General features: G+C 73.1%; 106 protein-coding genes and 1 pseudogene (1 of these 107 cut by a window edge). 74 read left to right on the top strand and 33 right to left on the bottom strand.

Going from position 1 to position 114871, the window contains the following annotated elements:
• The 3 genes from ABD823_RS01570 to ABD823_RS01560 form a co-directional block, all read left to right on the top strand.
• Positions 1-164, top strand: the 3' portion of a protein-coding gene (locus tag ABD823_RS01570) for a formimidoylglutamate deiminase (RefSeq protein WP_344855044.1). Its footprint begins 1195 nt before the window's first position; the window shows 164 of its 1359 coding nt (coding positions 1196-1359); the start codon falls outside the window, past its left edge; it ends in the stop codon at positions 162-164.
• Positions 161-1312, top strand: a complete 1152-nt coding sequence (hutI, locus tag ABD823_RS01565) for an imidazolonepropionase (protein ID WP_344855042.1) — start codon at positions 161-163, stop codon at positions 1310-1312. The genes ABD823_RS01570 and hutI overlap by 4 nt, the downstream gene beginning before the upstream one ends.
• Positions 1313-1565: 253 nt before the next feature.
• Complete coding sequence (locus ABD823_RS01560; RefSeq protein ID WP_344855040.1) at positions 1566-2504, top strand: sigma-70 family RNA polymerase sigma factor; 939 nt, start codon at positions 1566-1568, stop codon at positions 2502-2504.
• An 89-nt stretch (positions 2505-2593) separates the two neighbouring features.
• On the opposite strand, the gene ABD823_RS01555 is transcribed toward ABD823_RS01560, so the two are convergent.
• Entirely contained in the window at positions 2594-3499 is a 906-nt protein-coding gene (locus tag ABD823_RS01555; RefSeq protein WP_344855038.1) for an oxidoreductase, read from the bottom strand.
• A gap of 131 nt (positions 3500-3630) precedes the next feature.
• On the opposite strand from ABD823_RS01555, the gene ABD823_RS01550 reads away from it, so the two are divergent.
• Both ABD823_RS01550 and ABD823_RS01545 read left to right on the top strand, forming a co-directional pair.
• Complete coding sequence (locus ABD823_RS01550; RefSeq protein ID WP_344855036.1) at positions 3631-4509, top strand: helix-turn-helix transcriptional regulator; 879 nt, start codon at positions 3631-3633, stop codon at positions 4507-4509.
• 91 nt (positions 4510-4600) lie between these two features.
• Positions 4601-5443: an alpha/beta fold hydrolase gene (locus ABD823_RS01545; protein ID WP_344855034.1), complete on the top strand. Its 843-nt coding sequence runs from the start codon at positions 4601-4603 to the stop codon at positions 5441-5443.
• A 27-nt stretch (positions 5444-5470) separates the two neighbouring features.
• Here ABD823_RS01545 and ABD823_RS01540 read toward each other — a convergent pair whose 3' ends face one another.
• Complete coding sequence (locus ABD823_RS01540; RefSeq protein WP_344855032.1) at positions 5471-5881, bottom strand: VOC family protein; 411 nt, start codon at positions 5879-5881, stop codon at positions 5471-5473.
• A gap of 5 nt (positions 5882-5886) precedes the next feature.
• On the bottom strand, positions 5887-6345 hold the full coding sequence (locus ABD823_RS01535) for a helix-turn-helix transcriptional regulator (RefSeq protein ID WP_344855030.1): 459 nt from the start codon (positions 6343-6345) through the stop codon (positions 5887-5889).
• Between the two features lie 370 nt (positions 6346-6715).
• On the opposite strand from ABD823_RS01535, the gene ABD823_RS01530 reads away from it, so the two are divergent.
• From ABD823_RS01530 to ABD823_RS01500, 7 genes are all read left to right on the top strand, one after another.
• Positions 6716-8035 carry an ammonium transporter gene (locus ABD823_RS01530; protein ID WP_344855028.1) on the top strand — a complete coding sequence of 440 codons (1320 nt, stop codon included), beginning with the start codon at positions 6716-6718 and terminating at the stop codon, positions 8033-8035.
• Positions 8032-8370, top strand: coding sequence for a P-II family nitrogen regulator (locus tag ABD823_RS01525; RefSeq protein WP_344855025.1), 339 nt, complete (start codon positions 8032-8034; stop codon positions 8368-8370). Before ABD823_RS01530 ends, ABD823_RS01525 begins: the two co-directional genes overlap by 4 nt.
• A gap of 3 nt (positions 8371-8373) precedes the next feature.
• Complete coding sequence (locus ABD823_RS01520) at positions 8374-10668, top strand: [protein-PII] uridylyltransferase (protein ID WP_344855023.1); 2295 nt, start codon at positions 8374-8376, stop codon at positions 10666-10668.
• Positions 10669-10889: 221 nt separating this feature from the next.
• Positions 10890-13853 carry a nitrate- and nitrite sensing domain-containing protein gene (locus tag ABD823_RS01515; protein ID WP_344855021.1) on the top strand — a complete coding sequence of 988 codons (2964 nt, stop codon included), beginning with the start codon at positions 10890-10892 and terminating at the stop codon, positions 13851-13853.
• Entirely contained in the window at positions 13850-14272 is a 423-nt protein-coding gene (locus tag ABD823_RS01510; protein ID WP_068921742.1) for a roadblock/LC7 domain-containing protein, read from the top strand. The genes ABD823_RS01515 and ABD823_RS01510 overlap by 4 nt, the downstream gene beginning before the upstream one ends.
• Before the next feature lie 84 nt (positions 14273-14356).
• Positions 14357-14719, top strand: coding sequence for a DUF742 domain-containing protein (locus tag ABD823_RS01505; protein ID WP_344855019.1), 363 nt, complete (start codon positions 14357-14359; stop codon positions 14717-14719).
• On the top strand, positions 14700-15287 hold the full coding sequence (locus tag ABD823_RS01500) for a GTP-binding protein (protein ID WP_344855017.1): 588 nt from the start codon (positions 14700-14702) through the stop codon (positions 15285-15287). Before ABD823_RS01505 ends, ABD823_RS01500 begins: the two co-directional genes overlap by 20 nt.
• A 79-nt stretch (positions 15288-15366) precedes the next feature.
• Here ABD823_RS01500 and ABD823_RS01495 read toward each other — a convergent pair whose 3' ends face one another.
• Positions 15367-16440, bottom strand: coding sequence for a DUF2332 domain-containing protein (locus ABD823_RS01495; RefSeq protein ID WP_344855015.1), 1074 nt, complete (start codon positions 16438-16440; stop codon positions 15367-15369).
• Positions 16441-16604: 164 nt separating this feature from the next.
• On the opposite strand from ABD823_RS01495, the pseudogene ABD823_RS01490 reads away from it, so the two are divergent.
• A pseudogene (locus ABD823_RS01490) lies at positions 16605-17180 on the top strand (IS607 family transposase).
• Positions 17177-17437, top strand: coding sequence for a helix-turn-helix domain-containing protein (locus ABD823_RS01485; RefSeq protein ID WP_344855013.1), 261 nt, complete (start codon positions 17177-17179; stop codon positions 17435-17437). The pseudogene ABD823_RS01490 and the gene ABD823_RS01485 overlap by 4 nt, the downstream one beginning before the upstream one ends.
• Positions 17438-17567: 130 nt before the next feature.
• Here the strand turns inward: ABD823_RS01485 and ABD823_RS01480 are convergent, their stop codons facing one another.
• The 3 genes from ABD823_RS01480 to ABD823_RS01470 all read right to left on the bottom strand — a co-directional run bounded on the left by ABD823_RS01480 (position 17568) and on the right by ABD823_RS01470 (position 19308).
• The gene (locus ABD823_RS01480; RefSeq protein ID WP_344855011.1) at positions 17568-17993 is read right to left on the bottom strand and encodes a cytotoxic translational repressor of toxin-antitoxin stability system; all 426 of its coding nucleotides are present in this window, start codon (positions 17991-17993) and stop codon (positions 17568-17570) included.
• Positions 17990-18406, bottom strand: a complete 417-nt coding sequence (locus tag ABD823_RS01475) for a prevent-host-death protein (RefSeq protein ID WP_344855009.1) — start codon at positions 18404-18406, stop codon at positions 17990-17992. Before ABD823_RS01475 ends, ABD823_RS01480 begins: the two co-directional genes overlap by 4 nt.
• 161 nt (positions 18407-18567) lie before the next feature.
• A complete protein-coding gene (locus ABD823_RS01470; protein ID WP_344855007.1) occupies positions 18568-19308 on the bottom strand; it encodes a siderophore-interacting protein in 741 nt (246 codons plus the stop codon).
• 185 nt (positions 19309-19493) lie between these two features.
• On the opposite strand from ABD823_RS01470, the gene ABD823_RS01465 reads away from it, so the two are divergent.
• A complete protein-coding gene (locus ABD823_RS01465; RefSeq protein ID WP_344855005.1) occupies positions 19494-20201 on the top strand; it encodes a TetR/AcrR family transcriptional regulator in 708 nt (235 codons plus the stop codon).
• A 115-nt stretch (positions 20202-20316) separates the two neighbouring features.
• Here ABD823_RS01465 and ABD823_RS01460 read toward each other — a convergent pair whose 3' ends face one another.
• Both ABD823_RS01460 and ABD823_RS01455 read right to left on the bottom strand, forming a co-directional pair.
• Positions 20317-21279, bottom strand: coding sequence for an SIS domain-containing protein (locus ABD823_RS01460; protein ID WP_344855003.1), 963 nt, complete (start codon positions 21277-21279; stop codon positions 20317-20319).
• Between the two features lie 85 nt (positions 21280-21364).
• Positions 21365-22525 carry a hypothetical protein gene (locus tag ABD823_RS01455; RefSeq protein WP_344855001.1) on the bottom strand — a complete coding sequence of 387 codons (1161 nt, stop codon included), beginning with the start codon at positions 22523-22525 and terminating at the stop codon, positions 21365-21367.
• Between the two features lie 142 nt (positions 22526-22667).
• On the opposite strand from ABD823_RS01455, the gene ABD823_RS01450 reads away from it, so the two are divergent.
• The 4 genes from ABD823_RS01450 to ABD823_RS01435 are packed head-to-tail and all read left to right on the top strand — an operon-like array spanning position 22668 to position 26479.
• On the top strand, positions 22668-23792 hold the full coding sequence (locus tag ABD823_RS01450; protein WP_344854999.1) for a polyamine ABC transporter substrate-binding protein: 1125 nt from the start codon (positions 22668-22670) through the stop codon (positions 23790-23792).
• Positions 23789-24667, top strand: coding sequence for an ABC transporter permease (locus ABD823_RS01445; protein ID WP_344854997.1), 879 nt, complete (start codon positions 23789-23791; stop codon positions 24665-24667). Before ABD823_RS01450 ends, ABD823_RS01445 begins: the two co-directional genes overlap by 4 nt.
• Positions 24660-25433: an ABC transporter permease gene (locus tag ABD823_RS01440; RefSeq protein ID WP_344854995.1), complete on the top strand. Its 774-nt coding sequence runs from the start codon at positions 24660-24662 to the stop codon at positions 25431-25433. The genes ABD823_RS01445 and ABD823_RS01440 overlap by 8 nt, the downstream gene beginning before the upstream one ends.
• Positions 25433-26479: an ABC transporter ATP-binding protein gene (locus ABD823_RS01435; RefSeq protein WP_344854992.1), complete on the top strand. Its 1047-nt coding sequence runs from the start codon at positions 25433-25435 to the stop codon at positions 26477-26479. Before ABD823_RS01440 ends, ABD823_RS01435 begins: the two co-directional genes overlap by 1 nt.
• Here the strand turns inward: ABD823_RS01435 and ABD823_RS01430 are convergent.
• On the bottom strand, positions 26473-27051 hold the full coding sequence (locus ABD823_RS01430; protein ID WP_344854989.1) for a TetR/AcrR family transcriptional regulator: 579 nt from the start codon (positions 27049-27051) through the stop codon (positions 26473-26475). The two genes, ABD823_RS01435 and ABD823_RS01430, sit on opposite strands and share 7 nt — an antisense overlap.
• A 158-nt stretch (positions 27052-27209) precedes the next feature.
• Between ABD823_RS01430 and ABD823_RS01425 the strand changes: the two genes are divergently transcribed.
• From ABD823_RS01425 to ABD823_RS01375, 11 genes are all read left to right on the top strand, one after another.
• The gene (locus tag ABD823_RS01425; protein ID WP_344854987.1) at positions 27210-28490 is read left to right on the top strand and encodes a glycosyltransferase; all 1281 of its coding nucleotides are present in this window, start codon (positions 27210-27212) and stop codon (positions 28488-28490) included.
• A gap of 38 nt (positions 28491-28528) precedes the next feature.
• The gene (locus ABD823_RS01420) at positions 28529-29935 is read left to right on the top strand and encodes an aminobutyraldehyde dehydrogenase (RefSeq protein WP_344854985.1); all 1407 of its coding nucleotides are present in this window, start codon (positions 28529-28531) and stop codon (positions 29933-29935) included.
• Between the two features lie 138 nt (positions 29936-30073).
• Complete coding sequence (locus ABD823_RS01415; protein ID WP_344854983.1) at positions 30074-33157, top strand: sensor histidine kinase; 3084 nt, start codon at positions 30074-30076, stop codon at positions 33155-33157.
• Positions 33154-33576, top strand: coding sequence for a roadblock/LC7 domain-containing protein (locus ABD823_RS01410; RefSeq protein WP_344854981.1), 423 nt, complete (start codon positions 33154-33156; stop codon positions 33574-33576). The genes ABD823_RS01415 and ABD823_RS01410 overlap by 4 nt, the downstream gene beginning before the upstream one ends.
• A gap of 56 nt (positions 33577-33632) precedes the next feature.
• Complete coding sequence (locus ABD823_RS01405; protein ID WP_068895052.1) at positions 33633-34001, top strand: DUF742 domain-containing protein; 369 nt, start codon at positions 33633-33635, stop codon at positions 33999-34001.
• A 7-nt stretch (positions 34002-34008) separates the two neighbouring features.
• Entirely contained in the window at positions 34009-34548 is a 540-nt protein-coding gene (locus tag ABD823_RS01400) for a GTP-binding protein (protein WP_344854978.1), read from the top strand.
• Positions 34549-34698: 150 nt separating this feature from the next.
• The gene (locus ABD823_RS01395; protein ID WP_344854976.1) at positions 34699-35076 is read left to right on the top strand and encodes a hypothetical protein; all 378 of its coding nucleotides are present in this window, start codon (positions 34699-34701) and stop codon (positions 35074-35076) included.
• Between the two features lie 949 nt (positions 35077-36025).
• The gene (locus tag ABD823_RS01390; RefSeq protein ID WP_344854974.1) at positions 36026-37012 is read left to right on the top strand and encodes an ABC transporter substrate-binding protein; all 987 of its coding nucleotides are present in this window, start codon (positions 36026-36028) and stop codon (positions 37010-37012) included.
• Positions 37009-37788, top strand: coding sequence for an ABC transporter permease (locus ABD823_RS01385; protein WP_344854972.1), 780 nt, complete (start codon positions 37009-37011; stop codon positions 37786-37788). Before ABD823_RS01390 ends, ABD823_RS01385 begins: the two co-directional genes overlap by 4 nt.
• Positions 37785-38609 (top strand): ABC transporter permease, encoded by an 825-nt coding sequence (locus tag ABD823_RS01380; RefSeq protein ID WP_344854970.1) that lies wholly within the window; start codon positions 37785-37787, stop codon positions 38607-38609. The genes ABD823_RS01385 and ABD823_RS01380 overlap by 4 nt, the downstream gene beginning before the upstream one ends.
• A gap of 91 nt (positions 38610-38700) precedes the next feature.
• Positions 38701-39990, top strand: coding sequence for a flavin-dependent oxidoreductase (locus ABD823_RS01375; protein WP_344854968.1), 1290 nt, complete (start codon positions 38701-38703; stop codon positions 39988-39990).
• Positions 39991-40462: 472 nt separating this feature from the next.
• On the opposite strand, the gene ABD823_RS01370 is transcribed toward ABD823_RS01375, so the two are convergent.
• The 5 genes from ABD823_RS01370 to ABD823_RS01350 are packed head-to-tail and all read right to left on the bottom strand — an operon-like array spanning position 40463 to position 44863.
• Positions 40463-41467 carry a methyltransferase gene (locus ABD823_RS01370; RefSeq protein ID WP_344854966.1) on the bottom strand — a complete coding sequence of 335 codons (1005 nt, stop codon included), beginning with the start codon at positions 41465-41467 and terminating at the stop codon, positions 40463-40465.
• A 35-nt stretch (positions 41468-41502) separates the two neighbouring features.
• The gene (locus ABD823_RS01365; RefSeq protein ID WP_344854964.1) at positions 41503-42285 is read right to left on the bottom strand and encodes an ABC transporter ATP-binding protein; all 783 of its coding nucleotides are present in this window, start codon (positions 42283-42285) and stop codon (positions 41503-41505) included.
• A gap of 9 nt (positions 42286-42294) precedes the next feature.
• On the bottom strand, positions 42295-43086 hold the full coding sequence (locus ABD823_RS01360) for an ABC transporter permease (RefSeq protein ID WP_344854962.1): 792 nt from the start codon (positions 43084-43086) through the stop codon (positions 42295-42297).
• Positions 43083-43874 (bottom strand): ABC transporter permease, encoded by a 792-nt coding sequence (locus ABD823_RS01355; protein ID WP_344854960.1) that lies wholly within the window; start codon positions 43872-43874, stop codon positions 43083-43085. Before ABD823_RS01355 ends, ABD823_RS01360 begins: the two co-directional genes overlap by 4 nt.
• A complete protein-coding gene (locus tag ABD823_RS01350; RefSeq protein ID WP_344854958.1) occupies positions 43874-44863 on the bottom strand; it encodes an ABC transporter substrate-binding protein in 990 nt (329 codons plus the stop codon). Before ABD823_RS01350 ends, ABD823_RS01355 begins: the two co-directional genes overlap by 1 nt.
• A 491-nt stretch (positions 44864-45354) precedes the next feature.
• Here ABD823_RS01350 and ABD823_RS01345 point away from each other — a divergent pair, with 491 nt between their 5' ends.
• The 16 genes from ABD823_RS01345 to dprA all read left to right on the top strand — a co-directional run bounded on the left by ABD823_RS01345 (position 45355) and on the right by dprA (position 60446).
• A complete protein-coding gene (locus ABD823_RS01345) occupies positions 45355-48393 on the top strand; it encodes a sensor histidine kinase (RefSeq protein ID WP_344854956.1) in 3039 nt (1012 codons plus the stop codon).
• 34 nt (positions 48394-48427) lie between these two features.
• Complete coding sequence (locus ABD823_RS01340; RefSeq protein ID WP_425566551.1) at positions 48428-48850, top strand: roadblock/LC7 domain-containing protein; 423 nt, start codon at positions 48428-48430, stop codon at positions 48848-48850.
• Positions 48851-49183: 333 nt separating this feature from the next.
• A complete protein-coding gene (locus tag ABD823_RS01335) occupies positions 49184-49555 on the top strand; it encodes a DUF742 domain-containing protein (RefSeq protein ID WP_344855269.1) in 372 nt (123 codons plus the stop codon).
• Positions 49536-50129: a GTP-binding protein gene (locus tag ABD823_RS01330; RefSeq protein WP_344854954.1), complete on the top strand. Its 594-nt coding sequence runs from the start codon at positions 49536-49538 to the stop codon at positions 50127-50129. Before ABD823_RS01335 ends, ABD823_RS01330 begins: the two co-directional genes overlap by 20 nt.
• Positions 50130-50260: 131 nt before the next feature.
• Positions 50261-51811, top strand: coding sequence for a signal recognition particle protein (ffh, locus tag ABD823_RS01325; protein ID WP_344854952.1), 1551 nt, complete (start codon positions 50261-50263; stop codon positions 51809-51811).
• Between the two features lie 361 nt (positions 51812-52172).
• Positions 52173-52622 (top strand): 30S ribosomal protein S16, encoded by a 450-nt coding sequence (rpsP, locus tag ABD823_RS01320; protein WP_344854950.1) that lies wholly within the window; start codon positions 52173-52175, stop codon positions 52620-52622.
• A 1-nt stretch (position 52623) separates the two neighbouring features.
• A complete protein-coding gene (locus tag ABD823_RS01315) occupies positions 52624-52866 on the top strand; it encodes an RNA-binding protein (RefSeq protein WP_344854948.1) in 243 nt (80 codons plus the stop codon).
• A gap of 94 nt (positions 52867-52960) precedes the next feature.
• On the top strand, positions 52961-53476 hold the full coding sequence (gene rimM / locus ABD823_RS01310) for a ribosome maturation factor RimM (RefSeq protein WP_344854946.1): 516 nt from the start codon (positions 52961-52963) through the stop codon (positions 53474-53476).
• 1 nt (position 53477) lies between these two features.
• Positions 53478-54266: a tRNA (guanosine(37)-N1)-methyltransferase TrmD gene (gene trmD, locus ABD823_RS01305; RefSeq protein WP_344854944.1), complete on the top strand. Its 789-nt coding sequence runs from the start codon at positions 53478-53480 to the stop codon at positions 54264-54266.
• Positions 54267-54425: 159 nt separating this feature from the next.
• Positions 54426-54770 (top strand): 50S ribosomal protein L19, encoded by a 345-nt coding sequence (gene rplS / locus ABD823_RS01300; RefSeq protein ID WP_344854942.1) that lies wholly within the window; start codon positions 54426-54428, stop codon positions 54768-54770.
• Positions 54771-54969: 199 nt separating this feature from the next.
• Positions 54970-55839, top strand: coding sequence for a signal peptidase I (gene lepB, locus ABD823_RS01295; protein ID WP_344854940.1), 870 nt, complete (start codon positions 54970-54972; stop codon positions 55837-55839).
• Positions 55840-55848: 9 nt separating this feature from the next.
• Positions 55849-56463 (top strand): signal peptidase I, encoded by a 615-nt coding sequence (lepB, locus tag ABD823_RS01290; RefSeq protein ID WP_344854938.1) that lies wholly within the window; start codon positions 55849-55851, stop codon positions 56461-56463.
• Between the two features lie 121 nt (positions 56464-56584).
• The gene (locus tag ABD823_RS01285) at positions 56585-56908 is read left to right on the top strand and encodes a DUF2469 domain-containing protein (protein WP_068895098.1); all 324 of its coding nucleotides are present in this window, start codon (positions 56585-56587) and stop codon (positions 56906-56908) included.
• A gap of 192 nt (positions 56909-57100) precedes the next feature.
• Complete coding sequence (locus ABD823_RS01280; RefSeq protein ID WP_344854928.1) at positions 57101-57454, top strand: YraN family protein; 354 nt, start codon at positions 57101-57103, stop codon at positions 57452-57454.
• A gap of 128 nt (positions 57455-57582) precedes the next feature.
• Positions 57583-59262, top strand: coding sequence for a YifB family Mg chelatase-like AAA ATPase (locus ABD823_RS01275; protein ID WP_344854926.1), 1680 nt, complete (start codon positions 57583-57585; stop codon positions 59260-59262).
• The gene (gene dprA, locus ABD823_RS01270; protein WP_344854924.1) at positions 59259-60446 is read left to right on the top strand and encodes a DNA-processing protein DprA; all 1188 of its coding nucleotides are present in this window, start codon (positions 59259-59261) and stop codon (positions 60444-60446) included. Before ABD823_RS01275 ends, dprA begins: the two co-directional genes overlap by 4 nt.
• Before the next feature lie 156 nt (positions 60447-60602).
• Here the strand turns inward: dprA and ABD823_RS01265 are convergent, their stop codons facing one another.
• A complete protein-coding gene (locus ABD823_RS01265; RefSeq protein ID WP_344854922.1) occupies positions 60603-61313 on the bottom strand; it encodes a murein hydrolase activator EnvC family protein in 711 nt (236 codons plus the stop codon).
• A 449-nt stretch (positions 61314-61762) separates the two neighbouring features.
• Between ABD823_RS01265 and ABD823_RS01260 the strand changes: the two genes are divergently transcribed.
• From ABD823_RS01260 to ABD823_RS01235, 6 genes are all read left to right on the top strand, one after another.
• Positions 61763-62380 carry an ArsR/SmtB family transcription factor gene (locus tag ABD823_RS01260; protein WP_344854920.1) on the top strand — a complete coding sequence of 206 codons (618 nt, stop codon included), beginning with the start codon at positions 61763-61765 and terminating at the stop codon, positions 62378-62380.
• A 447-nt stretch (positions 62381-62827) separates the two neighbouring features.
• The gene (gene rpsB / locus ABD823_RS01255; protein ID WP_344854918.1) at positions 62828-63709 is read left to right on the top strand and encodes a 30S ribosomal protein S2; all 882 of its coding nucleotides are present in this window, start codon (positions 62828-62830) and stop codon (positions 63707-63709) included.
• A gap of 150 nt (positions 63710-63859) precedes the next feature.
• Complete coding sequence (gene tsf, locus ABD823_RS01250) at positions 63860-64693, top strand: translation elongation factor Ts (protein WP_344854916.1); 834 nt, start codon at positions 63860-63862, stop codon at positions 64691-64693.
• A gap of 121 nt (positions 64694-64814) precedes the next feature.
• Entirely contained in the window at positions 64815-65513 is a 699-nt protein-coding gene (gene pyrH, locus ABD823_RS01245) for a UMP kinase (protein WP_344855267.1), read from the top strand.
• Between the two features lie 213 nt (positions 65514-65726).
• Positions 65727-66284 carry a ribosome recycling factor gene (gene frr, locus ABD823_RS01240; RefSeq protein WP_344854914.1) on the top strand — a complete coding sequence of 186 codons (558 nt, stop codon included), beginning with the start codon at positions 65727-65729 and terminating at the stop codon, positions 66282-66284.
• Positions 66285-66352: 68 nt separating this feature from the next.
• A complete protein-coding gene (locus ABD823_RS01235; RefSeq protein WP_344854912.1) occupies positions 66353-67174 on the top strand; it encodes a phosphatidate cytidylyltransferase in 822 nt (273 codons plus the stop codon).
• A gap of 64 nt (positions 67175-67238) precedes the next feature.
• Here the strand turns inward: ABD823_RS01235 and ABD823_RS01230 are convergent, their stop codons facing one another.
• Complete coding sequence (locus ABD823_RS01230; protein WP_344854910.1) at positions 67239-68321, bottom strand: suppressor of fused domain protein; 1083 nt, start codon at positions 68319-68321, stop codon at positions 67239-67241.
• 72 nt (positions 68322-68393) lie between these two features.
• Between ABD823_RS01230 and rlmN the strand changes: the two genes are divergently transcribed.
• Both rlmN and ABD823_RS01220 read left to right on the top strand, forming a co-directional pair.
• Entirely contained in the window at positions 68394-69518 is a 1125-nt protein-coding gene (gene rlmN / locus ABD823_RS01225; RefSeq protein ID WP_344854908.1) for a dual-specificity RNA methyltransferase RlmN, read from the top strand.
• A gap of 94 nt (positions 69519-69612) precedes the next feature.
• Positions 69613-70203, top strand: coding sequence for a hypothetical protein (locus ABD823_RS01220; RefSeq protein WP_344854906.1), 591 nt, complete (start codon positions 69613-69615; stop codon positions 70201-70203).
• Positions 70204-70263: 60 nt separating this feature from the next.
• On the opposite strand, the gene aspS is transcribed toward ABD823_RS01220, so the two are convergent.
• Positions 70264-71643 carry an aspartate--tRNA(Asn) ligase gene (aspS, locus tag ABD823_RS01215; protein WP_344854904.1) on the bottom strand — a complete coding sequence of 460 codons (1380 nt, stop codon included), beginning with the start codon at positions 71641-71643 and terminating at the stop codon, positions 70264-70266.
• A gap of 584 nt (positions 71644-72227) precedes the next feature.
• Between aspS and ABD823_RS01210 the strand changes: the two genes are divergently transcribed.
• Both ABD823_RS01210 and ABD823_RS01205 read left to right on the top strand, forming a co-directional pair.
• Positions 72228-73442, top strand: coding sequence for an ATP-binding protein (locus ABD823_RS01210; protein ID WP_344854901.1), 1215 nt, complete (start codon positions 72228-72230; stop codon positions 73440-73442).
• 212 nt (positions 73443-73654) lie between these two features.
• The gene (locus ABD823_RS01205; protein WP_344854898.1) at positions 73655-74224 is read left to right on the top strand and encodes a GNAT family N-acetyltransferase; all 570 of its coding nucleotides are present in this window, start codon (positions 73655-73657) and stop codon (positions 74222-74224) included.
• A 68-nt stretch (positions 74225-74292) separates the two neighbouring features.
• Here the strand turns inward: ABD823_RS01205 and ABD823_RS01200 are convergent, their stop codons facing one another.
• Together ABD823_RS01200 and ABD823_RS01195 are read right to left on the bottom strand one after the other, a co-directional pair.
• A complete protein-coding gene (locus tag ABD823_RS01200) occupies positions 74293-74964 on the bottom strand; it encodes a hypothetical protein (RefSeq protein WP_344854896.1) in 672 nt (223 codons plus the stop codon).
• An 85-nt stretch (positions 74965-75049) separates the two neighbouring features.
• The gene (locus ABD823_RS01195) at positions 75050-75760 is read right to left on the bottom strand and encodes an ABC transporter ATP-binding protein (protein WP_344854894.1); all 711 of its coding nucleotides are present in this window, start codon (positions 75758-75760) and stop codon (positions 75050-75052) included.
• 114 nt (positions 75761-75874) lie between these two features.
• Here ABD823_RS01195 and ABD823_RS01190 point away from each other — a divergent pair, with 114 nt between their 5' ends.
• Positions 75875-76705, top strand: coding sequence for a DivIVA domain-containing protein (locus tag ABD823_RS01190; protein WP_344854892.1), 831 nt, complete (start codon positions 75875-75877; stop codon positions 76703-76705).
• A gap of 60 nt (positions 76706-76765) precedes the next feature.
• On the opposite strand, the gene ABD823_RS01185 is transcribed toward ABD823_RS01190, so the two are convergent.
• Positions 76766-77260 (bottom strand): Lrp/AsnC family transcriptional regulator, encoded by a 495-nt coding sequence (locus ABD823_RS01185; protein ID WP_344854891.1) that lies wholly within the window; start codon positions 77258-77260, stop codon positions 76766-76768.
• A gap of 218 nt (positions 77261-77478) precedes the next feature.
• Between ABD823_RS01185 and ABD823_RS01180 the strand changes: the two genes are divergently transcribed.
• The 8 genes from ABD823_RS01180 to ABD823_RS01145 all read left to right on the top strand — a co-directional run bounded on the left by ABD823_RS01180 (position 77479) and on the right by ABD823_RS01145 (position 86935).
• Entirely contained in the window at positions 77479-78912 is a 1434-nt protein-coding gene (locus ABD823_RS01180; protein ID WP_344854889.1) for a gamma-aminobutyraldehyde dehydrogenase, read from the top strand.
• Between the two features lie 26 nt (positions 78913-78938).
• Positions 78939-80084 (top strand): ABC transporter ATP-binding protein, encoded by a 1146-nt coding sequence (locus tag ABD823_RS01175; protein WP_344854887.1) that lies wholly within the window; start codon positions 78939-78941, stop codon positions 80082-80084.
• Positions 80085-80094: 10 nt separating this feature from the next.
• On the top strand, positions 80095-81336 hold the full coding sequence (locus ABD823_RS01170) for a polyamine ABC transporter substrate-binding protein (RefSeq protein ID WP_344854885.1): 1242 nt from the start codon (positions 80095-80097) through the stop codon (positions 81334-81336).
• Between the two features lie 68 nt (positions 81337-81404).
• Entirely contained in the window at positions 81405-82256 is an 852-nt protein-coding gene (locus tag ABD823_RS01165) for an ABC transporter permease (RefSeq protein ID WP_344854883.1), read from the top strand.
• Between the two features lie 25 nt (positions 82257-82281).
• The gene (locus ABD823_RS01160; protein ID WP_344855265.1) at positions 82282-83109 is read left to right on the top strand and encodes an ABC transporter permease; all 828 of its coding nucleotides are present in this window, start codon (positions 82282-82284) and stop codon (positions 83107-83109) included.
• A gap of 128 nt (positions 83110-83237) precedes the next feature.
• Positions 83238-84632: an NAD(P)/FAD-dependent oxidoreductase gene (locus tag ABD823_RS01155; protein ID WP_344854881.1), complete on the top strand. Its 1395-nt coding sequence runs from the start codon at positions 83238-83240 to the stop codon at positions 84630-84632.
• A 59-nt stretch (positions 84633-84691) separates the two neighbouring features.
• Complete coding sequence (locus tag ABD823_RS01150) at positions 84692-85579, top strand: alpha/beta hydrolase (protein ID WP_344854879.1); 888 nt, start codon at positions 84692-84694, stop codon at positions 85577-85579.
• 171 nt (positions 85580-85750) lie between these two features.
• On the top strand, positions 85751-86935 hold the full coding sequence (locus ABD823_RS01145) for a DUF418 domain-containing protein (RefSeq protein WP_344854877.1): 1185 nt from the start codon (positions 85751-85753) through the stop codon (positions 86933-86935).
• Positions 86936-87017: 82 nt separating this feature from the next.
• Here ABD823_RS01145 and ABD823_RS01140 read toward each other — a convergent pair whose 3' ends face one another.
• From ABD823_RS01140 to ABD823_RS01130, 3 genes are all read right to left on the bottom strand, one after another.
• Positions 87018-88898, bottom strand: a complete 1881-nt coding sequence (locus tag ABD823_RS01140; protein WP_344854875.1) for a propionyl-CoA synthetase — start codon at positions 88896-88898, stop codon at positions 87018-87020.
• A 162-nt stretch (positions 88899-89060) separates the two neighbouring features.
• Positions 89061-90032, bottom strand: a complete 972-nt coding sequence (locus ABD823_RS01135; RefSeq protein WP_344854873.1) for a zinc-binding dehydrogenase — start codon at positions 90030-90032, stop codon at positions 89061-89063.
• 219 nt (positions 90033-90251) lie between these two features.
• Positions 90252-92999, bottom strand: coding sequence for a PEP/pyruvate-binding domain-containing protein (locus ABD823_RS01130; RefSeq protein WP_344854870.1), 2748 nt, complete (start codon positions 92997-92999; stop codon positions 90252-90254).
• Between the two features lie 376 nt (positions 93000-93375).
• Here ABD823_RS01130 and ABD823_RS01125 point away from each other — a divergent pair, with 376 nt between their 5' ends.
• Positions 93376-94596 (top strand): MFS transporter, encoded by a 1221-nt coding sequence (locus tag ABD823_RS01125; protein WP_344854867.1) that lies wholly within the window; start codon positions 93376-93378, stop codon positions 94594-94596.
• A 106-nt stretch (positions 94597-94702) separates the two neighbouring features.
• Here ABD823_RS01125 and ABD823_RS01120 read toward each other — a convergent pair whose 3' ends face one another.
• The 5 genes from ABD823_RS01120 to ABD823_RS01100 form a co-directional block, all read right to left on the bottom strand.
• Positions 94703-95635, bottom strand: coding sequence for an acyl-ACP desaturase (locus tag ABD823_RS01120; protein WP_344854864.1), 933 nt, complete (start codon positions 95633-95635; stop codon positions 94703-94705).
• 83 nt (positions 95636-95718) lie between these two features.
• Positions 95719-96477 carry a DUF998 domain-containing protein gene (locus ABD823_RS01115; RefSeq protein WP_344854862.1) on the bottom strand — a complete coding sequence of 253 codons (759 nt, stop codon included), beginning with the start codon at positions 96475-96477 and terminating at the stop codon, positions 95719-95721.
• The gene (locus tag ABD823_RS01110; RefSeq protein ID WP_344854860.1) at positions 96474-97721 is read right to left on the bottom strand and encodes a glycosyltransferase; all 1248 of its coding nucleotides are present in this window, start codon (positions 97719-97721) and stop codon (positions 96474-96476) included. The genes ABD823_RS01115 and ABD823_RS01110 overlap by 4 nt, the downstream gene beginning before the upstream one ends.
• Before the next feature lie 92 nt (positions 97722-97813).
• Entirely contained in the window at positions 97814-98644 is an 831-nt protein-coding gene (locus ABD823_RS01105) for a DMT family transporter (protein ID WP_344854858.1), read from the bottom strand.
• A 284-nt stretch (positions 98645-98928) separates the two neighbouring features.
• Entirely contained in the window at positions 98929-99561 is a 633-nt protein-coding gene (locus ABD823_RS01100; RefSeq protein ID WP_344854856.1) for a DedA family protein, read from the bottom strand.
• Between the two features lie 265 nt (positions 99562-99826).
• Here ABD823_RS01100 and ABD823_RS01095 point away from each other — a divergent pair, with 265 nt between their 5' ends.
• Together ABD823_RS01095 and ABD823_RS01090 are read left to right on the top strand one after the other, a co-directional pair.
• Positions 99827-101089 (top strand): sensor histidine kinase, encoded by a 1263-nt coding sequence (locus ABD823_RS01095; protein WP_344854854.1) that lies wholly within the window; start codon positions 99827-99829, stop codon positions 101087-101089.
• The gene (locus ABD823_RS01090; RefSeq protein ID WP_344854852.1) at positions 101086-101751 is read left to right on the top strand and encodes a response regulator; all 666 of its coding nucleotides are present in this window, start codon (positions 101086-101088) and stop codon (positions 101749-101751) included. The genes ABD823_RS01095 and ABD823_RS01090 overlap by 4 nt, the downstream gene beginning before the upstream one ends.
• A 4-nt stretch (positions 101752-101755) precedes the next feature.
• Here the strand turns inward: ABD823_RS01090 and ABD823_RS01085 are convergent, their stop codons facing one another.
• Positions 101756-102394, bottom strand: coding sequence for a VC0807 family protein (locus ABD823_RS01085; RefSeq protein ID WP_344854850.1), 639 nt, complete (start codon positions 102392-102394; stop codon positions 101756-101758).
• Positions 102395-102662: 268 nt separating this feature from the next.
• The gene (gene leuE, locus ABD823_RS01080; protein ID WP_344854848.1) at positions 102663-103349 is read right to left on the bottom strand and encodes a leucine efflux protein LeuE; all 687 of its coding nucleotides are present in this window, start codon (positions 103347-103349) and stop codon (positions 102663-102665) included.
• 686 nt (positions 103350-104035) lie between these two features.
• On the opposite strand from leuE, the gene ABD823_RS01075 reads away from it, so the two are divergent.
• From ABD823_RS01075 to ABD823_RS01050, 6 genes are all read left to right on the top strand, one after another.
• Positions 104036-105622, top strand: a complete 1587-nt coding sequence (locus ABD823_RS01075; RefSeq protein WP_344854846.1) for a chitinase — start codon at positions 104036-104038, stop codon at positions 105620-105622.
• A gap of 44 nt (positions 105623-105666) precedes the next feature.
• A complete protein-coding gene (locus tag ABD823_RS01070; protein WP_344854844.1) occupies positions 105667-107121 on the top strand; it encodes a carbohydrate-binding protein in 1455 nt (484 codons plus the stop codon).
• A gap of 130 nt (positions 107122-107251) precedes the next feature.
• A complete protein-coding gene (locus tag ABD823_RS01065; protein WP_344854842.1) occupies positions 107252-109087 on the top strand; it encodes a chitinase in 1836 nt (611 codons plus the stop codon).
• A gap of 203 nt (positions 109088-109290) precedes the next feature.
• Positions 109291-110679, top strand: a complete 1389-nt coding sequence (locus ABD823_RS01060) for a hypothetical protein (RefSeq protein ID WP_344854840.1) — start codon at positions 109291-109293, stop codon at positions 110677-110679.
• Positions 110680-110851: 172 nt separating this feature from the next.
• Positions 110852-111703, top strand: a complete 852-nt coding sequence (locus ABD823_RS01055) for a PhzF family phenazine biosynthesis protein (RefSeq protein WP_344854837.1) — start codon at positions 110852-110854, stop codon at positions 111701-111703.
• Between the two features lie 133 nt (positions 111704-111836).
• On the top strand, positions 111837-112706 hold the full coding sequence (locus tag ABD823_RS01050; RefSeq protein WP_344854835.1) for a hypothetical protein: 870 nt from the start codon (positions 111837-111839) through the stop codon (positions 112704-112706).
• On the opposite strand, the gene ABD823_RS01045 is transcribed toward ABD823_RS01050, so the two are convergent.
• Both ABD823_RS01045 and ABD823_RS01040 read right to left on the bottom strand, forming a co-directional pair.
• Positions 112685-113365, bottom strand: a complete 681-nt coding sequence (locus ABD823_RS01045) for a helix-turn-helix domain-containing protein (protein ID WP_344854833.1) — start codon at positions 113363-113365, stop codon at positions 112685-112687. The genes ABD823_RS01050 and ABD823_RS01045 overlap by 22 nt on opposite strands.
• A gap of 4 nt (positions 113366-113369) precedes the next feature.
• Positions 113370-114497, bottom strand: a complete 1128-nt coding sequence (locus ABD823_RS01040; protein ID WP_344854831.1) for an AI-2E family transporter — start codon at positions 114495-114497, stop codon at positions 113370-113372.
• Between the last annotated feature and the right edge of the window lie 374 nt (positions 114498-114871).

Below are 114871 nucleotides of genomic sequence, written 5' to 3'. Positions count from 1 at the left end.
CCGCCGGGGCCGCCGAGGCGGTGGTCTTCGCCGCCACCGCCGCCGACGTGCACTCGGTGGTCTCCGGCGGCCGCCAGGTGGTCGCCGAGGGCCGCCACGTCCTCGGCGACGTGGGCGCGCTGCTGGAGACGGCCATCGGCGAGGTCCGAGGGGCGGCGGTGTGACCAGCACGCTCTTCGACCGGATCGGCCTGCTCTACACCGGCGACCCCGCCAGGGAGGAGATCCCCGGCGCCGCGCTGGTCGTCGAGGACGGCCGGGTCGCGTGGACCGGCCGGGCGGGTGACGACCCCGGCGCGGACGAGCGGGTGGACGCCGGCGGCCGCTGCGTGATCCCCGGGTTCGTCGACAGCCACGCCCACCTGGTCTTCGCCGGGGACCGCACCGCCGAGTTCACCGCCCGGATGTCGGGGGAGCGCTACACCGCCGGCGGCATCCGCACCACGGTGGAGGCCACCCGCGCCGCCACCGTGGCCGAGCTCGCCGCGCGGACCGCCGCCCTGGTGGCGGAGATGCTCGCCCAGGGCACCACCACCGTGGAGATCAAGAGCGGCTACGGGCTCACCGTGGAGGACGAGCGGCGCTGCCTGGAGGTGGCCCGGGGGTTCACCGAGGAGACGACGTTCCTGGGCGCGCACGTCGTGCCCGCGGAGGCCGCCTCCGCCGACGACTACGTCCGCACCGTGACCGGCGAGATGCTCCGGGCCTGCGCCCCGCACGCGCGGTGGGTGGACGTCTTCTGCGAGCGCGGCGCCTTCGACGCCGACCAGAGCCGGGAGATCCTGACCGCCGGGGTGAAGGCCGGGCTGCTGCCGCGGGTGCACGCCAACCAGCTCGGCCACGGGCCGGGCGCGATGCTCGCCGCCGAGCTGGGCGCCGCCTCCGCCGACCACTGCACCCACCTGTCCGACGCCGACGTCGACGCGCTCGCCTCGGCCGGGGTGGTCGCCACGCTGCTGCCCGGGGCGGAGTTCTCCACCCGCTCGCCGTACCCGGACGCGCGCCGGCTGCTGAAGGCCGGGGTGACCGTCGCCCTGGCCACCGACTGCAACCCGGGCTCCTCCTTCACCTCGTCCATGCCGTTCTGCGTGGCGCTGGCCGTACGCGAGATGGGCATGACGCCGCTGGAGGCGGTCCGGGCCGCCACGCGCGGCGGAGCGGCGGCCCTGCGCCGCACCGACGTCGGCACGCTCACCCCCGGGGCCCGCGCCGACCTGGTGATCCTCGACGCGCCGTCCTACGTCCACCTCGCCTACCGGCCGGGGGTCCCCCTGGTGCTCCAGGTCTGGAGACAGGGGCGCCGCGTCGTCTGACCGGCCCCCGGCCAGGAGGCTTCCGGCGGCGCCGTTTGGGCGGCGCCGGCCGGGGTAACCCGCACTGCTCGTGTCGCCGCGCCCGGAGGGCATCCTCCTTGAGGAGGAAAGTGAAACCGTTCTCCGGGCGTAGCTCTTTAGGGAATCTTTGCCCTGATCCAAGCGTTGGTCAGACAAGCGACGTGTCCGTGCGCACGGGGTGTGCGAACGAGCGGGCGGGCACGCCATGACAGGCGGAGCGAGGTGCCATCGGATGGCAAGGCCGACGGGGAATCGGACGCAGGAGCAGCACGTCTCGGAGCGTGACCTGCTGGGGACCTACCTGGCTGAGATCGGCCGGGTCCCCCTGCTGACGGCGGAGGAGGAGGTCGAGCTCGCCAAGCGGATCGAAGCGGGCCTCTTCGCGGAGCAGTTGCTGGACAGCGGGCTGACGGAGCCGCGGGTCGGGGACGCCTCCGACGAGGAGCTCGAACGGATAGCGATCTCCGGGCAGCGGGCCAAGGACGAGTTCATCCAGGCCAACCTACGTCTCGTGGTGGCGGTCGCGCGCAAATACTCCGGCCGGGGGATGCCGCTGATCGACCTGGTGCAGGAGGGGAACCTGGGACTGGTCCGCGCGGTGGAGAAGTTCGACTACCGGCGCGGTTACAAGTTCTCCACCTACGCCACCTGGTGGATCCGCCAGTCCGTGGGGCGTGCGATCCACGAGCAGGCCCGTCCCGTCCGCCTGCCCACCCACGCCGGCGAGCAGATGACCCGGCTGATGCGGGTCCGCCGCGACATGCTCGCCGAGTTCGACGCCGAGCCGACGGACGCCGACCTGGCCGAGGTGCTGGAGCTGCCGATCGAGCGGGTGCGCGAACTGCGCCGCTGGGCGTCCGACCCGGTCTCGCTCCAGCTCGGCGTGGGAGACGAGGACGAGACCGAGCTCGGCGACATGATCGCCGACGAGACGTGGGCGGACCCCGAGCAGCAGGCCCTGGACATCCTGGAGCGCGAGCGCCTGGAGGAGTGGCTGACCGGCCTGGAGGGGCAGACCAGAGAGATGCTCCGCTGGCGTTACGGGCTGGTCGACGGGCGCGAGCACACGCTCACCGAGGTCGGCGAGCGCTACGGCATCGGCCGCGACCGCGCCCGCCGCATCGAGCGCGACGCCCTGGCCCGCCTGCGCAAGATGGCCGCCGCCGCCTGACCTTCCCGCGTACGGTGACCCGGCCGGCCTCCCCGCCCGGCCGGGTCCTCCCACGCGGATCGCCGCCGACCGGCCGGTGACCGCGGGGTTCACAGGTAGCCGACGCCGGTCAGGTCCTCGGCCGCCGCCCAGAGCCGCTCGCCGACGGCCGGATCGGCCGCCTCCCGGCTGAGCCGGGCCTCGGTGACCGGCCCCCGCGTCTCCCAGAGCCTGGACGGCCCGAAGAACCGGCCTCCCCGCACACCGGGCTCGGTCGCGGCGCGCAACTGCGGCAGCGCGCCCTGCTCCACCGACTGGGTGACCAGCAGGCCGAGCCGCGCGATCACCTGCCCGAACCGGCCGCGGTGCTCCCAGGCGCGCGGAGTCAGGTTGGTGCGGGTGAGACCGGGGTGGGCCAGCGTGCTGACGATCGGCGATCCGGCGGCGCGCAGGCGGCGGCCCAGCTCGACGCCGAAGACCGTGGTGGCGAGCTTGGACCGGCCGTAGGCGGCAGCGGCCCGGTAGCCACGTTCGAACATCAGGTCGTCGAAGTCGAGGTGCGCGTTCTTGTGGGTGATCGAGCTGAGACTGACCACCCGGGATCGCCCCGCCGCGGCCAGCGTGCCGAGCAGCAGGCCGGTCAGCGCGAAGTGCCCCAGCATGTTGGTGCCGAGATGCAGCTCGAAACCGTCGGCGGTGGTGCGGCGCGGGCCGAGCGACACGACGCCGGCGTTGTTGACCAGCAGATCGATCGCCGGGTGGTCGGCGGCCAGCTGCGCGGCGAACGCGCGTACCGAATCGAGGCGGGCCAGGTCCAGCTCGCGCACCTCGACGTCGCCGCCGATCCGGCGGGCGGCCTCCTCGCCGGCGGCGGTGTCGCGGACGGCGAGCACGACACGGGCGCCGCGGCGGGCCAGCTCGGTCGCGGTGATCAGGCCGAGGCCCGAGTTCGCGCCGGTCACGACGGCGATCCGGCCGTGCTGGTCGGGGATGCGGTCGGCGGTCCATCCGGTCATCTGCTGCTCCTGCGGGTATCGGTACGGTGGACCGACGACGCTAGGAGCAACGCGGGCCGGTTCGGTCGTTCCCGGTCGCCTAGGACTGCGGGACCTACCATGGGCACCCGGCCAGGCGGCACACTTGCGGCATGAGCAATCCGTACGCCCGTGAGCTCGGAGATTTCCTGCGGGCCCGGCGCGGCAGGCTGCGTCCGCACGACGTCGGCCTGGAGCCGGGCGGCCGGCGCAAGGTCACCGGGCTGCGGCGCGAGGAGCTGGCCCTGCTGGCGGGGCTGAGCACCGACTACTACCAGCGGATGGAGCAGGGCCGGCAGGTTCGCCCGTCCGACGACGTCCTGGACGCGCTCGCCGGGGCGCTCGGCCTCGACGACGGGGAACGCCGGCACCTGTTCGCCCTGGCCCGCGCCGCCCGCCGGCCGGCACCCGTCCGGGTGGACCGGGGCCCGGAAAGCGTGCCGGACGGCACACGGCGGCTGCTGCGGGTGATGGACACCCCGGCGGTCGTGCTCGGCCGGCACCTCGACCTGCTCGACTGGAATCCGATGGCGGAGGCGCTGCTCGGTGCTCCGGACGCGCACCCGCCCCACCGGCTCAACATGCTCCTGCTGATGTTCGACGACGCGCTGACCGGCGAGCGGAGCTGCCCGGACTGGGAGCGGCAGGCCCTGGACTACATCGGCATGATGCGCGCCGCCGTCGCCACCGACCCCGCCCATCCGCGCGCCACCGCGATCGTCGGTGAGCTGAGCATCCGCAGCGCCGAGTTCCGGCGGCTGTGGGCCAGGCACGACGTACGCGCGTCGGTCAGCGGCACCAAGACCTTCCGGGTCCCCGAGGTCGGCGACATCGTCCTGGACTGGGACACCTATCCGCTGCCCGGCGGCCCCGGCCCGGTCATGCTGGTCTTCACCGCCGAGCCGGGCAGCGCCGACGCGGACCGGCTGCAGCTCCTGGCGTCGCTGCACGCGACCCGATCGGCGCTGCCCGACAAGCGCTCCTCCCGGTAGTGCTTCGTCAGGCGGCCGGTACTCCGGCCATGGACCGTGATCTCGGCCCCGGCCGCGACGCACCCGACCCACGACGTCTTCCGGAGATCCGATGACCACTGTCAACGCCAACGGGATCGCCTTGGGCATCGAGTCGTTCGGTGACGACGACGCGCCGCTCGTCCTGCTCGCGGGCGGGCCGACGATGCTCTCCTGGCCCGACGCGCTCTGCGAGCACCTCGCCGTCGGCGGGCGCCGTGCGGTGCGCTACGACCTGCGCGACAGCGGGGAGTCGACGACGGCGGATCCGGAGGCGCCCGCCTACACCCTGCGCGACCTCGCCGCCGACGCGGCGGCCCTCGTCGACGCGCTCGGCGGGGGGCCCGCGCACCTCGCGGGGATCGGCGTCGGCGGGATGGTCGCCCAGGTGGCCGTGCTCGACCATCCGGGCGCGTTCTCGGCGCTCACCCTGGTCGGCACCCGCGCGGTCGCCCCCGGCCCGCCCGACGGCGACCTCCCCGACCATGACCAGGCGACGATGAGCCGGCTGTTCGCGCGCCCGATGCCGGACTGGACCGACCGCGAGGCGGTTGCGGAGTTCGCCGCCACCGGCGCGGAGATCCTCGGCGACGACCCCGTCGCCGCGCGCGCAATCGCTGCGCGCGTCTGGGACCGCACGCCCGGCACCGCACCCCCGGTCCAGACGGCCAACCAGATGGGCATGGTGTTTTCCCGGCTCGACTGCAGACCTCGCTGGCGCGAGCGCCTGCCCGAGATCGGGATCCCCGCGCTCGTCGTCCACGGCCGCCGCAACCGGTTCTTCCCCGTCGGCAACGGCGAGGCGATCGCCCGCGAGATCCCCGAGGCGCGGCTGCTGGTCCTGGAGGAGGCCGCCACCGCGATCCCCGATGCGGCGGTCAGCGAGGTCGCCGAGGCGATGCTCACGCTCGGATAGAGGACGGCGGGCGCCGCGTGGCCCCGCTCAGCGGAGCTGGTTGATGCGGATGAGGTTGCCGGCCGGGTCGCGGAAGGCGCAGTCGCGGACCCCGTAGTCCTGGTCGGTGGGCTCCTGGACCACGTCCGCGCCGGCGGCCTCCAAGCGCTGGAAGACTCCGTCGAGGTCGTCGGCGGCCAGGGTGATCGCGGTGTAGGTGCCCTTGGCGATCAGATCGAGGACGGTGCGGCGCTCGTCCTCGGTGACGCCGGGGTCGGCGGCCGGCGGGTGCAGCACGATGGAGGTCCCGGGCTGCCCGGCCGGCCCGACGGTGATCCAGCGCATGTCCTCGTAGCCGACGTCGCCGCGGACCTCGAATCCGAGGACGTCGCGGTAGAAGGCCAGGGCGGCCTCGGGGTCGGTGTGCGGGAGGAAGGCGTGGTGGATGGTGAGGTTCATGCCCCTCACGCTAGGCGCGGCCGCGGGGCGCGTGCTTCTTGATTCCTGACCGGTCTGGTCACCTGCTTGGCCAGGCACGGCGGGATGCCCGCCGCCGCCCGGGAGTGGTCGCGGCGGTAGACGCTCGGCGGCACGCCGACCAGTTCGGTGAACCTCGTGCTGAACGTGCCCAGCGAGGACGAGCCCACCGCGAAGCAGACCTCGGTGACGCTGAGGTCGCCGCGGCGCAGCAACGTCATGGCCCGTTCGATCCTGCGGGTCATCAGGTACGAGTACGGCGACTCGCCGTAGACGCGGCGGAACTCCCTGCTCAGGTGCCCGACCGACATGTGCGCCCCGCGGGCCAGCGCCTCCAGGTTCAGCGGCTTGGCGTACTCGCGGTCGATCCGGTCACGGACCCTGCGGATGACGGCGATGTCGCGCGACCGCTGCTCCTCCGTGCGCCTGCCTGCCACGGGTGCCATCCTCCCACGCCGCGGCCCGGGCGCGGCGGCCGCGCACCGGCGGCCGGGGCCGGACCCGCGGGTGATCGCGGGCCGTGTCCCGCCTGCGCGTGAGCAGACCGAAACAGCGCCGAAACACCGCGCGGCCGGGTTTCACAGATGCGAAACACGCGCGGTCGTGCCCCGAAACCGCGGGAGAACACGCTGTGGCGAGCGGAAGGGGAGCCGAGCCGGAACCCCGCCGGGCCGTGGGACACGGGCGGGCGGAGCCGTGCGGGGGCGTCCTCTCCCGGATCAGAAGCGTCAGTGCGCGGCCGGTCGACGAAGCCCTGGAAGCGCCCACTGCGACCGCACAACCGGCACACGCCAATCGGAAGGAGGGTCGCATCGGATGAAGATCGATGCCGGCTCCACTGCCTGGATGCTCATGAGCGCCGCACTCGTCCTGCTCATGACCCCGGGTCTCGCGTTCTTCTACGGGGGCATGACCAGGGCCAAGAGCGTTCTCAACATGATGATGATGTCGTGGGTGAGCATCATCGTGGTGACGGTCGCCTGGGTCCTCTACGGCCACTCGCTGGCCTTCGACACCGCCGGTGACGGCGGCGGGATCGTCAACAAGCTGATCGGCGGACTCGACAACCTCGGACTGAGCGGGCTCGTCGACACGGCGACCAAGGACGACGGGACGGGCATGCCCAGCCTCGTCTTCTCGGTCTTCCAGATGACCTTCGCGATCATCACCGTCGCGCTGATCAGCGGGGCGCTCGCCGACCGGGTCAAGTTCGGCGCCTGGGTCGTCTTCGCGATCGTCTGGGCGACCGTCGTCTACTTCCCCGTGGCCCACTGGGTGTGGGGCGGCGGCTGGCTGAGCAACCTCGGCATCGAGGACTTCGCCGGAGGCACGGTCGTGCACATCAACGCCGGCGCCGCGGCGCTGGCGGTGGCGCTGGTGGTCGGCAAGCGCGTCGGCTGGCGCAAGGACCCGATGCGGCCGCACAACCTGACGCTGGTCCTGCTCGGCGCCGGCCTGCTCTGGTTCGGCTGGTTCGGCTTCAACGCCGGCTCGGAGCTCGCCGTGGACGGCACCACCGGCCTGGCGTTCATGAACACCCAGATCGCCACCGCGGTGGCCGCCGGCGCCTGGATCCTCGTGGAGAAGCTCCGCGACGGCCACTCCACCACCCTCGGCGTCGCCTCCGGCGCGGTGTCCGGCCTGGTCGCCATCACCCCGGCCTGCGGCTTCGTCGACCCCTGGGCGGCGTTCCTGATCGGCGCGCTGGCCGGTACGGCCTGCGCCTACGCGGTCGGCCTGAAGTACAGGCTGGGCTACGACGACTCCCTCGACGTGGTCGGCGTGCACATGGTCGGCGGCGTCGTCGGCGCGGTGGCGCTGGGCTTCGTCGCGGCCTACCCCTTCGCCGACGGGCAGCAGCAGGGCCTGTTCTACGGCGGCCCGATCTCCCAGCTCGGGGTCCAGGTCCTCGGGCCGGTCGCGGTCGGCGCCTACTCCTTCGTCGTCTCGTGGATCATCGCCAAGGCCGTCGACGCGACCATGGGCTTCCGGGTCTCCCCGGAGGACGAGGTCACGGGCATCGACATCACCACCCACGCCGAGACCGGCTACGACCTCGGCACCGTCCACGCCTCCGGTGTGGCGTCCCCCAACGGCCCGGCGGCGGTCCCGGCAGGTAAGAAGGTGGAGGCATGAGGCTCATCACCGCGGTCATCAAGCCCTTCAAGCTCGACGACGTCAAGGCCGCCCTAGAGCAGTTCGGCATCAAGGGCATGACGGTCAGCGAGGCCAGCGGGTACGGCCGGCAGCGCGGCCACACCGAGGTCTACCGGGGCGCCGAGTACCAGGTGGACCTGGTGCCCAAGGTCCGGCTGGAGGTGCTCGCCGAGGAGGACGACGCCGAGGACGTGATCGACGTCGTCGTCAAGGCCGCGCAGACCGGCAAGATCGGCGACGGCAAGGTCTGGTCGGTGCCGGTGGACACCGTGGTCCGTGTCCGGACCGGCGAGCGCGGACCCGAGGCGCTCTAGCCGGTGAGAGGAGACACCCGCTCGTACGCCGCGGCCCGCAGGGAGCGGGCCGCGGACGTCGACCGCTGGCTGACGGACCTGCTCCGGACCGCCTGCGGCACGCCGTACGGGCGTCCCGGGAAGGGCCCGGACATCCGGGACATCAGGGACGGTGACGAGCGCGGCCCCCTCGGCGGGGTCGCGCTCGTCGCGGTGGGGAGCCTGGGTCGCTCGGAGCCGGCCCCCGGCAGCGACCTCGACCTGGTCCTGCTGCACGACGGGCGCGAGGACATCGGCCGGGTCGCCGACCGCGTCTGGTACCCGATCTGGGACTCCGGGATCGCCCTCGACCACTCGGTCCGGACGGTGGACGAGGCGGCCGAGGTCGCCCGCGAGGACCTCAAGGCGGTGCTCGGGCTGATCCAGGCCCGGCACGTGGCCGGCGACCCCGAGCTGACGCGGGCGGCCCGCGAGATCGTGCTCGCCGAGTGGCGGGCCGACTCCCGGCGCCGCCTGGGCGAGCTGCGCGAGGCCGCGGACCGCCGGGCGGAGGCCTGCGGCGAGCTGGCGTTCCTGCTCGAACCCGACCTGCGCGACGCGCACGGCGGGCTCCGCGACGTGCAGGCGATGCAGGCCGTGGCCGCCGCCTGGGTCGCCTCGGCCCCGGGCCCCCGGGTCCGCGAGGCCTACGAGCTCCTGCTCGACGTCCGGCACGGGCTGCACCTGGTGACGGCGCGCGGCACCGACCGGCTGGTCCTCCAGGAGCAGGACGCGGTCGCCGGGATGCTCGGCCTGCTCGACGCCGAGGCGCTCATGCGCAGGCTCGCCGAGGCGGGCAGGGTGATCACCCACGCTTTCGACGCCACCTGGCGCACCGTGGACCGGCTGCTGTCGGGCCCCGCGCCGCGCGGCCGCCGCCCGCTCGCCGACGGCGTCGTCGAGCACGGCGGGGAGGTCGTGCTCGCCCGCGGGGCCGACCCGCGCGAGGACCCCGTGCTGGTGCTGCGCGCGGCCGCGGCCGCCGCCGAGGCCGGCCTGCCCTTCGCCCCGGCGACCGTGGCCGCGCTGGCCGCCCGGTCGCAGCCGCTCCCGGTTCCCTGGCCGGACGAGGCGCGCGACGCGCTGGTGGCCCTGCTCGGCGCCGGGCGCGCGGCGGTGCCGGTCTGGGAGGAGCTGGACCAGGCGGGGGTGCTGGTGCGGCTGATCCCCGACTGGGAGCGGGTGCGGCACCGTCCGCAGCGCAACCCGGTGCACCGCTACACCGTCGACCGCCACCTGATCGAGACCGCGGCGGGGGCCGCCGCGTTCACCCGGGAGGTCTCCCGGCCCGACCTGCTGCTCATCTGCGCGCTCCTGCACGACATCGGCAAGGGCTACCCGGGCGACCACTCCAGCACCGGCGCGGTCGTCGCCCGCGACATCGGCACCCGGATGGGGCTGCCCCAGGCGGACGTGGAGGTCGTCGAGACCGTGGTCCGCCACCACCTGCTGCTGCCGGAGACCGCGACCCGGCGTGACCTGGACGACCCGGTGACGATCTCCCGGGTGGCCGGGGCGGTCGGCTCGCGCGAGGTCCTGGAACTGCTCGCCGCGCTGGCCGTGGCCGACGGCAACGCCACCGGGCCCGCCGCGTGGAACTCCTGGAAGGCGTCGCTGGTCGCCGACCTGGTGCGGCGGGTGCGCTCGGTGCTGTCCGGCACCCCGCCGCGGCCCGCGCCCGTGCTCTCGGCCCGGCAGGCGGCCCTGGCCCGGCACGGCGGGGGAGCGGTCCGGATCAACGGGGGGACGGTCACCGTGGTCGCGCCCGACCGGGCCGGCCTGCTCTGGCGCGCGGCCGGGGTGCTCGCCGCGCACCGGATGGTGGTCCGCGCCGCCTCGGCGGCCTCGGCGGGCTCCACGGCTGTGATCGAATTCTCAGTCGTGCCCGAGTACGGCGCGCCGCCCGACCCCGCGACACTGGAGGCCGACCTGCGGCTCGTCCTGGCGGGGCGGCTGGACATCGAGGAGCGTCTGGCCCGCCGTACCCGTTCGCTGCGACCGGCGCGGGTTCCGGTGGCTCCGCCACGGGTTACCCTCGTGGATGACGCGTCGCTCACGGCGACTGTCGTGGAAGTACGCGCTCATGACCGTCCGGGGCTATTGTGGCGGATTGGTAGAGCTTTTGGTGAATGTGGTCTTGACGTGCGCGCTGCGCGTGTGGAGACTCTCGGCGCAGAGGCGGTGGACGTCTTCTACGTGGTTGATCGGGCGGGGCGTCCCCTGACGGACCAGGCCCAGTGTGCACAGGTGCGGGATCAGGTACTCAGCGCGCTGAGATAACCATCGCAAATCAGTCTCCCGTCACATCTGTAACGATTAAGTCCGATTTGCCGGTTATGTCGCTTCTGTCCCGTGGGTCTGTGGTCTGATGATGGCCACTTGTGGCGTGATGGTGAAGGGTAACTAGAGCGGTGACGACGGGACCTACCGATAGCGAGACCGCATCGGTGCGCGACCGCGGTAAGCGGCCTGCCGCTCGATTCGGTCTGCGCAACTGGCGCGTGCGGACGCGCCTCACGGCACTGATCCTGGTGCCGACCGCGGTGGGCGTGGTGCTCGCCGGAGCACGGGTGGTGGACTCCGTCGACAGCGTCGCCGTCCACCAGCGCACCGCCTCCGCGGCTGAATACTCCGGCCGCCTGCGCGACCTGGCGCAGGCCCTCGGCCTGGAGCGCGACCGGGGCACGTGGTCGGCGTTCCAGCCCAGCAACAAGGGGCTGGAGAGCAGCTTCATCGAGCAGCAGAAGGTCGTCGACGGCCTGGTGCAGAAGATCCGGGCGGACCTGCGGGCGATCGACGACGCCTACGGCTCCCGCGCGGTCAAGGCCGCTCAGGACGCCGCCTACCAGCTCGAGAGCCTCGGCACCACCCGCGAACTGCCCGGAACCGCGCGGGCCGAGCGCTACGTCTTCCTGATCAACCCGCTGCTCCAGCTGCACGAGGAGCTCACGCTGGTCAGCGAGGACCCGGAGATCGTCGGCAACGCCCGCGGTCTCAGCGCCCTCGCCTACGCCAAGGAGGAGGTCTCCCGGCAGCGGGCCCGCCTGCTGGCCGGCTACTACGCGCCCTCCCTGGTCACCTCGCAGCAGATCGAGGAGTTCATCGCCTCCCGGTCCCGGCTGGAGGAGCGCAAGGCCGAGTTCGCCATCGAGGCGGGTGCGGAGAACGGCCAGCTGCTCAGCACCGAGCTGGTCGACGAGCGGGTGCACCGCGCCGAGCTGACCAAGTCCAAGGCGCTCGCGCTCGCCAGCAAGCCCACCGCCTCCGGCCGCCTGCTGAGCGACCTGGCCGAGGTCAAGCAGTGGTTCTCGGACAACACCGAGGTCCTCAACCGGCTGAAGAAGGTCGAGGAGAAGGTCGAGGGTGACGTGATCACCCGGGCCCGGGAGCTGGAGGACACCGAGCAGCGCACCGCGATCATCGCGGCCGCCCTGATCCTGACCCTGCTCCTGCTGGTCCTCGGCCTCACCGTCCTCATCGCCCGCTCGATGGTCCAGCCGCTGCGCCGACTGCGGGTCGAGGCGCTGGACGTCGCCGGCAACCGGCTCCCCGACGTCGTGCGCAAGCTCCGGATCTCCGGGGAGACCCAGACGCCCGAGGTCGAGCCCATCTCCGTCGACAGCAGGGACGAGATCGGCGAGGTCGCCAAGGCCTTCGACGAGGTCCACCGGCAGGCCGTACGGCTGGCGGCCGAGGAGGCCGAGCTCCGCTCCAACATCAGCGCGATGTTCGTCAACCTCTCCCGGCGGACCCAGACCCTGGTGGAGCGGCAGATCTCGCTCATCGACGGCCTGGAGAAGGGCGAGCAGGACGGCGGCCGCCTGGCCGACCTGTTCAAGCTCGACCACCTGGCCACCCGCATGCGCCGCAACTCCGAGAACCTCCTGGTCCTCGCCGGCCACGAGCCGGCCCGGCGCCGGAGCCAGCCGGCCAAGCTCGTCGACGTCGTGCGCGCCTCCCTGTCGGAGGTCGAGGACTACGAGCGGGTCCAGGTCAAGGTCCACCGCGCGATCTCGGTCGCCGGAAGCGCCGCCAACGACATCGTCCACCTGGTGGCCGAGCTGGTGGAGAACGCCATCCAGTTCTCCCCCCGCAACAGCCAGGTCGTCGTCTCCAGCAGCATGATCGAGGGCGGCGGCGCGCTGCTCGCGGTCAGCGACGCGGGCATCGGCATGACCCCGGAGGAGCTCGTCGAGACCAACCGGCGCCTGGCCGACCCGCCCGTCGTGGACGTGTCGGTGTCGCGCCGGATGGGCCTGTTCGTGGTCGGCCGCCTGGCCCTGCGCCACGGCATCCGGGTCCAGCTCCGCCCGCAGGAGAGCGGCGGCCTCATCGCCATGGTGCTCTTCCCGCCCGAGCTGATCGTCGAGTCGGCGGTCCAGGTCCCGACCCCGTCGTGGGGATCGGAGTCGTTCGCCTCGCAGGGCTCGTTCGGCCAGGCGTCCTTGGGCCAGAGCCCGTTCGGCCAGAACTCCTTCGCGCAGGCCTCCCTGAACCAGAACTCCTTCGGGCAGGCCTCCATCGAACAGGGCTCGTTCGGGCAGGCCTCCGCGGACCAGGGCTCGTTCGGGCAGGCGTCCCTGGACCAGGGGTCGTTCGGGCAGGCCTCCGCCCCGGCGGCGCCCTCCTTCGGCCCCGCCTCCGCCGAGGAGCCGCTCCCGCAGCGGCAGCCCTCCGGCCTGTTCGGCGCTCCGCCGCAGAGCGCTCCGCAGCAGAGCGCCCCACCGCAGAGCGGCGAGCCTCCGCTGCCCAAGCGCCAGGTCGGCGCCGGGCTGAACGGCGGCGCCTCCGCCAACGGCGACACCCCCTCCTTCTCCGCGTGGGGGCAGGTGTCCCACGACGACCCCGCCACCGCCTCGATGCCGGCCGTCGGCGTCTCCCCGCTCGAGCCCGAGCAGGAGGAGTACCTGCCGATCTTCGCCTCCGTCGAGTCGGCCTGGTTCCGCCGGGTGGTGGACCCGGCCGAGCCCGCGGAGGCCGTCGAGGCCCCCGAGGACGACGACCTGACCGGCGAGGTGCAGCGGATCGAGGCCGAGATCCCCGTGGAGGGGCCCGCCTCCGGTACCGGCCTGCCGAGTCCCGAGCCGGCCCGCGCGCCGGTCCGGGAGGCGGTGCCCGCGTCGACCCCGGCCCCGGCCCCGTCCGCCACGCCGCTCCGGCGGACGCTCCCGGCCCGCGCGCCGGAGAACTGGCAGACCCCGGCCGACGCCGGGTGGCAGGCCGCGCAGGCGGCCAGCGACCCCCGCCTCGGCGGGATCACCGCCGCGGGTCTGCCCAAGCGGACCCCCAAGGCCAACCTGGTGCCGGGAGCCGCTTCCAGCGCCCCGGTGACGCCGATGCCGCCGATCTCCGCGGAGAGGGTGCGCAACAGGCTGTCGAGCTTCCAGCAGGGTGTGCGGCGGGGCCGTGCGGAACTATATGAGGACACCGCCACGAACAGGGCGGAAAAGGAGGAGGGCCAGTGACTACCCTGAGCCATGAGGCCCGCAGGTTCGACTGGCTGATCACCGAGTTCGTCCGCGGCACCCCCGGTGTCGCGCACGCGGTGGTCGTGTCGGCCGACGGTCTGCGGATCGCCAGCTCCGAGGGGTTCCCGGACGACCGAGCCGACCAGCTCGCCGCCGTCGCCGCCGGATTGCTCAGCCTGACCGTGGGCGCGTCCCGGGTGTTCGAGGGCGGCGCGGTCACGCAGACCGTGGTCGAGATGGAGCGCGGCCTGCTGCTGGTCATGGCGATCAGCGACGGTTCCGTGCTCGCGGTGCTGGCCTCCCCCGAGTGCGACATGGGTCTGGTGGCCTACCAGATGACCCTGCTCGTGGACCGGGCCGGCCAGGTGCTCACCCCGGCGCTCCGGGCCGAGCTGCAGTCCTCCCGGGGGCGCTGATGACCGGATGCACGCGCGCCCGGCGTACCGGGGCCACGCGAACGCCTCGCCCGTCCTCGCCGGCGTCCGCACCTGGAGAGGGCCGTGCTGGGCGTTGACGGAACCGGGGACGAGGAGCCCCTGTTCCGTCCGTACACGGTGACCGGCGGCCGTGCCGAGCCCCGCTATCACCTGGCGATGGAGACGCTGGTCTCCTCCTCGCCCATCATGGACGAGGAACTGGCCCTGCTCACCCCCGAGCAGGACGCCATCATCAGGCTCTGCCGCTCGTTCCGGTCGGTCGCCGAGATCTCGGCGCTGCTCCGGGTCCCGCTCGGCGTGGCCCGCGTGCTGGTGGCCGACATGGCCGACGAAGGTCTCGTCCGGCTCCACCAGCCGCGTCTCGACCAGGGACAACCGGATCTCAACATGCTCGAAAGGGTGCTCAGTGGACTTCGCAGGCTCTAACCGCGGCGGCCTGACGTCGACGAAGATCGTCGTCGCGGGCGGGTTCGGCGTCGGCAAGACCACGTTCGTGGGCGCCGTGTCGGAGATCCTGCCGCTGACCACGGAGGCGGTCATGACGGAGGCGAGCTCCGGGGTCGACGACCTCGGGCTCACCCCCAACAAGGCCACCACCACGGTCGCCATGGACTTCGGCCGACTCTCACTGGACAGCGACCTGATCCTGTACCTGTTCGGCACGCCCGGGCAGCACCGGTTCTGGTTCATGTGGGACGACCTGGTCCGCGGCGCCATCGGCGCGGTGGTCCTGGTCGACACCCGCCGCCTGGCCGACGGCTTCCCCGCCATCGACTACTTCGAGGAGGCCAAGCTCCCCTTCGTGGTCGGCATCAACGGCTGGGACGGGCAGTTCCCGCACTCGGAGGAGGAGGTGCGCGAGGCCCTGGCGCTCGCCCCGCACGTCCCCATCGTGCGCACCGACGCCCGCTCCCGCGAGTCCGTCAAGGCGACGCTGATCACGCTGGTCGAGCACGTCCTGCGGGTGCGCGCCGCCTACGGCATGTCGGTCTGAGCGGCGTCCACCAGGCCGGTGCGGCTCCCGCGGAGCCGCACCGCCCCTCGGCGTTCCCGCGGGCGGCCGCGGAGAGCGCTCAGCCGAGGGCGTGGGCCGGCAGGCCGTGCGGGCGCGCTCCGGCCAGGACCGCCTCCGGCCCCGTGCCGAGCCGTACGGCCAGCAGGAAGCGGCGCTGCCCGCCGACCTTGCGCGGTTCGAAGCAGATGTGGGCGAACGCCGCCTCCGGCGCGGCCGCGGCGGCGAGCCGCTCCAGCTCGCGCTCGGCGCGCGCCCACTCCTCCGCCGGGACGTACTGGCGCATGACCGAGTGCCAGACCACCGTCAGCGTGCCCGGGACCAGGTCGACACCGGCGAGGAAGTCGGCGGCCCCGGCGGTCTCGACCGCCGCCGGCACCTGGGCGGCCAGCCGCAGGGCGCCGTCCAGCCGGGCGGCCCGGTCCTCCTGGTCGGGCCAGAGGTAGGCGCGCAGGGCGAGCGCCCCCTCGGGCGAGAGCGGGTCGATGGGCGTCAGGTCGCAGCCGCGCCGCTCCACGACCGTGAGGCCGGGGTGCCCGTCCGCGGCCTCCGCCAGCCATGCGGGCGGCGCGCCCTCCCAGGCGTCCTCCAGGACGACCGGGGAGTCCGCCGGTCCCCACGCGAAGTCCTCCGCCGTGCAGCGGAAGCGGTCGGCACGCAGGTTGAGCCCGGCGCTCGCGCCCAGCTCGAACAGGCGGACGGGCAGCGGGGCGGAGCGTACGGCGTGCAGCAGCCCGGCGATCAGCAGGTTGGCCCGGCCGACCTCGTTGGTCTGCGGGGGGCGGGTCATCCAGTCGCGGACCCACTCCAGCTCGGTGGCGACGGCCTCGCGGAAGGCCGGCCAGCAGGCGTCGGGCCGCTGCGGGTCGACGGCCCCGCCCGCGCTCGGGTAGCAGGCGGCCAGCTCGGGCGCGCGGCCGGTGAGCACGAGGGAGTGGACCCCGCCGAGCAGCCGGAGCGCGATCGCGTCGGGCCCGGGGGCGTCCTCGTAGCCGGCGAGCGCGTCGGCGCAGGGCCCGCCCGCCCGCACGTCCTCGGCCACCCGGCCGAGCAGCGCGGCGTAGAGCGGTGATCCGAGCTCCGCGCAGGACCTCGCCTGGACCTCGACCATCTCCGCGGCACGCTCACGGGACATCACGACCTCCTCCGTCGGGACTGCCGACGATATCCACCGTGCCCTTGCGGAGATCGCCCCGGGTGCTCCCACCGGCGTGTCCGCGGCGAGGTATCCTCGCCGTGTGCCGGGGGCTGTTGGCTGCTAACGAAATCATCAGCTTTCTTCAGCCTTTATCTGAGATCATCTGTGCGAAGCTTTCCGAATGGGCACGGCGGAACGGCGTCCATCACCAGACCGCCTGGTAGTGGGCACGGGACGGCAAGATGCCGGTCCCCGTGGTCAAGCCCGCCACCGGCCGGTACCACGTGCTCGAACAGCAGGCCACCGCCGAAGGGCGGACGGTCGCGTACTGCCGGATCTCCAGCGCCGACCAGAAAGCCGACCTGGAGCGGCAGGCCGGGCGGGTCGTCACCGCCGCAACCGGCATGGGACTGGCCGTCGCCGACGTGGTGAGCGAGGTCGGCTCCGGTCTGAACGGCAGACGGCCGAAACCGGCGCGACTGCTGCGCGGCCCGTCGGTGACGACGATCGTGGTCGAGCACCGCGACCGGCTGGCCCGGTCCGGCGTCGAGCACCTGACCGCCGCCCTGGACGCGACCGGGCGGCGCATCGTCGTCATCGACGACACCGAAGTCGACGACGACCTCGTGCGGGACATGACCGAGATCCTCACCTCGTTCTGCGCCCGCCTGTACGGCCGCCACTCGGCTTCCCGCCGGGCCAAGGCCGCACTCCGCGCCGCAGGCGAGACCGCGTGAGCGACCGTCAGGGCTTCCGGATCGAACTGGACCCCACCCCCGACCAGAGGGCCCGTCTCGGCCGGCACGCCGGGCTGTCGCGGGTGGTGGGGAACTTCTGCCTGGAGAAAGTCCGCGCCGCCCTCGACCAACGCCAAGCGGAGAAGACCTACGGCGCGACCGGACAAGGACCTGACCCCGGTGCCCTGGTCGGCCCCCGCACCGGAGCGGGCCTGGCGTGCCGAGCACCGTCAGCGGTTCCCATGGTTCACCGCTGACGGCCTGTCGTCGCGGATACCGAAGGAGGCGTGCCGGGTGCGTGCCGCCGCCTTCAAGAGCTTCTTCGACTCCCGTACCGGCAGGCGCAAAGGCCGCAAGCCGGTGCCCGGCGACGGCGGGCCGGTGACGTTACTCGCCCTCGGCCCAGAAGCGCTGAAGCCTGATGACCGCGGCCTCTCTGGTCATCTTCGCGACCTCCGTCTCCGGGAGCCCGACCCTGGTGATGAGCAGGTGGACGAGGTCGGCGGGAAGCGCCCCGGCGGGGACGGCCGGTGTTCCCCGATCCGGCTTCTCACCCTCCTTCACGCACTTCCAGAACTCCTCCTCCGTGACCGCGAGCTGATCGCGGAGGATGTGGTTCCAGAGGCCGCGGCCGTACGAGGTGCGGTCCGGAGGGTGCGAAATCCTGGTCCGGAGGACGCGGCCGTCCGGAAGGCACATCTCGTAGGTGACGTGGTGGGTGCCCGAGCGCCCGCGGGCGTCCCTGACCCGGTTCCATCCCTCCGTCAGGCAGAACCGTTCATGTTCCTCCCTGGTCGCCTGCGGCCAGGTCATGCCGCCTGCCCGGTGAGCCAGCGGCGGAGTTGCCCGTCGTCGCTGAGATCGATCAACTGGACCAGCCCCCAGTTCTCCCGGTGGTTGGGAGCGTTGAGCAAACGGTCCTGCCAGTCCTCGGCGTAGTCGCGGAGCGCGTCGACCATCTCGTCGATCGCCTCCTCGAAGGTGGATCCGTCCGCGGCGATCGGCAGCCCGGGAATGAACACCGACCACCCTCCGTCCTCGGCCACCACCTCGGCACGTGACGGTGTGACGGCGGCCAGGAAGTGCCTCAACCGCTCCGCGTCCACCACGACGGCCTTGGTCTCGTCGCGCCGGACGGTGGCGGTCCGGCCGTGCGCCGCCGCATCCAGAAGATCCTTCAGGTGGGTGCGCGCATCGGTGTAACTGTCGTAGTGGACAGAGGCCATGGTTCCTTCTTCCGATCTGTCGGCGGTTGTCTCCGACATTCACGTACGTGAAGTACTCAGCGTACTTCACGTACGTGACCGTGGGAATCCGTCGGCCCGTCACGGGGAGAGGCGCCGTGGACGGCGGCCGGTGCGCCGCGGCCGCGAAAGCCGCCCGGGTGTCAGTGGAGCCCGCGCTTGCCCGGTGTCCAGAAGGGCTTGACCTTGATCGAGGCGCGTGACCAGTTGCGCTGCCGGACCAGGTAGTCGCGGATCATCTGGCAGGTCCTGGCCTCGCCGGCCACGTAGGCGGCGCCCGCGTTGCCGGGGAGGTCGAGGGCGGCCACGGCGGCCAGCAGCGTCCGGGACGAGGCCGCCGCCGCGCCGTGGCGGTGCACCCGGTGCAGCCGATGGGGACCGGGCATGGGCAGGTCGTGCTCGGGGGAGTCGCTCTCCAGCACGCCGTACACCCGGGCGGACGCGCCGAGCCCTCTGATCATGGGCCCGAAGGCCGCACTGGCGGTCTCCTCGCCGATGAACACGTGGTAGGGGGCGTCGCGGGTGAAGAAGTCCCCCTGAGGCCACCAGAAGGTCACCGGATCACCGGGACGCACCGTGCGGGCCCAGGCCAGTCCGATGCCGTCGCCCTCGTAGAGGTGGGCGCGCAGTTCCAGCGCGCTTTCCGAGGGCTGGAAGTCCCAGATGGTGTAGGTGCGCAGGGTCTCGGCGGGCCGCAGGATCCCGGAGACCGACAGCGGGTCCTTGAGCTGGATCCGGATGTGCTGGCCCGGGGTGTAGGGGAAGGCGATCGGTTCGTCGGCCACGAGGCGGATGCGCCGCATCGTGGGAGTGACCGGTTCGGTCTCGGCGACGGCGGCGGTGACGACGTATTTGGCGAATGCTCCTGCCAGCGGATTGCGCACGTCATGGCTCCTCTCGGACGGCGCGGCGCCGATGGACCGATCCCGGCCCGCTCCCCCGTACGGCCGTCGGGGCGGCGGAATCCATCATCGACTACCCATAGATGAATCTCATCGATATAGATTTGCTTAGAGGCATTAAGCAAACATAGATGGTCTAGTATGTCAACGCGATGAGATGGGGGGAGATGACGGCGAAGACTCCGAGCCGGCGAGAGCGCCTCCGGCAGGCCACGCTGGAGGAGATCCATGCGGTGACGCGCAGGCTGCTGGTCACCCAGGGGCCCGCGGCGGTGACCGTCAACGCGGTCGCGCGGGAGATGGGCATGAGCGGGCCGGCCCTGTACCACTACTACGCCGGCCATGAGGAGCTGGTGGGGGCCGTGACCGCCGGGTTCCTCCGCGAACTGACCGAGGCCATGGAACAGGCGCGTGACGCCCGCGCCGACGCGCCGCCCGCCGACCGGCTGCTGGCCACCTGCCGGGCCATGCGCGCCTGGGCGGTCGCCCACCCGGCCGAGTTCGGGTGGATCTTCGCCAGTCCCGTCGCGCCGCCCGACCGGCATCCCGACTCGCCGCGTCAGCGGGCCGGTCAGCGCTTCGAGCAGATCCTCCTGGACCAGGTCGCCGAGCTGTGGCGGACCCGGCCGTTCCCCGTGCCCGATCCCGCTGACCTCGACCCTTCCCTGCTGGAACAGCTGCGCGCGTATTCGGAGACGATCGGCGGACGCCTGCCCCCGGAGGCCGCACACGTCTTCCTGTCGTGCTGGATCAGGTTGTACGGCCTGCTGTGCATGGAGGTCCTGCACCAGGTGGACTTCGCCTACTCCGACATGGAGCCGGTCTTCGAGGAGTGCCTGAGCGAGCTGCGCGCCAGGCTCGGCCTGGAGGGATGACGCGATCGGGGCACGACCGGCCGGACCGCCGCCCCGCCTCGCCCACGGGAACGGCTCTCCGGCTCACCCCGCACGGCCCGCCCCCGGCCCCAGGCCGGAGACGGGCCGGCGTGGCTCAGGAGCCGAGCCACCAGCGGGCGGCGACGAGTTCGCAGACGAGGGTCTCGGTGAGCAGCGCGACGTCAGGGTCGTCGTCGTGGCGGTAGCGGAGGCAGGCGGCGGCGCCGGGGAGCTCACCGCCGACGGCCAGGACGGTGGAGCCGCGCTCGCGGACCCACTCCATGGCCTGCCCGTCGTAGCGGGAGCCGGGGAAGAGCACGGCCCGGTAGTCGAGGGTCTTGGTGAGATAGACGTCCACGTGCGCCCAGTCGCCGGTCTCGCAGGCGTCGGCCGGGCGGCGCGGGCCCTCGCGGACCATCAGGGCGGACTGCTCGGCGGACGACAGCCGCTCGGCGGGCGCGATCGTGTAGACGCCGGCGGGCCCGTCCAGCAGGGCCGCGGCGCCGTCGAGCCACTCGCCGCGCCGGTCGAGCAGGTCGGCGGTGGCCTCGGCGCTGCGGCGCAGCAGGGCGGGCACGTCCGGGCCCGTCCCGGTCAGCCGCCCGGTCAGGGCCAGCAGCAGGGCGAGCGTGTGCTGGAAGGTGCGGCAGGCGACGCCGCCGCGCTCCTCGCCCGCGCGCATCGGCACGACCAGGTCGGCCCCCTCGGTGACGGCGGAGCCGGGCCGCTCGGTCACGGCCAGCACGAAGGACCGGCCCCGGTGGCGGGCGACCGCGTCGAGGGTCTCGCGGCTGCCGCCGGTGGCGGAGATCGCCACGACCAGGGTGTCCGGGGAGGGCGGGTAGGAGAAGGGGGCCGAGGCGTACTCGGCGACGGCGTCGACTCCGGCGGCGCGCAGGCGGAGCGCGGCGACCCCGGCGGCGTAGCGGGAGCTGCCCATGCCGAGCAGGAGCACCCGGCGGATCCGGGCCGGCTCCGGGATCCCGGCGAACGGGTCGCCGCCCTCCAGGGCGTCGGCCAGGCCGGCCAGCGCGGCGGGCTTGGCCTCCAGGTCGGCGAGGTACAGCTCGGGCTTCACGTGCTCTCCTTGCTCGGGCGGGCCGCCCGGGGCGGGCCGCCGGTCCGGGGTGGTGCGTGCGGGGCGGTGCATGCGGGGCGGGGCGTCAGGGGTACCACGAGCGCAGCACGCCCATGGGGGCGTAGCGCCAGCGGGGCAGGTGGCGGGCGGCGTAGACGAGCTCGCGGCACTCCTGCTCGACGGCGAACGCCCGCAGCAGGCCGGGATCGAGCAGGTGGCAGTGCCCGCGCTCGCGCAGGCGCCCGGCGTAGGCGTCGTGCAGGGCGCGCGTCGCCGCGGCGGCCCACCGCGCGACGGCGGCGGGGTCGGCGCCCCGGCGTCTGATCGCGACCTGGCCGGCGTGCTCCAGGCTGGTGGAGAGCTGGGCGAGGTCGCGGGCGGCGGGCTGGAAGCGGTCGGTGTCGGAGACCGTCGGGTTGCCGTCGAAGTCGACCACCGCGTAGCCGCCGGGCCAGCGCAGGACCTGGCCGACGTGCAGGTCGCCGTGGATGCGGATCAGCGGGGTGGGGCGGTGCTCCCGCAGGGCGTCGAACGCCCGCGCCAGCGGGCCGGCGTGGTCGGCCAGCCACGCGCCGTCCTCGCCGCCGGTCAGCTCCAGCGCCTCGCGGAGCGCGGCCTCGGCGCGGGCCGCCCACGGGCTCACCGGGCGCGTGCCGGAGCGGCCTTCCGGATCCCCCTGCGGGGGGACCGGTCCCGCGCGCTGCCCGCGGTCACCGGCGGGGTAGGCGGGCGCGAGCCGTACCGGGTCGGGGAAGACCGCCGACGGGGTGGCCAGGGCCGCGTGCAGGTCGGCGGCGAGCGCTCCCAGCTCGGCGGCGAAGCCGGTACGGCCGGCGGCCGCCTCGTCCACGCACCACTCCCAGCCGTCCCGGGCGTCCGGCAGGTAGGCGGTGACGAGGGCGAGCAGCTCGCCGCCGCGGGAGAGCGCCGCGTACGGCGTGGCCGTGGCGGTGAAGCCGACCTCGGACAGGTGGGCGAGCATCTCCGGGGCGGGCTGGGGGAGCGGGGCGGGCGGTGTGAGCCATTTCACTACGAGGGTTTCACCGACCACGACGGAGTGGTTGGTCTGGTCGACGTCGAACCCGCGTTCAGTCGCGCCGGGCGGCAGCGCGGGCGGCGGCTGGAAACGTCCGACCTCATACGGTGCGGGAACGTGCCATGCCAGTGCGGAGAGGAACTCGGTGGTCCGGCCGTCGCCCGCGCGGGGCACGGTCTCCAGGCGCTCCCATATTGAACTTGGCTTCAATGAACCGCTCGGGCTTCCACGTGGTGATGTCGCGATCAGTGTTGCTCAAGTTGATGTTGCCTGCAACACTCCTGCTTTGGTCTGTCATGCCCTTAAAGACCGGACCGCCCTCGCACATCTGAATTATGAAGGAGTAGCGGCTGTGTCCCGTTCCCGGTACACCCGTCGTCTTCCGGCCGCCGTCCTCGCGGCCGGTCTTGCGCTCGCAGTCTCGGCGTGCGGCGGGGAGGCCGCCGACACCGCCGCGTCCCCCTCCGGCGCCGCCGCCGCGCAGCTCGACCCCAACGCCGACCTGACCAAGCAGAGCCTCACGGTCACCGTCTGGGACGGCTACACGCCCAAGGAGCTGCCCCAGGAGGTCAAGGCCAAACTCGGCTTCGACCTGAAGGTCACGCTGCACGACACCAACGAGACGGCGATGGCCAAGCTCACCTCGGGCGCCGACACCGGCATCGACGTGGCCTTCGTCTCCGGCCAGTACGCCCAGGCCCTCAACGAGGCCGGCCTGCTGGAGCCCCTGCACCCCGAGCTCATCCCGAACCTGGCCAACCTCTACCCCGAGGCCAAGGAGCTCGCCTACGACAAGGGCAACACCTTCTCGGTGCCCTACACCTGGGGCACCACCGGCATCTGCTACCGCACCGACCTGGTGAAGAAGGAGCCGACCAGCTGGAACGACATCCTCGACCCGCCGGCCGAGGCCAAGAAGAAGGTCACCATGATGACCACCGAGCGCTGGCTGGCCCTGCCCGCGCTCAAGTCGCTCGGCTACTCGGTCAACACCCGCAGCGACGAGGAGCTGGCCAAGGCCAAGGAGAAGCTGCTGGCGGCCAAGCCGAACCTGCTCGCCTACGACGACACCACCTTCGGTGAGCGCCTGACCAAGGGCGAGGCGGTCATGGTCGAGGCGTGGGACGGCTGGTGCCCGACCTCCGAGGAGAACGTCAAGTTCGTCGTGCCCAAGGAGGGCAGCGACCTCTGGGTGGACACGATGGTCATCCTGAAGTCCTCCAAGAACAAGGAGGCGGCGCACGCCTTCATCAACTACATCCTGGACCCCAAGGTCCACGGCTGGGCCGCGGCGAACATCCTGTACAAGGTGCCGAACAAGGCCGCGATGGACATCGTCGACGCCGACCTGAAGGCCAAGAACACGCCGCTGCAGATGACCCCGGCGGACCTGCTCCAGGGCGAGTCGATCATCGACCTGGGTGAGGACTCCACCAAGTTCACCCGCCTGGCGACCGAGGTCGCGGCGCAGCAGTGACCCGTTCCGCCGTCGTCCCCGGCGCGGCCGCGACAGCGCGGCCGCGCCGGTCGCGCGCGCTGGGGCGGCTGGTGTTCCTGGCACCGGGCCTGGCCTACCTGGTCGCGTTCCTGCTGATCCCGCTGGCGCTGCTGCTCAGCTACACGGTCTTCCGCCGGGGCCGCTTCGGCGGGGTCGTCCACGAGGTCACCGGGGAGAACTTCACCCGGCTGCTGGACCCCCTCTACCTGGACGTCGTGCTCGAGTCGCTGAAGCTGGCGACGATCGCCACGGTGATCGCCCTGCTCGTCGGCTACCCCACGGCGTACCTGATCACCCGGTTGCCGAGCCGGTGGAAGACGGTCGCGCTGGTCGCGATCGTCCTGCCGTTCTGGACGAACTTCCTGGTGCGCATCTACGCCTGGATCGTGCTGCTCAGCGGGCCCGGCCTGGTCAACGGCGCGCTGGGGGCGGTCGGGCTCGGACCGTTCGAGCTGCTCTACCACTCCGGCGCGATCGTCACCGGCCTGGTCTACTCCTACCTGCCGCTGATGGTGCTCCCGCTCTACGCCGCGATCGAGAAGCTCGACCCGCAGCTCCGCGAGGCATCGGCCAACCTCGGCGCCACGCCGGCGCGCACCTTCTTCTCGGTGACGTTCCCGCTGACGCTGCCGGGCGTGGCCACCGGCTGCCTGTTCGTCTTCGTGCCGTGCTTCGGCAACTTCATCATCCCCGAGCTGCTCGGCGGCGGCCGCTCGATCATGGTCGGCAACCTGATCAGGGACCAGTTCCTCAAGGCGCGCGACTGGCCCTTCGGGGCCACGCTGACGCTGGCGCTGCTGGCCGTGCTGATCGTGCTGCTGCTGGTACAGGCATGGAGCTCCCGCCGTGCGTAAGCCCCGACTGCTGTACGTCCCGTTCTGGGCGACCTACGTCTTCCTGTACGCGCCGATCGTGGTGCTGGTCGTCATGTCGTTCAACGCCGGCGGCTCGCCGTACTCGTTCGAGGGCTTCAGCCTGAAGTGGTACGGCGAGTTCGCCGCCAACGCCGAGATCCGCCGGGGCCTGGTCAACACGCTGATCGTGGCCGCGGGCACCACGGTGCTGTCCACGGTGCTCGGCACGCTGATGGCGGTGGGCCTGGCCCGCCACAGCAGGTCGCGGCTGCTGGACGCGATCGGCGTGCTCCCGGCCGTCCTGCCCGACCTGGTGCTCGGCATCGGCCTGCTGCTGTTCTACGTCTGGGTGCAGCTGAGCCTCGGCCTGCACTCGGTCGTGCTGGCGCACACGGTCTTCGGCACGGCGTTCGTGGCCGCGGTGGTCCGCACCCGGCTCACGCACGCCGACACCTCGCTGGAGGAGGCCTCGCGCGACCTGGGCGCGACCCCGGTGGCCACGTTCTTCCGGATCACCCTGCCCCAGCTCGCGCCGGGCATCGCCGCGGGAGCGCTGCTGGCGTTCACGCTCTCCGTCGACGAGTTCGTCATCGCGTTCTTCACCTCGGCGCCGACCGAGCCGACCCTGCCCATCGTCATCTACTCAATGGTCCGCTTCGGGGTCACCCCGGAGATCAACGCGCTGGCCACCGTGCTGCTCGCGGTGAGCTTCAGCGTGGTGATCGCGGCCCAGCGGATGACCCGACTGACGGAGTCGTTTTCCTGATGCTGCAGATCACCGGTGTCAGCCGCCGTTTCGGTGACGTCACGGCGCTGGCGGACGTCTCCCTGGAGATCCGCCAGGGGGAGTTCTTCGCGCTGCTCGGCCCCAGCGGCTGCGGCAAGACCACGCTGCTGCGGATCCTGGCCGGGTTCGAGTCACCGGACGCCGGGACCGTCACCCTCGACGGCGCCGACCTGCTCGGCCGGCCCCCGCACCGCCGCCCCGTCAACCTGATGTTCCAGTCCTACGCGCTGTTCCCGCACATGACCGTGGCCAAGAACGTCGCCTACGGCCTGGAGCGGGAGAAGCTGCCCAGGGCGGAGATCAGGAGCCGGGTCGGCGAGGTGCTGGAGAAGGTGGGCCTGTCGGCGATGGCCGGGCGCAGGCCGCAGCAGCTGTCCGGCGGGCAGCGCCAGCGCGTCGCGCTGGCCCGCGCGATCGTCAAGCGGCCGCGCCTGCTCCTGCTCGACGAGCCGCTGTCCGCGCTGGACAAGAAGGTGCGGGCGGAGATGCAGCTGGAGCTCAAACGGCTCCAGCACGAGGTCGGCATCACCTTCGTCGTGGTCACCCACGACCAGGAGGAGGCCATGTCGCTCGCCGACCGGATCGCGGTCTTCAGCGCGGGCCGGGTGGAGCAGGTGGACGAGCCGGTGGCGCTCTACCAGCGGCCGCGCACCCCGTTCGTCGCCGGCTTCGTGGGGGAGAACAACCTCTTCGGCGGCCGGGCGTGCTCGGTGGGCCTGGCCGCCGACGGGCTCGGCGTGCTCCCCGGCTCCTCCGACATGCCCGACGGCACCTCCGCGCTGCTGGCCGTACGGCCGGAGCGGGTGCGGCTGGCCCCCGCGGACGCCGTGGCGGACGCCCCCGGCGTGCTGCGCGGCGAGGTGGCGGACGTGAGCTTCTACGGCGGCGTCTCACACGTGTCGGTCACCGTGCCCGGCCGGCAGGAGCCGGTCCTGGCGGCCGTCCAGGGGGCCACCCGCACCCTGCCGGGCGAGCGGGTGGCGCTGTCCTGGGCACCCGAGGACGGGGTGCTGGTCCCTCAATGAGACGTCTTCAGGTCGTTGCCCGTGGCGGTCCGGGCGTAGGCCAGGATCAGCTCCGCCGCCTCCTCCGGGCCGATCACCGGGTGGCGGGCCGTTATGCGGTAACCGTACGCGTCTTCGAGCGCGACCAGGTTCCGCGCGATGACGAGGGAGTCGTCGGCCAGCGTGAACGTCCCCAGCGCGCTGCCGGTCTCCAGGATGCTCTGGTACATCGCGACCTGCCGGTCGTAGAGCGTGGTGAGCAGCAGGGCGTACATCCGGTTGCGGGAGGCGGCGCCGCCGAGCTCGTTGAGCAGGCGCACGTCGGGGTCGTCGGGGCCGTGCGGCAGACCGGAGCGGATGGTCACGACGAGCTTCTCGACGGGGTCGCGCATGCCGCTGATCCGCTTGAGGCGCAGCTCGTAGAAGCGCTCCATCCCGGCGTGGTGGGCGTCCACCAGCAGCTCGCCGAGGTTGGGGTAGTGGTAGAGCACGGCGCCGGAGGTCAGGCCGGCCTCCTCGGCCACATGGTTGAGCCCCACGCCGTCGGTGCCGTGCCGGATGATCGCCCTGCGCGCCGCGTCGATGAGGTCCACACGTCTGTCCGACCGGCTCTTGCGCGCCATACTTCCCCGTTCGTCCATGTCCATGATCTGTGCCGGGGTCCATAGTGACCGCTGTCCGGCGTTTTTACTAGATCAAGATTTAAACCAGTATTCACCAGTTTCCAAACTCTCTGATCTCGGAGGACGCGATGGCTCTTACGATCCTGTTCATGCCGGAGAGCGCCTACGGGCCGACGAACAACTGCATCGGCATCGGCGACATTCTCCGTAAGCGCGGCCACCGGGTCGTTTTCGCTGCTGAGGCCTCCTGGAAGGGGAAATTGGAGGCGCTCGGCTTCGAGGAGGACCTGGTCGACCTCGCGCCCCCGACCGAGGAGGAGCAGGACCCCGGTCAGTTCTGGAAGGACTTCATCCGCGACACCGCGCCGGAATACCGCAAGACGACCGCCGAGCAGCTGGAGACGGTGACCAAGCCGATCTGGGAGGCGCTCATCGACGGCGCCAAGTACTGCGAGCCGCGGCTCAAGGAGATCATCGAGCGGGTCAAGCCGGACGTCATCGTCGAGGACAACGTCATCGCCTTCCCGGCGCTCGTGACCGCGGGCAAGCCGTTCGTGCGCATCGTCTCCTGCAACCCGCTGGAGGTGCGCGGCGAGAACGTGGCGCCCGTCTTCTCCGGCCTGCCCGCCGACGACCGCTCCGAGTGGGACGCCTTCCGCGCCGAGTACGAGCGGACCCACCGCGAGCTGTGGAGCGCCTTCAACGAGTGGGTCGTCGAGCAGGGCGCCCCGGCCCTGCCGGACCTCGACTTCATCCACGAGGGCGACCTGAACCTCTACGTCTTCCCGGAGATCGCCGACTACACCGGCGCCCGGCCGCTGGGGCCGACCTGGCACCGCCTCGACTCCTCGGTCCGCGAGACCGACGAGGAGTTCGAGCTGCCGGCCGAGCTGAAGGACGGCGAGGGGTCGCTGGTCTACTTCTCGCTCGGCTCGCTCGGCTCCGCCGACGTGGAGCTCATGCAGCGGGTGATCGACGTGCTGGCGACCACCCCGCACCGCTACATCGTCTCCAAGGGCCCGCTCCACGAGGAGATCAAGCTCGCCGCCAACATGTGGGGCGCCGAGTTCCTGCCGCAGACCAAGATCCTGCCGCTGGTGGACCTGGTCATCACGCACGGCGGCAACAACACCGTCACCGAGGCGCTGCACTTCGGCAAGCCGATGATCGTGCTGCCCCTGTTCTGGGACCAGTACGACAACGCCCAGCGCATCCACGAGCTGGGGTACGGCGTGCGCCTGTCCACCTACGGCTTCACCGACGCCGAGCTGACCGGCGCGGTGGAGCGGCTGCTGGGCGACACCGCCCTGCGCGGGAAGCTGGCCGCGGCCGGCGAGGAGATCCGCCGCCGCGACGGCCTGCGCCGCGCCGCCGACCTGATCGAGCAGGCCGGCACCGCCGGGGCCTGACGCCCCGCGCCCGACGAGAACGACAGCAGGGAAGTCCCATGGGTGAGTTGATCAATCCGGCGACCGGCGAGGTCCTCTCCGAGGTGGCCGAGACCCCGGTCGCGGAGGTGGCGCAGGCCGTACGGCGGGCGCGCGCGGCCTTCGCGGAGTGGAGCGCGGCGACCCCGGCGGAGCGGGCCAGGGTGCTGCTGCGTCTGGCCGACCTGGTGGAGGCCGACGCCGAGGAGCTGACCCGGCGGGAGGTGGCCGAGACGGGCAAGCCCGCGGCGGTGTTCCGGGACGGCGAGCTGCCCTTCGCGGTCGACAACCTCCGCTTCTTCGCCGGAGCGGCCCGCTCGCTGGAGGGCACCGGGGCGGGGGTGTTCAGCGCCGGCTACACCTCGGTGCTGGTCCGCCGCCCGGTCGGCGTGGTCGCCTCGATCGCCCCGTGGAACTTCCCCCTCGTCATGGCCGTCTGGAAGGTCGGCCCGGCGCTCGCCGCGGGCAACGCGGTGGTGATCAAACCCGCCCCGCAGACGCCGGGCACCACGCTGCGCCTGGCGGAGCTGCTGGAGCGGGCGGGAGCGCCCGACGGGCTGCTCCAGGTGGTGCTCGGCGACGCGGAGGTCGGCGAGGCGCTGGTGGGCGACCCGGGCGTGGACATGGTGAGCGTCACCGGCTCCACCGAGACCGGCCGCGCCGTCATGCGCGGCGCGGCCGGCTCGCTGAAGCGGGTCCACCTGGAGCTCGGCGGCAAGGCCCCGGCCCTGGTCTTCGGCGACGCCGACCTGGCCGAGATGGCCCACGGCGTGGCGATGGGCGCCACGTACAACACCGGCCAGGACTGCACGGCCGCGACCCGCGTCTACATCGCCCGGGAGGTCTACGGCGAGGCCGTCGAAGCGCTTCGTGACACGCTGACGGCGATCAGGGTGGGCGACCCCTGGGACCCGGACACCGACATCGGCCCGCTGATCTCCGCGCGGCACCGGGAGCGCGTGCACGGCTTCGTCGAGCGCGCGGTGGCCGACGGGGCGTCGGTGCTGTGCGGCGGCGTCCCGCTGGAGGGGCCCGGCTTCCACTACCCGCCGACGCTGGTCGCCGGCGCCCGGCAGGACAGCGAGATCGTCCAGGGTGAGCTCTTCGGCCCGGTGCTGGTGGCGCTGCCGTTCGACGGCGAGGACGAGGCGGTGCGGCTGGCCAACGACACCGTCTACGGCCTGGCCTCCTCGGTCTGGTCCCGCGACGTGGCCCGGGCGCTGCGCGTCTCGCACCGCCTGGACGCCGGGGTGACCTGGATCAACGACCACCTGCCCATCGCCTCCGAGGCCCCCCACGGCGGGGTCAAGGGCAGCGGCTTCGGCAAGGACATGAGCCAGGAGGCGGTCCAGGAGTACTCGGTGACGCGCCACCTCATGATCAAACACCAGGCGCCGGAGGCGAGGGACTCGTTTAGGCCAGCCTGAAAATACTGGCCTGTTACAGCTTGTATGTCCCTTTTATAGGGATTTCTTAGCCGGTATGCCATTCGTATTAGCCATAAAGGATGTGCTCAAATTGCTTGCGCCGCTTCCCTACTCGCCGAGGGGTTACCTAGGCCAGTGATGAAACAAGACCGCCGGAGCCACCGGGCGGTGGGAATGCTCGGCCGGCTCATGCCGGCGAACTGGCGCGTGCGCCCCCGTCTGGTCGCGCTCATCCTGCTGCCCACGGTGGCGGCCGTACTGCTGACCGGACTCCAGCTCACCACCGCGCTGTCCACGGCGACGGAGTACCGGCGGATGTCCGAGGTCGCCACGCTCGTCGACCGGCTCGCCACCCTCTCCCACGAGATGGCCACCGAGCGCGACCTCACCGCCTGGTACATCGCCGACCGGCGCCGCGCCGCCCGTCTCAACCAGGTCAAGGAGCAGCGCCAGGCCGTCGACCGGGCCGCCGCCGGGGTGACGGAGGCGGTCAGGGCCATCACGAAGGAGCACCCGGCCCGCGTCCGGACCGAGACGGCCCAGGTCAGCCGCTGGCTGCGCGGGCTGCCCGGCCTGCGCAAGCTCGTCACCGACGGCAGCGTGCTCCCGCGCGCCTCCCTTGAGATGTACTCGCGCATGGTCAGCGACCTCATCACGCTCCACGACGACCTCAGCCGCAGCGGCGGCGACGAGCGCCTGATCGGAGACACCCTCGCCCTGGGCGCGCTGGCCCGGGCCAAGGAGCAGGTGGCCCGGCAGCGGGGCATCCTCCTCGTCGCCCGGCTGGAGGGCGGCTTCGACTTCGACGACCCGGCCAACTTCCTGGGCGCCTACCGCAGCCAGATCAGCGAGGTCGCCTCCTTCCAGGCGACCGCGAGCGCCGAGCAGAACCGGCGCTACCGCGACCTGGTCAGCGGCCCCGAGGTCGACCGGGCCGACGCCATCCGCGCCCTGGTCATGGCCCGCATGCGGGAGAACAGACCGCTGGGCGTCGTCGGCATCCGCACCTGGTACGACTCCTCCAGCGCGATCGTGGACGGCATGCGGACCCTCGAGAAGGACATGGCCGCCTCGGTGGTCGCCCGCAGCCAGGAGCTGGAGGGCGCCGAGCGGCGCAGCGCCATGATCTTCGGTGGCGCGATCCTGGTCCTGCTGGTGCTGATCCTGCTCATCACCGCCTGGGTGGCGGGCACGCTGGTCCGCCCGCTGCGCAGGCTGCGCAGCGAGGCGCTCGAGGTCGCCGGCAGCCGGCTGCCCGAGACCGTCCGCGTGCTGCGCGAGGCCGGCGAGGCGGCTCCGAACGTCGAGGTGCCCTCCATCGGCGTGGTCTCCCGCGACGAGATCGGGGAGGTGGCCCGGGCCTTCGACGAGGTCCACCGCGAGGCCGTGCGGCTGGCCGGCGACGAGGCCCGGCTCCGCGCCAACGTCAACGCGATGTTCGTCAACCTCTCCCGGCGCACCCAGTCGCTGGTGGAGCGCCAGATCGACCTCATCGACGACCTGGAGCAGGGCGAGCAGGACTCCGAGCGGCTGGCCAGCCTCTTCAAGCTGGACCACCTGGCCACCCGCATGCGCCGCAACTCCGAGAACCTCCTGGTCCTCGCCGGTCAGGAGCAGGCCCGCCGGTGGAGCGAGCCGGTCCCGCTCAGCGACGTCGTGCGCGCCTCGCTGTCGGAGGTCGAGAACTACGAGCGGGTGGTCATCCGGGTCGAGCACGGCACGACGATCATCGGCCAGGCGGTCAACGACATCGTCCACCTGATCGCCGAGCTCGTCGAGAACGCGATCTTCTTCTCGCCGCAGGACACCAAGGTCACGGTGACCAGCAACGGCAACGAGATGGGCAGCGTCGTCCTCGCGGTCACCGACTCGGGCATCGGCATGAGCGACGAGGAACTGGCCGAGGCCAACCGCCGGCTCGCCGAGCCGCCCGCGGTGGACCTGTCGGTCTCCCGCCGGATGGGCCTGTTCGTGGTCGGCCGCCTGGCCCAGCGCCACGGCATCCGCGTCCAGCTCCGCCGCCCGGAGACCGGCGGCCTCAGCGCCGTCGTCCTGCTCCCCGCCCAGGTGGTCGCCGACTCCGTGGTCCGGCCGGACCCGGCCGCGCTGTCTGCGGCCGGAGCGGCCCCGGTCCGCGGTGGCGCGCCCGAGGGCGACCCGTTCGCCCCCGGCCTGCGCCGCAACCCGTTCGCGCCGGTCGGCGCCGGGGCCGGCGCGGGCACCTTCGGCCCGGGCCACCCGTCGTTCGACCTGTCCTCCACCGGCTTCTCGTCGATGTCGATGGAGATGCCGCTGGCCGCGCCCGGCTCGGCCGAGGCCCCGCCCGCACCGCCGCGGGAGGAGCGTCCCCCCTTCGGCATGCCCCCGCTGGACGACACGCCGTTCGGCGCGCCCCCGGCGCCTCCGGCCGCCGGCCCGGCGCCCGCGCCGGCTCCGAGCCCGGCTGCTGAGGCGCCGGCGGGGCCGCCGCCCAGCGTGGCGGACCTGTGGTCCAAGCCGGTGGTGTCCGCCTCGGAGGTGGAGAGCCTGTGGTCCTCGCCGCTGACGCCGACCCCGGCGCCGCCCGCCCGGCCGCCCGCGCCCCCGGCCGCACCGCAGGCACCGGCCGGCCCGCCGTCCTGGCAGGAGGCGCCGGCGGGTCCGCCGTCCTGGCAGGAGGCATCGGCGGGTCCGCCGTCCTGGCAGGAGGCGCCGGAGTCCGACCCGTGGCCGCCGCGCAGGCTCGACGAGAACACCCAGACGATGCCCGCGGTCGGGGTGTCGGCGACCGAGCCGGAACCGGGCGAGTACCTGCCGATCTTCGAGGCGGTGGGCTCCGACTGGTTCCGCAGGAGCGTGCCCGACGAGGGGGACGGGAAGACCGGATCCCCGGCCGCCGGGAACGGGACGCGGGACGCGCAGGCCCCGGCCGGCGCCGGACCGTCCGCCGCGCGGCAGCCCTGGGGCAGCACCCCGGCCGATCAGGGCTGGGCCGCCGCCGAGGCGGCCAAGAAGCCCGCGGAGGGCGGCCTGACCGGTGCGGGCCTGCCCAAGCGGGTGCCCAAGGCGAACCTGGTGCCCGGCTCGGCTCCCTCCGCGCCCGCGGCACCGGCCGCCCCGATGCCCCCGATCTCCGCGGAGCGGGTGCGCAGTCGTCTGTCCAGTTTCCAGCGAGGCGTACGGCAGGGCCGCGCTGAGATGAACGAGCGGTCGTCCGACGCCGCCGAGGGAGAGAAGCAGTGAACCAACAGCTCAGTCAGGCCGCCCGCGGCTTCAATTGGCTGATCACCGAGTTCGTCAGGGAGATGCCGGGCGTGGCCCACGCGGTGATCGTCTCCGCGGACGGTCTTCCGCTGGCCTATTCGCAGGGTTTCCCCAAGGACCGCGCCGACCAGCTCGCCGCGATCACGGCCGGTCTGATCAGCCTGACCCAGGGGGCCGCCCGGGTCTTCGAGGGCGGGCCCGTCGTGCAGACCGTCATCGAGATGCAGCGGGGCCTGCTGCTGACCATGTCCATCAGCGACGGCTCGGCGCTCGCCGTGCTGGCCGCCCCGGACTGCGACATGGGCCTGGTGGCCTACCAGATGACGCTCCTGGCGGAGCGTGCGGGCAAGGCGCTGACCCCGGCACTGCGCGCGGAGCTCCAGTCGCTTCAGAGGTAGTCGGCGGTCACGCGCGCAACAGCAGGACAACAACTGATAAGGAGGGATAGCATCCGATGAACGAGCCGCCGCCTCAGGCCAAGAGCGGGCGAGATCGTCTGATCCGTCCGTACGCTGTGACCGGGGGAAGGACCGCTCCTCGGACGCAGCTGGCGCTCGAGGCGCTGGTCTCCTCGGCGACCGCTCCGAGTGTGGATCCCTCCATGCTCTCCACAGAGTGTCAGGCGATCATCTCGATGTGCCGCCAGGTGCGCTCGGTTGCCGAGATCTCGGCTCTGCTGCGCATGCCGCTGGGCGTGACTCGGGTGCTGATCGCGGACATGTCGGCCGAGGGCCTGGTGCAGATCCACCAGCCGTCGCTGAATGCCGGAAAGCCGGATCTCAACTTGCTTGAAAGGGTGCTCAGTGGGCTTCGCAGGCTCTGACGCCGGGATGACGTCGACGAAGATCGTCGTCGCCGGCGGCTTCGGTGTCGGCAAGACGACCTTCGTCGGCGCGGTCTCCGAGATCATGCCGCTGACCACGGAGGCGGTCATGACGGAGGCCAGCGCGGGGGTCGACGACCTCTCGCACATCCCGACGAAGCAGACCACCACGGTGGCGATGGACTTCGGCCGGGTCTCCCTGGACCGCGACCTGATCCTGTACCTGTTCGGCACCCCCGGGCAGCACCGGTTCTGGTTCATGTGGGACGACCTCGTCAAGGGCGCGATCGGTGCGGTCGTGCTGGTCGACACCCGGCGGCTGGCCGACAGCTTCCCGGCGATCGACTACTTCGAGGAGGCCGGTCTGCCCTTCGTCGTCGCGCTGAACGGCTTCGGCGGAGCCCACCCCCACGGGGAGGAGGAGGTCCGGGAGGCGCTGACGATCTCCCCCGAGATCCCCATCGTGCGGACCGACGCCCGCTCCCGCGAGGCGGTGAAGTCGACCCTGATCACCCTGGTCGAGCACGTCCTCACCCTCCGCGTCTGACGGACGGCGCCCTCCCGTGCGCGGAGGGCGCCGCTCTCCCGCGCCCGGAGGGCGGTGCGGGGTCCCGGCGGGGACCCCGCACCGCCCTCCAGGATGTCGTTTTCGGCCTTTTTCGATGGATCCGGGGCGGTTCCTCTACACTCTCCGCCCATGGGCATCGGCCGCATCCTCTTCCTCACCTTCGGCTGCATCCTGCTCGCTCTCGGCGTGGGGGGCTCCATGGCCGACGACGAGGACCCGGTGGACATGCAGCGGGCGCACATCTTCACCCTGGGCGGCATCGGGCTGATGGTCGGCGGGGCCGCGTGCGGTGCCGCCGAGCGCCGGACCGCCCACCCGCCGCAGCCTCCCTACCCCCTCGTCCAGCCCCAGCCCCATCTCCCGCAGCCCCACCTGCCGCAGGGCCACGCCTTCCCGCCGCCGCAGGCCTACGAGCCCGGGCACACGCTGCCGCAGTACGAGCCGGGCCACACGCTGCCGCAGGGCCACGGCACCCCCTATCCGCCCGCCGGCGGGTCCGCCCGGTAGGGCCGCCCGGAGGATCACCGTCGGGGAGATCCGCGTCCGCCCTCAGAGGGATCGGGACTCCGGGCGGACCCGCCGCCTGCCACGCCGCGTTCTCCGTCACCCCCGACGGGCCGGTCCCCTACTCCTACGACGGGCACCTGAGGATCATCGGGTTCGACCGCGCCTGGAAGGCCGCTGGGACCCGGCGGCGATCCACCCCGAGCCGCGGCGGATCGGCTCCGGCGAGGTGCGGCGGAGCAGCGTGGTGCCCCGGCCCGGCGTTTCCTCCTGGCTGGTCCTGCCGGAGACACGGACCGGGGAGAGCGGACGGGATCCCTCTTTCGCCGGCGAAGGGTTCAAGCCGGTCGCGGTCCTGGCGGAATCCGCCCGGCCGGGGACCACCGGACAGAGCCCGTTTCCAGAATTCGGGTGGAAAAGACGGAAGCCCTCCCGGGCGCCGCCCCAGGAGTGGAGGCCGACCGGCCTTTCCCTGGTGAGGAGCTGAATCGGAGGAAATCCCCGCAGGCGATCGGACGGCGGCCCGCCGGCCTGTTGAACGGTCCTTCAGTGAATGCGGCAGGTCGGCCTCCGCGATGGCGCGCGGGATGCGGCCGCGAGGTCCCGCAGGTCAGGAGGAGCCCTCTGAACTGGAGTTATGCCGAGGTGGTACGGGGCGGGCCAAGGACGGGGGACCGTCCTGCGGCGGATGCCCGGTCGTTTCCGGCGCTGCTTCATTTTGGCGGCGATGACACGGCGGCATTCCGGGAGGGGCGAATCCGACCCGGCGTGCTGACCGCTTTCCGAATGCCCGTTCAACAGGCCGGGTAAACGGAGCGGGCGGCGAATCGGGAACAGGTGTGAGAGGTAGCCGCATTCGCCGGTTCATGTGCTACGGTCCTGCCGTCCTTTTCGCGAAGATCGTTGCTTGACGTTGTCCGGTCTTCTCCCCTTGCGCGGTCCGGGAGGATCCATGAAACTCCGCTCATCATTCGTCGGCGTCCTGGTGGCGGCGCTGGTGGCGGTCGCCGGTTGCGGGGGCGCCGACGAGACGGCCGCGGCCCCGGACGCCTCCGGCGGCGGGGCCGGCCTGGAGAAGACGACCGTCAACGTCGGCACGATGCCGGTCGTCGACACGGCCCCGCTGCAGATCGCGATGGAGAAGGGCCTGTTCAAGGCCGAGGGGCTCGACGTCAAGGTGAGCACCCTGGCGGGCGGCGCCGAGGCGATCCCGAAGCTCAAGAGCGGGGCCCTGGACATCAGCTTCGGCAACTACGTCTCCTTCTTCAGCGCCTCGGCGAAGGGCGCCATCGACCTGAAGATCGTCTCGGACGGCTTCCAGAGCGCGCCCAAGACACACGTGATCATGGTTCCGAAGGACAGCCCGGTCCAGACCATCGCGGATCTCAAGGACAAGACGATCGCGGTCAACACCAAGCGCAACGTCAGCACGATGCTGGTCCGCATCGCGGGCAAGGCGCACAACACCGAGTTCGACGAGGACAAGAACTTCGTGGAGTTCCCCTTCCCGGAGATGGAGGGCGCGCTGAAGGCCGGCACGGTCGACGCCGCCCAGGTCGTGGAGCCGTTCGGCACCTTCATCGGGCAGAACATCGGCGCGCGGGTCATCTGGGACACCTCCCAGGGGCCGACCGCCGACTTCCCGATCGCCGGGTACGCGGCGACCTCGGAGTTCGTCGAGGCCAACCCGAAGACCGTGGCGGCCTTCCAGCGGGCGATGAGCAGGGCCCAGGCGCTGGCCGCCGACCGGGCCAACGTGGTCGCGGCCATCCCCAACTACACCAAGATCCCGGCGTCCGCGGCCGGCAGCCTCGCCATCGGCGTCTTCCCCACCACGCTGGACGCCACCCGGCTCCAGCGCGTCGCCGACAGCATGCGCGAGTACGGCCTGCTCGACACCGACCTCGACGTGCAGAACCTCATCTTCAGCGCGAAATGACCCGGATCCGCCTGCTGCGGGGAGTGATCGGCGTCTGCGCGGTCGCGGCGCTGGCCGAGGCGGCCGCCCGGCTGGGGGCCGTCGACCCGCAGGTCGTCCCGTCGGCCTCCGCCGTCCTGCTCCGCTCCGTCGCGCTGGCGGGGGACCCCGTGTTCCTCGCCGGCCTGGCGGACACGGTCCTGGCCTGGCTGGCCGGGCTGGTGCTGGCGCTGGCGGCGGCGGTCGCCGCGGGCGTGGTGCTCGGCTCGGTGCCCTGGCTCAGCACGCCGAGCCGGATCGTGGTGGAGTTCCTGCGCCCGATCCCCTCGGTGGCCCTCATCCCGCTGGCCATCCTGCTGTTCGGCTCGGAGACCGAGATGAAGATCTCCCTGATCTTCTACGCGGCGACCTGGCCGATCCTGCTCAACACCCTGTACGCGCTGCGCGACGTGGACCCGCTGGCCAAGGAGACGCTGCGCAGCTTCGGCTTCGGGTCGCTGGCCGTACTGTGGCGGGTCTCGCTGCCCAGCGCCGCGCCGTTCGTCGCGACCGGGCTGCGCGTCGCCGCGGGCGTGGCGCTGGTCGTGGTCGTGGGCGCCGAGCTGCTCAGCGGCGGGACGAGCGGCCTGGGCGTCTTCCTCATCGAGGCGGGCAGCGCCGGAGGCGGCACCGACGTGACGCTGGCCGGCGCGGTCTGGGCGGGCGCGTTCGGGCTGGCCGTCAACGCCCTGCTGGTCAGGGCCGAGCGGGGGGCCTTCCACTGGCACTTCGCGCGCACCGGTCAGGCGGCGGGATGAGGGGCCCCGGCACGGCGGCCCGCGGCGCCCGCCGGATGCTCGCCGGGGTGTTCTCCCGGCTGTGGCTCGCGGCCGTGCTGGTCGCGGCGTGGGAGGCGGTCACCCGGGCCGTCCAGGAGAGCTACTTCCCGCCGCCCTCGCAGATCGTCGTCGCGATGCACGAGCTCTGGTTCTCCGGCCCGGCGGGCTCGCTGTTCCTCACCGAGGACGCCCGGGAGGACTTCGGGCACAGCCTCTACAACCTGTTCGGCGGCTGGGTGCTCGCCTGCCTGGCGGGGGTCGTGCTCGGCGTCGCGCTGGGCAGGTCGCGCACGCTGGCCGACTACGTGGAGCCGGTGATCCACTTCGGGCGGGCCGTCCCCCCGCCGACCCTGCTGTCCTTCTACATCGCGGTGTTCAGCCTCGGCACGCCCATGCAGGTGGCGACCATCGTCTCCGGGGTCGTCTGGCCCGTGCTGCTCAACACCATCGACGGCGTGCGCACGGTGGACCGGCTCCAGCTGGACAGCGCCCAGGTGTTCGGCGTGCGGGGGAGCGGGCTGCTGCTGCGCGTGGTCATCCCCGCCGCCATGCCGAAGATCGTGGCGGGCCTGCGGATCAGCCTCGGCATCGCGCTGATCCTCATGGTCCTGTCCGAGCTCGTCGGGAGCACCGCGGGCATCGGGTCCCTGCTCATCGGGGCCCAGCGCAGCTTCGAGCTGCCCGAGATGTGGGCGGGGATCATGCTGCTCGGCGTGCTGGGATACCTGCTCAACGCCGTCTTCGTGACGGTCGAACGGCGGCTGCTCCGGTGGCACCTGAACGTCCGGGAGGCGGCATGAGGGACATGGGGAAGCGGACAGGCGGGTACGGCGGCGCCGCGGGCGCCGCCGGAGGAGGAGACATGATCCCTCGGCGGACATCGGGGAAGCCATGCGCGTACTGATCGCCGGCGGCGGCATCGCAGGACTGTCCACCGCGCTGAGCCTGCACGCCGCGGGCATCGACTGCACGGTCGCCGAGTCGGTCGCGGAGCCGCGCCCGCTCGGCGTCGGCATCAACCTGCAGCCGCACGCGGTGCGCGAGCTGACCGAGCTCGGGCTGGGGGAGGAGCTCGCCGCCCTCGGCGTCGAGATGAACTACCTGACCTTCGCTGACAGGTTCGGCGGGGTGATCCTGCCGCTGCCCCGGGGGAGCCTCGCCGGGTACGCCTGGCCCCAGTACGCCGTGCACCGGGGCGGGCTGCAGATGATGCTGCTGGCCGCGGCGCGCGAGCGCCTGGGCGGTGGCGCGGTCAGGACCGGACTGGCGCTGGAGGACTTCACGCAGGACGCGAGCGGGGTCACCGCGGTGCTGCGCGACGTGCGGACCGGTGCGGTGAGGCGGGAGCGGGTCGACGTGCTCGTGGGCGCGGACGGCATCCACTCCGCCGTGCGCGCCCGTCTGCACCCCACCGCCGGGCCGCTGCTGTGGAACGGCATCCGCATGTGGCGGGGGACGGCCGAGGGCGAGCCCTTCCTCGACGGGGCCACGCAGATCGTGGCCGGCTCCAACCTCTCGGCCAAGTTCGTGGTCTACCCCATCGCGCCGCGGGACGGGGGCCGGGTCCTGATCAACTGGGTGGCCGAGGTGATGGTCGGCGCGCCCGGCCCCGTCACGGGCGCCGACTGGTCCCGCGAGGGCCGGCACCGGGACGTGCTCCCGCACTTCGACGGCTGGCGCTTCCCCTACCTGGACGTGCCCGCCCTCATCACCGCCACGGAGCGCATCCTGGAATACCCCATGGTGGACCGCGACCCCCTCCCGTGGTGGGGGAGGGGACGGGTCACCCTGGTGGGGGACGCGGCGCACCCGATGTACCCGGTGGGCGCCAACGGCGGGTCGCAGGCCGTGCTGGACGCCCGGGTGCTGGCCAGGGAGCTGGCCACGGCGTCCGATCCCGCGGCGGGACTGGCCGCCTACGAGGCGGAGCGGCGGCCGGTCACCGGCGAGCTCGTGCTCGCCCACCGGGAGCTGCCGATGGAGAAGACCATCGCGATGGTCACCGAGCGGGCGCCCGGCGGGTTCGACGACATCGCCGACGTGCTCACCCCGCAGGAGCTGGCGGAGATGGCGGCCGCGCAGCGGCGCATCACCGACACGGACGTCCGGCTGCTCAACGAGCGGCCCTCGTGGAGCGTCCGGGCGCGCCGGCCGGGGACGCCCGGTCCAGGGGAGGAATGACGGGCACCGTTTTCCGGTCCGGATCCGGTGTCCTTTTCCATCGGACCGGATAAGGGAATCCCGGGGTGCCGGCCGGGGCGCGGCCGGAATCGCGGAACGGAGCCGGGATGCGTCGTCCGATATGCGGCCCGCCCGCCGCTTCCCGCGATTGGGACGGCTTTTTCACCCGGTTATGTTGCGGGCCGTACCGCGGGCGCCGGGAATTCCCGGGACCGTTCACGGGCCGCGTGCGCCCGGCCGTATTCCGGCGCGGTTCTCCGGGACGCCCCGCACCGCGGCGGGCGGCCCCGCGGACCCGTCTCGTGGACCCGCCGCCGGACGCCTCCGGCGCCCGGTTTTTCGGAAGTGCTCTTTTTCAGGAAAAGGCCGGAGAAAAGACGGACGGCCGGTGGCGGGGATCCCCGCCACCGGCCGTCCCGGTGCCCGGTCCGGGCGGTGGGGCCCGGTGCCGTCCCGTGCCGCCCGGTGCCGCTCAGACCGGCAGGGCCTCGATGACGCTCGCGCCCCCGGGCAGCTCGACCTGCCGCTCGAAGCGGAGCCCCGCCTTGCCCAGCAGCTCGGTGTACTCGGACGTGCTGCGCTCCAGGCCCTCGCCGAACAGGGCGAGCATCCGCATGTCCACGTCCTTGCTGATGTGCGGCCTGTCGTCGTCCGGGATGACCAGCTCCACCAGCAGCACCCGCCCGTCGGCGGCCATCGCCTCCCTGACGTTGCCCAGGATCCGCACCGCGTCCTCGTCGGACCAGTTGTGGATCACACTGCTCAGCAGGTAGGCGTCCGCCCCGGAGGGCACCGAGGCGAAGAAGTCGCCGGCGACGCATTCGCAGCGGTCTTCAAGACCCGCCGCGGCGAAGAGCTCCCGCGCGCCCGGGACCACGGCCTCCTGGTCGAACAGCACGCCGCGCACGTTTGAATGCGCCTTCAGCACGGCGGCGAGCAGGTGCCCCTTGCCCCCGGCCACGTCGACCAGGGTGCGCACGCCGGAGAAGTCGTACCGGGAGGCCACGGCGTCGGCGAACGGCCGGGACCGGGCCACCATGTAGTCGTCGAACAGCCGCCCGGCGGCCGGGTTGTCCCGCAGGTAGCCGTAGAGCGGGCCGTAGCGCCCGGCGAACGCCGACCGCCCCTCGCGCACGGTCCGCGGGAGCATGCCCATGCCGTACCAGAAGCCCTCCTCGGCGATCATCCGTACGGCGGGCCGCATCGAGTCGGGCACGTCGCTGCGGAGCGCGGCGCCCGCCTCGGTCAGCCCGTACACGCCGGGTCCCTCCACCGCGACGACGCCCATGGAGGCGAGCTGGCGCAGCACTCGGCCGAGCGCGGACGGGTCCGCGCCGCAGCGGGCGGCCAGCTCACCGGTGCTCAGCGGCCCCTCCGCGAGGTGGTCGGCGCAGCCGAGCTCGGCCATCACGGCCAGCGCGGCGAACCGGGAGACCCCGCCGATCGCGTCCCAGATCGGGGCCTGGGGGTCGTTCATTGACAGTCCTCTCTGTGTTCGGACGGCCCGCCGCCTCAGGAGGCCGGGGCCGCCTGGTTCCGCATGCCGCGCACCAGGCGGCCGACCTCGGCGCGCAGGTGCACGAAGTCGGGGTGCTCGCGGGTGGTGATCTGGTCGCGGGGACCGGGCAGGTCGACCCGCAGGTCCCCGACGATCGTGGCGGGGGCCTTGGACAGGACCACGACCCGGTCGCCCACGTAGACGCTCTCGTCGATGTCGTGGGTGATGAGCAGGATGGTCATGTTGTGGTGGCTGCGCACGCGCAGGGTCAGGTCCTCCAGGTCCTCGCGGGTCTGCGCGTCGACCGAGCCGAAGGGCTCGTCCATCAGCAGCAGGGCGGGCCGGTAGGCCAGGGCGCGGGCGATGGAGACGCGCTGCTGCATGCCTCCGGAGAGCTGCCACGGATACTTGGCGGCGGCCCCGTCGAGGCCGACCTGCTCCAGCGCCTCCATGGCCGCCTGCCTGCGCTGCTTCTTGTCCATGTCCTTGCGGCGCAGCGGCAGGGAGACGTTGTCGGCCACGGACATCCAGGGGAACAGGGAGCGGCTGTAGTCCTGGAAGACCACGGCCAGGTCGTCCGGGGTGCGCTCGACGGGGGAGCCGTTCAGCACCACCCTCCCGCCGGTCGGCCGGAGCAGCCCGGCGATGGAGCGCAGCAGGGTGGACTTGCCGCACCCCGAGGGGCCGACGATGCACACCAGCTCGCCCTCGGCGACCTTCAGGTCGATGCCGCCGAGAGCGTGGTGGGCACCCGGCCCGGTGCCGTAGGTGTGGGTCAGGTTCGAGATCTCAAGCACGGCGGGTCCTCAGATTGTCTGCTTGGCGGCCCGGTGCCAGGACAGCAGGCGCCGCTCGACCAGCAGGAAGGCCGAGTTGAACGCGTATCCCAGGACACCCAGGACCACGATGGTCCCCCACACGCCGGGCAGGTCGAAAGACCTCTGGGCGTCGAGGAGCTGGAAGCCGATCCCGTTGGTGCTGCCCACCAGTTCGGAGATGACCATCAGGATCAGCGCCAGGGAGAGGCTGAGCCGCAGGCCCGCGAAGATCTTGGGCAGTGCGGCGGGCAGGATGATCCGCACCAGCCGCTGCCCCCGGGACATCCCGAAGACCTGGGCGGTCTCCAGGTGCAGCCGGTCGACGTGGCGGGCTCCGTCGCCGGAGTTGAGCAGGATCGGCCAGACGATGCCGAAGGCGATCGTGGCGACCTGCATCTGCGTGCCGGCGGCGAACAGGGCGAGGAAGAAGGGCAGCAGGGCGGGGGGCGGGATGGCCCTGCCGAACTCGATGATCGGCTCCACGAAGCGGGAGAGCAGCGCGGAGCGGCCCAGCACGAGACCGAGGGAGATGCCGACCGCGGCGGCGAGCAGCCACCCGGCGAAGATCCGGCCGATGCTGGTCGGGATGTTGTCCAGGGCCGCGTCGGTGAGCCAGAGCCGCTCGGCCGGGCCGGAGAACCACATCTCGTGCATGCGGGCCGCGATCTCGGTGGGCGGGGGGAAGAAGTTGTCGTCCGCGGCGCGGGTGACGGCCTCCCACGCCACCAGCGCCACGGGGATCGTCCAGAGGCGGCCGAGCGCGCGCAGGAACCGTTTCACCGGGCGCCCTCCGTCCGGGCGAGGTGCCAGTGGAACAGCCGCCGCTCCACCAGCGTGAACAGCAGGTTGGACAGCACGCCGATCGCCCCCGCCCAGATGGTGGCGGCGACGATGTACTCCAGGGCGTCCGGGCTGCTGCCGGCCTCGATGATGAACGTGCCGATGCCGCTGGCGCCGCCCGCGAGCAGCTCGGCGCTGACCGCCAGGATGAGCGCGACCGCGGCGGCCAGCCGTACGCCGGTGGCGATGAACGGCGCGGTGCTGGGCAGCGAGACCCGCCACAGCACGGCCAGCGGCCCGAAGCCGAAGCTGCGCAGCGTCTCCTTGGCCACCGGGTCCACGTCCTTGAGGCCGTACATCGTGTTGATCAGGACCGGCCACGAGGCGGCGTAGACGATCACCGCGATCTTCATCTCGAACCTGTCGGAGAACAGCAGCAGGGCCAGCGGGATCAGCGCGACGGAGGGGATGGGGCGGAGGAACTCCAGGATGGGGCGGAGCGCCGCCTCCACGCGGGGCAGGGTGCCGAGCGCGAAGCCCGCGGGCACGGCGACCAGCACGGTGAGCAGCAGGCCGGCGGCCCAGGCGCCCAGCGTCGAGGCGACGTCGGCGAGGAACTCCCCGTCCGCCGCGAGCGCCGCCGCGCGGCCGGCGATCGTGGAGGCCAGGGGGAAGACGACGGGGTCGATGAGCCCGGTCCGCCCGGCGAGTTCCGCGACGCAGAACAGCCCTGCGACGCCGGCGGCGCCGCAGAGCAGTCTGCTGTCGAGCAGGGAGCGTCCCCTCATCAGCCGGCGGTGGCCGGGAGGAGGGACTTGGCCTCGATCGGGCTCTTCAGGTAGCCCTGCTCCACCATCAGGTCGGCCACCCGCTGCAGGCGGGTCTCGTCGAGGCTGGTGGGGAAGGCGCCGAGCGTGATGACGGCGGCGGTGGCGGCGTCGATCTTGGTGTAGGTCGGCAGGATCTCCTCCACGGCCTTGCGGTCGGAGGCGGCGATCTGCTGGGCCTTGCCGACCGCGCGCTGGAAGGCGGCGACGGTCTTGGGGTTCTCGTTGGCGAACTCCTCGGTCACGATGACGCCCGCGATGGCGAAGTCCGCGGTGGGGCCGGTCATCGTGTCGGCCAGCTTCCGGGCGCCGAGCTTCGTCGCCGCGGCGGTCAGGTGCGGCTCGGTCATCCAGGCCGCGTCGACGACGCCCTGCTCCAGCTTGCCCCCCATGTCGGGGAAGGGGAACTCCATGAACTGCACGTCGTCGGCGGTGAGGCCGTGGGTCTTCAGGACCGAGGTGACCGCCAGGGTGCCGATGTTCTTGAGGCTGTTGACCGCGATCTTCTTGCCCTTGAGGTCGGCCGGGGTCTTGATCGGCGAGTCCTTCGGGACCATGAGGTTGAAGGAGTCCGGCGTCGACTGGTACAGGTCGGAGATGATCTTCATCTTGTTGCCGGCCGCGGTGGCGAGGAAGGCCGAGACGTAGTTGGTCTGCGTCGCGTCCAGCGTGCCGCCGATCAGGCTCTGCTGCGCCTGGGCGCCGCCCTGGATGGTCTCGATCTTCACGGTGAGGCCCTCCTCGGCGAAGAAGCCCCGCTTGTTGGCGATGTAGAGGGCGGCGGAGTCCGGGATGGGCAGCGCGCCGATGGTGAGCTGCGTCTTCTCCAGCCCGCCTGCGCCGCCGGTCGCGGCGGCGGTGGTCTCCGAGTCCGAGCCGCCGCAGGCGGTGAGGGCGAGCATGGCGGCGAACCCCGCGACGAGGGCCCTGCTCGCGAGTCCGAACCTCATTGAGGTCTCCTTAACTGCGTTGATCCGCCTGGCGGGACTCGCCTGGATCGGGCGACGTTGGAGAGGGTCCCGTGAGGCAGGTGATCAAGGGGGATGTCGATCGCGGATCAGAGTAGCGGAGAGGAATGACCAAATAACAAATATCGGTCCATAAGGGCAAACAGGACATAAATGTGCTTTTTGACGCTCCGTGTGACGGTCGCCGAGGTTTGTCGTGGGTTACGGGGAGCGACCACAGAAAGGAGACTTTCACCTTTTTGTCGGACTTTCTGTGACGGAGCGGAGAGATCTAGACGGAGAGTTACTGTCCGATTGTGGGGACACTGTGCCTGTTACTGGTAACTCGTAACTTATGCACCGTTGGCCGAACTCATCCGGCTGTGCTCCAATAACTGCTACCCCATGGATGCGTCGGCGTCACATGCCCACCAATCGCCCGTGACGCGATCCCCCCTCTAAGCAGACGATCCGAGGAGAGGCAGCGGAGGCCAGTGAGGACAGCGTCAATCCCCAGCGAACGCGAATCGAGGCCTGCCGCAGCCTCGCTCTCCGACGCTCAGGGGGCACCGCCGCAGGGCGAACGGGCCGCGGGCCCCGACGCCGGCGCGAGAAGAGCCGGCAGGCTGGCCCTGCGCAACTGGCGCGTGCGGTCGCGGCTGATCGCGCTCATCGCCATCCCGACCATGGCCGCCCTCGTCCTGGGCGGTCTGCGGACGGTCTCCTCGCTCGGCACGGCCGCCGAGTACGAGCGGGTGCGCACCGCCGCCGAACTCGCCGCCGACCTCAGCGCGCTGGCGCACGAGCTGGAGGAGGAGCGCGACCTGTCCGCGCGCTTCGTGGCGCAGGGCCGCCCCTCCGCCGGCCTGGCCAGGCTGGAGGAGCAGCACGAGGCCGTCGACCGGCTGGCCGGCGCGGTCGGCGACCGCATCGACCTCATCCTCGGCGGCGACCAGGCCGAGGACTTCGGCGACCGGGGCAGGACCGAGCTCACCCAGATCCGCAACCGCGTCGACGAGCTCAAGAGCATGCGGGCCACCGCCGCCGAGACGCAGCTGCCCGCCCTGCCCACCGTCGACATGTACTCCCAGACGATGGACAACCTGCTGGCCCTGCACGACGAGATCGTCCAGGGTGTCGCGGACCAGACCCTGACCGGCGGCGCGAACGCGTTCGCCGCGCTGGCCAGGGCCAAGGAGAAGGCGTCCAGGGAGCGGGCGATCCTCGCCGTCGCCCTCGCCGAGCGCACGTTCACCGCCGAGGGCCTCGACGCCTTCCTCGCCGCCCGCGCCCAGCGCGACAGCGAGCTCGCCGCCTTCCTGAGCGAGGCGACCGTCGCCCAGCGCCAGCTGTTCGACGACACCGTCAGCAGCCAGAAGAAGGACCGCGCGGAGTCCATGCGGCTGCGCGCCCTGGTCCTGGCCAACCAGGGAGCCCCGCTCCTGCGCGTGGACGTCTCCCGGGCCAGGGGCGGCGACCAGACCACCTGGTTCGACGCCGCCACCGACGTCGTCGAGCGCATGCGCGAGGTCGAGAAGGAGATCGCCGACGCGGTCATCGCGCGGAGCCGGTCCCTGCAGGAGACGGAGCAGCGCGGCGCGCTGATCGCGGCCGGGCTCACCGTCCTGCTCCTGCTGGCGGTGCTCGCCGTCACCGCGGTCATGGCCCGCTCGCTGGTCAAGCCGCTGCGCAGGCTGCGCACCGAGGCGCTGTCCATCGCCGGCGAGCGCCTGCCGGAGACCGTGCAGAGCATGCGCGAGCGGGGCGAGGTCACCTCCGTGGAGGTCCGGCCGATCGGCGTCGTCTCCTCCGACGAGATCGGCGAGGTGGCCCGGGCCTTCGACGAGGTCCACCGCGAGGCCGTACGGCTGGCGGGCGAGGAGGCGACGCTGCGCAGCAACGTCAACGCGATGTTCGTCAACCTCTCCCGCCGCAGCCAGACCCTGGTGGAGCGCCAGCTGGCGCTCATCGAGAGCCTGGAGCAGGGCGAGCAGGACGAGGCCCGCCTCGGCAGCCTGTTCCGGCTGGACCACCTGGCCACCCGCATGCGCCGCAACTCCGAGAACCTCCTGGTCCTCGCCGGCCAGGAGCCCGCGCGCCGGTGGAGCCAGCCGGTCCCGCTGATCGACGTGGTGCGCGCCTCGCTGTCGGAGGTCGAGAACTACGAGCGGGTGGAGCTGCGGATCTCCGGCGGCGTCTCCGTGGCCGGCACCTCGGTCAACGACGTCGTCCACCTCATCGCCGAGCTCGTCGAGAACGCGATCTCCTTCTCCCCGCGGGAGACGAAGGTCATCGTCTCGAGCAACCGCATCGACGGCGGCGGAGTGATGGTCTCGGTCACCGACATGGGCATCGGCATGACCGGTGAGGAGCTCGCGCAGGCGAACCACCGGCTGGCCAACCCGCCGGTGGTGGACGTGTCCGTCTCCCGCCGGATGGGCCTGTTCGTGGTCGGCCGCCTGGCGCTGCGCCACGGCATCCGGGTGCAGCTCCGGCAGCAGGACAGCGGCGGCCTGACCGCGATGGTGCTCCTGCCCGAGAGCCTGCTCACCACCGTCGGCACCCCCGCGATGCCGGGCATGTCCGCCTCGTACAGCGGGGACTGGGGCGGGCAGGCGCCCTCCGTGCCGTCCCTGCCCTCGATGGACGCGCCGCCGGTGCTGACCAGCCCGGTCGCGCTGGACGCCTCCCGGCCCGCCTTCGCCTCCTTCGAGGCCGCCCAGCAGGCGTTCAACTCCTTCGACGCGGGAGCGTCGCGGTTCAACTCCTTCGACGCCTCGCACTCCTCCTTCGCCAGCGGGCACTTCGGCCGGGCGCCGGTCGACACCCCCTGGCCCGGGCAGGTGCCGGCGCCCGACCCGGGCCCGTCCTGGCCGAGCGTCTCCGCCGACGAGCCCGGCCCCTGGTCGGGCGTCCCCGCGCACGGGGACGCCGGCGGGTGGCCGCAGCCGCAGCGGGAGCCGGCCGCGGGGGCGCGCCCCCGCGGCGGACCCGGCGCCGAGGCCGACAGCACGGGCCCGCTACCGGTGGTGCGCGAGCCCTCCCCGATGGAGGAGGCGCGGGAGGAGTTCCTGCCGATCTTCGCGGCGGTGGAGTCCGACTGGTTCAGGAAGGCCGAGCCGGTCAAGCCGGCCTCCCCGCCGCCCGCCTCGGAGCCCGGCGAGGACCTGCAGGAGACCGCCTCGATCCGGCCGCCCGAGGACACCTGGTCCTCACCGGCGGACGCCGGCTGGCAGGCGGCCCGGGCGGCGAGCGAGCCGACGCTCGGCGGGCTCACCGGCGCGGGCCTGCCCAAGCGGGTCCCCAAGGCCAACCTGGTGCCCGGCTCGGCCCCGTCCGCGTCCGCGGCGCCGGCCGCCCCGCAGGCCCCCGCCCCGCGCCCGTCCGTCTCCCCGGAGGCGGTGCGCAACCGGCTGGCCAGCTTCCAGCAGGGAGTGCGGCAGGGCCGGGCGGTGACCAGGGGAGAGGCGACCGAGGCGGACACGTATCCCCGCTTCGGCGGCGACGCCGAAGGAAGCAAGGAGGAGCGGTGAGCGAGCTCATCACGATCGCTGAGGAGGACCACCGGTGCGCGAACTGAGCCAGGCCGCTCGGGGGGTCAACTGGCTGATCACCGACTTCGTGAACAACGTCCCCGGCGTTGCGCACGCGGTCGTGGTGTCGGCGGACGGCCTGCCGTTGGCGTTCTCGGACGGGTTCCCCCGGGACCGGGCGGACCAGCTGGCCGCGGTCGCGGCCGGGCTGCTCAGCCTGACCCAGGGGGCGTCCCGGGTCTTCGAGGGCGGCGCGGTCACCCAGACCGTGGTGGAGATGCAGCGCGGGCTGCTCCTCCTCATGTCGATCAGCGACGGCTCCTGCCTGGCCGTACTGGCCTCCCCCGAGTGCGACATGGGCCTGGTGGCCTACCAGATGACCCTGCTCGTCGAGCGGGCCGGACAGGTGCTGACGCCCGCCGTGCGGGCCGAACTCCAGGCCTCCCACCCCCGGTGACGACCCACGAGGGCGCGCCGGAGCGAACTTCCCCTTCCGGAGCCCGAAGGAGCCCGCGAATGAGAGACGAGGGAAGAGAACGGTCGGCAGCATCCGTGCCGCGGCGCGTCGGCGCCGCGGCGGACACCGCGCGAGGAGGACGCCGTGGCAGGGCACGGCTGGCCAGGTGAGGGCGACCCGCTAGGCGGGCCGCCCTACCAGTCGATGGACGACGTCCGCATGCAGCAGGGTGTCCCGCCGCACCACGCGCCGCAGGGGATGCCCGGGCACCCGGGGACTCCCGCGCCGCACCACATGCCGCCCGGCGCGCCCGGGCACCAGGCGCCGCAGGGGATGCCCCCGCACCACCTGCAGCCGCCGCCGGCGGAGCAGAGCTCCCTGGTCCGCCCCTACGCCGTGACCGGGGGGCGCACCGCCCCCCGGACGCAGCTCGCCATGGAGGCCCTGGTCTCCTCGGCGACGTCGACTCATCATGATCTATCCACCCGCACTCCGGAGTATCAGGCGATCAGCGCCCTGTGCCGGCAAGTGCGTTCGGTCGCTGAGATCTCCGCGATGCTCCGCATCCCCCTGGGGGTCACCCGGATCCTGGTCGCCGACATGGCGGCGGAGGGTCTGGTCCAGCTGCACCAGCCGCAGCTGAACGCGGGCAAGCCGGATCTCAACCTCCTGGAAAGGGTGCTCAGTGGACTTCGCAGGCTCTAGCCGAGGCAGCGGCCTCACCTCGACCAAGATCGTCGTCGCCGGCGGCTTCGGCGTCGGCAAGACGACGTTCGTGGGCGCGGTGTCGGAGATCCTCCCGCTGACCACGGAGGCGGTGATGACCGACGCCAGCGCCGGCATCGACGACGTCGGGCTCACCCCCAACAAGACCACGACCACCGTGGCGATGGACTTCGGCCGGGTCTCCCTGGACCGGGACCTGATCCTGTACCTGTTCGGCACGCCCGGGCAGCACCGGTTCTGGTTCATGTGGGACGACCTGGTCCGCGGCGCCATCGGGGCGGTCGTGCTGGTCGACACCCGCCGCCTGGCCGACAGCTTCCCCGCCATCGACTACTTCGAGGAGGCCAAGCTCCCCTTCGTGGTCGCGCTCAACGGCTGGGACGGGCAGTACCCGCACGGCGAGGAGGAGGTGCGCGAGGCGCTGACGCTCGCTCCGGACATCCCGATCTCGCGGACCGACGCGCGCTCGCGCGACGCGGTGAAGGCCACCCTCATCACGCTGGTCGAGCACGCCCTGACCATGCGGATGGCGGTCCCCGGCTGGGGCCGCTAGGGGGAAGGGCGGCGCGGCGCCCCCCTCCGCCGCGGGCGCCCGGTGGCCTCTCACCGGGCGCCGGGGCGGCCGCCAGCGGATAGGCTGGGAGGTCGAGTCGCAGACCTGTAGCGCAGAGGCTGGCCAATCACGTGTTCGAGACGCTTTCCGACCGGCTCACATCGGTCTTCTCCTCCCTCCGATCCAAGGGTCGGCTCTCCGACGCCGACATCGACGCCACGTGTCGCGAGATCCGCATCGCGTTGCTCGAGGCGGACGTCGCCCTGCCCGTGGTCAAGACGTTCGTCGCCCAGGTCAAGGAGCGCGCCCGCGGCGCCGAGGTCTCCCAGGCGCTGAACCCCGCCCAGCAGGTCGTCAAGATCGTCAACGACGAGCTGATCGAGGTCCTCGGCGGCGAGACGCGCCGGCTCCGCTTCGCGAAGAACCCGCCGACCGTCATCATGCTCGCCGGCCTCCAGGGCGCGGGCAAGACCACCCTGGCGGGCAAGCTCGCGCGCTGGCTGCGGGAGCAGAACCACACCCCGCTGCTGGTCGCCGCCGACCTCCAGCGCCCCAACGCGGTCCAGCAGCTGTCGGTCGTGGCCGAGCGGGCGGGCGTGGCGGTCTACGCCCCCGAGCCCGGCAACGGCGTCGGCGACCCGGTCGCCGTGGCGCGGCAGTCGATCGACCACGCCCGGCGGCAGCAGCACGACATCGTCATCATCGACACCGCGGGCCGGCTCGGCATCGACCAGGAGATGATGAAGCAGGCCGCGGACATCCGCGACGCGGTCTCGCCGGACGAGGTCCTGTTCGTCGTCGACGCCATGATCGGCCAGGACGCGGTCTCCACCGCCCAGGCCTTCATGGACGGCGTCGGCTTCGACGGGGTCGTGCTCACCAAGCTCGACGGCGACGCGCGGGGCGGCGCCGCGCTCTCGGTCCGGCACATCACCGGCAAGCCGATCATGTTCGCGTCCACCGGCGAGAAGCTCGAGGACTTCGACGCCTTCCACCCGGACCGGATGGCCTCCCGCATCCTCGACATGGGTGACATCCTCACCCTGATCGAGCAGGCGCAGAAGACCTTCGACGAGCAGGAAGCCGCCCGGATGGCGGGCAAGCTCACCTCGGGCGAGGGCTTCACCCTGGAGGACTTCCTCGAGCAGATGATGATGGTCCGCAGGATGGGCCCCATCAAGAACCTGCTCGGCATGATGCCCGGCATGGGGCAGATGCGCGACCAGCTCAACCAGGTCGACGACCGCGACCTGGACCGCATCGCCGCGATCATCCGCTCGATGACCCCGGCCGAGCGGCAGGACCCGAAGATCATCAAGGGGTCGCGCCGCGAGCGCATCGCCCGGGGATCCGGCGTCACGGTGACCGAGGTGAACAACCTGGTCGTCCGCTTCTTCGAGGCCCAGAAGATGATGAAGCGCATGGCCGGCGGCATGGGCATCCCGGGCATGCCGGGCGGGCGCAAGGCCGCCAAGGCGGCGCAGAAGAAGGCCGCCAAGGGCCGCCGGGTGAGCGGCGACCCGCGCAAGGCCGCGCTCGGCAAGGGCGGGGCGGGCAAGACCGGGGCGGGCGCGGCGCCCGGCACGGGCGCCCTCGGCAACCTCGGCGCGGGCCAGCTCCCGCCGGGCCTGGAGCTCCCGCCGGGCTTCGACCCCTCGAAGTTCAAGTTCCCGGGGCAGTGATGAGCGGCGACGACGACGGCAGGTTCTTCGAGCGCGCCCGCTGGATCTGGGCGGTCATCATCGTGGGCTTCATCGCCGTCGCGGTGCTGGAGCTGCTGGGCGTGCGGCCCAGGTGACCCGCGGCGCGGGCGCCCGCACGGCGGCGCCCGCACCGGGACTTGCCCGTTTCCGTACGCGGAGGACGGCGCGAGTTGGCCGGGCACCCCCATATGTCTGGCACAATTGCATGTTGGAACATCGTGGCCACGCGGGCGCCCTCTAACCCCCGCCGGTCGCGCCTGTCCCTGTAGCGGCCGGCTCCTCGCGCCCCACTCGATGAGACGCCGCTCACCCACGCTCTAATGCAGGAGAGACCACACCAGTGGCAGTCAAGATCAAGCTCAAGCGGCTCGGCATGATCCGCAACGCGCAGTACCGTGTCGTCGTCGCCGACAGCCGCACCAAGCGTGACGGTCGGGCGATCGAGGAGATCGGTCTGTACCACCCGAAGGAGAACCCTTCGCGCATCGAGATCGACGCCGAGCGGGCGGCCTACTGGCTGGGTGTCGGCGCGCAGCCGACCGAGCCGGTGCTGAAGCTCCTCAAGATCACCGGTGACTGGCAGAAGTTCAAGGGCGAGCCCGCCCCGGCGCCGAAGCTGGTCGCCGAGCCCAAGCCGGACCGCCACGCCGCCTACGAGGCCGCCGCCAAGGAGGCGCTGTCCCTCGAGGCCGCCACCACGCCGAAGAAGCAGGCCAAGAAGGCCCCCAAGGCCGACGAGGCCGCCGAGGCCCCGACCGCCGCCGAGGAGAAGCCGGAAGGCGAGGCCTGAGATGCTCGAGGAGGCCCTCGAGCACCTGGTGAAGGGCATCGTCGAGCATCCCGGCGACATCCAGGTTCGCGCCCGCCGCATCCGCAGCGGACGTGTGCTTGAGGTCCGGGTCCACCCTGAGGACCTGGGCAAGGTCATCGGCAGGGGCGGCCGTACGGCGAAGGCGCTGCGCACCGTCGTGAACGCCCTCGGCGACGGCAAGTACATCCGGGTCGACCTGCTCGACCTGGACGAACCCCGCTAGGCCCCGGCCGACGCGAGATCCATCGAGCGAACGGGCCACCCACCGGTGTGGGTGGCCCGTCTGCTTTCTTTCGACACGACATCCAGGAGGCGGCGTGCAGCTCGTCGTAGGCCGGATCGGCCGCCCGCACGGACTCCGCGGCGAGGTGACCGTGGAGGTGCGCACCGACGACCCGGAGGGGCGGTTCGCCCCCGGGTCGCGGCTCTCCACCGACCCCGCGTCCGCCGGCCCGCTCGTCGTCGCCTCCCGGCGCTGGCACTCCGGGATCCTGCTGGTCGGATTCGAGGGCGTGGACGACCGCGAGGGGGCCGAGGCGCTCCGCGGCACCATGCTGGTCCTCGACTCGGCGGACATCCCCCCGCCTGCGGACCCGGACGAGTTCCACGACCACCAGCTCATCGGGCTGACCGTCGTCACCCCCGACGGGGAGCGGGCGGGCGAGGTGGCCGACGTGCTCCACCACGGCCAGGACCTGCTGGTCGTACGGCGCGGCGACGCGGAGGTCTACGTGCCGTTCGTCAAGGCGCTCGTCCCGGAGGTCGACCTGGAGGCGGGGACGCTGCTGGTGGACGCGCCGCCGGGCCTGCTGGACCCCGACCAGATGGTCTGACATGCGCATCGACATCATCTCGATCTTCCCCGAGTACTTCGCCCCGCTCGACGTCTCCCTCATCGGAAAGGCCCGCGAGCGCGGCATCCTCGACGTCCGCCTGCACCAGCTCCGCGACTGGACGCACGACGTGCACCGCACCGTGGACGACACCCCCTACGGCGGCGGCCCCGGCATGGTCATGAAGCCCGACCCGTGGGGCGAGGCCATCGACGACGTCCTGGCCGCCGACCCGCGGGCCCGTCCCCGGATCGTCGTGCCGACCCCCAGCGGGGTGCCCTTCACCCAGCGGCTCGCGATGGAGTACGCCGCCGAGCCCTGGCTGCTGTTCACCCCCGCCCGCTACGAGGGCATCGACTCGCGCGTCATGGCCGAGTACGGCTCCCGCCTGCGGGTGGACGAGGTCAGCATCGGCGACTACGTGCTCGCCGGGGGCGAGGCGGCGGTGCTGGTGATGGTCGAGGCCGTGGGAAGGCTGCTCCCCGGGGTGCTGGGCAACGCGCACTCGGCCGTGGACGACTCGTTCGCGCCCGGGACCATGGAGAACCTGCTCGAAGGCCCGGTCTACACCAAGCCGCCCGAGTGGCGGGGCCACCGGGTGCCGGAGATCCTGGTCTCCGGCCACCACGGCAGGATCGCCCGGTGGCGCCGGGACGAGGCGCTCCGCCGTACCGCGCGGAACCGTCCCGAGCTGCTCGCGGGGCTCGACCCGGAACGGCTGGACAGGCGCGACCGCGAGGTCCTGGAGGAGCTCGGATTTCCGGTGGGCCGCGAAAATATGGCACACTGAATCCTTGCCGCCGACTGCCCGCAGACCGGCGCGCTCCGCCGGGCCGCAGCGCCCGGCGTCACGACCGACACATCAGTCCAGCACGTGCGTCCATCTCGACGCCGCTCCGCCGCGGCCGGATGGACCTCCGCGTGCTCGCGTAAACGAGGTATCACCACCATGCACCCGCTGATCGCCGAGCTCGAGAAGACCACGCTCCGCAGCGACGTTCCGGACTTCCGCCCCGGCGACACGCTCGAAGTCCACGTCCGAGTGATCGAGGGCAACCGGTCCCGTATCCAGGTCTTCAAGGGCTTCGTCCTGCGCCGCCAGCGCGGTGGTGCCCGTGAGACCTTCACCGTCCGCAAGATCAGCTACGGCGTCGGCGTCGAGCGCACCTTCCCGGTCCACAGCCCGGTCATCGAGAAGATCACCGTCGTGACCCGCGGTGACGTCCGGCGCGCCAAGCTCTACTACATGCGCGACCTGCGCGGCAAGGCCGCCCGCATCCGCGAGAAGCGCTAGCCGCCCGCGGCGGGTGCCGCACCGTCCCGGCCCGCCTCCCCGTGGGGGAGGCGGGCCGCTCGCGTGCGGACCCCGCCGGGCCGGGGCCTTCGGGACCTGCCGGGACACATGAAGACGAACCAACGCTGATGCAATCAGGAGCAGTCCTTAACCGCGGCCTCGACCACTGTGCCTCCGCCATCATCTAGGCTCGTCAGCGATGACTAGCGAGGACCGGGCATACGGCGCGCCTGCGCGCCGGCCTGCCGAGGACGAGGTGGACGTGGTCGCGGAAGACACCGAGAAGACCGCCAAGGGCGGCAAGGACAAGAAGAAAGGCTCCTTCTGGAAGGAGCTGCCCGTCCTGGTCGTCGTCGCTCTGGTGCTCGCGCTCGTAATCAAGACCTTCATCGTCCAGGCGTTCTACATCCCGTCGGAGTCGATGGAGAACACCCTGCTGAAGAACGACCGGGTCCTGGTCAACAAGCTCGTCTACCACGTCCGCGACATCGAGCGCGGTGACGTGGTGGTCTTCTCGGGGGTGGACTCCTGGGACGGCGAGGTGCAGATCGAGGAGCCGTCCAACGCGTTCGCGGCCTTCTTCCGCTGGGTCGGCACCGCCTTCGGCGTGGTCCCCGGCGAGAAGGACTACATCAAGCGCGTCATCGGCGTCCCCGGGGACGTCGTGAAGTGCTGCGACAAGCAGGGCCGCGTCACGGTCAACGGCGTGGCGCTCGACGAGAGCGAATACCTCTACCCGAACGACCTGCCCTCCCGGGAGCCCTTCGAGATCAAGGTGCCGGAGGGGCGCCTGTGGGTCATGGGCGACCACCGCAGCGTCTCCCTGGACTCCCGCGAGCACCAGGGCGACCCGGGCGGCGGGACGATCCCGATCGACCAGGTGATCGGCCGCGCCTTCGTCATCGTCTGGCCCTTCTCCAGGGCCACCACTCTCCCCATCCCCGACACGTTCAGCCAGCCGGCGCTGAAGGCCGCCGCCGCCGCCACCGGGGCCACCCCGCTGCTGGCAGGGTTCGCGGGGGCCGTACCGCTGGTGCTGTGGCGTCGTCGCCGGCTTTCGAGGCGGTAGCCGTATCCCATGACCGTTGAATCTGACAACGACAGCAGGCAGGACGAGCCCTCCCGCAAGAAGGGGGGGAGCCTGCGCGAGACACTGCTCCTGCTGGTCTCCGGAGTCGTCGCCGCACTGCTGCTGCAGGCCTTCGTCTTCCAGTCCTTCTGGATCCCGTCGGAGTCGATGGAGGAAACCCTGCTCGAAGGCGACCGGGTGGTCGTCAACAAGCTGCACGGTGAGACCGAGCGCGGCGACGTGGTGGTCTTCAAGGGATGGAACGGCGAGGACACCATCAAGCGGGTGATCGCGGTCGGCGGTGACACCGTCAAGTGCTGCGACGCACAGGGCCGGATCACCGTGAACGGCGTGCCGATCGAGGAGAAGGACTACCTCCACCCGGACGACCTCCCCTCGGGGGACGAGTTCGAGAAGGTGGTCCCGCAGGGGCGCCTGTGGCTCATGGGCGACCACCGCTCCGCCTCCCAGGACTCCCGGAGCTGGGAGGAGCACGAGGGCGACGGCACGATCTCCGAGGACGACGTGATCGGCCGGGCCTTCGCGATCTACTGGCCGTTCTCGCGGGCGGCGATCCTGGAGACGCCGGAGACGTTCGCCCGGGCGTTTCCCCGGCACGGATAGCGGCACACTCTCCGGGAGGGCGCGAGGGGCCCGTCCGGAGAGGGGCGATGGGCGACAATGAAGTGGGGGCCGACCCCGCCCGACCGGGTGGGCCGGAAGGGCGTGTGACAGGAGGACCGGCATGAGCGCAGAGGATCTCGAGAAGTACGAGACCGAGATGGAGCTGCAGCTTTACCGCGAGTACCGCGACGTCGTCGGCCTGTTCACCTACGTCGTGGAGACCGAGCGGCGCTTCTATCTCACCAACTCCGTCGACCTGGATGTCCGCACCGCGGAGAACGGCGACGTGTTCTTCGACGTGAAGATGCAGGACGCCTGGGTCTGGGACATGTACCGGCCGGCGAGGTTCGTCAAGAACGTCCGCGTGGTCACCTTCAAGGACGTCAACGTCGAGGAGCTGGCCAAGTCCGATCTGGAGATGCCCAAGGAGGGCTTCTCCGGCTGAGGACTCCATCGCCGTGCCTGCGCGGGTCCGGCCCGGAGGACTCCCGCCGGCCGGGCCGCCGTCCCGCCGGACGCCCCGCGCCGGGCTTTCTCCACAGGCGTCCCGCGACCTCGGCCGGGTGTCCACAGAAGCGGATTCGGGTCGTCGGTGACGGCGTGAGCTGAGCGAAGGTCGGGAACCGGAGGTGGTTCCATGGCCGCGAAGGACGAGCTCGGCAGGCGCGGTGAGCAGGTCGCCGTCGACTACCTGCTGGCACACGGCATGCAGATCCTGGATCGCAACTGGCGGTGCCCGGACGGTGAGATCGACGTGGTCGCCCGGGACGGGCGGGTCCTCGTCGTGGTGGAGGTGAAGACCCGCTCGGGCAGGACCCACGGCACGGCTTTCGAGGCGGTGACCGGGGCGAAGCTCGCCCGACTGCGCGGGCTCGCCGGCCGGTGGCTGGGCGGGCGGTGCGAGCGGTTCGACTCGGTCCGGATCGACGTGGTGGCGCTGGAGCGGTTCGCCGGCGAGTTCGTCATCCGCCACGAGCGGGGGGTGTGCTAGATGCCCCTCCACCCGCGGGAGACCTCCGGGCCGCCGTGGATCCCCTGCTCCGCGCGGCGACTGCGCGAGACCTCCGCGACCGCGGGTGCGCTCCCGGCCCCGGCCGGGCCCGCGCGGGGGTGGTCCGGGTGACCGTCGCACGCACGCGCTGCGTCTGCCTGGTGGGCGTGACCGGGCACGTGGTCGACGTCGAGGCCGATGTCGGCAGCGGCGTGGCCGGCACGCACCTCATCGGCATGCTCGACACCGCGCTGAGCGAGGCGCGCGACCGGGTCCGTTCGGCGGTGGTCAACAGCCGCCACGCCTGGCCCGACGCGCGGATCACCATCAGCCTGTTCCCGGCCAGCCTGCCCAAGCGGGGCAGCATGTTCGACCTGGCGATCGCGGTGGCGCTGCTCGCGGCCGCGGGCGCGGTGCCCAGGGACCGGGTCGCTGCGCTGTTCTTCCTCGGGGAGCTGGGCCTCGACGGGTCGATCCGGTCCGTGCGGGGCGTGCTCCCCGCCGTGCTGGCGGCGGCGGGCGCGGGTGCCCGCACGGTCGTCGTGCCGGCGGGCAACGCGGCCGAGGCCGGGCTGGTGCGGGAGATGACCGTGATCCCGGCCTCCACCCTCGGCGACCTGGTGGGCTGGCTGCGCGGTGACGGTCCCGCCCGTCCGCTGCCGTCCCCGTCCCGGGGGACGCCGGACGCGGGGACGCCCGCAGCCGGAGCACTCGCCTCGGCGACGCCGGGTTCCGCATGGCCCGCCTCCGGCGGTCCGGGCTCCGGGGCGTGCCGCTCCGGTCCGGACGGCGGGGCCGCGGGTCCGGGCGGGCCGGGCGCACCCGGTGCGCCCGGGAGCGGTGGGGCGGGCCCTGACTTGAGCGACGTGGCCGGTCAGCCGTTCGCGCGCCGCGCCCTGGAGATCTGCGCTGCGGGGGGCCACAACCTCTGGATGCTGGGGCCGCCGGGGACCGGCAAGACGATGCTCGCCGAGCGGCTGCCCACGCTGCTGCCGCCCCTGGAGCACGACCAGGCACTGGAGGTGACGGCGATCCACTCGGTGGCCGGGAGGCTCCCGGCCGACAGGCCGCTGCTGACCCGCCCGCCCTTCGTGGCGCCCCACCACACGGCGACCATCGCGGCGGTCGTCGGCGGCGGCAGCGGGGCGATCCGGCCGGGGGCCGCCTCGCTGGCCCACGGCGGGGTCCTCTTCCTGGACGAGGCCCCGGAGTTCTCCATGAACGTCCTGGACGCGCTCCGCCAGCCCCTGGAGTCGGGCAAGGTGACCGTCTCCCGGGCGATGGGCGAGGTGACGTTCCCGGCCCGGTTCGCGCTCGTGCTGGCGGCCAATCCCTGCCCGTGCGCGCAGCCGTCCCGTCCGGAGGACCCCTGCCGGTGCTCTCCCGGCGCACGCAGGCGCTACCTGTCCCGGTTGTCCGGCCCGCTGCTGGACCGCGTCGACGTCAAGGTGACGCTCCTGCGGGCGACGCGGCGCGAGCTGCTCGCCGACCGCCGGTTCGCCGAGCCGAGCCGGACGGTGGCCGAGCGGGTGCTGCTGGCCAGGGAGCGGGCCGCCAAGCGGTTCGCGGGCACGCCGTGGCGGTGCAACGCGGAGGTCCCCACCGGGGCGCTGCACACCGACTACCGCCTGCCGGCCGCGGCGATGGCGCCGCTGCTGGGCTGCCTGGACAACGGCGTGCTGAGCGCCCGGGGCCTGGACCGGGTGCTCAGGGTCGCCTGGACCATCGCCGACCTGAAGGGCCGGGACAGGCCCGGCGTCGAGGAGACCCGCGCGGCGCTCGGGCTGTGGCTGGGGGAGGAGCGGTGAGGGAGCGTCTCGCCCGGCTCGTGCTGATGCGGCTGGCCGAGCCCGGTGACCCGGTGATGGGGCGGCTCGCCGCCTCCTGCGGCCCGGAGGCCGCGGTCGAGCAGATCCGGCGCGGGGCGCTGGATCCCGGGTTCGCCCGGTGGTTCGGGAGCGTGCACCGCGGGGGCGCGGCGGGCTCAGACGACGGGGCAGGGGAGCGGCTCGCGCGGGTCCTCGCCGCCTGGACGGCCCGGCTGGAGACGGCCGACCCCGCCGCCGACCTGGCCGAGGGGGAGCGGACCGGGGCCCGCCTGGTCGTGCCGGGGGACGCGGAGTGGCCCACCCAGCTGGACGACCTGGGGGACGTGCGGCCCCACGCCCTGTGGCTGCACGGCGAGGCCGACCTGCGCTTCGCCTGCATCCGGTCGGTCGCGGTGGTCGGCTCCCGGGCCGCCACCCCCTATGGCGCGCACGTCGCGGCGGAGTTCGGCGCCGGGCTGAGCGAGCGGGGCCACGGGGTGGTCTCGGGCGGCGCGTACGGGGTCGACGGCGCGGCCCACCGCGGTGCCCTGGCGGGTGGGGCGCCCACCGTCGCCGTGCTCGCCTGCGGTGCCGACGTCACCTACCCCAGCGCGCACCACGACCTGTTCGCGGCCGTGCGCGGCCAGGGGGTGCTGGTGAGCGAGTGTCCGATGGGGGTGCGGCCCACCCGGCCGCGCTTCCTGGTCCGCAACCGGCTCATCGCCGCCCTGGCCCGCGGGACGGTGGTCGTCGAGGCGGCGGTGCGCAGCGGGGCGCTCAACACGGCCGGGCACGCGGTGGCGCTGAACCGGGTCCTCGCCGCGGTGCCGGGGCCGGTGACCTCCGACACCTCGGTCGGATGCCACCGCCTGATCCGGCAGGGCGCGGCGATCTGCGTCACCACACCCGCGGAGATGGCCGAGCTGGTCGGCGCCATCGGGAGCGAGCTCGCACCCGAACCGCGCGGCCCGGTGCTCCCGCGCGACCGGCTCGATCCCGAGACCCGGCGGGTCCTGGAGGCGGTGCCGGCGCGGGCCGGGGCCGGACCGGCGACGATCGCGGTGGATGCGGGTGTCGACCTGGAGACCGTGCTCTCCTGCCTCGGCGGCCTGGCCGCGGCCGGGTACGTCGAGCGGACCTCCCGGGGCTGGCGGCTGCGTCCGGAGCGGCCACCGGGCGGGTAGACGCGGGGAGGCCCGGGTCCGCGCGGCCCGTGCGGGTCCCGGTGGGCAGGTGGAAGGCCCCGGATCCGCACGGGTCCGTGCGGGTCGGTGAGCGGGCGGGGAGCCCGTGTGCCGCCCCTCGCCCGCGTGGAGCGGGGAGGCCTCGCTCACCGGGGTTCACCCGGACGGCGTGTCCTGGGGCAGGAGCCGGACCTGCCCCAGGCCCAGCAGGAGCAGCGGATCGAGATAGCGCCGATCCAGGAGGAGGCCCCAGTGCAGGCAGCCGGTGGGACAGTGCCCTGGGACGTCCTCGACCACTCCGATGACCTGGCCGGGCTCGACCGTCTGGCCGCGCCGCACCGACGGGCGGAGCGGGAGATAGGTCGTGCGCAGGCCGCCGGGGTGGAGCACGGTGACGACGCCGCGCCCGGCGAGCGGGCCTGCGTAACCGATCGTGCCCGGTCCGGCGGCGCGGACCGGCGCCCCCGGGGCGGCGGCGAGGTCGACGCCCCGGTGCCCGGGCAGCCACGGCTCGGGAGGAGGCGCGAAGCTCCGCAGGATGCGGGGGCGACCGGAGAGGGGCCACGTCCAGCGGCCCCCGCCCGGCGGTGTGGCCGGCGGTTCTGCCGGTGGGGCGGGCGTGGGGGAGTGCTCCGGCGCGGTGGCCGGATCGTTCGGCGGTCCCGGCGTCGTGGCCGGGGACGGCGGTGCCGGCGGTCCTGGGGCTGTGACCGCGGCCGGGGGCGGCGGGGCGGGCGGGGGAGCGGCCCGGGAAGGGGACGGCGGGGCCGCGGCGGGGCCGGGACGGCCCGGAGGGTCGGCGGGTTCCGCAGCGGCGCTCAGCAGGACCGGCAGGACGGTGAGGACGAGGAGGGAGCGCGGAGTCACATTCGCAAGGATGGGATCGGCCACGTGTACGCGAGGAACCGATCGGGATTCTGTGGACAGTCGGAGAGCGCTGTGGACGGGTGGCCGTGGCAACCGCACCGGGCGGACGTCCCTCCGGGCCAGGAGGGCGTCCGCCGGTGCGGAGGGGACACGGGAGGGAGACGCCGGATCAGCCGGGAGCAGCGCGCTGCGGCGCCTTCGACGAGGTTCCGGACGAGTGAGGCCGGGGTCCTGCGCGGAGCAGGGGCCACCGGGGGCCGCTGCGGCACCGGGACGTCCCGCTCAGCGCGGCCGGGGGGCCGGGTCGCCTGGGCCGCGCGGGTTGCCGTGGTCGTCGGGGTCATGATGTCTCTCCAGGGTGTGTGAAGGGTTTACTTCATATATATGAAGGTAATCCTTCAGAGTTGTGAAGGCAATCCTTCATATCTGGTCTTCGATACGGTTTGCGCATGAGCGAGGAGCGGCCGTCCTCCGGCGACAGGGAGATCAACGACCCCAGGGCGATGCGGGCACTGGCGCATCCCGCGCGGCTGGCCATCCTGAACAAGATCCAGACGGACGGCGCGGCCACCGCGACCGAGGTCGCCGAGGTCGTCGGTGTCACACCCAGCGCGGCCAGCTACCACCTGCGCATGCTGGCCAAGTACGGCTTCGTGGAGGACGCGCCGCCGCGCGGGGACGGCAGGGAGCGGCTCTGGCGCAGAGCCGCGGGAGGCTGGAGCGTCAGTCCCCAGGCCGGAGATCCGCCCGGGGTCCGGGAGGCCAAGGACACTCTGATCCAGGTGGTCCGCGACGAGGCAGCCGCGGAGTTCACCCGGGCTCTGGGGAGCATCGAGCGCGAACCCCCGCAGTGGCGGGAGGCGAGCACCTTCAGGCGGTCGGTGCTGCTCGTGGAGGCGGAGGAGCTGCAGGAGCTCATCAGGCGCATCGAGGAGCTGCTCGACCCCTACCGGGTCGAGCGCCGCAGGCGGGAGGGCGCCCCCGAGGGGGCCAGGATCGCCGAGGCGCAGGTGGCGCTCTTCCCCCGCGCCGAGCGGCGCCCGCACGGGCTCCCCTCCGACGGTTAGGCGCCCGCGCCTCCCGCGGCGGTGATCGGGTGACGGGCGGGCCTGCTCCGGAGCGGCCGGGACGCCGTACCGGCCGCCCCGCCGGGGGCGGGGCCTGGAGCGCCGCCGGCCGGACCCGGTGGGGAGAGGGCGCCGCGGGCCGGGCCTCGGCTCGGGAGGGCGCGAAGGGCCGGGCGGGAGGTGCCATGGGCCGGACGGGGAAGGCGGAGGGGCCCGGGTCGGGCGGTTCGGGGGCGGAAGGTCGGTATGCGGCCGCTCTACGGGTACACTTTCCGGTGGCCTGCGACTCGCAGGCTGACTTCGCATGCCCCGTCAGTGGACGTTTCCCTCGGTCCGGGTGAGAGCCCGGCAGGAGCGGCCCGCGGGCATCAGGGCGACGGCCGAGGGCCGTCGCGTCAACCGAGAACAGCGCCCAGCGATGGGCGCTCCGACCTGGAGGACAATCACATGTCCACCCCCGTCGTCACCATGCGACAGCTGCTCGAGAGCGGCGTGCACTTCGGTCACCAGACCCGCCGCTGGAACCCGAAGATGAAGCGCTTCATCTTCACCGAGCGCAACGGCATCTACATCATCGACCTGCAGAAGTCGCTGTCCTACATCGACCGTGCCTACGACTTCGTCAAGGAGACCGTCGCGCACGGTGGCACGATCATGTTCATCGGCACGAAGAAGCAGGCCCAGGAGGCCATCGCCGAGCAGGCCTCCCGCGTCGGCATGCCGTACGTCAACCAGCGCTGGCTGGGCGGCATGCTCACCAACTTCTCCACCGTGCACAAGCGGCTCCAGCGTCTGAAGGAGCTCGAGGAGCTCGACTTCGACAACGTCGCCGCCTCGGGGCTCACCAAGAAGGAGCTCCTCATGCGCCGCCGCGAGAAGGAGAAGCTGGAGCGCACCCTCGGCGGCATCCGCGACATGGCCCGCGTGCCCAGCGCGGTGTGGGTCGTCGACACCAAGAAGGAGCACATCGGGATCAGCGAGGCCCGCAAGCTCGGCATCCCGGTCGTCGCGATCCTCGACACCAACTGCGACCCGGACGAGGTCGACTACCCGATCCCGGGTAACGACGACGCCATCCGCGCCGTCGGCCTGCTGACCCGCGTGGTCGCCGACGCCGTCGCCGCCGGCCTCATGGCCCGCGCCGGCGCGGGCCGCGGCGGCGAGGACAAGCCGGCCGTGGCCGGCGGCGCCGAGCCGCTGGCCGAGTGGGAGCAGGAGCTCCTCGCGGGCGGCGAGGCCCAGGCCGCGGAGACCGCCGAGGCCGCCCCGGCGGCCGAGAACGACGCCGAGGCCGAGGCTCCGGCCGCCGGCGAGGCCGAGCAGGCCTAGTTCCTCCCGTGCGGCGAGAGCCGCACGGGCCGCAAGGCTCTTCTCCGGGTGGGCGCGCCCGATGCGGGAGCGCCCGCCCGATCCACCCAGACCTCTTCTGATCTCCCGCCGACTTCCGAGATCAGTGACGATTCCCACGAGGAAAAGACAATGGCTTCCGTGAACATGGCCGACGTCAAGCGGCTTCGTGAGCTGACCGCTGCCGGCATGATGGACTGCAAGAAGGCGCTGGAGGAGGCCGAGGGCGACTTCGACCGCGCCGTCGAACTCCTCCGCCTCAAGGGCGCCAAGGACGTCGGCAAGCGCGAGGCGCGCACCGCCTCCAACGGCCTGGTCGCCCTGAAGCAGGACGGCGACTCCCTCGCCGCGCTGCTGGAGCTCAACTGCGAGACCGACTTCGTGGCCAAGGGCGAGCGCTTCCAGGAGGTCGCGGCCCAGGTCGTCGCGCACGTCCTCGCCACCCGGCCGGCCGACGTCCCGGCGCTGCTCGAGTCGCAGATCGACGGCAAGACCGTCAAGGAGCTGCTCGACGAGACCAACGCCGCCCTGGGCGAGAAGATCGAGGTCCGCCGCTTCGCGGTCCTCGAGGGCGGCTACATCGGCTCCTACATGCACAAGACCGACCCGCAGCTCCCGCCGGCGGTCGGCGTCCTGGTGCAGCTCGACACCGCCAACCCCGAGGTTGCCAAGGACATCGCGCAGCACGCCGCCGCGATGGCTCCGAAGTTCCTCAGCCCCGAGCAGGTCCCCGCCGACGTCATCGAGAAGGAGCGCGCGCTCTTCGAGGAGATGACCCGCGAGGAGGGCAAGCCCGAGGCCGCCATCGCCAAGATCGTCGACGGTCGCGTCAACGGCTGGTACAAGGACTTCACCCTGCTCCAGCAGGCCTTCGTCAAGGACAACAAGAAGACCGTGGCGAAGTACGCCGAGGAGAACGGCGTCAAGGTCGAGGCCTTCGTCCGCTTCAAGGTCGGCCAGGCTTAGGCTTAAAACAGCTTCTCTCAGCAAAAACCCCTACGAGGAGGCCGCCGTCGTGCAGGAGAACTCAGAACCCGCTGCGTCGGCGGTTTCGTCGTACACGGGCGCGCTCCGCTGGAAGCGCGTCATGCTGAAGCTGTCCGGCGAGGCGTTCGCCGGCAAGGAGCCGATGGGCATCGACCCGGGTGTGGTCGGCCACCTGGCCGACTCGATCGCCGAGGCCGTCCGCGGCGGCGTGCAGGTCGCCGTCGTGGTCGGCGGAGGCAACATGTTCCGCGGCGCGGCCCTGTCGGAGAGCGGCATGGACCGCGCCCGGGCGGACTACATGGGCATGCTCAGCACCGTCATCAACTGCCTGGCCCTCCAGGACTTCCTGGAGAAGCGGGGCATCGAGACCCGCGTGCAGACCGCGATCACCATGCAGCAGGTGGCCGAGCCCTTCCTGCCCCGCCGTGCCATCCGCCACCTGGAGAAGGGGCGCGTGGTCATCTTCGGGGCGGGGCTGGGCTCGCCGTTCTTCTCCACCGACACCTGCGCCGCGCAGCGCGCGCTGGAGATCGGTGCCCAGGCGCTGCTCAAGGGCACCCAGGTGGACGGCGTCTACGACTCCGACCCCCGCAAGAACCCTGACGCGGTCCGGTTCGATCACCTCGAATATGGTGAGGTGCTGACGCGCGGTCTCGGCGTCATGGACGCCACCGCCATCAGCCTGTGCATGGACAACGGCCTGCCCATCGTGGTCTTCGACCTCATGGGTGAGGGCAACATCCTGCGGGCGGTGCGCGGTGAGAAGATCGGCACGCTGGTGAGTCCGGCAGGGAAGTAGGGAGCGAGCCTGACGCAGCGAGCTGAGTGGTACGCGACGATGGAGCGGCCCGCGAAGCGCGTGAGGAACGGTGAGCGACCAAAAGGCAAGGAGCGAGCCTGACGCGAGCGAGCGGAGCGGTGCGGCGCGGTCGTCCGGGTATGGGTTCCGGAGGACGGGCGGCCCGCGAAGCGAGTGAGGAACGGTGAGTGACTTAGAAGACAGGGAGCCGCTGTGATCGACGAAACCCTCCTCGAGGCCGAGGAAAAGATGGACAAGGCCGTCGCGGTGGCGAAGGACGACTTCGCCGGCATCCGTACGGGCCGCGTCACCCCGTCGATGTTCAACAAGATCAGCGCTGAGTACTACGGGACGCCCACTCCCATTCAGCAGCTGGCGTCGTTCCACGTCCCCGAGGCTCGCATGGTCATCATCCAGCCCTACGACAAGGGTGCGATGGGGGCGATCGAGCGCGCCATCCGGGACTCCGACCTGGGAGTCAACCCCGGCAACGACGGCCAGGTGATCCGCGTGGCCTTCCCCGAGCTGTCGGAGGAGCGCCGCAAGGAGTACATCAAGGTCGCCCGGGGCAAGGCCGAGCAGTCCAAGGTCGCGGTGCGCAACATCCGCCGCCACGCCAAGGAGGCCCTCGACAAGCTGGTCAAGGACGGCGAGGCCGGTGAGGACGAGGTGCGCCGGGCGGAGAAGGAGCTCGACGACCTCACCCAGAAGCATGTCGCCAAGATCGATGAGCTGCTCAAGCACAAGGAAGCCGAGCTGCTCGAAGTCTGAGCCCCCGATCCTTGTCCTGCGCGGGCGACCGCGCGGGACAAGGATTTTGTGCAAGAGAGTAGGACCCCTTGGAATCTGCGGCGGGCGGTAGCCGTACCGGCCGGAACCTTCCCGCCGCGGTGGCGGTCGGGGTCGGCCTCGGAGCGGCCGTCATCCTCTCCCTCTACACCGTCAAGGCGCTCTTTCTGGCCGTGGTGCTCGCCGCGGTGGGCGTCGGGGTGGCGGAGCTGGTCCAGGCGCTGGCGACCAGGGGCATCCGCGTCCCGCTGGTCCCGGTGCTCGCCGCGCTGGCCGCGATGCTCGCCGGGGCCTACTGGGGCGGCCCGGTCTGGCTGGTCGGCATCTTCGCGCTGGCGGTGCTGGTCCTGATGGTCGGGCGGATGTTCGCCGGGACCGAGGGCTACGTCCGAGACGCCGCCGCGACGGTCCTCGTCACCGTCTACCCCGCGCTGCTGGCGGGGTTCGTGGCACTGCTGCTGCGTCCCGGCGACGGACCGGACAGGGTCGTGCTCTTCATCGCCACCACCGTCGCCAGCGACATCGGCGGCTACTTCGCAGGGATCTCGTTCGGCAGGCACAAGATGTCCCCGGTGATCAGCCCGAAGAAGACCTGGGAGGGCTTCGCGGGCTCCGCCCTGGCCTGCATGGTCGTGGGCGGCTGGCTGACGGCGTGGCTGCTGGAGGCCGACGTCTGGAAGGGCGTGCTGGTCGGGGCGGTCGTGGTGGTCGCCGCCACGCTCGGCGACCTGGTCGAGTCCGTGATCAAGAGGGACCTCGGGATCAAGGACATGGGCAGCGTGCTGCCGGGCCACGGCGGGCTGATGGACCGTCTCGACTCCCTCGTCGCGGCGCTGATCCCGGTCTGGGCTCTGCTCACCCTGCTCATCTGAGCCGGACGCCGGCACGCGCACGCGAGCCGGGGGCGCCGGCACGCGCCCGCAGGCCGGGGCGCGATCACGTGCTCCGCAGGAGCCGGTCGGCCGGGAGCCGCTCGGCCAGCGCCCGGTGGCCCTCCGCGGCGGCCAGGTCGAGTTCGTCCGCGGTCACCGGCACCAGCCAGAGCCACCGTACGGCGTCCCCGCCGAAGGTGAAGCCGGACAGGTCGGGCAGGCCGGGCAGTCCGGAGAGCAGGGCGACGCCGTGGTAGGCGGGGCCGAGGGGGAAGGTCTCCGGCCGGTGGTACCAGCGGGCGGTGTGCCCGTGGCCGAGCCAGGTGACGGAGTGCCACGGGTACTGGCCCAGCCACATCAGCAGCCGGGCCGCCTCCTTGGGGTCGCCCCGGGTGGCCGTGGCGAGTTCGATCCGGGCGTAGGCCTCCAGCCGGTCGACGTACCGCTCCACGGTCGGCATGCGCTGGCAGCTCATGCCGACGGTGGACAGGATCGTGTGCCCCCGGTCCCGCTCCGGCGGCCGCTCGGTGATGCCCACGGTGGGCAGCCGCCCGCCGCCCGCGTCCCAGAAGCGGCCCGCGGACCCCACGGCCCGGTCCAGGTGCCCCATCACGAACTGCTGGAACGAGGCCCAGGCGCCGTCGCCGCCACGCCACTCCCAGTAGGAGCGGGCGGCCTCCAGGCGGGGTTCCAGCTCGCCGCGGGCCTCCTCCAGCGACCGGGCGAACGGCGTCGCGCCGACCGCGTCGCGCGCGTACCCCGGCACGCCCTCACCGATGTCCGCCCAGCCAGGAATGACCGCGAGCAGTTCGTCGTTCTCGTAGAGGGCGACCCCGTCGCCCTCCTCGAACCACAGAGACCTCAAGGAGCCCAGCGGCGGCCTGCCCGAGGGGTGCCGGGTGTTCGCCCGGGGCGCCACGGGGGGCAGTCCGGCGTTGGGGCGCTCCAGGTCGACCGTGGGCGGGGCCGGAACGTGGTTGGCGAGCCAGACCGCTCCGTGCACGGTGCCGCCGGACGCGCAAAGGTAAGCTACCGAGGACATCTCGTCGCGCTCGACCACCAGGGTCCGGCTCCCGTAGGGATTGGCTTCGGTGAGCACGACCTCGACGCCGTCTCCCCTCGTCTCCGAGGGGCGGAATGTCACCATACTTCCGGACTCTAGATCAGGACCGAGCACCGCTTCGAGTATTCGCGCAACCGTCGAGAGAAGGCATTGGACGTGTCGACTGCCAGCCAGACCGGGACCCCCGCACCCGGCCAGCTCACCTTCGTGGCGCCCCGCCGGGCCAAGCCCGCGCGCCACCTGGCCGACCTGACCATGGCCGAGCGCCGCGCGGCCGTCGCCGAGCTGGGCGAGAAGCCGTTCCGCGCCGACCAGCTCTCCCGGCACTACTTCGAGCGGCTCAACGGCGACGCGGCGACGATGACCGACCTGCCGGCGGCGGCGCGCGAGAAGCTGGGCGCGGCCCTGTTCCCGCCGCTCCTGACGCCGGTCCGGGAGATCACCTGCGACGGCGGCACCACCCGCAAGACGCTCTGGCGGCTCTTCGACGGCGCGCTGGTCGAGTCGGTGCTCATGCGCTACTCCGACCGCACCACGATGTGCGTCTCCTCCCAGGCGGGCTGCGGCATGAACTGCCCGTTCTGCGCCACCGGCCAGGCGGGCCTGACCCGCAACATGTCGACCGCCGAGATCGTCGAGCAGGTCGTCGCCGGGGCCCGCGAGCTGGCCGCCGGCGAGGTCCCCGGCGGGCCCGGCCGGGTCAGCAACGTGGTCTTCATGGGCATGGGCGAGCCGCTGGCCAACTACAAGGCCGTGATCGGCGCCGTCCGCCGGCTGGTCGAGCCCGCGCCGAGCGGCCTGGGCATCTCCGCCCGGGGCGTGACGGTCTCCACCGTGGGCCTGGTCCCGGCGATCGGCAAGCTCGCCGACGAGGGACTGCCGGTGACGCTGGCGGTCTCCCTGCACGCCCCCGACGACGAGCTCCGCGACACCCTGGTGCCGATCAACACCCGGTGGAAGGTCGCCGAGGTGCTCGACGCCGCCTGGGAGTACGCGGCCAGGACCAAGCGCCGGGTCTCCATCGAGTACGCCCTGATCAAGGACATCAACGACCAGGAGTGGCGGGCCGACCTGCTCGGCAGGCTCATCAAGAACAAGCTCGTGCACGTCAACCTGATCCCGCTCAACCCCACCCCGGGCTCCAAGTGGACCGCCTCGCGGCCGGAGGACGAGCGGGCCTTCGTGCGCCGCCTGGAGCACCACGGCGTGCCGGTCACGGTCCGCGACACCCGCGGCCGCGAGATCGACGGCGCCTGCGGCCAGCTCGCCGCCGCCGAGTAGCGGCCGCAGTGGTCTCCTCGAACGGGATGGAACGGCACGATCGTTGCCAGAGGGATGCAAGCGTCGCGCAAGTGCACTGCTGAATCCTCAGAGGGTGAACATCGTACGAATCTCCCTGACGGCGCTCGCGGTGGGCGTCCTGACGGGATGCACCTATTCCGTCGAGGCCGACCTGACGGCCGGTTCCGCCGGGACCGGCCCGACGGCCGGGGCCCAGGCGACCAAGGCGCCCGGCTCCTTCGCCGAGCCGTTCCCCGACAGGCTGTTCACGATGGAGCGCGTCTCCGTCGGGCCGGCCGGGGGGGACGACGTGATCCCGGACGGGCCGCACCACGCGTCCGCAGGCGAGCGGCTCACCGTGACCTACCGGAGCGGTGAGGGGCCCACCGCGGGTCAGCAGGTCACCGCCACCGGGTCGCAGGCCCGGGTGAGCGACGTCAAGGGCGCCCTGGACTGGCTGACCGCCAAGGCCGGGAAGCCGGCCGGAGCGAGGACGGACTGGGTGCCCGTGAACCCCGGCCCGTCCCCTGCCGCGGCCGCCTGCCAGAACCTCGCCGAGGGGGAGGGCACCCGCTGCTACTGGGTCGACGCCGACACCGTGGGCTACCTGCACATGTCGAAGGAGGCCGCACCGTACATCCCCTTCGACAAGACCAGGATCGCGCTGGAGGACCTGGAGAAGTGACGGCGGCCCCGCCCCGCGCGCAGCCCCGGTTCCGGGGCCGTCGCGGGGCGGGCCGGCCCGTCAGGGGCTGAGCCGGTGCAGGTCGCGCGGGAAGAGCGTGGTCTGCCGGATGTTGGCCGCGCCGGTCAGCCGGGCGGTCCACCGCTCCAGCCCGATGGCGAAACCGCCGTGCGGCGGCATGCCGTGCGCGAAGGCCGGGAGATATCCGGCGTACGCCTGCGGGTCCTCGCCTCGCGCGGCCAGCGCCGCCAGGTAGTCGCCGTGCCGGTGCAGCCGCTGCCCGCCGGTGACCAGCTCCAGCCCTCGGAAGAGCAGGTCGAAGCTGCGCGAGTACTCCGGCCGCCCGGGGTCAGGGTGGGTGTAGAACGGGCGCTTGGCCATCGGGTAACCGGTGACGAACAGGAACTCCGAGCCGTGCTCGCGGCGTGCCCACTCGCCCAGCCAGCGCTCGTGTGCGGGCGCCAGGTCGGGCTCGCCGCGCACGTCCTCGCCGGTGTGCCGGCCGATGAGTTCCTGAGCCTCGGCGAAGTGGACCGCCGGGATCTCCACCGGGACCTCCGGCACCTCGACCCCCAGCAGCGCGAGCGCGGCCCCGGCCCGCTCGGCCGCCGCCGCGTGCATGCCCGCCAGCGCCTCGCGCAGCACCGCCATCACATCGCGGTGGTCGCGCACGAACCCCAGCTCGGCGTCGAGGCTGGTGTACTGCGCCAGGTGCCGGGCGGTGTCGTGCGGCTCGGCCCGGAAGACCGGGCCCACCTCGTAGACCCGCTCGAAGACGCCGACCAGCGCCTGTTTGAAGAACTGCGGCGACTGGGCGAGGAAGGCCCGGCGGCCGAAGTAGTCGACGCCGAACACGTTCGCGCCGGACTCGGTGGCCGTGCCGACGAGCTTCGGCGTGCAGACCTCGGTGAAGTGCAGCCCGTCCAGGGCGGCGCGGAACCCGGCGACCCCGGCCGCGGCGATCTCGAACGGCGCCCGCAGACGGGGGTGGCGGAGCGCGGCGGGGGCGTGGTCGAGGACGGTCGGCAGCGCGGCCGGGACCGTAGGCCGGTACAGGTCGAACGGCGGCGGCTCCACCGCCTCCGACAGCACCTCGACCAGCGGGTCGGCCGCCTCGGAGGCGGCCAGGGGCGGTCGCGCGGCTCCCGGGGCGCCGGGGTGCGCGGCCGGTGCGGGGACACCGGCCGGGACAGGAGCCGCGGCCAGCTCGGCACCGCCCGGCGCCTGCGGGTTCGCGACCACGGTCCCGGTGACCTGCAGGACGGTCTCCTCGGGGTACGGAACCGGCTCGCGGAGCACGACCTGGGCGAGCCCGGAGCGGTCCCGGACCACCAGGAAGGAGACGGACTTCAGCTCGCGGCGGCGGTGCAGCCAGCCGGCGAGGCGGACACGGCGGCCGACGTGCCGGGGCAGGTCGGCGGCGAGAACTCGGTGGATCATCACAGTCCCTCACGGAGCATGAGCTGATCCCTTGGGAGTGCGGGCGAGAAGGGCAACTCGCGGTGCCACCGCACTTTCGCCGCCGCCGCCCCGCGGAGCGCGGGAGGCGGCGGCCTCGTTTCGGCCCGGTGACGGGGGCCGGCCGGCGGGGCATCGGACCCGCCTTCCCGGACCGGGTCGTCCCGGCCTCGGCCCGGCGGGCCGTTCCTCCCCGCGCTCGGGAGGGTCTTCATCCGGGGGCGCGGGGCCGCCCTCGCAGCTTCCGGCGGCTCTCTCCGACCCGCGTGGTCCCCGGACTACTCGTCTCCGTCAACGCGTTGGCGGCATCCTAGAGATCACTCCAGCGGGAGCGCAAACACGTTTCCCGCTGCTCCCGCCGGGCGAACAACGGCTGACATGCTGAGGTCCCAGCGACCAACATGCCGAAACGATGGCGACCATCCTTTCATCAGGGTAGCGACCAGAACGCCACCGATACGGCGACCAGGCTGTCAGGAGGCAGCAGGTCATGCCATTCTGATCCGGTGTCCAACAGTGTTCAGACTCCTCTCGGGAAGGTCCTCCCGCGGCGTGCGGAGCAGGCCGTGGAAGAGGCGCTGTCCGATACCCGCGTCGTCCTCGTCGCGGGTGCGAGGCAGTGCGGCAAGAGCACGCTGGTCCGCCTGCTCGCCAAAGGCAGGGCGGGGGAGTGGCGCAACCTCGACACCCCGGCCGTCCGGCAGGCGGCGATGGCCGATCCCGCAGGGTTCGTCGACTTCTCCGACCTGATGGTGATCGACGAGATCCAGCGGGCGCCCGGCCTGTTCCTCGCGATCAAGGAGCAGGTGGACACGGATCCTCGGCCCGGCCGTTACCTGCTGACCGGATCGGCGCGGGTCCTCGGGCTCCGAGCGCTCCCTGACGCACTGCCCGGCCGGATGGAGACCATCGAGCTCTGGCCGTTCTCGCAGGGGGAGATCGACGGTGCGGCCGACGGTTTCGTGGACGCGGTCTTCGCCGAAGGGGAGAGCCTGCACCACGTGTCGGAGACCGGCCGCGCCGAGTACGCCGAACGGGTGGTCCGGGGCGGATTCCCTGAAGCGGTCGCACGGTCGAACCCGCGCAGGCGTGAGCGCTTCTTCGACTCGTACGTCGGAGACCTCATCGCTCGGGACGTCAGTCAGTTGTCGGAGATCGAACGGACGGCGGAGATGCGGGCGCTGGTGCGGCTGCTGGCCGCACGCTCCGGCCAGTTGCTGGTCCCGGCCGCGCTGGGCAACGAGGTCGGCCTGTCGGCGAGCACCGTCCACCGCTATCTGGGCCTGCTGGAGGAAGTGTTCCTGATCAAGCGGATCCCCGCCTGGTCACGCAACCTCAGCAGCCGTGCGGTGGGCACGCCCAAGGTCGCCTTCGTCGACTCCGGGGTCGCGGCGAACCTCCTGGGCGCGGACGCCCGGAGCCTGCTCCGTCCCGGGGGCGTCTTCGGCCCGCTCCTGGAGGGCTTCGTCCTCATGGAGCTGGCCCGCCAGCTCACCTGGTCGCGGGAGCGCGTGGAGCTCTTCCACTACCGGACCAAGGACAAGGTCGAGGTGGACGCCGTTCTGGAGAACCGGCAAGGGCGCGTGGTCGGCGTCGAGGTGAAGGCGTCGTCCACGGTCCGGCCGGACGACTTCAAGGGACTGCGTCACCTGGCGGACCGCCTCGGCGACGACTTCGTCGCCGGTGTCGTCCTCTACACCGGCGCGCAGACGCTCCCGTTCGGGGAGCACCTGCGCGCCATGCCGGTGAGCGCCCTGTGGGAGACGGCTCCCCCGGAATGAAGGATCGTCACCGGCCGGGGCCGAGGCGATCACCGGCGGGCACGAGCGGATCGGGACGTCAGCCGGCCGGTTCCCCGGCCGGTGCCGTCGCCCCCCGCGCGGCCGGAAAAACCGATTGCCCGGGCGCGACCCGGCGCGCAGGATCCCCTCGTGATCTCCCAACGAGGTGGACGCCGGCGCGCGGATGCCTCCCGCCCGCAATGAGGACCGTCGTGGACCATGCCATACGTGACTACGCTCCGGCGGACGAGGGTTCCTGGCTGCGCTGCCGGGTGCTCTCCTTCCTGGGGACCGCCTACTTCGACGACGTCATAAAGAGCAAGCCCGCCATCCCCGCCCCCGGATTCCAGCTGGTCGCGACCGGGACCGGAGGGGGCGTCACGGGGATCATGGATGTCACCGTCGACGGTGATCTGGCGACCATCGACACCGCCGCCGTGCATCCCGACCACCAGCACCGGGGCATCGGCCGCGCCCTGCTCTCCGAGACCCGCACCCGTCTGGGCCTGCTCGGCGTGCCGGCGCTGGACGCCTGGACCCGTGACGATCCGGACACCCTGCGCTGGTACCGGTCGATGGGCTTCACCGAGAGGGAGCACTACCTCCATGTCTACGCCGACCACTACACCGATCCCGCCGAGCCGGGCAGGGCCGTCGGCGAGAGGCTGCCCCGGCTGCGGCCGGTGAAGGTCTTCCTCCACGCCGACCTGGGAGACGAGCGGGCGATGCGCGAGCGGTTCGCCCGCGTGCACGTCTGCCGCCGCTTCGTGCTGGACCTCTGATCCGCTCCCGGTGTCCCCGTCCGCGGCGTCGCAGCCACGGCGAGCGCCGTGTCCCGCGGACGGTCGGGCTACGGCCGGGTGCGGCGGAGGCGGGCGTAGACGAGGGCGCCGGCGGCCGACCACAGGAGGGTCGCGGCCGAGACCGGGAGCAGGACCGCGTCGAGGGTGCCCGCGTTGGCGGCGCGCATCCACGGCATGATCGGTACGGCGAAGCCGCCGGCCGGGGTGAGGCTGAGCAGCAGCAGGCCGAGATAGCCGCCGAACAGCGCCAGCATCGACGCCGCGGGGGAGGGCAGGACCGGCCTGCTGGTCAGCGCGCCCAGCGCGGTCCCGGCGCTCAGGCCGAGCAGGTGCAGCACGGCTCCCCGGGCGAGGTCGCCGGCGGAGGGCGGGGCGGCGAAGCCGTGCAGCAGCGGGAAGACGACCGCGAGGGCGGCCAGGGCGAGGTTGACGGCCAGCGCGGCGAGCAGCCCGGCGCCGATCTCCCCGCGGCGGCTCCCGGCCGCCGTCATCGAGATCAGCCGCTGGGCGGCGGGCTCGGTGTCGAGCAGGCCCCGGGCGGCCCAGGCGAAGACGACGATCAGCAGCCCCGCCGAGTCGGCGTAGGAGGCCAGCTGCTTGCCCTCGGGCACCGCCGTCGAGTAGAAGATCAACATCATCGTGAACAGCCCGATCACCGGCTGGAGCAGCCGGTGGGAGCGGGCGTAGGCGGCCAGCTTGAACCGGGTGAGGCGGATCACGGGGCACTCCGGGTCCGGCGAAGGGGCATGGGTCCTCCTGTGGCTCGGTTCTCCTGCCGGACGGGCTCTCCGGTGACCGGCACGGTCAGCGGATCCGCCGGGTGGTGTGTCCGTCGGCGCGGAGCTTCTGCTCGACCTCGTCGGCCTCGGCGGCGTCCACGACCACCTCGATGACCGCCCGGCGCGCCCGGTCGCCGTCCCGCACGGTGACGGTGCCGTCCGCGACCAGCCAGTGCGCGGCGCCGGGGAACTCCCTCAGCTGGTTCTGGTGGTCGCTGACCACGACCGCGCCGCCGTCGGCGGCGACCTCGCCGATGATCGCGGGGAGTTCGGCGCGGGTCTGCTCGTCGAGACCGGCGAAGGGCTCGTCGAGGATGAGCAGGCCGGGCGGGGCCAGCAGCGCCTGGATCAGGCCGACCTTCTGCGCGCTGCCCTTGGACAGGTCGCCGAGGGGCTGGTCGAGCAGGTGCGCCGCGTTCAGCCGCTCGGCGAGCGCCGTACCGGCCGAGGACGGGACCCGGCGGATCCGGGCGAGGTGGGCGAGGTAGGCCGAGACGGTGAACGGCTGGTCCGCGGGGAACACGTCGGGGGCGTAGCCGACGACGTGCGGCCGTCCGGTGACCGAGCCCCGGGAGGCCGGCACGATCCCGGCCAGCAGGCGCAGGAGGGTGGACTTCCCCGCCCCGTTGCGCCCGGTGACCTCGGCGACGGTCCCGGGGGCGAGGGAGAGCCCGACGTCCCGCAGGATCCAGGGGCCGCGGCGGGAGTAGCGGAAGGACACGTCGGACAGGCGCATAGGTCCGTCACCCTATCTCCGCCGCTCGCCTTTCGGCCGGTGTCCCTCCAGAATGGGGGGCCGGACGAGAATTCCATATGCGCAGACATTCACGCGGACGGAAAGGATGCGGGGTTGAACCGCTTTCCACGGGTGCTGGGCGTGCGTTACGGATATGACCCGGACCAGGTGGACGAGCTGATCCGCCGGATCGAGGGCACCCTGGGCAGGGGAGAGCCGGCCGGCGGGCCGATCACCGCCGACGAGATCCGCGACGCCCGCTTCCGCACGAAACTGGGCGGATACAACGAGACCGCGGTGGACTACGCGCTGGACGCCTTCATCGTGGCGGTCGAGGCGCTCACGGGCGTCCCCGCCGGACCGGGGCCCGAGGCTCGGGCAGGAGAGGGCTCCGGCGCCCGCGTCACGCCGGGTCCGGGTGCTCCGGCCGGAGCGGTTCCGGACGTGGAGCCCGCGCGGGACGCCCCCGTTCCTCCCCCGGACGCTCCGGCCGGAGCGGGGGTGGGCGCGGAGCCCGCGCGGGACGCCGTCGCCGTCCCGGAGCGCCGGCCCGCCCCCGGGGCGCGGCCCGCCGCGGAGGCGGAGGCCGTACCCCCGGACGCCCCGCCCGCCGGGGCGGCGGCCAGGCCGCTCCGCGTCCCGGACCCCGCCGCGCCGCGGCAGGAGCGGGTGGTCCTTTCCGCGGAGGAGGAGGCGCTGCGGGTCGAGCGGGTGGCCTTCCGGCCGGGGCGGCTGGGCATGGGCTACGACGAGGAGGAGGTGGACGTCTTCCTCGACCGCGTCGCCGCCACGCTGCGCGGGACCGCCGACCAGCCCCTGACCGCCGCCGACGTGCGCGAGGCCAGGTTCGGCACCGTGATATTCCGGCCCGGATACGCGGTGAGCCAGGTGGACGCGTTCCTCAACGAGGTGGCCGAGGTCCTGGAGCGCCGGCTGGGCGGCTGAGGGCCGCGCGCCGCCGGGAGACCGGGGCGGGGACCGGCCGCCCGGCGCCGCGGGGGAGCGTCAGCGGGTGCCCCAGGAGTAGGTCTGCTTGTGGAGCTTCAGGTAGACGAAGGTCTCGGTCGCGCGGACGGTCGGGATGGCGCGGATCTTGCCGAGGATCTCCAGCAGGTGCTGGTCGCCCTCGCACACCACCTCGACCATGATGTCGACGGACCCGGCGGTCAGCACGACGTAGTCGATCTCCTTGATCGCCGCGAGCTCGTCGGCCACCGTCTCCAGGTCGCCCTCGCACTTGATGCCGATCATGGCCTGGCGGGGGAAGCCGAGGGTCAGCGGGTCGGTGACCGCGACGATCTGCATCACGCCCGCGTCGAGCAGGCGCTGGACCCGCTGGCGGACCGCGGCCTCGGACAGGCCCACGGCCTTGCCGATCGCCGCGTACGGCTTGCGCCCGTCGCTCTGCAGCTGTTCGATGATCTGCTTGGAGATGTCGTCGAGGACGACGGAGGCGGGCCTGCCGTCGTTGTCGCGGCGGGCCTTGGGCGGGGTGCTCATCCGGGCCTCCCTATCGTCCTGTCGTCGCGTTCCGGGGGCGTTTCCGCCGTGTCACGGATACGGTCATGCTGCCGGTCCGGTGCGACATGTTGTCAGTTATCCGCCTTCTGTCAAGCGATTTCGTAGCAATTTGGTATCTTCGCAACGAAATCGCTTGTCCGTGCCCCTTCTCTCTGTAAGAGTCGCGGCAACTCAGCCCCCTTCACAGGAGGTCAACGGTGACCACCCGTCTGCAGAACTACGTCAACGGTGAGTTCGTGGACGCCAAGAGCGGCCGCTTCTCCGACGTCGTCGATCCGTGTACCGGGGAGGCCTACCTCCAGGCGCCGGTCTCCGGAGCGGAGGACGTCGATGCAGCCTACGCCGCCGCGGCGGCCGCGTTCGAGTCGTGGGGGCAGACCACCCCGGGTGAGCGCGCCGGCCTGCTGCTCAAGATCGCCGACGCGATCGAGGCGCGGGCCGACGAGCTGAACGAGGCCGAGTGCCGCAACACCGGCAAGCCGCGGGCCCGCATGGCCGAGGACGAGACCCCGGTCGCCGCCGACCACTTCCGGTTCTTCGCCGGCGCCGTGCGCACCCTGGAGGGGCCGACCTCCGGCGAGTTCCTCGCCGACCACACCTCCGTCATCCGGCACGAGCCGATCGGCGTCGTGGGGCAGGTCACGCCCTGGAACTACCCGCTGATGATGGCCGTGTGGAAGATCGCCCCCGCGCTCGCGGCCGGCAACACCGTCGTGCTCAAGCCGTCCGACACCACCCCGGTCTCCACCCTCAAGCTGGCGGAGATCATCGGGGGGATCCTGCCGAAGGGCGTCTTCAACGTGGTCGCCGGCGACCGGGAGACCGGGGCCCTGGTGGTCGGCCACCCGGCCGCGCAGATGGTCGCGATCACCGGCTCGGTCGGCGCGGGCATGTCCGTGGCCAGGACCGCCGCCGACGACCTCAAGCGGGTCCACCTGGAGCTCGGCGGCAAGGCCCCGGTCATCGTCTTCGACGACGTCAGGGACCTGAAGGCCGCCGCGGAGTCCATCGCCACGGCGGGCCTGTACAACGCCGGGCAGGACTGCACCGCCGCCTGCCGCGTGCTGGTCCACGAGGACGTGCACGACGAGTTCGCCGCCGCGCTCGCCGAGGCCGCCGCGAACACCCGGACCGGCGACCTGTCCGACACCGAGGCGCTGTACGGCCCGCTCAACAACGCCGGCCAGCTGGAGCGGGTCGCGGGCTTCTTCGACCGCCTCCCCGGCCACGCCAAGGTCCTCACCGGCGGCCACCGGATCGGTGACCGGGGCTACTTCTTCGCCCCGACCGTGGTGGACGGCCTGGCGCAGGACGACGAGATGGTGCAGAACGAGGTCTTCGGACCGGTCATCACCATCCAGACCTTCTCCGACGAAGCCGACGCGATCGCCAAGGCCAACGGCGTAAAGTACGGTTTGTCTGGTTCAGTGTGGACCTCCGACCACGGCCGGGCGATGCGGGTGTCCAGGCGGCTCGACTTCGGCGTGGTGTGGGTCAACACCCACATCCCGTTCGTCTCCGAGATGCCCCATGGAGGTTTCAAGCACTCCGGCTACGGCAAGGACCTGTCGGTCTTCGGTCTGCACGACTACCTCCGGGTCAAGCACGTCATGCACTACATCGGCGAATAGCCGCGAAACAGAGGGATAAGCCTGGTATGACCGAAACCCAGGCGGGCACGGAGGCGGCGGCGGCCGCCTCCGACGCACCCCAGGTGCCCGCCATCGAGCTCGACGGAGTCGTCAAGGAGTACCTCGCCCACGGTGAGGTCGTCCAGGCGGTCAGGGGAGTCGACCTGACGATCGCCGAAGGGGAGTTCTTCTCGCTCCTGGGCCCCTCCGGCTGCGGCAAGACCACCACCATGCGGATGGTCGCCGGGTTCGAGGAGCCCACCCGCGGCAGCGTCCGGCTGCACGGCCGGGACGTCACCGGCGTCCCCCCGAACAAGCGCGACGTGAACATGGTCTTCCAGTCCTACGCGCTTTTCCCGCACATGAACGTCTGGGAGAACGTCGCCTTCGGGCTGAAGCAGAAGAAGGTCCCGGCGGCCGAGATCACCCGGCGGGTCGGCGAGATGCTGGAGATCGTCGACCTGGCCGGCCGCGAGAAGCGCCGCCCGCGGGAGATGTCCGGCGGCCAGCAGCAGCGGGTGGCCCTGGCCCGGGCGCTGGTCAACCGGCCCCGCGCGCTCCTGCTCGACGAGCCGCTCGGCGCGCTGGACCTCAAGCTCCGCCAGGCCATGCAGATCGAGCTCAAGCGCATCCAGCGCGAGGTCGGCATCACCTTCGTGTACGTCACGCACGACCAGAACGAGGCGCTCACCATGAGCGACCGCATCGCCGTGATGAACGACGGCCGCATCGAGCAGCTCGCCGACCCCCGGGAGATCTACGAGAGGCCCGCCACCGCCTTCGTGGCCGGCTTCATCGGCACCTCCAACCTGCTGCGCGGCACCGTGGAGCGCGTCGAGGCGGGCTCCGCCGTACTGCGGCTGGGGGAGGAGGGCCGGATCCTGGTGGCGGGCGCGCCGCACGGGGCCGGGGACGCGATCGCGGTCACCGTGCGCCCCGAGAAGATCACGATCTCCACCGAGGAGCCGGCGGGGGACGTCAGCGCCGTGCGCGGGACCGTGTGCGAAGTGGTCTATCTCGGGCTGTACAACAGTTACGCGGTCAGCCTCGCCGACGGCGCCGAGGTCACCGTGTTCCAGCAGAACGCGCTCGACAGCACCAGCACGGCGGAGCGCGGTGACTCCGTGTGGCTGTCGTGGCAGCCGCACCACTCGTACGCGATCGGAAGTTGAGAGCCCCCACATGGATCCCCGCACCTCCCCCGCCTTCCTGCGCGGCATGACGCGCAGCCGTGCCGTGACCCGCCGCGAGGCCTTCCGCCTGGCCGGGCTCTCCGCCGCCGGCCTGGCCCTGGCCGCCTGCGGCGTGGAGGGCAAGAAGGCCGCGCCCCCGAAGAAGGACGCCGTCGCCGAGTACTGGGCCTCGAAGAAGAAGAACGGCACCCTGCGCTTCGCCAACTGGCCGCTCTACATCGACAAGGACGGCAAGAAGTACCCGTCGCTGGAGCTGTTCACCGCCGACACCGGCATCCAGGTGACCTACCGCGAGGACATCCAGGAGATGCCCGCCTTCTTCGGCAAGATCCAGCCGCAGCTGGCCGCGGGCAACGACATCGGCTACGACCTGGTGGTCCTGACCAACAGCATCCAGCTCAACCGGCTCATCCAGCTCGGCCACCTGGTCCCGCTCGACCACTCCAGGCTGCCGAACTTCGCCGCCAACGCCGGGGCGCGCTTCAAGAACCCGGTCTGGGACCCGGACAACACCTACACGGTCCCGTGGGCGGGCGGCATCACCGGCATCGCCTACAACCCGAAGTACGTCGACGGGGTCACCGGCATCGAGGACCTGTGGAACCCCAAGTACAAGGGGAAGGTCGGCATGATGCTCGACACCCAGGAGGTGGCGAACTTCGCCATGTTCGCCCAGGGCGTCGACCCGGAGAAGTCCACCGAGGCCGACTGGAGGAAGGCCGCGGCCAAGCTCCAGCAGCAGCGCGACGCGGGCCTGGTCCGCAAGTACTACGAGAGCGACTACATCGACGCGCTGGTCCGCGGCGACATCTGGATCTGCATGGCCTGGTCGGGCGACGTCTTCCAGCAGGTCGCCGAGGGCAAGGACCTGAGGTTCGTGGTGCCCGAGGAGGGCGGCACGATCTGGACCGACAACATGTGCATCCCCAAGACCGCGCGGAACCCGGTGGACGCGCTGACGCTGATGGACTACGTCTACCAGCCCCAGATCGCCGCGATGCTGGTGGAGTACATCAACTACATCGCCCCGGTCCCCGCCACCAAGGACCTCCTGGCGGCCAAGGCCGCCAAGGAGAAGGGCGAGGACAAGGAGTTCCTGGAGCAGGTCGCCTCCAGCCCGATGATCTTCCCCTCCGACGCCGACATGGCCAGGCTCCGCTCGTACAAGGTGCTGAGCACGGCGGAGGAGAAGGTCTTCGAGGACATCTTCCAGCCCATCACCCAGGGCTGAGGGGCGGCGATGGAGCGGACCCGACGCGGGCCCGGGCGGACCCGCGCAGCGCACCGGGGGAGGTGCCGGTGCGGCGCCTGACCCCCTACCTGCTCGTGCTGCCCGGAGGCCTCTGGCTGGCGATCTTCCTGGTGGTGCCGATGGTCTTCATGGCCTCGGTCTCCACCCAGGAGGGCGACGTGGTCAACGGCTTCGTCCAGACGTTCAACGTCGGCGTCTACGGCGACGTCCTGACCCAGTACGGCGTGCAGTTCCTGCGCTCGGCGGGGTACGGCCTGGCCGCCACGGCCGTCGCCGTCCTGCTGGCCTACCCGGTGGCCTACTGGATCGCCTTCCGGGGCGGCTCCCGCAAGTCCACCTACCTGCTGCTGGTGCTGCTGCCGTTCTTCGTCTCGTTCGTGCTGCGCACGGTGTCGTGGAAGTTCCTGCTCGCCGACGACGGCATCGTGCTGGCGCCGCTGAAGTCGGCGGGCCTGCTCCCGGAGGACTTCCACATCCTGCAGACGACCGGCGCGGTGATCGGCGGCCTGGTCTACAACTACCTGCCGTTCATGATCCTGCCGATCTACGTGGCGCTGGAGCGGGTGGACCCCCGGACGGTGGAGGCCGCGCAGGACCTGTACGCCTCCCCGCGCACGGCGTTCATGAGGATCGTGCTGCCGCTCTCGCTGCCGGGCGTGTTCGCCGGGGTGCTGATGACGTTCGTCCCGATGACCGCGGACTACGTCAACGCCGCGATCCTCGGCGGCCCGGAGAACACGATGATCGGCAACATCATCCAGACCGAGTACCTCGTCAACAACGACTACCCCGCCGCCGCGGCGCTGTCGTTCACGCTGATGGCGGCGATGCTGGTCGGCATCTTCGCCTACGCCAGGGCGCTCGGCACCGAGAACGTGCTGGAGGCGGCGGCCCGATGAGGAGCGGTGATCGATCGTGAGCGCCCTGACCGCCGCCGCGCGGAGCACGCGGGCGCCCGCGCGGCCCTCCCGGGGCCGGTGGGCGGACCGGCTGCTGCGGGCCTACGTCTGGCTGGTCATCGCCTGGCTGGTCCTGCCGATCGCGGTGATGATCGTCTTCGGCTTCAACGACACGCAGAGCAAGTCCAACGTGAGCTGGCAGGGCTTCACCCTCAAGTGGTGGGGCCGGCTGGACGAGTACCCCGACCTGGTCACCGCGGTGCGGAACTCGCTGCTGATCGCGGTGCTCAGCGTGCTCGTCACCACGGTGCTCGGCACGCTCATGGGCCTGGCCCTGGGCCGCCACCGCTTCCGCGGGCAGGGCGTGACCAACCTGGTGATATTCGCCGCCGTCTCCTCGCCGGAGCTCGTCATGGGCGCCTCGCTGCTGTCGCTGTTCATCAGCACCGGCGTGCAGACGGGCTTCGCGACCGTGGTCGTGGCGCACGTGCTGTTCTCGCTGTCGTTCGTGGCGATCACCGTGCGGGCCCGGGTGATCGGCCTCGACCCCTCGATCGAGGAGGCCGCCCGCGACCTGGGCGCCTCCGCCTGGACGACGTTCTGGCGGATCACCTTCCCGATGATCCTGCCCGGCGTGGTCGCGGGCGCGCTGCTCGCCTTCGCGCTCTCCATCGACGACTTCGTCATCACCCAGTTCACCAGCGGCCCGACCCAGACGTTCCCGCTGTGGATCTGGGGCGCGACCCGGATCGGCGTGCCGCCGCAGGTCAACGTCATCGGCACGCTCATCTTCGCGGTGGGTGTCGCGGTCGCCGCGGTCAACGCGGTCACCGCGCGCCGCCGCCCCACCTAGCCGCCGCACGGCCCCGGCATCCGGAAAGGGAGGTGAGACCGCGTTCAGGCGGGGGGAACCCGCGTGCGGTCCTCCGGGACCGCACGACAACCACATACAGAACCGACTCACCGTAGGGAAGTGAGACTGTGGATCCGCTGAAGGCCCTTGCTGATGCGGAGCGCACGCCGTACTGGCTGGACAGTCCGGCGAAACCCGAGCCGCGACCGCGGCTCTTCGGAGACACCACCGCCGACCTGGCGGTGGTCGGCGGAGGCTTCTCGGGGCTGTGGACCGCCCTGATGGCCAAGGAGCGCGACCCCTCCCTCGACGTGGTCCTGCTGGAGGGGCGCAGGATCGGCTGGGCGGCGACCGGCCGCAACGGCGGGTTCGCGATGGCGACCCTCACCCACGGGATCGCCAACGGACTGGAGCGCTGGCCCGAGGAGATCGCGACCCTGGAGCACCTGGGACTGCGCAACCTCGACGAGATCGGGGAGACCGTCGCCAGATACGGCATCGACTGCGGCTACGAGCGCACCGGCGAGCTGCACGTGGCCACCGAGCCCTGGCAGCTGGAGGAGATGCACCGCAACGCCGAGATCGCCGGCGAGATGGGCGTGCGGTTCGACGTGATGGACGCCGCCCAGGTCAGGGCGGAGGTGGACTCGCCCACCTACGTCGGCGGCATGTGGGAGCGCGACGGCTGCGCGATGGTCGACCCCGCCGCCCTGGCGTGGGGCCTGCGCCGGGCCTGCCTGGAGCTGGGCGTGCGCATCCACGAGCGCACCCCGGTCCGCCACATGCGGGACACCCCGGCGGCGATGGAGCTGCTGACCCCGCACGGCAGGGTCCGGGCCCGCCGGGTCGCCCTCGGCACCGGCGTCTTCCCGCCGCTGCTGCGGCGGCTGAAGTACTTCCTGGTCCCGGTCTACGACTACGCCCTGGTCACCGAGCCGCTCACGGCCGACCAGCTGGCCTCGGTCGGCTGGCGCAACCGGCAGGGCGTCGGGGACTCGGCCAACCGGTTCCACTACTACCGGCTGACCCCCGACGACCGCATCCTGTGGGGCGGCTACGACGCGGTCTACTACAACGGCGGCCGGATGCGGCCGGAGTACGAGCAGCGCGACGCGACCTTCGCCACGCTCGCCGAGCACTTCTTCACCACCTTCCCCCAGCTGTCCGGGGTGCGCTTCACCCACCGGTGGGGCGGCGTCATCGACACCTGCAGCCGGTTCAGCGCCTTCTACGGGCGCTCGCACGGCGGGCGCGTCGCCTACGCCGTCGGCTACACCGGCATGGGCGTCGGCGCGACCCGCTTCGGGGCCGGCGTCATGCTCGACCTGCTGGACGGCCGGCGGACCGAGCGGACCGCGCTGCGGATGGTCAGGGAGAAACCGCTGCCCTTCCCGCCCGAGCCGGTCCGCTCGGCCGGGATCCAGATGACCCGCTGGTCGATCGCCCAGGCCGACCTCAACCAGGGCCGCCGCAACCTCTGGCTGCGGACCCTGGACCGGATGGGCCTCGGCTTCGACTCCTGACCCGACCTCCGGGACCCGTACGGCTCGCGTCCGCGGCGCGGGCCGTACAGACTTGGAGGATGACCGAGAGGGTGGAGTTCACCGCCGACGGCATCACGCTCGTCGGCGACCTGCGCGTCCCGGAGGGGGCCGGCCCGCACCCGGCGCTGGTCCTCACCGGGCCGTTCACCGGCACCCGCGACCAGGTGACCGGGCGCTACGCCGCCCGGCTGGCCGAGGCGGGATACGTGACGCTGGCCTTCGACCACCGCACCTGGGGCGAGTCGGGCGGGAGCCCGCGCTGCGACGAGGACCCCCAGGGCAAACTGCGCGACCTGCGGGCCGCCGTCTCCCTGCTGCGCGCCCGGCCCGAGGCGGACGGCGCCCGGATCGGCGCGGTCGGCATCTGCCTGGGCGCGGGCTACGCGCTGAAGTTCGCCGCCTTCGACCCCCGGGTGCGGGCCTTCGCCGGGGTCGCGGGGGCCTACAACAACCCCTACGCCATGCTCGCCGGGATGACCCCGGACGGCTACCGGCGGGCGCTGGCCGCCCACACCGAGGTGCTGGAGCGCCAGGACCTCGGCGGGCCTGTGGAGTACCTGCCGGCCGTCGCGGCCGAGGGGGAGGCGGCGATGCCGGGCGACGAGCCGTTCGCCTACTACGGCACCGGGCGCGGCGCCTCCCCGCACTGGCGCAACCAGGTCACCCGGGCGTCGCTCCGCGAGCTGATCACCGTGGACAACATGACCGGCGCCGACTTCCTCGGGCCCAAGCCCGGGCTCGTCGTGCACGGCGTCGTCGACCGGTTCTGCTCCCCGGAGGGCGCCGAGGAGGCCTACAAGCGGATGGACGGGCCCAAGAAGCTCGTCTGGCTGGACGCCCGGCGCCACATCGACCTGTACGACGGCGAGCCGCACGTCACCCAGGCCGTCGAGGCCGTCGCCGCCTTCTTCGCCGAGCACCTCTGACCCGGCCGCCTCGGCCCGGCCCGGCCGCCTCCCGGCACGCCGGGCCGGCGGCGCCCGCCGGAAGGGGCGCCGCCGGGAGGGGAGGACGAGGGCCGTACATCCATCGGTGTACGGCCCGGATGGGTCCGCGCGACGATGTCCCGCGCCGCCGGCGGCGGGATCGTGGGGAGTGTGACCGACCGACGTATCGACGCGCTCGACGTGCTCCGCGGCCTCGCCATCATGGGCACGCTCGGCACCAATATCTGGATCTTCACCAGTCCCGCGGGGCCGGCGGGCGTGCTGGGGGCGCTGGAACAGCCCGGGACCGCGGAGACCCTCCTGCGCTTCCTGACCAACGGCAAGTTCCTGGCCCTGCTCACCCTGCTGTTCGGGGTGGGACTGGAGCTGCAGTACCGCTCGGCGCGGCGCCGGGGCGCGCGCTGGCCCGGCTGGTACCTGTGGCGGGCGGCGCTGCTGCTGGCCGAGGGGCTCCTCCACTACCTGCTGATCTTCGAGTTCGACGTGCTGATGGGTTACGCCGTGACCTCGGTGGTCGTCGCCTACCTGATCGGCCGGAGCGACCGCGTCGTCCGGGCGTGGATCACCGTGCAGGTCGTGGTGGTGACGGCGGGGATCGCCGTGCTCACCGCCGCGCTGCTGACCGTGGAGGACACCGCGGCCGGGGGGACCGGGGCGCCGGGCACGCTGTTCACCGAGGGGAGCTACGCCGACCAGGTGGCCGCCCGCATCGAGTCCTTCGCCCTCTACCGGCTGGAGGCGGTGATCATCGTCCCGACGGGCATCGCGCTGTTCCTGCTCGGCTCGCAGCTGATGCGCGCCGGCGTCTTCGAGGACTCCGCCCGGGGCGCCGCGCTCCGCACCCGGCTCATGGTCCTCGGGTTCGGCGTGGGCGCGCCGCTGAACCTGCTGACCTCCTTCGCCGGGGACGCCTGGTTCCTGGTGGACCGCTACCTGCTGCCGCCGCTGGTCGCCCTGGGCCTGCTCGCCCTGGTCACCGCCGTCGTGCAGCGCATGTCCGGGACGCCGGGGCCGCTGCGGCGCGGCGTGAGGGGCGTCGGCAGGACCGCGCTGAGCTGCTACGTGCTGCAGAACCTGGTGGCCTCGGTGCTGTGCTACGGCTGGGGGCTCGGGCTGGCGGCGCGGCTGGAGTCCCTGCGCCCCTGGTGGACGGTGGCGGCCTGGGCGGGCATCTGCACCCTGTTCACCGTGCTGGCCGCGCTCTGGCTGCGCCGCTTCGAGCGGGGCCCGCTGGAGCTGCTCTGGCAGTGGGCCTACCGGGCGCCGCAGCGGGTGCGGTCCGGGCCGGGGCGCACGCCGGAGCCCGGGCCGGAGCGTGAGACGGCCGCCCGCTGACGCGCCCGCGCGTGCGGCACGGCCGGGCGGACACGACCGATGGGCCTCCGGACGTGGGACGACCGGCCCTGAGCGCGGGGCCTCACGGCCGCCGGGGCGGGGCGATGACCGGGCGCAGGGCGTCCAGCACGGCCGGGTCCTCGATCGTGGAGGGCACGGGCTCGTCGGCGCCCTCGGCCATGCCCCGCATGGTCTTGCGCAGGATCTTGCCCGAACGGGTCTTCGGCAGCGCCGGCACCACGTCCACCCGCTTGAGCGCCGCCACCGCCCCCACCTGCTCGCGGACCGCCCGGACCAGCTCGGCCAGGAGGGTCTCCGGATCGGCGTCCACGCCGCTCTTGAGCACCACGAACCCGCGCGGGACCTGGCCCTTCAGCTCGTCGGCCACCCCGATCACCGCGCACTCCGCCACCGCCGGGTGCGCGGCCAGCACCGCCTCCATCGCGCCCGTCGAGAGGCGGTGCCCGGCCACGTTGATCACGTCGTCGGTGCGGCCCATGACGTACAGGTAGCCGTCCGCGTCCCGGTAGCCGCCGTCGCCGGTCAGGTAGTACCCGGGGAAGGCCGACAGGTAGGACTTCACGTACCGCTCGTCGTCCTGCCAGAGCGTGGGGAACGCGCCGGGCGGCAGCGGGAGCCGGATGCAGATCGCGCCCTCCTCGCCGGGGCCGCACTCCGACCCGTCGGGGCGGAGCACCCGCACGTCGTAGCCGGGTACGGGCACGGTGGGGGAGCCCGGCTTGACCGGCATCGGTTCCAGGCCGCGCAGGTTCGCTGCGACGGGCCAGCCGGTCTCGGTCTGCCACCAGTTGTCGATCACCGGCACGCCGAGCTTGTCGGCCGCCCAGCGGTAGGTGTCCGGGTCCAGCCGCTCCCCGGCCAGGAACAGCGTGCGCAGCGACGAGACATCGTGGGCGGCCAGCTGCCGCGCGTCCGGGTCCTCCCGGCGGATCGCCCGGAACGCGGTCGGCGCGGTGAACAGCACGTTCACCCCGTGCTGGGCGACCACCCGCCAGAACGCGCCCGCGTCCGGCGTGCCCACCGGCTTGCCCTCGTACAGCACGCTCGTCGCGCCGAGCAGCAGCGGGCCGTAGACGATGTAGGAGTGGCCGACCACCCAGCCGACGTCGGAGGCCGCCCAGAACACCTCGCCCGGCCGCACGCCGTAGACGTTGCGCATGCTCCACAGCAGCGCCACCGCGTGGCCGCCGTTGTCGCGGACCACGCCCTTGGGCCGGCCGGTGGTCCCGCTGGTGTACAGGACGTAGAGCGGGTCGGTGGCCCGGACCGGCACGCACGGGACCGGTTCGGCGTTGACCGCGGTCCACTCGACGTCCCGGCCCGCGACGAGCTCGGCCCGGGCCTGCTCGCGCTGGAGGATCACGCAGCGCTCCGGCCGGTGCCCGGCCAGCTCCAGCGCGGCGTCCAGCATCGGCTTGTACGGCACGACGCGGGAGGGCTCGATCCCGCAGGAGGCCGAGACGACGACCTTGGGCCGCGCGTCGTCGATGCGGGCGGCCAGCTCCTTCGGGGCGAACCCGCCGAACACCACCGAGTGCACCGCGCCCAGCCGCGCGCAGGCGAGCATGGCGACCACGGCCTCGGGCACCATCGGCATGTAGATCACGACGCGGTCCCCCCGCTCCACGCCCAGGCCCCGCAGGACCCCGGCGAAGCGGGCGACCAGGCCCAGCAGCCCGGCGTAGGTGATCTTCCGGCACGTCCCGGTGACGGGGCTGTCGTGCACCAGCGCGACCCGGTCGCCGTGCCCGGCCTCGACGTGCCGGTCGAGCGCGTTGAAGCAGGTGTTCAGCTCCCCGTCGGGGAACCACCGGTAGAACGGCGCTGCGCTGTCGTCCAGCACCCGCTTGGGCGGGACGCTCCAGGTGACGGCCTCGGCGGCCTGTCCCCAGAAGCCTTCGGGGTCGGCGATGCTGCGGGCGAAGACATCGGCGTACGGCATGCCGTCATCATGCCCCCGCCGTGCCCGCCCGCCCAGGACCCGTCGACCGGCGGTCGTTTCCGTGCGGCCGCCGGGTCCTGCCTCCGGGGGCCGGGCGGGGCGGACTCCGGGGCCGGGCGGTTCCGGAACCCGCCCCGCCCCGGCCCCGCGTGCGGGACGGGCTCAGACCACCAGCAGGGTCTTGCCGACGACGTCGCGTGCCTCGATCGCGGCGTGCGCGTCGGCGGCCCGCTCCAGCGGGAAGGTCCGCCCGATGACCGGCCGGAGCCGCCCGGTCGCCGCCTCGGCCAGCGCCCGTCCGGTCAGCCGCCGCGCCTCGGCGGGCGGGAACTGCACGTCCCGGATGCCGCGCAGGCGCACCCCCCGCTCCGCCGCCTCCTCCGGGGTGATCTCGGCGAAGCTCCCGGTGGGCGAACCGTGTGCGGAGAACCGGCCGCCGCGGGCCACCGCCCCGAACGCCTCCCGGCCGATCCGCCCGCCGACCCCGTCGTAGACGACGTCGGCTCCGGCGCCGCCGGTCAGTTCGCGCACCCGCTCCGCCCAGCCGGGCGCGGAGGGGTCCAGCACGGCGTCGGCGCCGAGCCCCCGGACCGTCTCCGTCTTCCGCGCGCCGCGGGCGGTGCCGGCGACCCACGCGCCCGCCGCGTGCGCCAGTTGCACCAGCAGCACGCCCATGCCGCCGCTCGCCCCGGTCACCAGCACCCGCTCTCCCGGCCGGACGCGGGCCGCCTCGAACAGGCCCAGCGCGGTGACGCCGTCGTGCGCGAGCGCCGCCGCCTCGCGCAGGTCCACTCCGTCGGGCACCTCGACCAGCGTCTCGGCCGGGACCGCCGCCCGCTCGGCGTAGCCGCCCTCCACCCCGGTCCGGGTGACGACGCGCCGCCCGGACCAGCCGGGGTCCACGCCCTCCCCGACGGCGGCCACCCGCCCGGCGATCCCGCCGCCCGGCACGTACGGCGGGCGCACGCCGAAGTACTCGCCGCCCGCGCCGCTCCTGATCTGCGCCTCGAGGAACAGGGTGTCCACCACGGCCACGTCCACCACGACCTGCCCCGGCCCGGCGACCGGGTCGGGCGCCTCGTGCACGGCCAGCACCTCGGGCCCTCCGAACGCCTTAGCCTCCACCACGCGCATGTGCCTTCTCCCTCCGGCGGTGTCTCCGCTCCGTCGGGAGCATTCTGAAACCTCAACAAGGATTGAGGTCAATTGGAGGAGGCGGCACCGCGCGGCGGGCGGGCTCCGCAGGCCCCGGCGTCCGCGGGCGTCCGGGACCGGGAGCCGGGGCCGGGCCGCGGCGGGAGCCGGGCTCGGGCCGCGGTGGGAGTCGGGCTCGGGCCGCGGTGGGAGCCGGGCTCAGGACGCGGCGGCCGCCGGGGAGGTGAGGACCGTGCCGGAGGTGCCGTCCACGGTGACCTCCTGGCCGGACACGATGCGCTCGGTCGCGTGCGCGACGCCCACGACCGCCGGGATGCCGTACTCGCGGGCGACCACCGCGCCGTGCGAGTTGGCTCCGCCCATCTCCATCACCAGGCCGCCCGCGGTCAGGAACAGCGGGGTCCATCCCGGGTCGGTGGACGGGCAGACCAGGATCTCGCCGGGCTCCAGGCGCGCCCCGACCGGGTCGAGGACCACCCGGGCGACGCCGGTGACGCCGCCCGCCGAGGCCGGGGTGCCGGTCAGCGCGCCGTCCGGGGCGGACAGCGGGCCGGCGACCGCCTCGGGCTCGGTGCCGTCCGACAGGACGATCCGCGGCACGTGCCTGCGCCGCCGCTCGCGCGCGTCCTCCTCGCGCCGCGCGGCGACGAGCGCGCGCAGGGCGCCGGGGCCGGGCTGGGTATCCGGTCCGGGCGGGGCGCCGGCGGGAGCACCGGACGGGCCGCCGGCCAGCGCGGCGCGCACCTCCGGCAGGGTGAGGAAGAACACGTCGCCGGGGGCGTCCAGCACGCCGCGTCCGGCCAGTTCGGCGCCGACGGCGGCCACTTCGGCACGGGCCGCGGCGACCGACGTCACCGCCAGGAACTTGGGGAACTCGCGCAGGCCCGCCAGGGCGCGGGCCCGGCCGAGGGCGAAGCGCACCGCCCGGCCCCGCAGCCCGCCCGCGCGGGCCGCCAGGGTCTCCACCATCGCCTCGGCCTCCGCAGCGCCCCGGGCGAACTGCGCGTCCGGGGCCAGGGCCGGGTCGTCCAGCCGCAGGTAGTTGGCGAGCACGCCGATGACGTGCACCGGGTCGTCCGCCCAGCGCGGCGCGCCCAGGTCGATCTCGGCGACCGCGCGCACGCCGTAGTCGTCCAGGAAGGTCCGCAGGCCCTCCTGGACCACGGCGGGCAGCGTCCCGGCCGCGAAGCGCGCAGCGAGCCCGGCGGCGGGGGAGCCCAGCAGCAGGGAGGCGGCCGCGGCGTCCTCGCGGATCCGGGCGGCCAGATGCCACAGGGCCAGGTCCATCTCGGTGGTCACGTTGCCCGGCAGGCCGCGCAGCACGGTCGGCAGGTCGCCGGGGCGGGCGCGCCGGCCCAGCAGGCGCGCGGCCAGGCCGAGCATGGCGAACCCCGCTCCCGCGCCCGGCGCGATCCGCGGGATCACCGGGAACGTCTCGTCGAGCAGGATGCGCTCGGTCCGGTCGAGGCGGCCGCGCGGATCGGCGTCCGGCGGGGAGGCCAGCCGCGCCCGCAGCTCCGCCTCCACCCGCCGCGCGTGCCGGTGCGCGCTCGGCGGATCCAGCAGCGCCCGCAGCGCGCGCGCCGGGACGCGGTAGCGGCGCCCGATCCGCAGCAGGCGGCGGAGGGCGGGGAGCGGCGAGCGGTGCGTCACGGCGAAGCGGGGGTCGGCGGCCAGCGCGCGCAGGACCACGGCCGAGCGGGCCTCCATCACGTCGAGCACCCGGGGGAAGAGCGCCCGGCCCACCCGGCTGCGCACGATCCCGGTGACGTCGAGGAAGAGCCGCCCGCCGGCCTCGGCGAAGAACGGCGCCCCCGCCGCCGGGTCGGCCGCCCGCCGGCCGTTCATCAGGCGGTCGAAGGAGGCCGACATCAGCCGGAACGCCGACATGCCCATCGGGGTGACCGGCTGGTGGAGCCCCTGGGCGAGGCTGCCGCAGAAGTAGATCCGCGTCCCGTCCGGCCCGGTCCGGTCGCCCGGTCCGCCGTGCCGGGGGACCGGGTAGAGGGTGGTGATCGGGCGCGCCTGGGTCAGCCAGAGGGCGCCGCCGGCGTCGACGGCCCACTCGGTGTCCTGCGGGGCCCCGTAGTGCTCCTCGACCCGGCCGCCCAGCTCGGCCAGGGCCCTGACCTGCTCGTCGGTGAGGCAGAGGCGGTCCGCCTCCTCGCCGTCCGCTCTCTCGACGCGCTCGACGCCGCCGCCGGCGGCCGGCCGTACGGCCAGCCGCTTGCCGCCCGGCCGCCGCCCGGTGATCCGCCCGGTCGCGATGTCCACCGTGAAGCGGTCGGGGTCGACCGCGCCGGAGACCACCGCCTCGCCGAGCCCGGGGGCGGCGTCGATCACCGCCGTGCGCCGCCGCCCGGTGACCGGGTCGGCGGTGAACATCACCCCGGCGACCTCGGCCCGCACCATCTCCTGGATCACGACGGCCAGGCGGACGGACCGGTGGCCGATGCCGTGCCCCGCGCGGTAGACCACGGCCCGGTCGGTCCACAGGGAGGCCCAGCAGCGCCGGACCGCGTCCAGCACCGCCTCCGGGCCGACGACGTTCAGGTAGGTGTCCTGCTGCCCGGCGAAACTGGCGCCGGGCAGGTCCTCGGCGGTGGCGGAGGAGCGGACCGCGACGGGTCCGCGCGCGCTGCGCCGCACGGCCTCGGCGACGTCGTCGGGGACCGGCGCCCCCAGCACGGCGGCGCGGGCGGTCGCGGCCAGGGCGGCCAGGCTCCCGGTGTCGGTGGGGGAGGCCGCCTCCAGCGCGTCGAGCACCGCCTCCAGCGCCCCGGAGCGCTCGGTGACCCGCCGGTAGGCCTCGGTGGTCAGGCAGACGCCGGGCGGGACGGGGAACCCGGCGGCGGTGAGCACGCCGAGGTTGGCGGCCTTGCCTCCGACGAGCGGCAGCATTCCGGGCGCGATGTCCTCGAACGCCAGGACCAGCGGAGTCTCCATGGCACACGCCTCCTCGGCACTCACCCTAGGCCCGCCCCGAGATTAAATCAACAGATGATGAAATACGGGGCGGCCGGCTCGCCGGAGGGGCGCCGGTGGTCCGGAGGGGCCGCCGCGGGGCGCCCCCGCGCCGGGGCGGCGGTGACGGGAGCGGCCGGGGTGCCGCCGGGGTGCCGAGCCCCGGAAATATGAGGAAACGGTCATCCATGGCATAACATGGCATCCGCGTGCGCTGTGAGCGCATGCCTGTCATGACCGCCCGGCGGCCGCCTACCTGAAAGGGGCGGTATCTACCTCGGTCGAAGCCCACCACGACGGTGGCGCTCCCCCGCAGGGCCGGGCGGCGTCCCCGTCTGGAATCTCGACGGAGACGCAAGTGAAGTCCTACCTCGCCGTGCTCGCCTCCCCCGGAGCCTGGAGGTTCCTCGCCCCCGCCCTCCTCGCCCGCCTGCCGTACGCGATGCTGCAGATCGGGATCCTCCTGCTCGTGGAGTGGTCCACCGGCTCGTACGGCGCGGCGGGCATCGCCTCCGCCGCCGCGGCGGTGGCGCAGGCGCTGATCGGCCCGCAGACCGGCCGGCTCGCCGACCGCTACGGCCAGGCGAGGGTGCTCGTCCCGCAGGCCCTGCTGCACGGCCTCGCGCTGGGCGGCCTGCTGGCGCTGGCCGCCGCGCACGCCCCGGCCGCGGTGCTGGTGGCCGTCGCGACGCTGGCCGGCGGCTCGATGCCGCAGGTCGGCTCCATGGTCCGCGCCCGCTGGGCCCACCTGCTCGGCGGCTCCCAGGACCGGCTGAGCACGGCCTTCGCCCTGGAGTCGATCACCGACGAGCTGACCTTCACCGTCGCCCCGGTGCTGCTGGTGGCGCTGTCCACCGGCTTCTCACCCGTCTGGGCCCTGGCCGCCGCCCTGGTCATGGTGGTGACCGGCACGCTGGCGTTCTCCGCGGTCCGCCGGGGCGCCCCCGAGCCGGTGCCGGTCGTGGTCCGCGCCCGGCACGGCGTGCTGCGGATGCGCGGCGTGGCCCTGCTCGCGGCGGCGTTCGTCGCGATCGGCACCGTCTTCGGCAGCCTCCAGGTCGGCATCACCTCGTCGACGGCCGCCCTCGGCCAGGCCGGGGCGGCGGGCGCGGTCTACGGGACGTTCTCCGGCGCCAGCATGGTCGGCGGCCTGCTGTACGGGCTCGTCCGGTGGCGGGCGCGGGCCTCGCACCGGCTCGCGGCCGCCGTCGGCCTGCTCTCCGCGGCGACGGTCGCGCTGGGCTTCGCCGGCTCGCTTCCGGCGCTGTACGGCGCCGCGGCCCTGGCCGGGTTCGTCATCGCCCCCGCGGTGATCACGGGCTACACCCTGGTCGAGCAGCTGGTCCCCACCGAGGTGCGGACCGAGGCGTTCACCTGGCTCAACGGCGCGACCGGCCTGGGCATCGCCACCGGAGCCGCGGTGGCCGGCCAGCTCGTGGACCGGCTCGGCACCGGCTCGGCGTTCCTCGTCCCGCCGGTCACCACCGGCCTGGCCGCCCTGCTGCTGGTGCTGTTCCTGCGCCGCCTGGCGCCCGCGGCGCACGCCTCCCGCGGCCGGGAGCTGGTCACGGCCTCCTGACCGGGGTCCCGGGCGCGCCGGGCTCCCCGCGGCCTCCCGGCGCCCCGGGGCCGGCGCGGCCCCGGAGCGTCCCCGGAGCGTCCCCGGCGCGTCTCGGGCGCGGGCGTCAGCCGCGGGCGGCCTGGGCGGCGCGCCGGGCCTCGCGGCGCTCGACGAAGCGGGAGGCGGTGACCTCCGTGCGGCTCAGGAAGTCCGCGAGCTCGTCGCGGGCCTTCTCGCCCTCGGCGTCGAGGCCCTCGATGTCGAAGACGCGCCACTGCCGCAGGACCGGCATGAGCACGTCGTCGAGGTGCAGGCGCAGGTCGTAGATCCCGGCGTTGGCGATGATCATCGCCTTGCGGGTGAAGCCCTCGATGCCGGTGCCGGGCATCTGGAAGGTGGTGACCACGTCGGTGACGGCGCGCATGGTCTGGCTCGGGGTGAGCTCGAAGGCCGCGGCCAGCAGGTTCCGGTAGAAGAGCATGTGCAGGTTCTCGTCGGCCGCGATCTTGGCGAGCAGGCGCTCGCAGTTCGGGTCCTTGGACGCCTTGCCGGTGTTGCGGTGGGAGATGCGGGTGGCCAGCTCCTGGAACGAGACGTACGCCAGGGAGTGCAGCACGCCCTCGTAGGCGTTGCTGAACCCGGCCTCCATGTGGACCATCCGGGCCCGCTCCAGGGCGACCGGGTCGACCGCCCGGGTGACCGTGAGGTAGTCGCGCAGGGCGGTGCCGTGGCGGTCCTCCTCCGCGGTCCAGCGGTGCACCCAGGTGCCCCAGGCGGCGTCGCGCCCGAAGGTGGTGGCGATCTCGTGGTGGTAGCTGGGGAGGTTGTCCTCGGTCAGCAGGTTCACGATGAGGGAGACGCGGGCGTCCTCGGGGATGGTCGAGTCGCTCTCGGACCAGGCCTCGCCGCCGAGCACGCCGTCGAAGTCGCGGCCCTCGGACCACGGGATGTACTCGTGCGGGAACCACTCCTTGGCGACGGCGAGGTGCCGGTCCAGTTCGCGGGCGACGACGGGCTCAAGCTCCAGCAGCAGCTCGGTCTGACTGAACTCTCGCATAAGGCTTCCCCCTCGTAGATTACGGAACCGTAACCTACGCTAGCGTAGGTAAAACGCTCTCCCCGTAGTGCGATCGCCCCTATTTATTGGCCGAGGATTTGTGGTTTTCCCAACTTGTGATGAAGGGCCTCGGGGGTGGGCGTCGGCCCGCCGCCCGCGTGCCCGGCGGCCAGGAAGACCAGCGCCATCTCGGCGGCCAGCAGCAGGCGCTCCACCAGGCCGTAGTAGTCCGGCCCGCCGACGAGGTCCGCGAACGGCGACCCCGGGTGCGCCGCCAGGAACGCGGCCAGCAGCGCCGCCGACGCCGCGCTCACCGCGCGCAGCACGGCGTCGCCGTACCGGCGGCCGAGCAGCCAGCCCGCGCCCGGCAGCGCGGTGAACACCACGGCCGCCGACCAGCGGTGGATCTCCCCGGCGACCGAGACGACCCCGGGCGCGGGGTCGGTCGGGAACGCCGCGGTCAGCAGCAGGCCGAGCGCCCCGGCGAGCAGCAGCACCCGGGCCGCCGCGCTGCGCAGCGGGTCGGTCCGGGCCAGGCCGTACGCGGTCCACAGGCAGCCCGACGCCAGCGCCAGCGTGCCGCCGACCAGCGCCCAGGCTGTGGCGTCCACCAGCGCGTAGTCGCTGACCAGTCCGGACATCGGGTCCACGGCCCCGCCGGCGGCCAGGTGCGCGTAGGCCGTCGCGGCCGCGGCGAGCACGGCCCCGGCCCGGCCGAGCCGGGACCACACCGCGTCCCCGGCGTCCCCGGCGTCCCCGGTCTCCCCGATGTCCCGGGCGCCCCCGGCGGCACCCGCGTCCTCGGCGCTTCCCACACTCCCCGCGTATCCGGCGTCCCTCACCGCGCCACCTCCCGGTAGATCTCCTCGAACCGGGCCAGGGAGGCCTCGTGGTCGTGGGTCAGCGCGATGGCGCGGCCCGCCGCGCCCATGGCGGCCCGCAGCCCGGGGGACTCCAGCAGCGCGGTCAGGTGGCCGGCCAGCGCCCGGACGTCACCGGGCCGGTACAGGTGGCCGTTCTCGCCGGGCCGCACCAGGTGGGGCAGGGCCATCGCGTCGGCGGCGACCACCGGCAGGCCGCTGGCCATGGCCTCCAGCGTGGCGATGCTCTGCAGCTCCGCGACGCCCGGCATGGCGAAGACGTCGGCGGCGGCGTAGGCGTCGGGCAGCATCCCGTCCGGGACGAAGCCGAGGAAGACCACGTGGTCGCCGACGCCGATGCGCCGCGCCAGCTTCTCCAGCGCGGCCCGCCGGTTGCCGGTCCCGGCCAGCACCACCTGGGCCTCGGTCCCGTTCAGGATGTACGGCAGCGCGCGGACGAGCTCGTCGAGCCGTTTCTCCTCGTCCAGCCGCCCGACGAACAGCACGGTCGGCAGGTCGGGCAGGTCCAGGGCCTTCCGCGCCCACCTGCGGGGCTCGGCGCGCGGCTGGAACCGCCCGAGGTCGATGCCGCACGAGACCGGCTCGACGGGGCGGTCGAAGCCCTTGCCTGCCAGGAGGCCGGCCGCGATGCGGGTCGGCGTGGTGATCCGGTCGGCCCGGGAGAAGACCCGGTTGAAGTCGCGCCAGGCGAGGTCGCCCGCCCGCGTGCGGAGCGGCCCGGGGACGTGCGCGAACTGGAAGAGGTTGTCGGGCATGAAGTGGTTGGTGGCGACCACCGGGACGCCCGCGCGCCGGGCGGCCGAGATCGCCGCCCGGCCCACCACGAAGTGCCCCTGGACGTGGACCACGTCGGGATCGATCGCGCGGACCAGGCCGTCGAGCCTGGCCGGGACCGAGACCCGCATGGTCGGGTGGACCAGCAGCGGCGCCGAGCGCAGCCGGTGCACCGTCACCCCGTCCACGAGCTGGGTCCTGGCCGGCCCGGTGTCCGAGGCGCAGACCACGTGCACGTCGTTGCCCCGCCGGGCCAGGCCCCGGGCGAGCCGGTGGGTGAAGTAGGAGGCGCCGTTCACGTCCGGGGGGTAGGTGTCGGTGCCGATCAGCACCCGGCGCGGAGGGGTGGTGGAGGACCCGGCCTCCGGAGCGGGGGCGGGGGCGGGGCCCGGGTCGGAGACGGGGAGGGGGACGGGGACGGGCAGGGCCATGGGGACTCCTTCGTCGGGGGTCGGGCCGGGCGGGACGGGTGGTGAGGACGGCGGCCGGGCGGGCCGCGGGCGGCTGGTGCGGGCGGAGGGGTTCATGGACCGGTCGGGCCGGGGGCGGGCGAGAGCGGGGTGGTCCGGGCCAGGGCGACGGTCCCGGCGGCGGTGAGCCCGGCCGCGGCCAGGGCGGTGAGCGTGCTCGCCACCCCGGTGGGCAGGGGCTCGCCGAGCAGCAGGGCGCCGAACGCGACGGCGGTGAGCGGGTCGGCCACCTGCAGGGCGGCGAAGGCGAGGCCGAAGTGGCCGACGGCGTAGGCGCGCTGCAGCAGGGCCAGCGCGAACAGCGCGGGCACGGGGGTCGCGAGCAGGAGCCAGAGCTCCACGCCGCCGCTCACCAGGACGCGGGCGAGGGTGGCGGTCGCGCCGTAGAGCACGCCCGCCCCGGTCGCCAGCAGCGCGGCGCGCCCGGCGGGGGAGACCCGGCCCGCGGCGGCCCGCAGCGCCAGGGCGACGGCGGCCGCCGCCGCGAGCAGGGCCGCCGCCTTCCCGATGCCGAGGGACGGCGGGCCGCCGTGCTCCGGGACCACCAGGACCAGGCCGGCGAGCCCGGCCGCGATCACCGCGGCGGAGGCCAGCTCCCCGCGCCGGGGTCTGCGGTGCCGCAGCGCCGCGGCGCAGGGCAGGGCGAACAGGAGGCTGGCCACCCCCATCGGCTGGACCACCGTGAGCGGGCCGTACCTGAGCGCGACGATGTGCAGGGCCGTACCCGCGCCGATGGCCAGGCCGCCGAGCAGCCACCGGGGGCGGCGCAGCAGGCGGGTGAGGGCGGGGCCGGCCGCGCCGACCGCCTCGAACTGCTGCAGCGCGGCGCCCAGCGCGAAGAACAGCGATCCCGCCAGCGCCAGGCCGGCCGCGAGCACAGTCATGCGCACTCCTCCCAGAGCAGATCAAGGCATGGCGAGATGACCGCGACGCCTCGCGGAGGCGTCCGGACGGGGGCTTGCGGTGAATTACTGGCAGCGTCCCGCAGGGAGCGGGCCCGGATCCATGGGGGATCTCCCTGACTTCCGGATGAGATCCCTGAGAGCCGCATGGGGGACGGGAGGGGGGCCGGGCCGGGCGCGGGGGCCCGGCGGGCCCGGCCGGACCGCTGCGCGGGGTCCGGCGGGAGGGGACCGGGGGAGACTGGGGGAGGAGGCCGGGGGAGGGGTCAGTCGGCCGTGACCGGCTCCGGCTCCGGCTCGGGGAGGGCGGGGCTCCGGCGGCGCCGCAGGTGCCGGACCACCTCGACGACCACGGTGATCGTCACGGCGATGCCGAGGCCGAGCAGCAGGCCCTTGACCGGGTCGTGCTCGAAGGCGGCGCCGCCCACGTAGCCGATCAGGGCCGAGTAGACCGCCCAGGAGACGGCGGCGACGGCGTCGAACAGGGCGAAGGACCGGCGGGGGTAGGCGACCGCGCCCATCGTCAGCGTGCAGGCCGTACGGCCGCCCGGAATGTAGCGGGCGACCACCAGGACGAGCCCGCCCCGCTCGGCCAGCGCGCGCTCCGCCCAGGCGAAGGCCTTTCCGGTCCGCCTGCCGTTGCGCAGCCTGCCGTGGGTGGTGCGGCCGATGGCGTAGGAGATGTGGTCGCCGGTGAAGGCGCCCAGTGCCGCCACGGCGATCACCAGGGCCACGTCCGGCGCGCCGGTGGAGGCGGCGAACACGCCCGCCGTGATGACCGAGGTCTCGGCGGGCACGACGGGGAAGAACCCGTCGAGCACCGCCAGCGCGAACAGCGCGAGATAGATCCAGGGCGAGGACATCGCCTGCTGGAGGGCGTCGAGGATGGCTTGGGTCACGACCGGGCTCCATCGGTGTCGGGGATCTGCCAGGACACGCTGGCGGGTCTCGGGCCCGCCGTCGACCGGGAGGCTCCCCGGTCCTCCGCCGGAGGTGCCCCGGAGACCTCTCCGGGGCGCACCGCGCGGACCGTACGGATTCTGCCGGTTCCGCCGGTTCGCGGGCATCGCACGAACGGCGGCGCCCACCCCTGACTTTCGTCAGGGGGAGATCTCGGACCTGGGACGGAGACGACCGGCTGCGGCGGGCCTGTACCGTCGCAGGGTGACGATCCCCCGGCCCGTTCTGCGGGACCTGCTGCTCTGGGCGGCCCTGTGCCCGCCGGTGCTGCTGTCCCCGCCCGTGCCGGCGGTCTGGGAGCCGGTGGACGGCGGGACGTGGCTGTGGACGGCCCTGGCGGGGGCGGCGGTCCTGACGGCGGCCGTGCTCGTCCGGCGCAGGGCCCCGCTCGCCGCCGCGCTGACCGTGCTGGCCGCGGGCTCGCTCGACCTGGGCGAGGGCTGGGCCACCGTGCACCTGTGGGGGCTCGACGACCGGCTCATCGGGCAGGTGAAGCTGGTCCCGCTGAACGGCTTCACCCCCGCCCTCGTGGTCCTCGGCTACCTGGTCGGACGGCGGATGAGCCGCGCCAGGCCCGCCGCGCTGGCCTACGGCGCGATCCTGGGCACGGGCGCCCTGTGCACCATGGCCGTCTCCTGCGGCCCGCGGCCCGACCCCTCGGTCGCGGGCTTCTGGTTCCCCGCCCTGTCCGGAGTGCTGGTCTGGGCCGCCCTGCCCTGGCTGGCCGGGCTGCTGCGGCGCCAGCGCGTGGAGGCGCGCACCCGGGAGAGCGCCCTGGTCGCCGCCCAGGTGCGGCTCCGCGAGCGCAACCGGATCGCCCAGGACATGCACGACTCGATCGGCCACGACCTGGCGCTGATCGCCCTGCGGGCCGCCGCCCTGGAGATGGCGCCCGACCTGGACGAGCGGCACCGGCGGGCGGCGGGGGAGCTGCGGGCCGCCGCCGCCGACACCACCGAGCGCCTGCGCCGGGTCATCGGCGTCCTGCGCGAGGACGACGAGGCGCCGCTCACCCCGGCGGTGGAGAGCGTCGCCGGGATCGTGGAGCGGGCGCGGGCCTCGGGCATGGAGGTGGAGTTGCGCGGCCCGGGCGGGCTCCGCGACCACACGGCCTGCCGGATCGTCCAGGAGGCGCTGACCAACGCCGCCAAGCACGCGCCCGGCGCCCCGGTCACGGTCGAGCTGGCCGCCTCCTCCGGAGAGATCCGGCTGACCGTCGGCAACCCGGCCCCCGGGTCGGCGCCCGCCGCGCCGCCGCCCGGCGGCGGCCTCGGCCTGATGGGACTGCGCGAGCGGGTACGGCTGGCGGGCGGCACGTTCGAGGCGGCTCCCCGCGCGGGCGGTTTCCGGGTCGCGGCGCGCTTCCCCGCGGAACGGGCTGCCGAGCCCGGGGCGGGCCGCGCGGGGGAGGCGGAGCGGTCCGGGGAACCGCCGGGCGCGCGGGAGTCCGAGAAGGGAGCGCGATGATCCGGGTGCTGCTGGCCGACGACGAGGCCATGATCCGGGCGGGGGTGCGGGCCATCCTGACCGCCGACCCGGAGATCGAGGTGGTCGCCGAGGCGGGCGACGGGCGGGAGGCGGTCGAGCAGGCGCTCGCCCACCGCCCCGGCGTCGTCCTGCTCGACGTCCGGATGCCGCGGCTGGACGGCCTGGCGGCCGTCGCCGAGCTGCGCCGCGCCGTACCCGAGGCGGCGGTGCTGATGCTGACCACGTTCGGCGAGGACGAGTACATCGCCCGCGCCCTGGCCGAGGGCGCCGCCGGGTTCCTGCTGAAGTCCGGGGACCCGCGCGAGCTGCTGGCCGGGATCCGCGCCGCGGCGGAGGGCGCGGCCTATCTGTCCCCCCGGGTCGCCCGCCGGGTCATCAGCGAGCTGGCCGGGGGCCGGCTGACGCGCGCCGCGGCGGCCCGCGAGCAGGTGGCCGGGCTCACCCCGCGCGAGCGCGAGGTCCTCGGCCTGCTCGGGGCGGGGCTGTCCAACGCGCAGATCGCCCGCCGCCTCCACCTGGTCGAGGGGACCGTCAAGGCGCACGTCAGCGCGATCCTCACCCGGCTGGGCGCGCGCAACCGGGTGCAGGCCGCGATCCGCGCCTACGAGGCGGGGCTGCTGGAGGAGGAGCCGTCCGGCTGACCGGTCAGGCGGCCGGCGCCGGCTCGTGCTGGAGCCGGCGCATGACGCGCAGGAAGGCGCCGACGGAGAAGGCCGCGGCCAGGCCGGTGATGACGGCGACGGCGGCGGTGCGGACCAGCAGGTAGCTGCCGATCGACTGGTGGAGCAGGAGCCAGATGCTCACCGCGGAGTTGGCCAGCAGCACGAAGGCCCACAGCAGGGTGATCCGGGCGAAGAACCGGCGGACCCGCTCGTGCCTGAGCACCACCGCGGGCAGGTGGACGTAGTCGAGGGTGAGCTTCTGCACCATCGGCCGACGCAGCCGCACCGAGGCGAGGAAGACCATGCTGATGCAGATCGTGCCCAGCTCGGGCTGGAGGAAGAAGTACACCGGCTCGTCGAGCCAGAAGCTGATCACGGTGCGGAGCGTGATCGCCAGCGCGGCGAGGTACATCGTCGCGGGCACCGGTGTCCGCCGGACGAGCCGCCAGCCCACTCCCGCGTACACCCAGGTCATCGCCGCGAGCATCCCGCCCGTCTCGCCGAGTGCGGCGAAGGCGGCGTAGAAGACGGCGAGGGGGGCGACGACGCCCTCCAGCAGGCGCGGCACCGCCTGGCGGGCCAGCGCGGTGAGGCGGGGCAGGGTGACGGCTTGGTGGCTCATACGGCTCCAGGACGATGGGACGACCGGCACCGGGGAACCGGCGCCTACCCCGGTGGGCCTCGATCAGGCATACGGGGAGTGTTCCATTGATTTACGGAATCGTTACTCCGTCGGTCGGCGACTCACGGTACCCGACCGGCGGAGGTGTCATGGCGCGAATCCGCGGGTCCTTGCGGCCGGGTGACGGTTCCGGAACCTACCCGCGCGGGGCCCGGTCTCCGCGCCGGGGGCGCCAAGACCGGGTAGATCGTCCGCAGGCCCGGTGCCGTCAGCCGAGCGACGCCGTGGCCAGCCGTGCGCCGAAGCCGACGAACAGCGTGCCCGCCGCGGCGGTGAGGGCCGCGGCCAGCCTGCGCCGCCGCCGGAACTGCGCGGCCAGGTAGGTGCCGCCGAAGATCAGCGTGCTCAGGTAGAGCATGCTGAAGACCTGCACGATCGCGCCGAGGACGAGGAACGACAGGGCGGGGGCCGGGTAGGCCGGGTCCACGAACTGGATGAAGAAGGAGATGAAGAACAGGATCGCCTTCGGGTTCAGCAGGCTGACGACGAGCGCCCTGCGGAAGGGGTCCGCCTCCGCGGTGCTCCCCGCCGCGCTCACGACGCCTTCCGGGCTTCCCGCCGCGGCCGCCGCGGCCCCGTCCGCCCGGGCGGCCCGCCGCGACCGCCAGGCCCCGCGCAGCATCTGCAGGCCCATCCAGGCGAGGTAGGCCGCGCCCGCGTACTTCACGGCGTTGAACAGCAGCGGATGCGCCTTCAGCACCGAGGCGGCCCCGGCCGCCGAGAGGATCATGAGCACCGAGTCGCCGACGAACACGCCCGCCGCGCCCCGGTAGCCCTGCCGGATCCCGCGCCGGGCGGCCGTGGTCAGGACGTAGAGGGAGTTCGGGCCGGGGAGCAGGATGATGAGGAACGCGCCGGCGACGTAGGTCCAGATGTCGGTGACACCGAAGAACATGAAGGGACTCCAGGGGGCAAAAGGGATCCGGTATCACCGTACTCGCCCCGGGCGGGCCACCGTACCCGCCCCGGGCGGCCCGCAGCGGCGGGGTGCCGGAGCGCCGCCCGCCGCGGATCCGCGCGGGCGGCGGCGGGGTCCGCGCGGGAACCGGGACCGGATGCCGGGGGTCGCCGGGCGGTGACCAGGCGTGACGGCGAGCACTTCGGATCGGTGCCGGAAGCCCTCGTCTTTTGGGTCTTGTGAACCACCGCTGTCAAGGCTACGATCGCGACAACTCTTAGGAAACTTTCCTAAAAAAAGAACCGAATGGAGTCGAGATGACCCGTTCGCACCCCCCGTGAACCGCGATGAGCTGTGACGACGCCTTCCACCCTGAGGCCGCCACCCGGCCTCCCGGGCGGTGAGGCGCGTACGCCCCTCCCCCCGGCGGAACGGGGAGGCTCGGTGAGCCACCCCATCCGTCACCCTTCCTGACAGGTGCGGCAAGATTCCCGGCCGCCGCCGACGCCGGCCGCGCCCCGCACCGCACCGCCGAACCACGGCCCGCCCGTCTCTCCTGCGCCACGGGACGGGCCCTGCCCGCCGTACGGCCGGCGCGCCCCTTCCCCTCCCCTCCCCGGGGCCCCTCCCCGGGTGGGGCGCGCGCCGTACGGCCACCCCCCCACCGAAACATCGAGGTCAACGTGAGATTCCGCGTCATCGCCCGATCCGCCGTCGCGCTGGCGGCACTCCTGCTGAGCACCGTGGTCGCGTCGCCGGCCCAGGCCGCCTCGGTCACCGCCGCGTTCACCAAGACCGCGGACTGGGGCTCCGGATTCGAGGGCAAGTACACGATCAAGAACGAGACCGGGTCCGCGATCAGCTCGTGGAAGGTCGAGTTCGACCTCCCCGCCGGGACGACCGTCAGCTCCTTCTGGGACGCGACGCTCACCCGCAGCGGGCAGCACTTCACCTTCGCCAACGTCGGCTGGAACGGCGCCGTCGCCCCCGGCGCGACGGTGAGCTTCGGCTTCATCGGCTCGCCCGGCGGAGCGGCCGCCGCACCGGCGAACTGCAAGGTCAACGGCGCCGACTGCGGCGGATACGGCGGCGGCCCGACCGACCCCGACCTGCCCGGCAGGCCCGGCACGCCGAGCGCGACCGGCGGCTCGAAGAGCATCACCCTGTCCTGGGGCGCGTCCTCGGGGACGGTGACCGGCTACCGCGTCTACGAGGGCTCCGCGGTGAAGGCCGCCGTCACCGGCACCAGCGCCACGATCACCGGCCTGGGCGACTGCGAGACGCACACCTACACCGTCAAGGCATACAACGCGGCCGGGGAGTCCGCCGGCGCCGAGGCCACCGCCACCACCGCAGGCTGCTCCACCGGGCCCCTGCCGGAGCACTTCCTCACCGGCTACTGGCACAACTTCGACAACGCCGCCGTCGAGCTGCGCCTGTCCGCGGTGCCCACCGACTACGACCTGGTCGCGGTCTCCTTCGGCGAGGCCACGAACACCCCCGGCGAGGTCGTCTTCGGCGTGGACCCGGGCCTGTCCGCCTCCCTCGGCGGCTACACCGACGCCCAGTTCAAGGCCGACGTCAAGACCCTCCAGTCACGCGGGCAGAAGGTCATCCTCTCGGTCGGCGGGGAGAAGGGCCGCGTCCAGGTGGCCTCCGCCGCCGCCGCGGCGGAGTTCGCCGACAGCGTCCACGGCCTGATCCGGGAGTACGGCTTCGACGGCGTGGACATCGACCTGGAGAACGGCCTCAACGCCACCTACATGGCCCAGGCGCTGCGGGACCTGCACGCCAGGACCGGCCCCGGCCTGATCATCACCATGGCCCCGCAGACCATCGACATGCAGTCCACCGGCGCCGAGTACTTCAAGCTCGCGCTGAGCATCAAGGACATCCTCACCGTCGTCCACACCCAGTACTACAACTCCGGCTCGATGCTCGGCTGCGACCGGATGGCCGCCTACTCGCAGGGCACGGTCGACTTCCTGACCGCGCTGGCCTGCATCCAGCTGGAGAACGGCCTGCGCCCCGACCAGGTGGCGCTCGGCCTGCCCGCCGGGCCCGGCGCGGCCGGCGGCGGGATCGTCGCCCCGGCCGTGGTCAACCAGGCGCTGACCTGCCTGGCCACCCGGACGGACTGCGGCCGCTTCACGCCGCCGCGCGCCTACCCCGGCATCCGGGGCGCGATGACCTGGTCGATCAACTGGGACGCGAGCAACGGCTGGAACTTCTCCAGGACCGTCAAGCCCCACCTGGCGACCCTCCCCTGAACCTCCCGCACCCCCGCGAATCTCCCGACCCCCAAGGAGAACCCATGCGACTGCGACGTGCGGCACTGGCCGTACCCGCCGCCCTGACCGTGGCGCTCACCGGGGCCCTCACCGGGCCGTCCGCCCTCGCCGCGCCCGTCCCCGCCTCCGCGCCCGCCCTCCAGGCGGCCGTGCTGTCGGCCGCCCCCCAGTGGCAGGCGTGGACGGCCTACACCGCCGGCACCGTGGTGACCTACAACGGCACCGACTACCAGGCGATCCAGAGCCACACCTCCCAGCCGGGCTGGGAGCCGCCGAACGTCCCCGCGCTCTGGAAGCCCGTCTCCGGCGGCCCCACCCAGCCGCCCGGCGTGCCCGGCGCACCCGGCGACCTCCGGGTGACCGGCACGACGAACTCCTCGATCTCCCTGGCGTGGAACGCCTCCTCCGGCACCGTGACCGGCTACCGGGTCTACGAAGGCTCCTCGGCCAGGGCGACCGTCACCGGCACCGGCGCCACCGTCTCCGGCCTGGGCGCCTGCACCACCCACACCTACACCGTCAAGGCCTACAACGCCCAGGGCGAGTCGGCCGCGAGCGGCCAGGTCACCGCCACCACCGGCGGCTGCACCACCCCGCCGCCGCCCGGGCGCATGCCCGGCGCGCCGTACCTCTACATGGGCTGGGGCAACCCGCCGAGCCCGGCCACGGTCATGAACGCCACCGGCGTCAAGTCGTTCACCATGGCGTTCATCCTGTCCAGCGGCGGCTGCACCCCCGCCTGGGACGGCAACCGGCCGCTGACCGGCGGCGCCGACGCCCAGGCCATCTCGCAGATCAAGGCCGCCGGCGGCAGCGTGCAGATCTCCTTCGGCGGCTGGTCCGGCAACAAGCTCGGCCCGAACTGCGCCACCCCGCAGGCCTTCGCCGGGGCCGTGCAGCAGGTCATCAACGCCGTCGGCCCGGCGGTGGTCGACTTCGACATCGAGAACACCGACGAGTTCGAGAACTACACCGTCCAGGACCGCATCCTCAACGGCCTGAAGATCGTCAAGCAGAACAACCCGAACGTCAAGGTCGTGGTGACCTTCGGCACCACCCGCACCGGCCCGAACGCGCACGGCCTGCGCCTGATCAACCAGGCGAAGGCGCTCGGCGTGCCGATCGACAACTACACCATCATGCCGTTCGACTTCGGCAGCTCCGACATCTACACCGACACCGTCAACGCCGCCGAGGGTCTGAAGAACGCGCTCAAGTCCGCGTACGGCTGGAGCGACGCCCAGGCCTACGCCCGCATGGGCATCTCCGGCATGAACGGCCTGTCCGACCAGCAGGAGCTGACCACCCCCGCCACCTGGCAGCGGATCACCGACTGGGCCAAGTCCAAGGGCCTGACCCGCCTGGCCTACTGGTCGGTCAACCGCGACCGCGGCTGCCCCGGCGGCGGCGTGACCTCCAACTGCAGCGGCATCTCCCAGAGCGACTGGGAGTTCACCCGGATCACCGCCGGCTTCTGACGGCGGCGAGGTGGCCGCACGGCGGACGAGCGCCTCCCGGACCCGGCCCCGCCCCGCCCGGGAGGCGCTCCCCGCGCACCCACGGCGCCGCCGCTCCCCGCCCCCCCACGAGAGCCCCGCGAGGCAGACCATGCGACGACGACCGACACCGGCACGGCGCCCGGCGACCGCGCGCCGGACGATCCCCACGAGGCTCGCCGCGGCGACCGCGGCCGCGCTGGGCGCCGCGGTGCTCGCCGCCCCGCCCGCGCACGCCGCGAACGTCATGACCAACCCCGGCTTCGAGGACGGGCTGACCGGCTGGACCTGCTCGGCCTCCTCCGGCGCGGCGGCGGTGTCCGCGCCGGTGCACGGCGGCGGCAGGGCGCTGCAGGCCACCCCGGCCGGCTCCGACACCGCGCGCTGCGCGCAGACGGTCCCGGTGCGGCCGGGCTCGTCGTACACGCTCTCGGCGTGGGTGCGGGGCGGCTACGTCTTCCTGGGCGTGGAGGGCACCGGCACCGCCGACACCAGCACCTGGGCGTCCTCTCCGTCGGCCTACACGCAGCTGACCCGGACCTTCACCACCGGCCCGGCCACGACGTCGGTCACCGTCTACGTCAGCGGCTGGTACGGCCAGGGCGCCTACCAGGCCGACGACCTCGTCCTCGACGGCCCGCCCGGACAGGGCCAGGCCCCGCCCGCCCCGACCGGCCTGACCGGCGCCGGGACGGCCACCGCCGCCACCCTGCGCTGGAACGCCGTCGCGGGCGCGACCGGCTACACCGTCTACCGGGACGGCGTCCGGGCCGGCACGGCCACCGGCACCTCCTACACCGACACCCCGCCGCCCGGCACCTACGACTACCAGGTGACCGCCTCCAACGCGGCCGGGGAGTCGCCCAGGTCCGCGGCCGTCCCGGTGACCGTCGGCGACGACGATCCACCGCCCCCGGACCCCGGGCTGCCCCGGCGGGTGCTCGTCGGCTATCTGCACGCCTCCTTCGCCAACGGCTCCGGCTACGTGCGCATGGCCGACGTCCCGGACGAGTGGGACGTCGTCAACCTCGCCTTCGGCGAACCGACCTCCGTCACCTCCGGCGACATCCGCTTCACCCGCTGCCCGGCCGCCGAGTGCCCGGGCGTCGAGTCCGAGGCGGAGTTCACCGCGGCCATCCGCGCCAAGCAGGCGGCCGGGAAGAAGGTGCTGATCTCGATCGGCGGGCAGAACGGGCAGGTCCAGCTCACCACCGCCGCCGCACGCGACGCGTTCGTGCGCTCGGTGAGCGCGATCATCGACAGGTACGGCCTCGACGGGCTGGACATCGACTTCGAGGGCCATTCGCTCTACCTCGACCCCGGCGACACCGACCTGGCGCGCCCCACCACCCCGGTGGTCGTCAACCTGATCGCCGCGCTGAAGGCGCTCAAGGCGAGGTACGGCGAGGACTTCGTGCTGACCATGGCGCCCGAGACGTTCTTCGTCCAGCTGGGCCACCAGTTCTACGGCCCCGGCCCCGCCGGCGCCGCCGACCGCAGGTCCGCCTCCTACCTGCCGGTCGTCCACGCCATGCGCGACGACCTGACCCTGCTGCACGTCCAGGACTACAACTCCGGACCGATCATGGGCCTGGACGGCCGGTACCACACCATGGGCACGCACGACTTCCACGTGGCCATGACCGACATGCTGCTCGCCGGCTTCCCCATCGCGGGGGACCCGGGCAACGTCTTCCCGGCCCTGCGCCAGGACCAGGTCGCCATCGGCCTGCCCGCCGCGCCCTGGGCGGGGAACGGCTTCACCACGGTGGCCGAGGTCCACAAGGCCTTCGACTGCCTGGCGAAGGGCGTGAACTGCGGGCCGTACAAGCCGAAGGGCGTCTACCCGGACCTGCGCGGCCTGATGACCTGGTCGATCAACTGGGACACGTACAACGGCCACGAGTTCTCCCGCAGCCACCGGTCCTACCTCGACCGGCTCGGCTGAACGAGCCCCTCGCCGCCGGGAGAGACGGACTCCCGGCGGCGAGGCCCGGCGCCGCACCCGGATCATCACGTACGGTGACGGCTTTGCCGCCCCGCCGCCCAGGCGGAGGCGGTGCGGCGGGGCGGCCCGAACCTGGGAGGCAGGTCTCGTTTCCGTGTCCGGGTGGCTGGCCGCTCGCGACATCCGGCAGGCTAGGGCCCGCCATGGACAACGCAATTCTCACGGGGATCGTCCTCGTCACAGGTGTCGTGCTCGCTCTGGTCGCCCAGTGGAGGGGCTGGCGCCCGTCGCTGCCCGTCATCCTCGCCGTCGGAATCGGCGTCCGGGTGCTCATCATGGCCGTCGCGGCCAGGAGCGACTGGCAGCCGGTCGACTTCGTCAACAGCTTCAAACCCGCCGGCGAGGCGATCCTCAACCGCGAGGACCCCGTCCTCGGCAGCAGGGGCGGCTGGCACTTCCTGCCGACCATCCCGTACGTGTACGGCCTGCTGCTCTGGCTCGGCATCCCGTGGGAGTGGGCGGGGCGCCTGGTCACCGTGATGGCCGACATCGTCCTGATCCCGCTGGTCGGCAAGCTCGCCGGGGGGTCCGCCGCCTCCCTGCGCGCCTTCCAGTACGCCTGCAACCCCCTGGCGATCCTCGTCGCCTCCATCCACGGCCAGGTCGAGCCGGTCGCCCTCGTCTTCGGCGTCGCCGCCTTCGTCGTGGCACGCGGCCCCGGCGCCCCCGACCGCCCGGGCCTGCGCACCGACCCGATCGCCTACGTGCGCCGGAGCGTCGCCGCCCACGGGATCGGCGGCGCCGTACGGCAGGCGGTGCGCCAGGGGCTCACCCCGCGCGAGGGAGACCGGGCCGCGCTGCGCCGGGCGCTGCTCGCGGGCCTGCTGATGGGCCTGGCGCTGTGCGCCAAGAGCTGGCCGATCTGGCTGATCCCCGGCATGCTCCTGCTGCTGCCGACGTTCCGGGCCCGCGCGGTCGCGTTCGTGGCGACCGGCGCGGTCCCGCTCTTCTTCCTGGTCACCCTGCCGGTCTTCGCGGGCACCACGCTGGAGCAGATCCCCGAGGTCATCCGGGTGATCCAGCACATCCGCCCGATCGTCGGGGAGTGGGGCTACAGCGCGATCCTCGTCGACGGCCACTGGACCCTCGACGCCGGCATCGCCACCTTCGGCACCCGGATGACCTACGTCATGCTCGTGGTCGCCGCCTTCCTGTGGCGCCGTGCCGACCCGGTCGACCTCACCACGGCCCTGCTGATCACCTTCATGATCTTCACGCCCCGGCTCGGCGCGCAGTACCTGCTGTGGTTCATGCCGTTCCTCGTCGCCCGCCCGACCCGCTTCGCCTGGCCCGTCATCCTCGGGACCTCCTTCTGGGCGGCGTACGGCTACCTGTACATGACCCAGTTCACCGCCGCCGAATGGTCGGCCCTGCACTCGGTCTGGGCGCAGGCGTCGATCGTGCTGCTCCCCGTCCTGGCCCTGGGCCTGCCCTGGGGGCGCCGCGTCTCGGCCGCCGAGCCCGACGCCCCCGCCCCCGCCCCCGGCTCCGATCCGGACGGGCAGGTCCCGCCCGTCCCGGAACGCGCCTGAGCAGCCCCGTGCCGAACGGCCGCCCGCCGCGCCCCGGCCCCGGGCACGCCGACCCGCGGCACACGCCGCCGTTCGCCCCGGGAGGCGGTGCCGCGGCACGCGGCGGGGCGGGCGGCCGCGGGGCGGGGGACACCGGGCACCGGCGGAGCGGCGGCTGCTAGGTTCCGGAACTGTGACGAACAACGTGGAAGTCCTGCGCTACACCGCTTTCACCCACGACCCGGCGGGCGGCAACCCCGCCGGCATCGTCCTCGACGCCGCCGGGCTCCCGGACGCGCGGATGCGGGCCGTCGCCGCCGAGGTCGGCTACTCCGAGACCGCCTTCCTGACCGAGCGCGACGACGAGGCCCGCGCCTTCCGGGTCCGCTACTTCGCGCCCTCGGCCGAAGTCGACTTCTGCGGGCACGCCACGATCGCCACCGCGGTGGCCCTGGCCGAGCGGCTCGGGACGGGACCGCTGACCTTCCGCACCAACGCGGGCGAGATCGCCGTGGAGACCGGCGTCGACGGCGAGACGCTGCTCGCCACGCTCACCAGCGTGCCCACCCGCTCGGCGTCCGCGCCCGAGGACGCGCTGGACGAGGCGCTCGCCGCGCTGCGCTGGTCCCGCGACGAGCTGGACAGGGCCTTCCCCCCGCACGTCGCCTTCGGCGGGGTCCACCACCTCGTGCTCGCCGCCGCCTCCCGCGCGCGCCTGGCCGACCTGCACTACGACTTCGAGGCGCTGAGAGAGGTCATGACGCGCCGCGGCTGGACGACGGTGAACCTCTTCTGGCGCGAGAACGACCGGCGCTACCACGCGCGCAACCCCTTCCCGGTGGGCGGGGTGGTCGAGGACCCGGCGACCGGGGCCGCGGCCGCCGCCTTCGGCGGCTACCTGCGGGCCCTGGGGACCGAGGTGAAGGAGTTCACCGTCATCCAGGGCGTGGACATGGGGCGGCCCAGCGAGCTGAAGGTCTCGATCGCCGAGGCCGACGGCCGCAGCCGGGTGGGCGGCGGAGCCGTCGCGATGGAGGCCGCCTGATCCCGACGCCCGCCCGCCCCTGCCCGCGCCGCCTCCCGGTCGCGGGGCCGGCGGCGCGCGGCGCTCCGCCGGTCCGGCCGCGGACGTCCGATTCCTGCAAGACGCCGCGGCGGCCGGGCCGTACGGTCGGAGCATGAAGACGCTGACCGACGACGCCCTGGCCGCGGCCAGGCGATATCTGCTGCTCAACGCCCGGCTGATCGACCGGCTCCGGTGCGAGAGCCTGCTCGACGGCGCGCCGCCGGACCGGGTGCTGGCCGTACTGCGGGGCTACCAGAACGCCGACGGCGGGTTCGGCCACGCCCTGGAGCCCGACCTGCGCGGGCCGGACAGCCAGCCCGAGCCCGTCGAGGTGGCGTTCTGGATCCTCGACGAGCTGGACGCCTTCGACGACCCGATGGTGATCCGCGCCTGCGACCACCTGCTGACGGTCACCACCCCGGACGGGGGCGTGCCGTTCGTGCTGCCGAGCGTGCGCACCTCCCCCCGGGCGCCGTGGTGGGAGACCCCCGACGAGCCGCCCGGCTCCCTGATACCGACCGCCTCCATCGCCGCGCTGCTGCACAAGCACCGCGTCGACCACCCGTGGCTCGCCCCGGCCACCGAGTTCACCTGGGCCGCGATCGGCAAGGAGGACAAGCCCACGCCCTACACCGCGCGGGCGATCGTGCACTTCCTGGAGCACGCCCCGGACCGCGACCGCGCCCTCGGCGAGTTCGCCCGGCTCCGCGAGGCGATCCTGGCCACCGTGGCCCTCGACCCGGACACGCCGGGGGAGGTGCACTTCCCGCTCGACTTCGCGCCCGAGCCCATCACGCTGCCGCTCTTCGGGGAGGAGGTGCTGGAGCGGCACCTCGACGCGCTGATCGACCAGCAGGGCGAGGACGGCGGCTGGAGGCCGAACTTCCCGATGTGGACGCCGGTCGTCGCCCACGAGTGGGGCGGCTTCACCACCGTGGCGCGGCTGAGGACCCTCAAGGCCTACGGCCGGCTGACGAGCTGACCCAGGGGGACGCCGGCCAGCCGCCGCACCTCGTTGGACAGGTGCGACTGGTCGGCGTAACCGCTGGCCAGCGCCACCTCGGCCGGCGGGAGCCCGCTCCTGGCCAGCCGCAGCGCCCGCTGGAACCGCACCACCCGCTGCAGCACCTTGGGGCCGTACCCGAAGGCGCGCACGCACCGCCGGTGCAGCTGCCGCTCGCTCAGCCCGAGGTCCCAGGCGACCTGCCCGACGCCCCGCCCGGCCCGCAGCTCCCGGGCGATCGCCGGGGCGGCCGGGTCCGGCCCGGGTGCCGCGCGCAGCCGTACGGCCAGCGCCTCCTGGGCGGTCTCGAGGCTCAGGGGCTCGGCGGCGAGCTCCGGCAGCGTGCCCAGGTCGGCCAGGGGCACCCGCTGGTCGCGCAGGGCCTCGACCGGAACCCCCAGCACCCCGCCCACCGCGCCGGGCCGGAACCGGATCCCGGTGTAGCGGTCACCCGGGGCGAGCCGGACCGGTGCCGGGCCGGTGTCGGGCCCGGCCACCTGGGGGCCCCGGGGACCCCAGACCAGGTCGACGCAGCCGTCCGGCACGACCAGCCCGACACGGGCGGACGTCGCCACGCGCGTCCAGACGCACACGAGCCGCCCGGCCAGGGCCGGGACGGGGGCCTGCTCGCGGTACATGTGCTCAGGGTACGGCCGAGGCCCCGGAGGGAGGGAGGTCCTCCGGCCTCACGCCGGCCCGGCCGGCGGGAGCGGGACGGTCGCGCCCGCCGTCCTGCGGGACCTGCCCGGAGACGATCGCCGCGGCCCACGCGCCCCGGGGGTCGCTGTCGATCAGCAGGGCGCGGACCAGCAGGCTGAGCGGGATGGCCAGGAGCGCGCCCAAAGGTCCGAGCACGAACGCCCAGACGATGAGGGACAGGAACGTCACGGTCGTGGACAGGCCGACCGCGTCGCCGAGGAATTTGGGCTGGACGAGTGACTGGACCACGAAGTTGATCGCGATGTAGGCGGCGATCACGAAGACCATCGTCTCGAACCCTCCCTCCAGCAGGCCGAGCAGGGCGGGCGGGATGAGGCCGATGACGAAGCCGATGTTCGGGATGTAGTTCGTGATCAGGGCGAGCACCCCCCACAGGAGGGGGAGCGGGACACCCAGGAACCAGAGCGCGGCGGCGTCCAGCACGGCGCAGATGATGCCGAAGACGGTGGAGACGACCAGGTAGCGGCGGGTCTTGTGGGCGAAGTCGTCCAGCGCGGCGGCCAGCGCAGGCCGGGAGCCGCCGCCCCAGGCCAGGGCCCGGGAGAAGGACTGGGCGTCCAGGCACATGGCGAGCAGCAGGATCACGATGAAGACCAGGCTGGAGAAGACGTCGAGCAGTCCCGTGGCGAACCCTTGGACGAAGGTGAAGACCTTGCCGGGGTCGAAGGAGCTGAGCGCCTGGTCGATCTGCTCGTTGCCGATGCCCATCCGGGCGGCGAAGTCCTGCGCCTGCTTGACGAGTTCGCCGAACTGGTCGCTGTAGGCCGGAGCGAGACCCGCCAGCTGCGCGACGGAGATCGTCATGATCGCCACCATGCCGAGCAGCACGGACAGCACGATGGCCAGGGGGACCGCGATCAGCAGCCACCCGGGGGCGCCGTGCCTGCCGAGCCAGGTCCGGACCGGGGAGACGGCGATGACGAGCACCAGTGCCAGGAGCATGGGGCCGAGGATGGAGCCGACCTCCCTGGCCCCGGCGAGCGTGATCACGGCCGCCGCCGTGCACAGCAGGATGCCCAGGGCCCGGGGGATGCCTCGTTGGTCTGTCACGTCTGCCTATCTACCCAGTGGGCGAAAAGCACGTCCCTGTCGGGGGCCGCGACTGATTTGACGCTCCCGGCGGGCCTACATATAGTTCACAGGCCCGAGGGGGGTCGGCGGAGACCGCCGAAGACCCCGGGACCCCTCCGACTCGCACCTGCTCGGTGAGGCTTCATGTCTCGACGAGATTCGGCTGGACAAGAGCCGAATGTCAGGGTAAGTTAGAAGGGTTGCTCCGGAGACGGAGCGGTTCCGGTCGGACCGGGACCGTGCGAAACGGGACGATTTGCCCCGGATCGGCACGGACCGGTAAGATGGAACACCGAAACGAACGAAACGCCCCGCGAGCGGCGGGCCGCCTGGCCGGCCGGGAGCGGTGGACG

The organism is Planomonospora alba (assembly GCF_039534085.1).
Classification (GTDB): domain Bacteria; phylum Actinomycetota; class Actinomycetes; order Streptosporangiales; family Streptosporangiaceae; genus Planomonospora_B; species Planomonospora_B alba.
The sequence above is the reverse complement of the archived record's forward strand: the minus strand, read 5'-3'. Positions and strand labels throughout refer to the sequence as shown.

Excerpts from the sequence above, each read along its gene's own strand:
- ABD823_RS01195 (WP_344854894.1), bottom strand. The coding sequence starts at position 75,760 with ATGCGCCTGTCCGACGTGTCCTTCCGCTACTCCCGCCGCGGCCCCTGG.
- ABD823_RS01560 (WP_344855040.1), top strand. The coding sequence starts at position 1,566 with ATGGCAAGGCCGACGGGGAATCGGACGCAGGAGCAGCACGTCTCGGAG.
- ABD823_RS01060 (WP_344854840.1), top strand. The coding sequence starts at position 109,291 with ATGGACAACGCAATTCTCACGGGGATCGTCCTCGTCACAGGTGTCGTG.
- ABD823_RS01435 (WP_344854992.1), top strand. The coding sequence starts at position 25,433 with ATGCTGCAGATCACCGGTGTCAGCCGCCGTTTCGGTGACGTCACGGCG.
- ABD823_RS01140 (WP_344854875.1), bottom strand. The coding sequence starts at position 88,898 with ATGCCGTACGCCGATGTCTTCGCCCGCAGCATCGCCGACCCCGAAGGC.
- pyrH (WP_344855267.1), top strand. The coding sequence starts at position 64,815 with ATGCTGAAGCTGTCCGGCGAGGCGTTCGCCGGCAAGGAGCCGATGGGC.
- ABD823_RS01150 (WP_344854879.1), top strand. The coding sequence starts at position 84,692 with ATGACCGAGAGGGTGGAGTTCACCGCCGACGGCATCACGCTCGTCGGC.
- ABD823_RS01350 (WP_344854958.1), bottom strand. The coding sequence starts at position 44,863 with ATGAGGTTCGGACTCGCGAGCAGGGCCCTCGTCGCGGGGTTCGCCGCC.
- ABD823_RS01130 (WP_344854870.1), bottom strand. The coding sequence starts at position 92,999 with ATGGAGACTCCGCTGGTCCTGGCGTTCGAGGACATCGCGCCCGGAATG.
- ABD823_RS01260 (WP_344854920.1), top strand. The coding sequence starts at position 61,763 with ATGAGCGAGGAGCGGCCGTCCTCCGGCGACAGGGAGATCAACGACCCC.
- ABD823_RS01465 (WP_344855005.1), top strand. The coding sequence starts at position 19,494 with ATGACGGCGAAGACTCCGAGCCGGCGAGAGCGCCTCCGGCAGGCCACG.
- ABD823_RS01355 (WP_344854960.1), bottom strand. The coding sequence starts at position 43,874 with ATGAGGGGACGCTCCCTGCTCGACAGCAGACTGCTCTGCGGCGCCGCC.
- trmD (WP_344854944.1), top strand. The coding sequence starts at position 53,478 with ATGCGCATCGACATCATCTCGATCTTCCCCGAGTACTTCGCCCCGCTC.
- ABD823_RS01050 (WP_344854835.1), top strand. The coding sequence starts at position 111,837 with ATGAAGACGCTGACCGACGACGCCCTGGCCGCGGCCAGGCGATATCTG.
- ABD823_RS01070 (WP_344854844.1), top strand. The coding sequence starts at position 105,667 with ATGCGACTGCGACGTGCGGCACTGGCCGTACCCGCCGCCCTGACCGTG.
- ABD823_RS01540 (WP_344855032.1), bottom strand. The coding sequence starts at position 5,881 with ATGAACCTCACCATCCACCACGCCTTCCTCCCGCACACCGACCCCGAG.
- ABD823_RS01135 (WP_344854873.1), bottom strand. The coding sequence starts at position 90,032 with ATGCGCGTGGTGGAGGCTAAGGCGTTCGGAGGGCCCGAGGTGCTGGCC.
- ABD823_RS01065 (WP_344854842.1), top strand. The coding sequence starts at position 107,252 with ATGCGACGACGACCGACACCGGCACGGCGCCCGGCGACCGCGCGCCGG.
- ABD823_RS01555 (WP_344855038.1), bottom strand. The coding sequence starts at position 3,499 with ATGACCGGATGGACCGCCGACCGCATCCCCGACCAGCACGGCCGGATC.
- lepB (WP_344854938.1), top strand. The coding sequence starts at position 55,849 with ATGACCGTTGAATCTGACAACGACAGCAGGCAGGACGAGCCCTCCCGC.
- ABD823_RS01550 (WP_344855036.1), top strand. The coding sequence starts at position 3,631 with ATGAGCAATCCGTACGCCCGTGAGCTCGGAGATTTCCTGCGGGCCCGG.
- ABD823_RS01085 (WP_344854850.1), bottom strand. The coding sequence starts at position 102,394 with ATGAGCCACCAAGCCGTCACCCTGCCCCGCCTCACCGCGCTGGCCCGC.
- ABD823_RS01395 (WP_344854976.1), top strand. The coding sequence starts at position 34,699 with ATGGGCATCGGCCGCATCCTCTTCCTCACCTTCGGCTGCATCCTGCTC.
- rpsB (WP_344854918.1), top strand. The coding sequence starts at position 62,828 with ATGTCCACCCCCGTCGTCACCATGCGACAGCTGCTCGAGAGCGGCGTG.
- tsf (WP_344854916.1), top strand. The coding sequence starts at position 63,860 with ATGGCTTCCGTGAACATGGCCGACGTCAAGCGGCTTCGTGAGCTGACC.
- lepB (WP_344854940.1), top strand. The coding sequence starts at position 54,970 with ATGACTAGCGAGGACCGGGCATACGGCGCGCCTGCGCGCCGGCCTGCC.
- ABD823_RS01525 (WP_344855025.1), top strand. The coding sequence starts at position 8,032 with ATGAGGCTCATCACCGCGGTCATCAAGCCCTTCAAGCTCGACGACGTC.
- rplS (WP_344854942.1), top strand. The coding sequence starts at position 54,426 with ATGCACCCGCTGATCGCCGAGCTCGAGAAGACCACGCTCCGCAGCGAC.
- ABD823_RS01530 (WP_344855028.1), top strand. The coding sequence starts at position 6,716 with ATGAAGATCGATGCCGGCTCCACTGCCTGGATGCTCATGAGCGCCGCA.
- ABD823_RS01375 (WP_344854968.1), top strand. The coding sequence starts at position 38,701 with ATGCGCGTACTGATCGCCGGCGGCGGCATCGCAGGACTGTCCACCGCG.
- leuE (WP_344854848.1), bottom strand. The coding sequence starts at position 103,349 with ATGTTCTTCGGTGTCACCGACATCTGGACCTACGTCGCCGGCGCGTTC.
- ABD823_RS01175 (WP_344854887.1), top strand. The coding sequence starts at position 78,939 with ATGACCGAAACCCAGGCGGGCACGGAGGCGGCGGCGGCCGCCTCCGAC.
- ABD823_RS01380 (WP_344854970.1), top strand. The coding sequence starts at position 37,785 with ATGAGGGGCCCCGGCACGGCGGCCCGCGGCGCCCGCCGGATGCTCGCC.
- ABD823_RS01495 (WP_344855015.1), bottom strand. The coding sequence starts at position 16,440 with ATGTCCCGTGAGCGTGCCGCGGAGATGGTCGAGGTCCAGGCGAGGTCC.
- aspS (WP_344854904.1), bottom strand. The coding sequence starts at position 71,643 with ATGATCCACCGAGTTCTCGCCGCCGACCTGCCCCGGCACGTCGGCCGC.
- ABD823_RS01535 (WP_344855030.1), bottom strand. The coding sequence starts at position 6,345 with ATGGCACCCGTGGCAGGCAGGCGCACGGAGGAGCAGCGGTCGCGCGAC.
- ABD823_RS01420 (WP_344854985.1), top strand. The coding sequence starts at position 28,529 with ATGGGTGAGTTGATCAATCCGGCGACCGGCGAGGTCCTCTCCGAGGTG.
- ABD823_RS01545 (WP_344855034.1), top strand. The coding sequence starts at position 4,601 with ATGACCACTGTCAACGCCAACGGGATCGCCTTGGGCATCGAGTCGTTC.
- ABD823_RS01090 (WP_344854852.1), top strand. The coding sequence starts at position 101,086 with ATGATCCGGGTGCTGCTGGCCGACGACGAGGCCATGATCCGGGCGGGG.
- ABD823_RS01170 (WP_344854885.1), top strand. The coding sequence starts at position 80,095 with ATGGATCCCCGCACCTCCCCCGCCTTCCTGCGCGGCATGACGCGCAGC.
- ABD823_RS01110 (WP_344854860.1), bottom strand. The coding sequence starts at position 97,721 with ATGGCCCTGCCCGTCCCCGTCCCCCTCCCCGTCTCCGACCCGGGCCCC.
- ABD823_RS01415 (WP_344854983.1), top strand. The coding sequence starts at position 30,074 with ATGAAACAAGACCGCCGGAGCCACCGGGCGGTGGGAATGCTCGGCCGG.
- ABD823_RS01370 (WP_344854966.1), bottom strand. The coding sequence starts at position 41,467 with ATGAACGACCCCCAGGCCCCGATCTGGGACGCGATCGGCGGGGTCTCC.
- ABD823_RS01480 (WP_344855011.1), bottom strand. The coding sequence starts at position 17,993 with ATGACCTGGCCGCAGGCGACCAGGGAGGAACATGAACGGTTCTGCCTG.
- ABD823_RS01105 (WP_344854858.1), bottom strand. The coding sequence starts at position 98,644 with ATGACTGTGCTCGCGGCCGGCCTGGCGCTGGCGGGATCGCTGTTCTTC.
- ABD823_RS01475 (WP_344855009.1), bottom strand. The coding sequence starts at position 18,406 with ATGGCCTCTGTCCACTACGACAGTTACACCGATGCGCGCACCCACCTG.
- ABD823_RS01045 (WP_344854833.1), bottom strand. The coding sequence starts at position 113,365 with ATGTACCGCGAGCAGGCCCCCGTCCCGGCCCTGGCCGGGCGGCTCGTG.
- ABD823_RS01390 (WP_344854974.1), top strand. The coding sequence starts at position 36,026 with ATGAAACTCCGCTCATCATTCGTCGGCGTCCTGGTGGCGGCGCTGGTG.
- ABD823_RS01185 (WP_344854891.1), bottom strand. The coding sequence starts at position 77,260 with ATGAGCACCCCGCCCAAGGCCCGCCGCGACAACGACGGCAGGCCCGCC.
- ABD823_RS01335 (WP_344855269.1), top strand. The coding sequence starts at position 49,184 with ATGCCCCCGCACCACCTGCAGCCGCCGCCGGCGGAGCAGAGCTCCCTG.
- ABD823_RS01315 (WP_344854948.1), top strand. The coding sequence starts at position 52,624 with ATGCTCGAGGAGGCCCTCGAGCACCTGGTGAAGGGCATCGTCGAGCAT.
- ABD823_RS01285 (WP_068895098.1), top strand. The coding sequence starts at position 56,585 with ATGAGCGCAGAGGATCTCGAGAAGTACGAGACCGAGATGGAGCTGCAG.
- ABD823_RS01230 (WP_344854910.1), bottom strand. The coding sequence starts at position 68,321 with ATGGTGACATTCCGCCCCTCGGAGACGAGGGGAGACGGCGTCGAGGTC.
- ABD823_RS01425 (WP_344854987.1), top strand. The coding sequence starts at position 27,210 with ATGGCTCTTACGATCCTGTTCATGCCGGAGAGCGCCTACGGGCCGACG.
- ABD823_RS01405 (WP_068895052.1), top strand. The coding sequence starts at position 33,633 with ATGAACGAGCCGCCGCCTCAGGCCAAGAGCGGGCGAGATCGTCTGATC.
- ABD823_RS01120 (WP_344854864.1), bottom strand. The coding sequence starts at position 95,635 with ATGCGAGAGTTCAGTCAGACCGAGCTGCTGCTGGAGCTTGAGCCCGTC.
- ABD823_RS01280 (WP_344854928.1), top strand. The coding sequence starts at position 57,101 with ATGGCCGCGAAGGACGAGCTCGGCAGGCGCGGTGAGCAGGTCGCCGTC.
- ABD823_RS01385 (WP_344854972.1), top strand. The coding sequence starts at position 37,009 with ATGACCCGGATCCGCCTGCTGCGGGGAGTGATCGGCGTCTGCGCGGTC.
- ABD823_RS01400 (WP_344854978.1), top strand. The coding sequence starts at position 34,009 with ATGACGTCGACGAAGATCGTCGTCGCCGGCGGCTTCGGTGTCGGCAAG.